General features: G+C 47.7%; 90 protein-coding genes. 32 read left to right on the forward strand and 58 right to left on the reverse strand.

Translation table 11 applies throughout. The annotated features are described in order from the left end of the window. Positions 1-71 precede the first annotated feature (71 nt). The 3 genes from RJ47_RS04690 to RJ47_RS04700 form a co-directional block, all read right to left on the reverse strand. A complete protein-coding gene (locus tag RJ47_RS04690) occupies positions 72-317 on the reverse strand; it encodes a YdcH family protein (protein ID WP_005469192.1) in 246 nt (81 codons plus the stop codon). Positions 318-452: 135 nt separating this feature from the next. Then, positions 453-950: a GNAT family N-acetyltransferase gene (locus RJ47_RS04695; protein WP_039481951.1), complete on the reverse strand. Its 498-nt coding sequence runs from the start codon at positions 948-950 to the stop codon at positions 453-455. A 5-nt stretch (positions 951-955) separates the two neighbouring features. Next, positions 956-1,723 carry a GNAT family N-acetyltransferase gene (locus RJ47_RS04700; protein WP_039481954.1) on the reverse strand — a complete coding sequence of 256 codons (768 nt, stop codon included), beginning with the start codon at positions 1,721-1,723 and terminating at the stop codon, positions 956-958. Between the two features lie 177 nt (positions 1,724-1,900). On the opposite strand from RJ47_RS04700, the gene yegD reads away from it, so the two are divergent. Beyond that, positions 1,901-3,253, forward strand: coding sequence for a molecular chaperone (gene yegD / locus RJ47_RS04705; RefSeq protein WP_039481957.1), 1,353 nt, complete (start codon positions 1,901-1,903; stop codon positions 3,251-3,253). Between the two features lie 105 nt (positions 3,254-3,358). Here the strand turns inward: yegD and RJ47_RS04710 are convergent, their stop codons facing one another. Then, positions 3,359-5,509 (reverse strand): TonB-dependent siderophore receptor, encoded by a 2,151-nt coding sequence (locus tag RJ47_RS04710; protein ID WP_039482114.1) that lies wholly within the window; start codon positions 5,507-5,509, stop codon positions 3,359-3,361. Between the two features lie 126 nt (positions 5,510-5,635). Then, entirely contained in the window at positions 5,636-6,556 is a 921-nt protein-coding gene (locus RJ47_RS04715; RefSeq protein ID WP_039481959.1) for an AraC family transcriptional regulator, read from the reverse strand. A 222-nt stretch (positions 6,557-6,778) separates the two neighbouring features. Here RJ47_RS04715 and RJ47_RS21395 point away from each other — a divergent pair, with 222 nt between their 5' ends. Continuing rightward, a complete protein-coding gene (locus RJ47_RS21395; RefSeq protein WP_005469368.1) occupies positions 6,779-6,952 on the forward strand; it encodes a hypothetical protein in 174 nt (57 codons plus the stop codon). 113 nt (positions 6,953-7,065) lie between these two features. On the opposite strand, the gene RJ47_RS04720 is transcribed toward RJ47_RS21395, so the two are convergent. Together RJ47_RS04720 and RJ47_RS04725 are read right to left on the reverse strand one after the other, a co-directional pair. After that, positions 7,066-7,254 (reverse strand): hypothetical protein, encoded by a 189-nt coding sequence (locus RJ47_RS04720; RefSeq protein WP_005469440.1) that lies wholly within the window; start codon positions 7,252-7,254, stop codon positions 7,066-7,068. A 98-nt stretch (positions 7,255-7,352) separates the two neighbouring features. Then, the gene (locus RJ47_RS04725) at positions 7,353-8,549 is read right to left on the reverse strand and encodes an MFS transporter (RefSeq protein ID WP_039481962.1); all 1,197 of its coding nucleotides are present in this window, start codon (positions 8,547-8,549) and stop codon (positions 7,353-7,355) included. A 167-nt stretch (positions 8,550-8,716) separates the two neighbouring features. On the opposite strand from RJ47_RS04725, the gene RJ47_RS04730 reads away from it, so the two are divergent. After that, on the forward strand, positions 8,717-9,598 hold the full coding sequence (locus RJ47_RS04730; RefSeq protein ID WP_039481965.1) for a LysR family transcriptional regulator: 882 nt from the start codon (positions 8,717-8,719) through the stop codon (positions 9,596-9,598). 73 nt (positions 9,599-9,671) lie between these two features. Here the strand turns inward: RJ47_RS04730 and RJ47_RS04735 are convergent, their stop codons facing one another. After that, positions 9,672-9,917, reverse strand: coding sequence for a hypothetical protein (locus tag RJ47_RS04735; protein ID WP_039481966.1), 246 nt, complete (start codon positions 9,915-9,917; stop codon positions 9,672-9,674). A gap of 237 nt (positions 9,918-10,154) precedes the next feature. Here RJ47_RS04735 and RJ47_RS04740 point away from each other — a divergent pair, with 237 nt between their 5' ends. Both RJ47_RS04740 and RJ47_RS04745 read left to right on the forward strand, forming a co-directional pair. Next, positions 10,155-11,684 carry a phospholipase D family protein gene (locus tag RJ47_RS04740; RefSeq protein ID WP_039481968.1) on the forward strand — a complete coding sequence of 510 codons (1,530 nt, stop codon included), beginning with the start codon at positions 10,155-10,157 and terminating at the stop codon, positions 11,682-11,684. Positions 11,685-11,942: 258 nt separating this feature from the next. Then, positions 11,943-13,826, forward strand: coding sequence for a methyl-accepting chemotaxis protein (locus RJ47_RS04745; protein WP_039481970.1), 1,884 nt, complete (start codon positions 11,943-11,945; stop codon positions 13,824-13,826). Positions 13,827-13,887: 61 nt separating this feature from the next. On the opposite strand, the gene RJ47_RS04750 is transcribed toward RJ47_RS04745, so the two are convergent. Continuing rightward, positions 13,888-15,099: a glycerophosphodiester phosphodiesterase family protein gene (locus RJ47_RS04750; RefSeq protein WP_038135513.1), complete on the reverse strand. Its 1,212-nt coding sequence runs from the start codon at positions 15,097-15,099 to the stop codon at positions 13,888-13,890. Between the two features lie 150 nt (positions 15,100-15,249). Between RJ47_RS04750 and RJ47_RS04755 the strand changes: the two genes are divergently transcribed. Continuing rightward, positions 15,250-15,456 carry a hypothetical protein gene (locus RJ47_RS04755; RefSeq protein WP_039481972.1) on the forward strand — a complete coding sequence of 69 codons (207 nt, stop codon included), beginning with the start codon at positions 15,250-15,252 and terminating at the stop codon, positions 15,454-15,456. Between the two features lie 7 nt (positions 15,457-15,463). On the opposite strand, the gene RJ47_RS04760 is transcribed toward RJ47_RS04755, so the two are convergent. The 7 genes from RJ47_RS04760 to RJ47_RS04790 form a co-directional block, all read right to left on the reverse strand. Further along, complete coding sequence (locus tag RJ47_RS04760) at positions 15,464-16,492, reverse strand: lactonase family protein (RefSeq protein WP_039482117.1); 1,029 nt, start codon at positions 16,490-16,492, stop codon at positions 15,464-15,466. Between the two features lie 72 nt (positions 16,493-16,564). After that, a complete protein-coding gene (locus tag RJ47_RS04765) occupies positions 16,565-19,015 on the reverse strand; it encodes a beta-N-acetylhexosaminidase (RefSeq protein WP_039481974.1) in 2,451 nt (816 codons plus the stop codon). A gap of 35 nt (positions 19,016-19,050) precedes the next feature. After that, positions 19,051-19,680, reverse strand: a complete 630-nt coding sequence (locus tag RJ47_RS04770; protein WP_039481977.1) for a bifunctional 4-hydroxy-2-oxoglutarate aldolase/2-dehydro-3-deoxy-phosphogluconate aldolase — start codon at positions 19,678-19,680, stop codon at positions 19,051-19,053. A gap of 19 nt (positions 19,681-19,699) precedes the next feature. Beyond that, positions 19,700-20,641 (reverse strand): sugar kinase, encoded by a 942-nt coding sequence (locus RJ47_RS04775; protein ID WP_039481980.1) that lies wholly within the window; start codon positions 20,639-20,641, stop codon positions 19,700-19,702. A gap of 63 nt (positions 20,642-20,704) precedes the next feature. Beyond that, positions 20,705-22,225, reverse strand: a complete 1,521-nt coding sequence (locus RJ47_RS04780; RefSeq protein ID WP_039481982.1) for a sodium:solute symporter family protein — start codon at positions 22,223-22,225, stop codon at positions 20,705-20,707. A 211-nt stretch (positions 22,226-22,436) separates the two neighbouring features. Further along, entirely contained in the window at positions 22,437-22,829 is a 393-nt protein-coding gene (locus RJ47_RS04785) for a RidA family protein (protein WP_038187972.1), read from the reverse strand. A gap of 59 nt (positions 22,830-22,888) precedes the next feature. Continuing rightward, entirely contained in the window at positions 22,889-24,331 is a 1,443-nt protein-coding gene (locus RJ47_RS04790; protein WP_039481985.1) for an N-acyl-D-amino-acid deacylase family protein, read from the reverse strand. 179 nt (positions 24,332-24,510) lie between these two features. Between RJ47_RS04790 and RJ47_RS04795 the strand changes: the two genes are divergently transcribed. From RJ47_RS04795 to RJ47_RS04805, 3 genes are all read left to right on the forward strand, one after another. Continuing rightward, a complete protein-coding gene (locus tag RJ47_RS04795) occupies positions 24,511-25,782 on the forward strand; it encodes an amino acid deaminase (protein ID WP_039481988.1) in 1,272 nt (423 codons plus the stop codon). A 95-nt stretch (positions 25,783-25,877) separates the two neighbouring features. Further along, on the forward strand, positions 25,878-26,741 hold the full coding sequence (locus RJ47_RS04800; protein WP_005469232.1) for a MurR/RpiR family transcriptional regulator: 864 nt from the start codon (positions 25,878-25,880) through the stop codon (positions 26,739-26,741). A 117-nt stretch (positions 26,742-26,858) separates the two neighbouring features. Then, on the forward strand, positions 26,859-27,353 hold the full coding sequence (locus tag RJ47_RS04805) for a peptidylprolyl isomerase (protein ID WP_039481990.1): 495 nt from the start codon (positions 26,859-26,861) through the stop codon (positions 27,351-27,353). A 134-nt stretch (positions 27,354-27,487) separates the two neighbouring features. Here RJ47_RS04805 and RJ47_RS04810 read toward each other — a convergent pair whose 3' ends face one another. Continuing rightward, positions 27,488-28,495: a porin gene (locus RJ47_RS04810; RefSeq protein ID WP_039481993.1), complete on the reverse strand. Its 1,008-nt coding sequence runs from the start codon at positions 28,493-28,495 to the stop codon at positions 27,488-27,490. A gap of 1,120 nt (positions 28,496-29,615) precedes the next feature. Between RJ47_RS04810 and RJ47_RS21630 the strand changes: the two genes are divergently transcribed. Genes RJ47_RS21630 through RJ47_RS04825 form a run of 3 tightly spaced genes read left to right on the forward strand, consistent with a single transcriptional unit; the run spans position 29,616 to position 30,500 of the window. Then, complete coding sequence (locus RJ47_RS21630; protein ID WP_419831522.1) at positions 29,616-29,825, forward strand: pilus assembly FimT family protein; 210 nt, start codon at positions 29,616-29,618, stop codon at positions 29,823-29,825. 11 nt (positions 29,826-29,836) lie between these two features. Continuing rightward, entirely contained in the window at positions 29,837-30,265 is a 429-nt protein-coding gene (locus RJ47_RS04820; protein ID WP_052237915.1) for a hypothetical protein, read from the forward strand. 40 nt (positions 30,266-30,305) lie between these two features. Further along, positions 30,306-30,500, forward strand: a complete 195-nt coding sequence (locus RJ47_RS04825; RefSeq protein WP_039481996.1) for a hypothetical protein — start codon at positions 30,306-30,308, stop codon at positions 30,498-30,500. Between the two features lie 14 nt (positions 30,501-30,514). On the opposite strand, the gene RJ47_RS04830 is transcribed toward RJ47_RS04825, so the two are convergent. The 7 genes from RJ47_RS04830 to RJ47_RS04860 form a co-directional block, all read right to left on the reverse strand. Next, on the reverse strand, positions 30,515-31,357 hold the full coding sequence (locus RJ47_RS04830; protein WP_039481998.1) for a DMT family transporter: 843 nt from the start codon (positions 31,355-31,357) through the stop codon (positions 30,515-30,517). A 147-nt stretch (positions 31,358-31,504) separates the two neighbouring features. Further along, a complete protein-coding gene (locus tag RJ47_RS04835) occupies positions 31,505-33,268 on the reverse strand; it encodes a lysophospholipid acyltransferase family protein (protein ID WP_039482003.1) in 1,764 nt (587 codons plus the stop codon). Between the two features lie 42 nt (positions 33,269-33,310). Then, positions 33,311-33,748: a YHS domain-containing (seleno)protein gene (locus RJ47_RS04840; RefSeq protein WP_039482006.1), complete on the reverse strand. Its 438-nt coding sequence runs from the start codon at positions 33,746-33,748 to the stop codon at positions 33,311-33,313. Next, the gene (locus RJ47_RS04845) at positions 33,745-34,491 is read right to left on the reverse strand and encodes an NRDE family protein (protein ID WP_039482008.1); all 747 of its coding nucleotides are present in this window, start codon (positions 34,489-34,491) and stop codon (positions 33,745-33,747) included. Before RJ47_RS04845 ends, RJ47_RS04840 begins: the two co-directional genes overlap by 4 nt. Before the next feature lie 3 nt (positions 34,492-34,494). Continuing rightward, positions 34,495-35,043 (reverse strand): hypothetical protein, encoded by a 549-nt coding sequence (locus tag RJ47_RS04850; protein ID WP_038135559.1) that lies wholly within the window; start codon positions 35,041-35,043, stop codon positions 34,495-34,497. 20 nt (positions 35,044-35,063) lie between these two features. Next, entirely contained in the window at positions 35,064-36,194 is a 1,131-nt protein-coding gene (locus tag RJ47_RS04855; protein WP_039482010.1) for a D-alanine--D-alanine ligase, read from the reverse strand. Next, positions 36,178-36,780 (reverse strand): DedA family protein, encoded by a 603-nt coding sequence (locus tag RJ47_RS04860; RefSeq protein WP_005469223.1) that lies wholly within the window; start codon positions 36,778-36,780, stop codon positions 36,178-36,180. Before RJ47_RS04860 ends, RJ47_RS04855 begins: the two co-directional genes overlap by 17 nt. Before the next feature lie 259 nt (positions 36,781-37,039). Here RJ47_RS04860 and RJ47_RS04865 point away from each other — a divergent pair, with 259 nt between their 5' ends. From RJ47_RS04865 to RJ47_RS04880, 4 genes are all read left to right on the forward strand, one after another. Further along, on the forward strand, positions 37,040-38,197 hold the full coding sequence (locus RJ47_RS04865; RefSeq protein WP_039482012.1) for a winged helix-turn-helix domain-containing protein: 1,158 nt from the start codon (positions 37,040-37,042) through the stop codon (positions 38,195-38,197). Positions 38,198-38,297: 100 nt separating this feature from the next. Next, positions 38,298-38,912 (forward strand): PolC-type DNA polymerase III, encoded by a 615-nt coding sequence (locus RJ47_RS04870; RefSeq protein WP_039482016.1) that lies wholly within the window; start codon positions 38,298-38,300, stop codon positions 38,910-38,912. 1 nt (position 38,913) lies between these two features. Beyond that, positions 38,914-39,360, forward strand: a complete 447-nt coding sequence (locus tag RJ47_RS04875; RefSeq protein WP_039482018.1) for a GNAT family N-acetyltransferase — start codon at positions 38,914-38,916, stop codon at positions 39,358-39,360. Next, complete coding sequence (locus RJ47_RS04880; RefSeq protein WP_039482020.1) at positions 39,357-39,632, forward strand: nitrogenase-stabilizing/protective protein NifW; 276 nt, start codon at positions 39,357-39,359, stop codon at positions 39,630-39,632. The genes RJ47_RS04875 and RJ47_RS04880 overlap by 4 nt, the downstream gene beginning before the upstream one ends. Before the next feature lie 67 nt (positions 39,633-39,699). Here the strand turns inward: RJ47_RS04880 and RJ47_RS04885 are convergent, their stop codons facing one another. From RJ47_RS04885 to RJ47_RS04960, 16 genes are all read right to left on the reverse strand, one after another. Further along, positions 39,700-41,376 (reverse strand): DUF342 domain-containing protein, encoded by a 1,677-nt coding sequence (locus tag RJ47_RS04885; RefSeq protein WP_005469220.1) that lies wholly within the window; start codon positions 41,374-41,376, stop codon positions 39,700-39,702. A 128-nt stretch (positions 41,377-41,504) separates the two neighbouring features. Continuing rightward, positions 41,505-43,196 (reverse strand): ATP-binding SpoIIE family protein phosphatase, encoded by a 1,692-nt coding sequence (locus RJ47_RS04890; RefSeq protein ID WP_039482023.1) that lies wholly within the window; start codon positions 43,194-43,196, stop codon positions 41,505-41,507. A 15-nt stretch (positions 43,197-43,211) separates the two neighbouring features. Further along, positions 43,212-43,511: an STAS domain-containing protein gene (locus RJ47_RS04895; protein ID WP_038135572.1), complete on the reverse strand. Its 300-nt coding sequence runs from the start codon at positions 43,509-43,511 to the stop codon at positions 43,212-43,214. Between the two features lie 38 nt (positions 43,512-43,549). Further along, positions 43,550-44,710 carry a methyl-accepting chemotaxis protein gene (locus RJ47_RS04900; RefSeq protein WP_039482026.1) on the reverse strand — a complete coding sequence of 387 codons (1,161 nt, stop codon included), beginning with the start codon at positions 44,708-44,710 and terminating at the stop codon, positions 43,550-43,552. 23 nt (positions 44,711-44,733) lie between these two features. Beyond that, positions 44,734-45,783, reverse strand: coding sequence for a protein-glutamate methylesterase/protein-glutamine glutaminase (locus RJ47_RS04905; RefSeq protein WP_039482029.1), 1,050 nt, complete (start codon positions 45,781-45,783; stop codon positions 44,734-44,736). Continuing rightward, positions 45,783-46,430, reverse strand: coding sequence for a chemotaxis protein CheD (locus RJ47_RS04910; RefSeq protein ID WP_038135580.1), 648 nt, complete (start codon positions 46,428-46,430; stop codon positions 45,783-45,785). Before RJ47_RS04910 ends, RJ47_RS04905 begins: the two co-directional genes overlap by 1 nt. A gap of 9 nt (positions 46,431-46,439) precedes the next feature. Continuing rightward, positions 46,440-47,297, reverse strand: a complete 858-nt coding sequence (locus RJ47_RS04915) for a CheR family methyltransferase (protein WP_039482032.1) — start codon at positions 47,295-47,297, stop codon at positions 46,440-46,442. Further along, positions 47,282-49,294: a methyl-accepting chemotaxis protein gene (locus RJ47_RS04920; protein WP_039482035.1), complete on the reverse strand. Its 2,013-nt coding sequence runs from the start codon at positions 49,292-49,294 to the stop codon at positions 47,282-47,284. Before RJ47_RS04920 ends, RJ47_RS04915 begins: the two co-directional genes overlap by 16 nt. Positions 49,295-49,355: 61 nt before the next feature. Beyond that, positions 49,356-49,826 (reverse strand): chemotaxis protein CheW, encoded by a 471-nt coding sequence (locus tag RJ47_RS04925; protein WP_039482038.1) that lies wholly within the window; start codon positions 49,824-49,826, stop codon positions 49,356-49,358. Continuing rightward, positions 49,823-50,323 carry a chemotaxis protein CheW gene (locus RJ47_RS04930; RefSeq protein ID WP_039482122.1) on the reverse strand — a complete coding sequence of 167 codons (501 nt, stop codon included), beginning with the start codon at positions 50,321-50,323 and terminating at the stop codon, positions 49,823-49,825. Before RJ47_RS04930 ends, RJ47_RS04925 begins: the two co-directional genes overlap by 4 nt. 65 nt (positions 50,324-50,388) lie before the next feature. Further along, positions 50,389-52,446: a chemotaxis protein CheA gene (locus tag RJ47_RS04935; protein WP_039482040.1), complete on the reverse strand. Its 2,058-nt coding sequence runs from the start codon at positions 52,444-52,446 to the stop codon at positions 50,389-50,391. A 107-nt stretch (positions 52,447-52,553) separates the two neighbouring features. Then, entirely contained in the window at positions 52,554-52,913 is a 360-nt protein-coding gene (locus RJ47_RS04940; RefSeq protein WP_038135593.1) for a response regulator, read from the reverse strand. After that, complete coding sequence (locus tag RJ47_RS04945) at positions 52,888-53,199, reverse strand: STAS domain-containing protein (protein ID WP_005469178.1); 312 nt, start codon at positions 53,197-53,199, stop codon at positions 52,888-52,890. The genes RJ47_RS04940 and RJ47_RS04945 overlap by 26 nt, the downstream gene beginning before the upstream one ends. A gap of 334 nt (positions 53,200-53,533) precedes the next feature. Beyond that, the gene (locus RJ47_RS04950; protein ID WP_039482043.1) at positions 53,534-55,555 is read right to left on the reverse strand and encodes a GNAT family N-acetyltransferase; all 2,022 of its coding nucleotides are present in this window, start codon (positions 55,553-55,555) and stop codon (positions 53,534-53,536) included. An 88-nt stretch (positions 55,556-55,643) separates the two neighbouring features. Next, the gene (locus RJ47_RS04955; RefSeq protein WP_038187921.1) at positions 55,644-56,615 is read right to left on the reverse strand and encodes a ParB/RepB/Spo0J family partition protein; all 972 of its coding nucleotides are present in this window, start codon (positions 56,613-56,615) and stop codon (positions 55,644-55,646) included. 6 nt (positions 56,616-56,621) lie between these two features. Continuing rightward, positions 56,622-57,839 (reverse strand): ParA family protein, encoded by a 1,218-nt coding sequence (locus tag RJ47_RS04960; RefSeq protein WP_005469364.1) that lies wholly within the window; start codon positions 57,837-57,839, stop codon positions 56,622-56,624. Positions 57,840-59,101: 1,262 nt separating this feature from the next. On the opposite strand from RJ47_RS04960, the gene RJ47_RS04965 reads away from it, so the two are divergent. Beyond that, positions 59,102-61,072 carry a replication initiator protein RctB domain-containing protein gene (locus tag RJ47_RS04965; protein ID WP_038135602.1) on the forward strand — a complete coding sequence of 657 codons (1,971 nt, stop codon included), beginning with the start codon at positions 59,102-59,104 and terminating at the stop codon, positions 61,070-61,072. Between the two features lie 392 nt (positions 61,073-61,464). On the opposite strand, the gene RJ47_RS04970 is transcribed toward RJ47_RS04965, so the two are convergent. The 3 genes from RJ47_RS04970 to RJ47_RS04980 are packed head-to-tail and all read right to left on the reverse strand — an operon-like array spanning position 61,465 to position 63,712. Continuing rightward, positions 61,465-61,938: a hypothetical protein gene (locus RJ47_RS04970; protein ID WP_039482046.1), complete on the reverse strand. Its 474-nt coding sequence runs from the start codon at positions 61,936-61,938 to the stop codon at positions 61,465-61,467. Then, positions 61,935-62,867: an ATP-binding cassette domain-containing protein gene (locus tag RJ47_RS04975; RefSeq protein WP_038135608.1), complete on the reverse strand. Its 933-nt coding sequence runs from the start codon at positions 62,865-62,867 to the stop codon at positions 61,935-61,937. Before RJ47_RS04975 ends, RJ47_RS04970 begins: the two co-directional genes overlap by 4 nt. Next, the gene (locus tag RJ47_RS04980; protein WP_039482048.1) at positions 62,864-63,712 is read right to left on the reverse strand and encodes an ABC transporter ATP-binding protein; all 849 of its coding nucleotides are present in this window, start codon (positions 63,710-63,712) and stop codon (positions 62,864-62,866) included. Before RJ47_RS04980 ends, RJ47_RS04975 begins: the two co-directional genes overlap by 4 nt. Positions 63,713-64,088: 376 nt before the next feature. Between RJ47_RS04980 and RJ47_RS04985 the strand changes: the two genes are divergently transcribed. From RJ47_RS04985 to RJ47_RS04995, 3 genes are all read left to right on the forward strand, one after another. Further along, the gene (locus RJ47_RS04985; RefSeq protein ID WP_038135611.1) at positions 64,089-64,286 is read left to right on the forward strand and encodes a PA3496 family putative envelope integrity protein; all 198 of its coding nucleotides are present in this window, start codon (positions 64,089-64,091) and stop codon (positions 64,284-64,286) included. Between the two features lie 166 nt (positions 64,287-64,452). Next, positions 64,453-64,662 carry a DUF3283 family protein gene (locus RJ47_RS04990; RefSeq protein WP_005469113.1) on the forward strand — a complete coding sequence of 70 codons (210 nt, stop codon included), beginning with the start codon at positions 64,453-64,455 and terminating at the stop codon, positions 64,660-64,662. 93 nt (positions 64,663-64,755) lie between these two features. Next, complete coding sequence (locus RJ47_RS04995) at positions 64,756-65,472, forward strand: YebC/PmpR family DNA-binding transcriptional regulator (protein WP_005469305.1); 717 nt, start codon at positions 64,756-64,758, stop codon at positions 65,470-65,472. A 42-nt stretch (positions 65,473-65,514) separates the two neighbouring features. On the opposite strand, the gene RJ47_RS05000 is transcribed toward RJ47_RS04995, so the two are convergent. Then, the gene (locus RJ47_RS05000) at positions 65,515-65,751 is read right to left on the reverse strand and encodes a DUF2798 domain-containing protein (protein WP_039482051.1); all 237 of its coding nucleotides are present in this window, start codon (positions 65,749-65,751) and stop codon (positions 65,515-65,517) included. Positions 65,752-65,835: 84 nt separating this feature from the next. On the opposite strand from RJ47_RS05000, the gene RJ47_RS05005 reads away from it, so the two are divergent. Both RJ47_RS05005 and RJ47_RS05010 read left to right on the forward strand, forming a co-directional pair. Beyond that, on the forward strand, positions 65,836-66,732 hold the full coding sequence (locus RJ47_RS05005) for a LysR family transcriptional regulator (RefSeq protein WP_039482053.1): 897 nt from the start codon (positions 65,836-65,838) through the stop codon (positions 66,730-66,732). Positions 66,733-66,772: 40 nt separating this feature from the next. Further along, the gene (locus RJ47_RS05010) at positions 66,773-67,513 is read left to right on the forward strand and encodes an SDR family oxidoreductase (protein ID WP_039482056.1); all 741 of its coding nucleotides are present in this window, start codon (positions 66,773-66,775) and stop codon (positions 67,511-67,513) included. Positions 67,514-67,585: 72 nt separating this feature from the next. Here RJ47_RS05010 and gtfA read toward each other — a convergent pair whose 3' ends face one another. From gtfA to RJ47_RS05035, 5 genes are all read right to left on the reverse strand, one after another. After that, the gene (gtfA, locus tag RJ47_RS05015; RefSeq protein WP_039482059.1) at positions 67,586-69,067 is read right to left on the reverse strand and encodes a sucrose phosphorylase; all 1,482 of its coding nucleotides are present in this window, start codon (positions 69,065-69,067) and stop codon (positions 67,586-67,588) included. Positions 69,068-69,120: 53 nt separating this feature from the next. Continuing rightward, positions 69,121-70,212: an ABC transporter ATP-binding protein gene (locus tag RJ47_RS05020; protein ID WP_039482062.1), complete on the reverse strand. Its 1,092-nt coding sequence runs from the start codon at positions 70,210-70,212 to the stop codon at positions 69,121-69,123. Between the two features lie 28 nt (positions 70,213-70,240). Beyond that, positions 70,241-71,422, reverse strand: a complete 1,182-nt coding sequence (locus RJ47_RS05025) for a carbohydrate ABC transporter permease (RefSeq protein ID WP_005469099.1) — start codon at positions 71,420-71,422, stop codon at positions 70,241-70,243. Next, positions 71,422-72,432: a carbohydrate ABC transporter permease gene (locus tag RJ47_RS05030; RefSeq protein WP_005469357.1), complete on the reverse strand. Its 1,011-nt coding sequence runs from the start codon at positions 72,430-72,432 to the stop codon at positions 71,422-71,424. The genes RJ47_RS05025 and RJ47_RS05030 overlap by 1 nt, the downstream gene beginning before the upstream one ends. Before the next feature lie 86 nt (positions 72,433-72,518). Next, on the reverse strand, positions 72,519-73,871 hold the full coding sequence (locus RJ47_RS05035) for an ABC transporter substrate-binding protein (RefSeq protein ID WP_039482064.1): 1,353 nt from the start codon (positions 73,869-73,871) through the stop codon (positions 72,519-72,521). A gap of 330 nt (positions 73,872-74,201) precedes the next feature. Here RJ47_RS05035 and RJ47_RS05040 point away from each other — a divergent pair, with 330 nt between their 5' ends. Beyond that, on the forward strand, positions 74,202-75,233 hold the full coding sequence (locus tag RJ47_RS05040; RefSeq protein ID WP_039482067.1) for a LacI family DNA-binding transcriptional regulator: 1,032 nt from the start codon (positions 74,202-74,204) through the stop codon (positions 75,231-75,233). Between the two features lie 31 nt (positions 75,234-75,264). After that, positions 75,265-76,950, forward strand: coding sequence for a glycoside hydrolase family 13 protein (locus RJ47_RS05045; RefSeq protein ID WP_039482070.1), 1,686 nt, complete (start codon positions 75,265-75,267; stop codon positions 76,948-76,950). A gap of 54 nt (positions 76,951-77,004) precedes the next feature. Here the strand turns inward: RJ47_RS05045 and RJ47_RS05050 are convergent, their stop codons facing one another. The 3 genes from RJ47_RS05050 to RJ47_RS05060 form a co-directional block, all read right to left on the reverse strand. Next, positions 77,005-78,252: a leucine-rich repeat-containing protein kinase family protein gene (locus tag RJ47_RS05050; RefSeq protein ID WP_039482072.1), complete on the reverse strand. Its 1,248-nt coding sequence runs from the start codon at positions 78,250-78,252 to the stop codon at positions 77,005-77,007. A gap of 117 nt (positions 78,253-78,369) precedes the next feature. Then, positions 78,370-78,744 (reverse strand): hypothetical protein, encoded by a 375-nt coding sequence (locus tag RJ47_RS05055; RefSeq protein WP_039482074.1) that lies wholly within the window; start codon positions 78,742-78,744, stop codon positions 78,370-78,372. 9 nt (positions 78,745-78,753) lie between these two features. Further along, complete coding sequence (locus RJ47_RS05060; protein WP_039482077.1) at positions 78,754-79,059, reverse strand: monooxygenase; 306 nt, start codon at positions 79,057-79,059, stop codon at positions 78,754-78,756. A gap of 131 nt (positions 79,060-79,190) precedes the next feature. Here RJ47_RS05060 and RJ47_RS05065 point away from each other — a divergent pair, with 131 nt between their 5' ends. From RJ47_RS05065 to RJ47_RS05075, 3 genes are all read left to right on the forward strand, one after another. After that, the gene (locus tag RJ47_RS05065; RefSeq protein ID WP_039482125.1) at positions 79,191-80,090 is read left to right on the forward strand and encodes a LysR family transcriptional regulator; all 900 of its coding nucleotides are present in this window, start codon (positions 79,191-79,193) and stop codon (positions 80,088-80,090) included. 169 nt (positions 80,091-80,259) lie between these two features. Continuing rightward, positions 80,260-80,826, forward strand: a complete 567-nt coding sequence (locus tag RJ47_RS05070) for a sugar O-acetyltransferase (RefSeq protein WP_039482079.1) — start codon at positions 80,260-80,262, stop codon at positions 80,824-80,826. A 252-nt stretch (positions 80,827-81,078) separates the two neighbouring features. Next, positions 81,079-82,458, forward strand: coding sequence for a sensor histidine kinase (locus RJ47_RS05075; protein WP_231565934.1), 1,380 nt, complete (start codon positions 81,079-81,081; stop codon positions 82,456-82,458). Between the two features lie 14 nt (positions 82,459-82,472). Here RJ47_RS05075 and RJ47_RS05080 read toward each other — a convergent pair whose 3' ends face one another. Next, a complete protein-coding gene (locus tag RJ47_RS05080; RefSeq protein WP_039482082.1) occupies positions 82,473-83,369 on the reverse strand; it encodes a DMT family transporter in 897 nt (298 codons plus the stop codon). A gap of 114 nt (positions 83,370-83,483) precedes the next feature. On the opposite strand from RJ47_RS05080, the gene RJ47_RS05085 reads away from it, so the two are divergent. The 4 genes from RJ47_RS05085 to RJ47_RS05100 all read left to right on the forward strand — a co-directional run bounded on the left by RJ47_RS05085 (position 83,484) and on the right by RJ47_RS05100 (position 87,945). Beyond that, a complete protein-coding gene (locus RJ47_RS05085; protein ID WP_038135659.1) occupies positions 83,484-83,966 on the forward strand; it encodes a MarR family winged helix-turn-helix transcriptional regulator in 483 nt (160 codons plus the stop codon). A 144-nt stretch (positions 83,967-84,110) separates the two neighbouring features. Then, positions 84,111-85,253 carry a sugar diacid recognition domain-containing protein gene (locus tag RJ47_RS05090; RefSeq protein ID WP_039482086.1) on the forward strand — a complete coding sequence of 381 codons (1,143 nt, stop codon included), beginning with the start codon at positions 84,111-84,113 and terminating at the stop codon, positions 85,251-85,253. Positions 85,254-85,433: 180 nt separating this feature from the next. Beyond that, entirely contained in the window at positions 85,434-86,786 is a 1,353-nt protein-coding gene (locus RJ47_RS05095; RefSeq protein ID WP_039482090.1) for a GntP family permease, read from the forward strand. A 22-nt stretch (positions 86,787-86,808) separates the two neighbouring features. Beyond that, positions 86,809-87,945, forward strand: coding sequence for a glycerate kinase (locus tag RJ47_RS05100; protein ID WP_039482093.1), 1,137 nt, complete (start codon positions 86,809-86,811; stop codon positions 87,943-87,945). 79 nt (positions 87,946-88,024) lie between these two features. Here the strand turns inward: RJ47_RS05100 and RJ47_RS05105 are convergent, their stop codons facing one another. The 5 genes from RJ47_RS05105 to RJ47_RS05125 all read right to left on the reverse strand — a co-directional run bounded on the left by RJ47_RS05105 (position 88,025) and on the right by RJ47_RS05125 (position 93,600). After that, positions 88,025-88,393, reverse strand: a complete 369-nt coding sequence (locus RJ47_RS05105; RefSeq protein WP_039482097.1) for a VOC family protein — start codon at positions 88,391-88,393, stop codon at positions 88,025-88,027. Further along, positions 88,390-88,869 carry a GNAT family N-acetyltransferase gene (locus RJ47_RS05110; protein WP_039482101.1) on the reverse strand — a complete coding sequence of 160 codons (480 nt, stop codon included), beginning with the start codon at positions 88,867-88,869 and terminating at the stop codon, positions 88,390-88,392. Before RJ47_RS05110 ends, RJ47_RS05105 begins: the two co-directional genes overlap by 4 nt. Positions 88,870-89,072: 203 nt before the next feature. Further along, positions 89,073-90,920: a M3 family metallopeptidase gene (locus RJ47_RS05115; protein ID WP_039482104.1), complete on the reverse strand. Its 1,848-nt coding sequence runs from the start codon at positions 90,918-90,920 to the stop codon at positions 89,073-89,075. 247 nt (positions 90,921-91,167) lie between these two features. Continuing rightward, on the reverse strand, positions 91,168-91,632 hold the full coding sequence (locus RJ47_RS05120; RefSeq protein ID WP_039482105.1) for a hypothetical protein: 465 nt from the start codon (positions 91,630-91,632) through the stop codon (positions 91,168-91,170). A gap of 9 nt (positions 91,633-91,641) precedes the next feature. Continuing rightward, the gene (locus tag RJ47_RS05125; protein ID WP_039482108.1) at positions 91,642-93,600 is read right to left on the reverse strand and encodes an alkyl/aryl-sulfatase; all 1,959 of its coding nucleotides are present in this window, start codon (positions 93,598-93,600) and stop codon (positions 91,642-91,644) included. Between the two features lie 360 nt (positions 93,601-93,960). Between RJ47_RS05125 and RJ47_RS05130 the strand changes: the two genes are divergently transcribed. Continuing rightward, complete coding sequence (locus RJ47_RS05130; protein ID WP_039482110.1) at positions 93,961-95,199, forward strand: DEAD/DEAH box helicase; 1,239 nt, start codon at positions 93,961-93,963, stop codon at positions 95,197-95,199. Positions 95,200-95,435: the final 236 nt, after the last annotated feature.

The following is a 95,435-nucleotide window of genomic DNA, read 5'->3' on the forward strand; positions in this document are numbered from 1 at the left end:
CGAAAGATCAACAGACCCTATCAACCACAAAAAAAGAGCGACGAATCGCTCTTTTTTCTTCAATCATGTCGCTACTGATGAGCTTTAAGAATACGCTGGTGAAGATTATCTTTTTGCATCGCCCTATCGTGTTTCATTTGATGCATTTCTTCATCGCTGATCGGAGAGTCTCTCAACTCTAACGTTCTTATCTCCTTATCTAGCCCGTCATACGCTTTCATGTCGGTTAAAAACACATCGTCTGTTTTCGCTAGAGCAAGGATTGTCTCCTTAAATTCTGGAAACTCACTGAGTAATGAATGATCTTCACCTAACATAGTTACCCCTTTCGTTGTGATAGCAAAATGCTGATTTCTGCCGAATAAACTGGTTACTATGTGTACTACCCTAACATCTAAAATGGCACGTATCTGAGACCAAGATCGCCTCTTTCACCATCAATGCATACTGTCTCAGTTTCGATAAAACGCATAGCGGCGCACGCGTCCTTCACTGCCGCTATCAAACTCCCCCAAGAACTCTCCACCACAAGATTCAATCACGCGGCGAGAAGCAAGATTCGCCACGTTACAAGTCACGATGGCTCGGCTTTCAATCGCATTTTTTACCACCCAAGCGAGAAGAAATCTTGCTACCCCTTTCCCTCGAGCGGATGGCCGTGTTTCATAGCCGATATGGCCAATAACATTTTCGACCCAGTCATTAGTACCGGCGCGTACACGAATGGCTCCCAATACTCGACCATGTTCAACACAATAATAAGTGGTGCTAGGGAGCCAACCCTCTGGGAGTTCGGCGCAATCTGCACTTTTTCGCGCAACAAGACTGGCTAAATACCCTTTTGGATCAACGATTGCCCGTTGGTACATCTCAATGCCGGAATCACAACATTCGGTCGCATAATCAAGGAGCGCCGCTTCCAGTTCGACATTAGCTTCAATAACGTCCATACCCACTACTCCACATTAAACTCGTAACCAGTTGTGCTGGTCACAAATTGGAAACCATATTTTTCGACAATCGGTTTGCTCATATCTGACGCATCAATGGTGAGGTACTGTTTGCCACGTGATTTGGCCTCGGCGATGCGTTTGTTGAGCAAAAGCGAGTAAAACCCTTTGCCACGTTCAGATTCAATGGTGCTCCCACCCCAAATTCCCGCGAATGGGCTTTCTCCATTAAAGGTGAGCCATGCAGAAGTGACAGGTTGACCTTGGTGGTAGACCACATAAATGGAAATCGCGTCGGGCGTTTGTTGCTTCAAGCTGAGTAGATGTTGGAGTTGCCAATCGAAATTGCCACCCCAGACTTGCTCTTGGACACGAATCGCATCGCGTATACCTTGCTCATCGTGCACTTCGGTCAGCAGCGACTCGTCAACGGGTTTTGCGGTTATGGTGCTCAGATCAAGCACCATAAACGATTCTTGCTCAGCTTTTTCGAAACCACTATTAAGCAGTCTTTGTGCAATATCATCGGGCTTATCAGTCTGGTAGGTTTTCCACTCAAAGCATTTTCCTTGCCGCTGAAAAAACGCTTTTTCACGGTCGATCACCGCTTGCGCGTTCTCAGTCGTCAAACAAAAATAAGCGATGTAGCTGCCATATCGCTCGGGAGAGACAAAACGGACCAGCTCCGGTGTATCTATCTTCTCTCCACCTAGGGCATTAAATTGCTGCCTTTCGTACTGGTTGTATGCCAGCATGACGTTTTCGGTATCCATACCACCTCTTGCGAAACTATGGTTATTAGTTCAATACAATCAATAAATTAGAAATTCAAATATTCACTTAGACTACTATAAGTTGTCCGCAATAGACATGCTTAACAAATCACCAGTGGCATTCATTTTCGCATTAAGGTAGCATTGCCGACCTTTTTTCAATGGTAGGAGGTTCGAATGTTTATTGGCTTTGACTACGGGACGGCAAATTGCTCAGTGGCAAAAATGGAGCAAGGGGAGCCAAAGCTGCTCAAACTAGAAGGCGACAGCGTATACATTCCTTCTACCCTATCCGCGCCAAGCCGCGAAGCCGTGGCTGAGTATCTGTTTAAGCACCGTGATATTAAACCCATCGACAAAGTGGGCGAGCAGGTACTTCGACGCGCGATCAACATCAATCGCGAGGAAGGCATCGAGTTTATTGCCGAAGAGGTCGCTTTTGGCCAAGCTGCGTTGGATCATTACCTACAAGATCCAAGCGAAAGCTATTACGTTAAGTCGCCAAAGTCGTTCTTAGGCGCTTCTGGACTGCGCGATGTTCAGGTCAGCTTCTTTGAGGATCTCGTTTGCGCCATGATGGATAACATCAAACGCAACGCCGAAGCGGATGCGCAGCAAACCATCACAGAAACCGTGATTGGGCGACCTGTAAACTTCCATGGCCGCGACAGCGAAGCCGCAAACCGACAAGCCGAAAGCATCCTGCTTAAGGCAGCAACACGCGCAGGCTTTAAACATGTCGAGTTTCAATTTGAGCCTGTCGCGGCTGGCCTTGAGTACGAAGCCTCGTTAAACGACAACAAAACTATACTGGTGGTGGATATTGGCGGCGGTACCACAGACTGCTCACTGATCGAAATGGGACCAAGGTGGCGTGGTAAAGCGGACAGAACACAAAGTTTGTTAGCGCACAGTGGCCAGCGTGTTGGGGGCAACGATCTCGATATCGCCCTCGCCTTTAAACAACTGATGACGCCATTTGGTCTTGGCAGTAAAACCACCGCACACATCGTTATGCCAACCATCCAGTTTTGGAATCCGATTGCGATTAACAGTGTCGATGCCCAAGCAGATTTTTACTCTCGTTCAAACTTGGCGACGCTAAAGCAGCTGAAGAAAGAAGCACAAGAGCCAGAAAAACTCGCCCGTCTACTGGAAGTATTCCATGAAACACTGGGCTACCGCCTTGTGCGCCAAGCGGAAGAAGCCAAGATTGCGCTTTCCGATCACGCCCACTATCACGGTGTGATTCAACTGCTGTCTGAGCAGCTCGAGGTGGATATCCGCTTTGAGGACATGATCGAAGCGATCGAGACGCCAAAACAGAAAATGGCAGAGTTGGTCAAAGAGGCGGTAGAGCAAGGCGGCGTGAAACCCGATGCGATCTTCATGACTGGCGGTTCAGCGCGTTCACCCATCTTACGCGGTGCAGTGCAAGAAACCCTGCCGAGCATTGATGTCGTCAGCGGCAACTACTTTGGCTCCGTCACGGCTGGGTTAGCCCGCTGGGCAGAGGTGTGTTTTAAATAGTCGACAAACCAGATTGAATCGCCCCAGTTTAATGCTGGGGCGATTTACATTGTAAACCTAGCCTAGCCACGTAAAATGAGCGGCGGTGTTAAGTGCGATTGTCGGTTAAAAATTGTAGTTAACGTTGAGTTCTATAGACTGCTCAGCACCAAACCAGCAGTTGGTTTTGTCGTAACACGAGTAATACTCTTGGTCAAAAAGGTTGTTGACGACAAGGTTCGCTTGCGCGCCAGACAACATTTCACTGACACCACCTAGCTCGTAGCCTAGAGACATGTCCACCACAGTGTAAGCAGGCACCTTGCCTTGTGTATTAGACGCGTCCATCTCCATTTCTCCCACATAGCGGGCACCAGCGCCAATGCGTGCTCCCTCAAATGTGCCGCTATAGACGTAGTAATTGGTCCAAGCCATCGCACTGTGTTTTGGCACATAGATAGGCGTCGTGCCTTCTAAGTTCGGGTCGTACGCTTTCTTGATTTCCATATCAATGTAAGCATAAGAAGCTTGAACATCCCAGTTGTCTGTCAGGAACATCTGGCCTTCTAGCTCAACACCTTGCGAGGTCACTTCACCCACTTGAATTTTCGCGCGATAGCTAGGGTCAGAGGGGTCCGCGACAATCGTATCGTTCTTGGTGATATGGAAGTACGAAGCGGTCAGTGACTGGGACATATCAGCAGACATATACTTCATGCCGATTTCGACCTGCTCACCAATTTGAGGTTTAAACGATTGACCGTTGACATCCGTGCCTGCTGCCGGTTCAAAACTGGTTGCGTAACTCAAGAAGGGGGAAATGCCATTGTCGAGTTCATACAAAGCGCCAACACGATAGGAGAACTGCTTGTGATCAGAGCTATCTTTGCCGTCATAAGTCGGACTGGTACTGACTTTGTCATCACTCGAGGTAAACAAATCATAGCGACCACCCGCCAATAGCACTAAGCGCCCTGTTCTGACTTGGTCTTGAAGATAAAAACCCAGTTGTTTGTAGTTAATGTCGTGGGACTCACGATAAACTTCGTTGATTTTGCTGCGATCAAGTAGGCTATTGTCGGGGTTGTAAGCATTGAAGCCATAAAACTCAGCATTCGCCGTATACTCTTTGTATAACGAATCTCCTGTGAGATTTTGGTAGTCCGCGCCAAGTAGCAAGTTGTGCTGCCAATCGCCCGCGGTCATTTGGCCGGAGACTTGGTTATCAATTACAAAACTCTTCGAGCTTTCATCGGTCGTATAGATGTTTCTCGCCAGGCTACCTGTCACGGGATTGAAGCTGGTTCCTCTGTGATAGGTGTTTTCTTGGTACAGCGACGCATCCATATAACGCGCATTTTGCAGTAGCGACCACGCATCATTGAACTCGTGGTTGATTTTGTAACCGATCATCAACACATCACGTTCAAACTTACTCCAGTCTTCATCCCCCAGCGACGTCGATGGCGATTGGTTCTTGATCACTTCAAGTGGTGCCGATGAGTTGATCCCCATTGCCGGATCTTTCTGATAATAGAGGTTAACGTTGATAAGCGTACGATCGCTCGCTTGCCAATCTAAAGAGGGCGCAATGACATATCGCTCCTCTTCTGCGCCATCCACTTGGCTATCTTGTTTACGTGCCAAAGCAATCAAACGATACGAGAAGTCACTCTGAGCGATTTGCCCCGTTGTATCGATAGAGACTTCCATTAGGTTTCTTGAGCCCGTCGCTAAGCCCACCGATGTTTGCTGTTTTTGTTGTGGGCTCTTAGCGATAATGTTCACCATCCCGCCCGGAGGCATTGAGCCATACAGGACAGACGTTGGCCCCTTGAACACTTCGATTTGTTGAATCGCAATAGGATCAATCTGTGGCTGCAAGTTCCAACCCACGAGGAAAGGCAACACCAAACCATCGTAATAGTTAACGTTGTTGGTATCGAAACCTCGAATAGAGAAGTTGTCGTACATGGTGACCGCCGCGCCTTTCTGCTCTGTCACGACACCCGGCGCATAACGAAGCGCTTGCGATACCGATTGAACGGCGCGTTGCTCCAACAACTCACCCTCAATCACCGTAATACCTTGCGGCGTTTCCTCTGGTTCAAGTGCGGTTTTGGTCGCTGTATTGCGATAGGCCTTGCCCAGCACCGTCACCTCTTCCAATTGAGTCGATTCGGAGCTGTGGTGTTCGGAGGCGATAGTGGGAAGCGAGAAGGTCGCAAGCAATACAAGCGCTAAGGTTGAGCGCGGAAATGTCGTCGATTTGTCCATGATGTCCTTAATACCCATGTGTTTCTTTTTCTTGAGAATAAATATCATTTGCATTTTATTGTTCAACAAAAAAGAAAGTTAACAATTTGGTGCAACATGGGAAAAAGAAGCTGGCTATTTGGTCTGTTAAACCCGGACGATCGGCACCCAATACTCCATTTCGGCGTGCGCAGCGTCCGCTTGATAGTCGTCTGGATACACCTCCAGTTCATAGCCATCAACACCACGATATCCAGACGTCGGAAGCCAATGCAAAATGAACCATTCAAGCGTTTGAGGCAGGCGATCAATGGGCCCTTTGTGCTTAACGGCAGCGTAGGTTTGTTTTGGTACATTGAGGATTGCTAGCTGTTCAGAGACCACACTAGGCAATGCAGGCATGGCGATATCTGAGCGCAATTCAATACCCGCCCAATAGAAGAGGTTACTGCCATCGAACGCCGCTTTGGTCACATCAACCACACCTAGGCAGTGACCAAAAGAGAGTGACGTGCTGTTAGCTTCAGCATCGAGGCGCTGCCAAAGCTTTGGTACCACATCAGCAAAATTAGGAGCAAGAGAAAACAGCCCTGTTATCTCACCACGCATGCCTTTAAGAATGAAGGCTGGCTTGGTTTCTACACGAACCTCAACAAACGACTGCGCACGCTCACCGTTGACTTGCACCTCAGAAATTTCAATTGGCTTTTTGAGTCCAGTGCGTTGCCCCGCCCTACGATAAACGCGCGGACTACACGTGAAAAATTGCTTGAAGGCTCGGCTGAACGCGATCTCAGAGTTGAACCCAGCCGCTAATGCTATATCAATCACTCGCTGATCGGTATCAAGAAGCAGTTCTGCCGCCAAACTTAACTTTAACTGCCTAACGTAGTTAGCTACCGTTAAACCCGTTTCAGCTTGAAACACGCGCTGTAATTGCCATCTTGACCAGCAGCTTTGTGCGGCGATCTCGTCAAGTGAAAGTGGCGTATCAAGGTGACGATGAATAAACCCCAACACCTTACTGATCCGATTGAAAGTCGCCGATTTTGTCTTGTCAGATACCATTGACACTTTTTCCTCAGACACCACTCAACTATTGATACATCTGCCACTATTGCAGCGATGATAACAGAATTATTCACAAAAATGATAATCATTCACAACAAAGTAAACCTAGGTTGACACCACCGGAGCCATAATAAGGAGCAATGCTTACCCTTGGTGTGAGCAATTGACTACGACCCACTATACTTAATGTGGGAGTGAAAGATTCCGCAGGAGGCTAATATGGACTTTACGGAAAAACTCAGACTGCGTGGCAAGGCAGAGGAAGATTTGTATTTTGCGCGGCTTGATAGAGAGCTGATTGACGCGATACACAACAACCCTGACTGGCAAAAGCAACACCCATCCCCGCAGCCAGATGATGACGATAGCTTTGTAGACACTTTACCAAAGTAGCCCTTTTAACAGAGTCTCGTTATTCATGGTTGAACGGTATAAAAAAGCAGGGCGACACCTTTCTGGTTAACGCCCCGCTTCTCGCTCGCCTGCAATTAAGTAAACATCGCACGTTACTTTTCTAAGAGTGTCATGCGTCGGTCTTCATCATTGAGGTAGAGATGCGCCTGAGCTTGATCTATCAATACCATAGCAGAGAGCGGGCTCACTAAGTGTACTTCCCCTTTCTGATAAGGCACTGGTATATCCCAAGGGTTGTTTTGGTACATCCCCTTCTCATCGAATTGAATCAGAACATCCATGCTTACCTCCAAACTACTTAAGCACAACTTAAGTTTAGTTTGTAAATGGTAATTTTATTAGTAGCGATTACCCTCGTGACCCATATTCCGCAACGGAATCAAGAAGCCACCACGCCTTCACTTGTAGATTCAACAGGTTGACGCTTATCTAAACGACCACTCCAACGCGTCAACAACAGTGCTAACACCACGATCAAAGCCCCAACCCAAGGGGTATGCATTAACCCAGCCTGAGAGACAATCTGTCCACCGCCCCATGAACCAAGCGCGATACCTACATTAAACGCCGCAATATTTAGCCCTGACGCGACATCAACGGCATCGGGCGTATTTTGCTCTGCGAGTTTAACCACGTACACCTGTAACCCCGGCACATTACCAAATGCAAATGCGCCCCAAACCAAAATGGTCACCACAGCAGTAATCGGATTGAACGCCGCAAAATTAAAGACCAATAGCACAATCGCAAGGCCCGAAAAAATAATCGTCAGCGCTTTGATTGGGCCAAAATTGTCGGCCATTTTTCCGCCCCAAATATTGCCCACGGCAACCGAGACGCCATAAACCAGCATAATCAAACCAATCGAGTGAGAGCTGAAGCCACTTTGCTGCTCTAAGATGGGAGCGAGGAACGTAAACGCCGTAAACGTACCGCCATAGCCAAGTGCCGTAATGGCATACACCAGCAGTAACCTTGGCTGAGTCAACACTTTAAGCTGCGCTGACAACTTAGTGGCCGGTGGCTGCTTTAAGTTACTCGGCACTAACCAAGCGCTCCCAATCCACGCGATCACTCCAAGAATCGCGACGATCAGAAATGTCGCTTGCCAACCAAATGTTTGACCAATGTATGTACCCAGCGGCACACCTGTCACCAATGCCACTGTGAGTCCGGTAAACATGATGGCAATGGCACTCGCGGCTTTATCTTTATCCACCAATCCAGTCGCAATGGTCGAACCGATAGAGAAAAATACACCATGTGCCAGTCCAGTGAGAATGCGCGCAACAATAAGGGTGTTGTAACCAGGGGCTTGCCACGCTAACACGTTTCCTAACACGAACAAGGCCATAACAGCCAACAGAACATACTTGCGGTTCCACTTTCCGGTTAGTGCAGTCAACACTGGCGCACCAATGGCAACACCAAGTGCATACAAGCTAACCAGTAAACCAGCAGAGGGTAAAGAAACACCAAGGTCGCTGGCCATCGTCGGGATCAACCCAACAATGACAAATTCCGTGGTACCAATGGCAAAGGCGCTAAGCGTCAATGCAAAAAGAGCTAAAGGCATGGTAAATACTCACTATCACGTTAATAGCCTCACCTGAAATCGGCGATGACTGGGAATAGCGGCATTATGCCTCTCTATTTCATTGTAAAAATCAGCAGTTTTAGCAAATGATTTTTGCTATAAATGAAGGTAATAACCCATTCATCAGTTGGCTTAGAGGAAACCGTATGCTTACCCGCTCAGATGATCTTGAAATATTGTTAGCCGTGGTGGACAGCGGTGGGTTTTCTGCGGCAGCAGACACGCTTGATATTCAAGTGGCTCGCGTCTCACGCGCCGTTGGCAAAGTAGAGAAACAACTTGGGGTATCGATCCTCAATCGAACTACGCGCCGAATAGAGTTAACCGATGAAGGACGGCAGTTTATCGACTCAATCCGCCTAGGATTAACCCAGATCCAACGGGCAGAAGAGGAGCTAATATCACGCGGTGAACTTCCCAAAGGTCGATTGCGCGTTGATGCCGCCAGCCCATTTGTTCTTCACCAATTGGTGCCTTTAATTGGTGATTTCCAAGCGCAATATCCTGACATCGAACTTGAACTCTCATCCAACGAGGGATTTGTTGATCTGCTTGAAAAGAAAACCGATGTCGCGATTCGAATCGGCCAGTTGAGCGACTCGACTCTGCACGCAAGACCGCTCGGACGCAGTCAACTCCATTTAGTGGCTTCTCCTCACTACTTAGCAAAACGGGGACAGCCACACACGACCGCTGATTTAATCCACCATGCCACAATCGGGTTCAGCGGACCAAAAGCACTCAATCAATGGCCGTTAAAAGGGTTCCAAAGTTTGCAGCCAACACTCACATCAAGCAATGGTGAGGCGGTGCGACAACTTGCTCTGGCAGGCAATGGCATTGCTTGTTTGTCAGGTTTTATGGTGAATAGCGACATTGAGGAAGGCCGGTTGGTACCAGTGCTTGAACACGAAAAGATCAGCCGCACCGGCCGCGAGTTAGTCAATGCGGTGTACTATAAGTCCTCCAATGTGGCGAGAAGGATTTCAGCGTTCATTGATTTCATTCAACCCAAGTTAACGCTCTAAAACAAATAGCGCGCACTAAAAACCACTCTAGCAATTGCACTAGAGTGGCGACTTAATTTAACTGAGAGTGGCCCTAAAGAAGCACAGAGGCTTCAAGCAAGTAGTTGACTTGGTGGCTTAGATTAGGAAAGCCTTCGCTCAAAATCTTGAAACGTGCGTCAATGGAATCCTGATGACCAATACGACCAAAGGTCTTTAGTGTATCCACTGGCATGTTGGAAATAGACGTTTTCAACCGACATAAATCGACATTGTTTGCTCTTTCTACTTTCGACAGAGCATCGACTATGGTTTGTAAATCGAGTGCAGATTGCTTCATGGGACTCATTGCTTTCATTTGATAATGACTATTATTTTGCGCCGATAGTACTGGATTTACTTGACCACTGATGTGATTTTAATCAATGAAGCACGTACTATTGCCTAGCAAAATAACAACCTGATTGCATAGCCATTCATTTTCCTCAACAGCGCCAAACCTACGCCCATTCGGTTTTTGTTATACTGGAGTCAAGACTCACGCGATTGCTCTAACTATCCCCAAGGACGCGCATTCATGATTAAGCTTAGGCGCTTAGCTTCTCAACTTTTTATTATCAGCCTTTTAGCTGGCTGTGGCACGCTTCCCGATGACATCGTCCACACACCATCTACGGCCCCATTACCATCCGACACCCAGTTATCAAGACTCAATGAACAATATTGGAAAGGTCGATCCGAGGTTTCGAGCGCGGTATTGTTGCAAGAATCAGGGTGGGATGCCCTTGCTCAGCGATTGGCGTTAGTTGAAACGGCAGAGCGTACCATAGACATTCAATACTATATCTGGAACTCTGATGTTTCAGGCGCGTACCTTGCCAGCCGTTTACTGGCTGCCGCCGACCGCGGCGTGAAGGTGCGTGTTATGCTCGATGACATTAACCTCAATGAGCGCGAGTCGCTTTTGATCGAGCTCAACGCCCATCCCAACGTTGAAATACGCGTTTTCAACCCAATCCCTACCCGCCGCGGTGTGGCGAAATGGCTCAATGTATTGGGAGACTTCTCCCGCTTAAACCGCCGTATGCACAACAAATCCTTCACCGTTGATGGCGCGTTTTCTGTAGTCGGCGGTCGCAATATTGGCGACGAGTACTTCGATTTATCCGATGACATCAACTTTCGCGATCGAGACGCATTGGTGATGGGTGATGTGGTTGAAGAGGTTCAAACAAGCTTCAACCAATATTGGGATAGTCGTTGGTCTTACCCAGTTGATTTACTTGGTGAAGATCAAGACGTCAGCCTTTCTGTGCTCAAATCGGTGACCGTTCCTGAGTATCTTGCTTACCCTCCGCTGCCCACAAAGCCACTGGCAGCGAAGCAGTTGTTAGCCCAGCTCACTGGCTCTATGACCCCAGTACAAGCCCAATACATTGCCGACAGACCTGTACCGAGCGATGAAAGCAACACCTCAGAGCCCAAAAGGACAGCGAAATACCTGAGCCAGCTTGCCGAACAATCCCATGAGGAGGTGCTCCTTGAATCGGCTTATTTAGTGTTTGACGACCGCCAACTGAACGATTGGCAAACACTCAACGAACGTGGCGTTGATGTTAAGGCATTAACCAACTCGATGGCATCAAACGATCTGGTCACCAACCATTCCGCTTATGCTGGTCGCCGAGAAGATATGTTGCAACATGGCGTGCAGCTTTTTGAGCTCCAACCCGATAGCTCGCTTTGTTTCGCATCAACCAAAGATAACCGCAAGTGTGCACCAGAGGCGAGCTACGGTCTTCATTCAAAATCCGCCGTCTTCGACAAGCAGGTTGCTGTGATCGGCTCGTTTAATTTCAATCTCCGCTCAACCTACTTAAATAGCGAATCAATCCTAGTCATCGACAGCCCAGCGGTTGCCGAAGAATTGGCAGAAACGATTGGTGATGCGATGGATGAAACGCACAGCTGGTCGTTGCACTTGCAAGAAGGTGATGTGTATTGGCTATCGGGAGAACGACGACTAAATCGCGAACCAGACACAGGGAAATGGCCTCGATTCCAATCTTACTTCCTGCAATTACTGCCGATAGAGAAATACCTCTGAGGCATAAGTTCGATTTACTAAGCGAGAGCTCCCAACGTAGGGAGCTCCTTTCCCCTTGAAAAATTAGTCTCACAACCCGACAAACGGCCTATCCAAGCCCACAATGACCTCTTCGATCGATGCTTTGTTTTGACTGCTCATAAATCAAACTATTCATCCAAATAAACAGTATATCGCCCCCTATAAATCCACATTCAAAAGATATACAATCTCCCGTTCCATAAACTCAGTCTGCTCAACACTTATACTGGTTAATAAATGAATCTATCGTTAAAGCAAAAACTGACAATGGCGTGTTTGTTCGCTGTTGTACTCATGTCCTCGTTGCTAACTTGGCAAGCCTCTTCAAAGCTGTTTGAACAAAGCCGCCACGCAATCTACTTACATGCTGGCGGTGTCAGCCAAACCGAGTCTGATGCGATTCGCAAATGGATCGATATCCGAGAAAATATAGTCACCGCCACAGGTAGCTTACTTCGCGCAGACAATATCAACGAAGCGCTGTATCAGGCACGCATCAGCGGTGGCTTTGAAGACGTCTACTTCGGTTCGAGCGAAGGGGTGGTCGTCACCTCACATGCTGACCTAGATCTCAGTCATATCGACCCTCGCACTCGCCCATGGTACAAGGCGGCGATCAATTCCAGCAAGCCTGTTATTACCCCAGCTTATAAAGACATCAACTCAAATAAAATGATGGTGTCAATCGCGGCAAGCGTGAGCCAGAATGGTCGCGTCGTGGGCGTAATTGGTGCAGATCTATTAATCGACCAATTGATTTCAGAAATCGTCAATCTTGATGTTGGTGAAAATGCACAGGCGATATTGATTGACAGTGCTAACGGAACTTTCCTAGCGCACCCACATACATCTTTAGCGATGCAACCCGTCACTCGCTGGGATTCACAACTCACACTCCCTGCAATACTCAAAGCAGAAAGAGACGGCACGATCAGTGAGTTCAGCGCACAAAAAGAGCCTCAGTTGATGTACTTCAACAAGATTGAAGACTCAGACTGGGTTGTCGCCATTCAGATGGATAAGGCAACCGAAGAGTCAGCGTACTACGAACTGCTGACTCAACTAATCATTACAGCAGTCATTGGCGCGATCGTTCTGATTGGCTTGGTTTCGGCGCTCATCTCATACTTGTTTAGAGACCTTCTCGTCGTCACACAAGCCTTGGAGGAAATCGCGTCAGGAGATGGTGACTTAACCCAACGACTAAGCCCTCGGACTCAAGATGAAGTTGGCCAACTCGCCACCAGCTTCAATAAATTCGTTGCCAACATGCACCAAATGGTCATGACGCTCAAAGGGATTTCCCACGATCTGAGCGATCAAGCCTCTATCACCTCTCATCAAGCGGAGGAGCGCAGCCAACGTATCCATAGCCAGCAAGATGAAATCAATATGGTCGCTACCGCGGTCGGTGAGATGGCAGCAGCTACCGCCGAAATCGCCTCTAATGCGGAAAATACCGCGAAAAACTCTCAAGATGCGGTCACAGCTTGTGTCGATGGCTCCAGCCAGGTCAATCAAACCCTGGTGTCAATTGAAGCACTGGCAGCAGATGTACAAGTTGCTACCGACGTGATTGAAGATTTAGAAGGGCACGCGACAAGCATTAATACTATCTTATCTACCATCCAAGACATCGCCGAGCAAACCAATCTTCTTGCATTGAATGCCGCCATTGAAGCTGCTCGAGCGGGTGACCAAGGTCGTGGTTTTGCTGTTGTTGCTGACGAAGTTCGAGTGCTATCACAACGTACCCACACCTCCACCAAAGAGATCCAACATACGATAGAATTGCTGCAATCGACAACTCACAAAGCGGTTCAAATCATGGATCAGAGCCAAACCAAAGCCAGAGATAGTGTCAACGACGCCACCACCGCTAATGGCAATATCATCAACATCAATACGGCGGTTGATGTGATCAGTGATATGGCGGCTCAAATTGCAGCGGCAGCTGAAGAACAAAGCCTAGTCACGAATGAGATCACGATGAATACGGAAGGGATTCGCTCCGTGTCGGATCAGCTCTCATCTGAGGCCTCCGATGCCGCTGAACAAGCGGCCAAACTATCCGCATTAGCAGATAAACTGAACCAGGAAATTGGTTCATTTAAACTTTAAGCTAACTTAAAACCAAAAAGCCCGAACACATGGTTCGGGCTTTTCTCATCTATGGCCGTGGTTAGATGTCCATACAGTTGGCGTAGTAAGTGACTGTTGAAGGCCAGTCACTGAACACGCCCAGTACGCCGACATCTTTCGCCAACACATCCAACACTTTCATCATGTCGCCATCTTGCTTGATCTGCTCGGTAACGCTTTGATAGTACCAACCACCACCTTGCGCAAGTGGCCCTGAACGCTCTAGCGTCCACGCGATGATATCCAAATCCGCTTGTTTTGCCAGCTTGGCATACTCAGAGGCAACAATGCTGTTTTTCTCATCTAAATCAATCAGCGCATAAAGAGGAGGCGCAATGATGTTAACCCCTTGATCAGAGAGCGCTTTCATGTTTTCCAGCGTCGCCGTGAAGTCTTTTAGGTTATATACGCGATCATCAAGATAGACCGCTTGCTGACCAAACTCAGGCTCATTTTTAATCCAGTACTTCACGTCTTCAAGATTGAATGACTGCACGTAAGCCTCTTTTGCAGAAAAGCCAGCAGCTTTGAGTTCATCAATCAGCTTTTGCGCATAATCTTGCTGGCTAAAGCCTTGATATGGCATTTCTACCGCCGCCGATTTCAGCTCAGGTGTGACTTTTACACCATGCTTTTTAAACAGCGCCGCGCTTTCCGCATGCGTCATCAATGTACCCGTTTGCGAATACAAGTCGGTGCGCCAGCCCGGAGTGCCATTCATGTACTCTTCAATCGTGGTGGCTTTCGGGTTCGCGCCATCCATTTTACCCTTGAGAGTCTTGAACTCCGCGAGGGTAAAGTCTGACGTACGACACTCTACTTGGGCATCTTCGCCAGTTTCTGGATTGGCAGGCTTGAATGGAACAGAACACTTCTTCGCCAATTCAGGGTGCGCAAGCACATCCGTTGTTGTGTGCAAATCGCTTTGCGAGTGGCGGCAAACCAATTGTTTGTCTTTGGTAAAGGTCACATCACACTCCAGAACCCCCGCTCCCATTGCAATCGCCGCAAGGTAAGACTCTTTAGTATGCTCTGGAAACTGCATTGCCGCGCCGCGGTGACCAATCGAAAAGTCGCTGCGATAAAAAGGACCTGTACTGCAACTTTCTAATTTTGATTTAAGAGGACCATCTTCCATGTCACTGACCAAGTACAAAGGACGCGGACCTACTTGTGCAGGTTCATTCGCCGCCATCGCCATTGAGCTCATACCAAGCAAGAGCGCAATACCACTGGTTAGGATCTGCTTCATCTGTTGTTTCTCCTTGAGGAAAAGAGTTATGTTTTATTATTCTGGTTTTGACATGATGACGCATCGAACGGCATACAACACAGCAAAACTTTTCGCCTATAACTCAAACAGATAATTGTAAAAAGTTTATGACGTTTCAATGATAAAGCCGTGAATCAAACCTATCGACCCGAATCCATTCACCTCAATTTAAGAAAACTAGAAGACTGGATGTTTAACTTACTTCGAGAAAGCCAAGATATACGGGCAAGAGAAGGGCTAAAAGTGACACCCTATACCTTTGGCTTTATGGGTGCCGAAGGGGCATTTCACGCGGAGCTACCCAATATTGTTAGGCTGACAGAGCCGTCAGCCTAAACAGACGTTATTTAGGTTGTTCGACTAAACAGACAGGGCTGTCGATTTGGCACTTATGGCCAGTTGGCGTTAATGTGCCGTCATTTGGGTTTCGTTGGTAACTGACTAGGTTATTGGAGTGCTGATTGGCCACCACCAACCACTCGCCACATGATGAAAGAGTAAAGTCACGCGGGAATGCACCACCACACTCTGAGCTGAATAACCACTTGGCTTTTTCACCCGAGACATCAAAGCAGCTAATCTGATTTTGGTGACGACACGAGGCATAAACAAAGCGTTCATCAGCAGAGAGTTTTATTGCTGACGCGGCTTGCCCTACCTCACTATCAAGCAATAGCGGCAATTGTTGAACAATCTGCCAACCACTTTCTTTCTGCGTTAATACCACCAAGGTTTCACTTAGCTCACACACGACATACGCCGTCTCTTCAGCGTGATTGAACACCAAGTGACGTGGCCCTGATCCCGGCGGAAACGCGACCGTCTGAGCGAGTGAAAACTTATCTTGTTCAATGGTATAGAAACGGACGGCATCGCTGCCTAAATCGACCGTCGCCAGTGTGGGTTGATTCTTTAGAAACACGGCTTGATGCGCGTGAGGTGAAAGCTGGCGGTCTTTATTGGGGCCTTGCCCATCTTCAAACAAGTTAGCGACCAAAGAGGTCGCGATACCTTGGCTATCGAGAGAGTAAATACTCACATTGCCTGAACCATAATTTGCCACAGCGAGATACTGCCCATCGGCTGACACATCCACATGACAAGGGTAATCACCTTCAATCGGCACTGAATAGGCGGCTTTATCTTGCAGACATACGAGCTGGGCTCCCTCTTCTTGAGCTACTTCGGAAAAGCTATACAGGGCGTGCTTAGTTTGGGTTAGATAAGAGGGATTTCGCAGCGGATAAACGTCCTCTAAACTGATCAGTTCACCGCTGTTTTGGTTCAGGCTGACCTGTCCGATCCCTTGGCTTTCACTGGGTGAGTCGGTATAGGTTCCTACATAAAAAAGTAAGTGGTTACTTGCTTGCATCATCATGATTCCAATAAGAATGTTATCCAGCACAATGCCGCCAGCGCAGGCTAGCGGCAAATGGTTTCACCACTACTTGGTCAAAATGTGAAGCAAACGCTCAGTTGGTTTAACGATGGCGACAATCGTTTCATCAAGGATGATGGCGTTATCATTAATCACACCTTGATATTCCGCGGCATCCGCCTGACGAATCGTTTTGCCTTGCTTGGCAATCTCAACCAGGGTGTTTGCCAGCTCTGCAATTTTAACCGTCGCATCCGCCACTTTCACGGTATCAACCGAGGCTACATTGTTGGCAAAGATGGGTTTCGCTTGCTGTGCCGCCAACGACACGACTTGGTAATGCATCGCAAGTTTGTCTAGTGCGGCTTTATCGCCATTTGCGAACGCCTCAACAAGATCGTTCATCTCATACACAGCCAAGCTCTCTACCGGCAAGGCATCCGCAAAGCGGTTTAGACGTTCATACTGGTTGTAAAGATCGCCTTTATTTGGCGTTGAAATCCATTTTTCCCAGTGACGTGCGTAGTACTGAGCGGGCTCGATGTACTTGGCCAACGTTTGTAGTGGTGTCACATCAGCACCATTAGCCAGACGTTTGAGCATCATAGTCGCGTCGGCGTGATGGCGCAGACCTAAAGATATCTCAGACCATGTGTCCATCACGCTCATGCGCTGATACATGCTGCGCTCGTCTGTTAGCTCTTGGCTTGACCATAAGCGCTCAGCAATCGCAAAGCTGCGCGGCCATAGGCGCTGCTCAATGGTCATTGAATCTAGGTTCTCACCCCAAATGGTAATTTCACCACCTAAGATTAGATCTTTCTCCTTACCTTTTAGCTCTGCTGGATAGCCGCCATTAGGCTCTGGAATGACACTGCCTTTGGTTGCGCTGCTTGCGACCAGTTCACCCGTTGCTGGCCAGCGAACATTACCAATGATCTGGTAACTGCCCTCTTTCAGCTTGCCGCCTGCAAATTGATAGTTAAATTCTGTGTAGGACATGAAGTTATCGAAGTGACCACGGAATTTAACCCCAGGTACGTATTCTAGAATATGTACTTCTTCACGAGATTTGCCGTTATAGTCGGTAAATGCGCGGAAAGAGCCATCTTTTGCTTCGATAATGGTGAGATTACCTTTACGCGGGCCGCCCTTGTTACGTGGCTTCACCCAGTCATACGTTTCGAACTTTTCACCGCTGTGTAGCGTGTCATCCACCGTGATGCCTTTTGGCATTGGGTCGTTGCGGTAGTGGTAGCTAGTTGGCTGCGGTTGGTCTAAGTAGTAGCCGGTAGACAGTACGCCTTGGTAACCCTCTTTGGCTGCACGACCAATGCTGTCATGCCCGCGCCAGCTTTGGATAACGATCGATTTGGGTAAGTCTTTGTGCCAAATTTCGTCCCAGCCTGACATCTTCTTGCCACGCTCTTCGAGCATCTTTTCAACCTTAGTGTTGAGGTAAGATTGCAAGCCGCGTTCACCATCTAAATTGTTGTCCGCAATGAATTGTTGGATCTTCGGGTTCTCTTTCCACTGTTTGTAATTTGGCTCATCACCGCCAATGTGGAAATACTCATCTGGGAACAGCTCGACTACCTCATCAAACACGCTCGCAAGCATGGTGTAAAGCTCTGGATTTGTCGGATCCATTAATGGCTCAAACACGCCCCAACCACGTTGCTGTGGATAAGACTGATCGCCCATGCCAGACATCAGTTCAGGGTAAGCGTGTGCAACCGCCGACGCGTGACCTGGCAGTGAAATTTCTGGAATGACACGAATACCAAGGTTACGTGCGTAATTTACGACGTAGCGGATTTCATCTTTGGTGTAGTAATCACCGTCAGCGGTTTCAGACCAAAGCTTAGTGTAGTTATCCAGCTGAATGCGGATGCCTTGATCGTCCCAAATATGCCAATGGAACACGTTCATTTTTGCCGATGCCATGGCATCCAACTGGCGCAGAATCACGTCTAGCTCAATGAAGTGGCGAGAAGTATCGTAAGAGACGCCGCGCCATTTAAAGCGTGGTTCATCGTCAATTGACACCACTGGTACCGAATAGCCGTTCGAATCGGTGGTCACAAGCTGGAGGAAGGTTTCAAGGCCGTGGAATGCACCATACGGACGCTCAGATGAGATGCGAATTTGACCACCTTTTACCTCAAGTTGGTATGACTCATCGCTATCAATATTTTGCACAGCATCTTTTGGCCCTTTGCGAATGTCGATCACTAAGGTGGCGTCTTTTTCAGACTCTGCCTGCCAGTGGAGCATTGGCAGGCCAGTCTGACGGTATAAACGTTCCATGGTGCGCTTAGCGTTAAACTGAACACGCTCAGAATCGTAACCTTTGATGAATATACTAAACTCTTTGTCGATGCTTACAGAGCCCGAGCCCAGCTCCACTTCTTGTGGGTAAGGCATAAGGTTTAAGTCGGTATTGGGTGCCATTGCCATTGCTGCAGGTCCTGTCATTAAGCCCGAAACGATTAGAGCTAACGTCGCTTTTTTCATTGTCTTCGTCCTGTATTAAAGGCTGTTGTTTTGAGCTACGCCACATGCTCGACCGCTTCGCGGACTAACTTTGCGATCTCATCCCACTGCTCGTTTTCAATCAAACTTGGCGCCACCATCCACGTGCCACCGCAACAAACCACACGATCAATCGCTAGGTAATCATTGACGTTGCCTTTACCAATGCCGCCTGTTGGCATCAAGCTCACATCAACATATGGCGCGAGTAACGACTTAACCATAGCGACGCCACCAGACGCTTCTGCAGGGAAGAATTTAAGGAAGCTAAGGCCAAGCTCTAACGCTTGCTCTACTTGGCTTGGGTTGTTAACACCCGGAACAATTGGCATACCGACTTCTTGGCAGTAACGCACGGTATTTGGATTAAGACCTGGCGCCACAACAAATTCTGAACCGGCTGCTTTTGCTTGATCTACCTGCGCTGCATTAAGCACCGTACCCGCACCGACACACATCTCAGGGTAGGCTTCACTCATGGCTTTAATTGCCTGTGCAGCGGCGGCAGTGCGAAAGGTCACTTCAGCAACGGGTAAACCGTTTTCCACCAAGACTTTCGCCAAAGGAACGGCATGCTCGACTTTGTTGATTTGAATAACAGGGATAACTTTGAATTGTTTTAGTTTGTTGATCATTTCGTTGTTCATGTTTATTACCCAGAAATTGTTAAGAAAGAGTGAGGTGGGCCATTTCCGATTTCGGGATGATCGCACCTGAAAATTGAATCACAGTTGACGCTAGCTGATGGCCTAACGCCGCGGCGGCTTCGGCACTTTGTCCATTAAGTCTTGCCGCTAAATAGCCTGCGGCAAACGAATCGCCCGCCGCACAAGTATCAACCACATTGGCGACCTGCTCTGCGCTGACATAAGCATGATGTGTTTCGCCACCTTGCTGCCAAATCACTTTGCATGGCTCACAGCCGCGCTTGATCACCGTTTCTTTGCAACCTAAGCGTACACTGCGCTGCTCGACGCTTTCGTCCGCTCCCCACACCAACTGATCATCATCTTCTGTGATTAAAGCAATATCGACTAACGGAAGAAGCTGACCATACCAGTGTTTGGCTTGGTCGCTTGTCCACAGTTGAGGACGGAAGTTGTTATCAAACATCACCTGTCCACCCGCTTGCGAATAATCGCTTAATGCATCAATAAGCCGCTTTTTGCACACATCAGAAAGAATCGCCAAGCTAATGCCACTTAAATAAACCGCATCAACGCGGCCTTGCTTCATCGCCTGTTCAAGCTTGCTGATCTCTGCGTTAAGGAAGTAACTTTTAACCGCGGCGCTGTCTCGCCAGTACATAAAGCTGCGCTCACCTTGAGCGTCCGTTTCTACCATGTAAAGCCCAGGTAGTTTGTCGCTGTATTGCTCCACCAGCGAGGTATTAATCCCCTCTTGCTGCCAAGCTTCGATGAGCTGCTGTGATAGCGCATCTTTACCTAGCCCAGTGGCGTAACTCACTGAAAGAGGGGTACGCTGAGTCAGACGAGAAAGGTAAAGTGCAGTGTTTAGTGTATCGCCACCAAAACCCTTTTTAAGAGGAAGGCCGCTAAGTTCAATCATACATTCACCAAAGAACGCGATATGAATTGGATGTGTCATTTGGGCTCACCTATTTAGTGTGGTGGCCCATTGCTGAACCACCCAATTTAGTATGATGGATGTTTAAGAAGCGCTCTTCACTGCTTGACGATTTTGCAGTGAAATGTCTTCGTCTAGTTGGCCTTTGTCGGACAGTTCCATTTCCATCAGCGCTCGCTCATCATCAAGAATTGCCCTTGCCATCTCTGGGCTTACTTGGTTCACTGGCGTCACTAAGCTCACCACAATACCCGCAGTCAATGCAAACAGGCATGAAGGAATCACGGGGTTGCCCCAGAATGCGGTTAGGTCTGTGCTCATCATGACGGTAATTGACGCGATAGACGCCCCTGCCAGTGTCGCCAGCGCACCTTGCCAGTTGTAGCGTTTCCAAAAGCGACCCAGCATGCCGCAGACAAACATGCCTGACATAACCGTTGAAATCATTTTAGTGATGTAGCTAATGATGTCGTTTGAGGTAAGAGCGAACAGCAGTGCGCAACCAATCACAACCACAAGAGCAAGACGAGAGTAATTCAGCATAGACTCTTTATTTGGCACGCGGCCTGTGAACATCACATACACGTCACGCAATAAGATAGAGACACCCGCAATCGCATCTGAGCTTGCGCTCGACATGGTTGCCGAAAGGCCCGCGATAAGAACAATTAAGCCAACACCCACAGGCAAGACGGTTGCCGCAATGTACGGGAACGAGAAGTTCGGGTTAGTTAGTGTTGGGTCAATGGCATGGGCGGCCATACCGATGATCGCAGGAATGATAGAGAAGAACAGATACAAGATACCCGAGCCAACAAACGAGCGGCGAATCGTAGAAACATCCTTACCCGAGTAGATACGCTGACGAAATGATGGTGTTGCAAGTACACCGACACCAATCACGACCGCAAGAGAAATTGCAGGCAGAAGACCGAGTTTTTCAATCGCTAGGAAGCTTGTCGCTGCGGGATCCATCGCGGCGTATAAATTATCTAAGCCACCAATGTGCTGCACTGACAGTACCGCCATTAGAATGAAGCCAACAAAGAGAATGATAGCTTGAATCGTATCGGTCCACACAACAGCCGTGTAGCCACCGATAACCACATAGATGGTAAATGCCGCTGCAATGATCATTTTCGCCGTGCTAAGTTCGATGTCTGCAATCCAAGCGAGGTACATCCCACCACCAAGAATATGCGCGCCGAGCCAGCCGATTGACGCGATAAAGATAAGCAGACCAACCACGTTCTTAACGATGCGGTTTGCACCCACGTAGTAAGCGAGTTCTTCACTCATGGTCATGAAGTTGAGTTTACGGACTGGGGCAAACCAGAGAGCAAGTAGCAAGATACCAATGGCACCGCCAATGCCATAAAGCGCTCCAGCCCAGCCATTTGCGTAACCAAAGCCAACCGCGCCCATACTAGAGCCCGTGCCAACCATGGTTGCAACTGTGGTACCTAAAACAAGAAACAGTGGCAGACCACGACCACCCAGTAGGAAATCTTCACCTGACTTTTGGTTGCGAGAAACAAACCAGCCAAGCCAGATTAAAAATAAGACATATACGCCAAAACCAGTGAGAAACAGTGTACTATTCATCGAACACCTCTTAATTAAAATCCATATTTAATTATTTACAACGAGCAGTTACTTTTTATTCCTAGATACAAATAGCCCTATTATTTATTTGAATTAAGATCACTATTTATATGTGCTGTTGCTTTTAATTTATTTTGTAGGGTAAGAGCGCCGAGAAAATATTAACAGGGATAAACATAAACCCGGCGCTATAGATTCTATCTTTGTGAGGTTATCGGCGATCTTCTCGATAGCAGGTTACGTCCACTTCGACCTTCACATCCACAACTAAGTCACACACCATGCAAATGCGCGCTGGTGGATGCTCGCCAAAGAACTCTTTAAACACTTTGTTGAACGACTGGAAGTAGCGAGAGTCTGTTAGTACCACTTTTACATGCACCACATCCTCAAGCGTGTAGCCGGCTTCTGTCATGATGTCGACGCAGTTTTGAATGGCTAGGCGAGATTGGTCAACAATGCCGCCTTCAACCACTTCTCCATCTGTCATTGGTGTCTGACCCGATACATAAAGGAAGCCCCCCGCTTCAGTTGCACGAGCAAACGGAAGATGCTGACCACCCGTACCTGTACCACCTTCAACACCGTAACGTTTAATAGACATAATATTCTCCAGTAAAATATAAAATAATTTAATTAATGTTCGCTTATTTATTTGGCCATTTATTTTCTATAAATAAATACACCACTTCGTTTATTAGTCACGCTGCCCTCAAAATAAGACAACTCACCATTTACAAATACACATTCAATACCTCTTGCCACAGAAACTGGGTTCTCGAATGTAGCGGTATCTTTAATCGTGTTTGGATTAAATAAAACTAAGTCGGCATAGGCTCCGACGCGAATTTCGCCTCGGCCATGCAAGTTGTAGCGCTTGGCTGACATACCCGTCATTTTGTGAATCGCTTCTGCGAGTGGGAAAAGCTTCTCATCACGGCTGTAATGGCCAAGCACTTTAGGGAATGTGCCCCACAAACGCGGATGAGGATGTGGGTCGTTCGGAAGCCCATCAGAGCCCACCATGGTCAACTTGTACTTAAGTACCCGCTTCACATCATTCTCATCCATGCAGTGATAAACCGCGCCTGCTGGTTGTAACGCTTTCGCCGCCTCCATTAATGGGCGATCCATTTCGTCTGCGATCTGCTTAAGCATTTTGCCTGCGTGCTGCGGGTGAGACTCCGACCAAGTGATAAAAATATCGAAGTCGTCTGTCACTTGTTTAAGGTCAAGCGTTGATGAGCTCGCAGAGTATGGGTAACAATCACAAGACACGTCTTGGTGCTTAGAGACCTTGTCCATCAAGTTAAGCACTTCAACGGTTCTGCCCCAGTTACCGGCACCCGCACACTTAAGGTGAGAAATCACCACAGGGACTTTGGCAAATTTCCCCGTCTCGAACGCTTCTTCCATTGCCGCGAGTATTTCTTCAAATTCTGTGCGCATGTGAGTGGTATAGATTCCACCATGCTCACCCAACACTTGAGCAAGACGCATAACCTCATTGGCTGTTGCTTGCTTGGCACTCGCGTATGCTAAGCCAGAGCTCAGCCCCAATGCGCCTTCTTCCATCGCTTGATCGAGGGTTGCTCGCATTTGGGTAATTTCTTCTTCCGTCGCCGTACGTTGTAGATCGTCCATCACGTTATTGCGTAACGCAGTATGACCGACCAATGCCGCGACGTTGACGGCAGGCTGCGCTTGCTCTACCGCTTTGGCATAGCGGGCAAACGTTGGGTATTTAAAATCATCTTGCTTTCCCAGTAGGTTCATTGGGTCTGGTGGATCGCCTGCCAGTACGACAGGGCTAGCACTGATGCCACAATTACCAACAATCACCGTGGTTACCCCTTGGCTTATCTTTGGTAAGCACTCTGGGTAACGAATAACGTTAGTGTCGTCGTGGGTATGTACATCGATAAAACCAGGAGCAATCGCCAAACCTTGACCATCAATCACCTGTTTTGCTTGTGCAGATTCAAGTTGCCCAATACGTTCAAGTTTTTCAATTCGTGTGCCGCAAATCGCAACATCCGCCATAAATGGCTTAGCGCCGGTACCGTCAAAGACCTCTACACTTTTGATAATGGTATCGAACACCATGGCTCACCTTTTCGTCCGTCGTTTATAGGCTTCCTATACTAATAATCTCCTTACTTAAATCAGTGATAAAACACACAAAAGCGCCCACAATGTTTGATAGTTTCTAACATTACAATTAATATAAAAACCAACAAATAATATAAATCAACAACTTAAAACGTGTTAGAAGTGAGCTTGCGATGAAAGACTTTAACCCAAACTGTGATATTAACTACCAAATCGAGCCCATCACACCACCGAGCTGTGGCGAAAAAAGCCAACCTTATTCAACCTCAAGCCAAGAAAAGTTCAGCTTAATCAATGAAGAAGTGAGCCTGCCAGCGGCGGTCATTCAGCACTCAAAACTAAATAACAACCTAGATTGGATGCAGCGCTTTGCCCTGCAGCACAAGGTTAAACTTTGCCCGCACGGGAAAACCACCATGACGCCAGACTTTTTCCGCCAGCAGCTAGAGCATGGCGCTTGGGGGATCACCGTTGCGACGCCCGCTCAAGCAGAAATTGCCGCATTAGCAGGGGCGAAACATATCATCATCGCCAATCAGGTGGTGGGTAAAGCCAATATGGCGATCATGGCAAACTTAATTGAACGCCAAGATGTCGAGCTGTATGTGTGTGTTGATTCAGCCCTTAATATCCAAGCCTTAGGTCACTTCTTTGCCAAGCGCCAAGTACACCTGAACCTACTCATAGAGTTTGGGGTCGAGGGCGGTCGCTGTGGTTGTCGAACCGAATCGCAAGTGATGGAGCTGGCTCAGTTGATCCAACAATATTCACCACTTTGTCTGCGCGGAATTGAGGTGTATGAGGGGGTGATTCATGGTGACAACGCCGAGCAACTAGTGCGTGACTTCCTGACTCGCAGCCTGTCGTTAGCTCGCACATTGAAACAAGAACAACTCATCTACGCTCAACCAATCGTTACAGGCGCAGGATCAGCATGGTATGACGTGGTCTCGGAGTGCTTGGCCAACTTAGACGATGTAGACGCGATCATTCGCCCTGGTTGCTACGCCATTCATGACACTGGTATCTATCTGGAAGCACAAAACAAGGTGATGGCGCGCGCTGAGAAAAACCAAGGCGCAGCCTGCGATCTCGGGGGCGACTTGCAATCGTCACTCGAAGTATGGGCGCACATCATTTCTAGACCGGAGCCAAACCGATTGGTAGCAGGATTAGGCAAACGAGACGTCGCGTTTGACGCGGGTCTGCCGATCCCAGAACGCGCTTACCGCCATGGTCAACAGATTGAAGTAGGCAGCGCCACCACTACCGCGGTCATGGATCAGCACGCTTTTATTGAAATCGATCCTAGCTCAGATCTGAATGTCGGTGACATCGTCGCTTTTTCAACCTCTCACCCATGTTTAACCCTTGATAAGTGGCGCTCGATAGCAATTTGTGACGATGATTACCATGTCACCCATTGGGTAGAGACTCGTTTCTAGACATGGATTTTTAAGTATACTGAATGGCAAATTTTGGAGGCTCAAGTGTCTGGTATGGCGCGTCGCCTCCAACAAAAAAATAGTAGGACAACACCTTGAGTTTAGAAGTCGATATTATCTCGCGCATTACCGAGCGATTCAGTGCCCTGCGTGACGCTGAAAAGAAAGTCGCCAAACTGATCATGGACGATATTGAAAGTGCGGCCAACGCAAGCATTACTGAGTTGGCAGAAAGTGCCGAAGTAAGTGAAGCGACGATTACGCGCTTTGCGAAAGCCGTTGGTTGCAAGAACGTTCGTGATATGAAGATTAAGCTGGCTCAAACGCTCACTGTCGGTCAACGCTTTATTCTTGAGCCGCCCGATCAAACTGGTTATCAGGGCATTTACGAATCCATTAAGCAGTCGTTAGACATCAACCGTAACCTTATCAACGAACAAGACATTGATACCGCCGTCGAGTGGCTACATGGCGCCAGACAAGTCATTTCAATTGGTATGGGTGGCGGCTCGACCATTGCCTCTCAAGAGATGCAGCACCGTCTTTTTCGCTTAGGTTACGCGGTTGTCGCCTACAACGATGGGCTTATGTCGCGCATGATTGCCTCTACCGCCGACAGCAATGACGTGATTGTGATGCTCTCTGCAACAGGCTATACCCCAGCGATTGTCGAAACCGCTGAACTTGCTAAAGAGTACGGAGTAAAAGTGATTGCGATTACCCCGAAATCGACGCCGCTAGATAGTATCGCGGATTTAACGCTACCTATCGAGCACCAAGAGACAGACTTTATCTATAAACCGTCTGCATCGCGTTATGCCATGCTGGCGCTCGTCGATGTGCTTTCCATGGCACTGGCAGTCAACCATAAACGCCGCTCACGCGATAAACTGCGCCGCTTGAAGCTGGCCCTTGACTCCTACCGCGGCGGGTTAGACCGACAACCACTAGGAGACTAACTCACTTAAGGCTTAGCTCAAATAACACAGGCTAAGCCTTTACTGCAAACGCGCTGCAATTCCACCACACTGACTGCTATACTCTGGCCAAATCAAACCTATCGAGTATTCATCACTATGATTATCTTATCGACCACCTATGGCGACATCGAAATCGAACTTAACATGGAAAAAGCGCCAGTGAGCTCAAAGAACTTTCTCCGCTACTGCCAAGAAGGTTTCTACGAAGGGACCATTTTCCACCGAGTTATCGATGGCTTTATGATCCAAGGTGGCGGCCACACAGAAGATATGACAGAGAAAGAGACACACGCACCGATTGCGAACGAAGCAAACCGAGGGCTAAAAAACCTAACAGGTACTATTGCCTTCGCTCGAACCGATGCACCGCACTCAGCAACGGCTCAATTCTTTATCAACCTTGATGACAACAATTTCTTAGATCATACCGCTAAAACCAATAACGGTTGGGGTTACGCCGTCTTTGGTAAAGTGACCGCAGGTATGGAGGTGGTGAACAACATTGGTAAAGCGATGACTGGCTCTAAAAAAGGCCATGATGACGTGCCATTAGACACCATTAAAATTGAGAAAGTATTCATCAAAGACTAACAATCAAAAAAGCCCCAATGCGAGGCATTGGGGCTATAAACTTAATCCATTAATTGCAATTTAGATGGCTAAGTTTTATCGGGCGAAGAAAAGGAGAACACGCCCGATGATTCTAAATCCTTGGCAGTGGATGATTAGAATTTAACTTCTAGGCCGACAACGTAGCCTAGTTTTAGTTTTGCGCCTTCAGCTTTAAGTGCTTTTTCTAGCTTGTCTGAGTTTAGGTAACCCACTTCAGAGTACGCTTTTACGTTATCTGTAAACTTGTATGTTACGTTCGCGTAGTAGTTGTTTAGCTTAACTTTTTGACCGTCTGCTTTAACGTGACCTTGATCTGCACCCAACGCGAAAGTCGTTTTCTCAATCGTGTACGCTGCAGTTAGTTTAGCAACATCTAGGCTAGCTTTAGTTGAACCGATTTTTAGGTCAGAATCTGCGTAAGAGGCACCAACAGTAAGTGCATCCAACTTGTAAGATGCGTCTAGTTGGTAAGCTTTCTGAGAACCTTTACCGTCTTTATCTTTAGCAGAGACATTTTGGTAGTAAGCCGCAACTGTTAGGTCAGCAAATGTTGCACCCGCACCAAGATCGTATGCAGAGTTCTTTTGTTTAACTGATGCGTCATTTTCTTGAGCGTAAGAAACACCTACCCAGTAGCCATCTTTTTCGAACTTGTACTTCAGTACTTCGTCTGCAGATGTCACGCCAAATACAGATTGCTTATCACCGTTTGAATCGTAAAGACCTAGACCAAACTCGATGTCGTTAGAGATACCAGAACCATCAACGATGGTTGCTTGACGACCCGCAGTCAAAGTACCGAAAGACGCCGATTGTAGACCAACAAACAACAGGTCGTTTTCTACTGCGTTGCTCTCGTATTTCCAACCTGTAGATGCGATACCTTTAAGGTCATCGTTAATTGGCGCAGTGATGTCGATTTGTAGGTCACCGTCATCTAGACGACCTTTTACATCTTCGTTGTACGCTTTATCGTTTTTTACGTTAAAACGGCTTTGGAAAGCTTGTACTTCAACCGCACCAGAAACGTCCACAGAAACGTTTTCAGATGTGTGAACATTAATTGCTGCTGATGCTGTACCGCTAGCTAGAATAGCGATTGCTAATAGAGTCTTTTTCATAATATATAATCCACTGCTTTGATTCTTAAAATTAGTTATTCGTTTGATAACTGAAATTAGGTTAGCAAAATAAAAAACATAATCAGCAAATGCTTACATATCTTAACTTTGCATTTATTTTAATCAAAGCCCTGACAAATCATTACAAATCTTGTTTTAGAAAAGAGAAACCCTGCATTTATTACAATAACTTACAATCATCAACTTCAAGAACATTCATATATCACCTAAGAAAATAATTCTTTCAATTATAAAGTCATAAAAATGTATTTATTCTTGCACACCGACAACATGGTCGCTTAACGATATCTTTTATCCCCATCAATAGAGTTAAAATTTACAGTATGAAAACGCTATTACTCTATGGGATACGTTCTGATTTAAAATAGATAGGGGAAATAAGGGACTAACGTAAGCAATCGTAAGTTTAAACAGAGAGCTGTTTGCCTATAAAACCACCAAAGGATGACTTACTCATAAAGCAGAAAACTCGCTGAAAGTCTGATGTAGTCAGAGATCACATTTATTAAATCCATGCTTTTCTCTTAATCCACCCCAAAAAAACCATCGAAGCCCAGGCGCTCTGGCTTTGTAAGTAATGTAAGCCCCTCTAGATTCTCCAAAAACATGGGTTAAAATCCATTCGCCATTTAAATGACGGTTTACCATGAATAGTAGAAAAATTGACGCCAGAAAGAGACTTGAGAAAGCGGTGATTGAAAAGGGTTGGAGTATGCCCTCCATCTCTAGGTTCATTGGTTACGATGTAAAGATAACGCTAATATGCAATAACGGACACTCTGTAAAAATCTCACCGAGGAAGTTTTACAGTTCGTCAGATAAAAACAAGTGCCTGATGTGTAAATCAAAAAAGAACAAGGTTGTTCAAAGAAAAGATTTAAAAGTGAAAACCTTGCATGATCTATTGAGTCCACGAGGATTTGAAATTCTCTGCTCAATGTATAAATAGCAAAGTATTTAATTTTATCGCCATGTTATTTAGGAGTGAACACTATGAATATTACTCTAAGAGTGACCGCAGCCTTTTTCGCAATCTTTATTTATACCCACCCTGTTGATAATGCAACATTAACAAGCAACTCAAATGTTAGGGTTAGCGATGAAAGGATATTCTCTCACTGAGTTTGCCGTCGTTATTATTATTTTATCCGTTATCACGGTAATTGGTCTGCCAAAGTTTTATTCGCTTAATAGTCAGTCGACAATTAGTGCATTAAGCAAAATAAAAGCGAACACCTATAACTCCGTTGCGGATAAATATACCAAACCTACCTTGCGTGAAGATAATTTATCCTCAGTATTTCACTAATTAGGCTTAATATGAAAAAACAACTGTTAGTAACCGTGTTCATCAGTTCCAGTGTGTTCACAGCAAGCTCGCTCGCAGACAGTGGCTACCTTGGTGTCGATTCTTTTCTTGATGGTTCTCAAGGCTCTATCCAATACGGCTTCGACTTTACCGCAGACAAAACGCTCAGATTTGGTTATGAATTAGCCTACACACAACACACAGAAGACGTCCGATCATTTGGTCTCAATATGAAGCCCACTTTCCCGATTGGTACCACCTACTTAACACCAATCCTTGGCTACCATAAGTTTAATGATGGTTTAGGTGCACACCTCGTTTACGGTTTTGAAATTGGCCAAAACTTAGGTCTATTCGATGTTCGAGCGGGATACAAACAAGCCAACACCGAATTCGCTGGCAATGGCAATGTTTACCTTGGTGCCGCGCTGAGGTTCTAATGACCGACGAAGAGATGAACTACATGGAGAGCAATAACTCATGAACAAATTCCTACTAAGCACCTTGGTCGTTTCTCTTTTGTTGCTCGGCTGTACTTCCGGAAAGCGCAGCGAGCCAAGAGATACCCCAGACCCAGACACGACCAGCGCAACTGACGACGTGGGCGGTGTTATTGGCTGTGGAGTATTGATTGTCGTTGACTCAGAGCACAAATGCTCTCCACCAAAGCCATAATAGGCTGATTGCATTTATCGCCCCTTAGCCACAAATATCACCCCAATTCCCCCCAATACCAGCAGTGATGACACCACGGCGGTTAGGGTGATTGGCTCCCCTAACCCAATACTGCCGGCGGCGAACGCAATCACAGGGACCGCCAGTTGAGCCACAGAGGCTTGCAGAACGGAAATGTGCTTCATCACCTGATACCAAAGTACATAACCAAACCCCGAAGCAAAAATACCGGATAGCAATGCCCAAACCATGCCCTGAAGCGTAATACTATCGATACTCATCAACCATGGACTTACTGCTAACGCCAATACGCTCGCTAGTACAAAACCGTGAGTAATCGCGACAGAAGCCACACCACTTTTTCTGCCAAGTAAGGTAAATACCGCCCAAAACACCCCAGAAATCATCATCAATACAGCAGAGCCTAGACTTGGCGTTTGCGCTGATGGCAGCATCAAAATCACAAAGCCCGATATCGCAATCGCAATACCAAACCACTCTGCCGATTTAAGGCGGTTACCTGACCAAACATGGAATGCGACGAGAGTGAGCTGAACCATACCAAACAATATCAGCGCCCCTGTTCCGGTGCTGAGTTGGGTATAAGCGAATGAAAAACTCACCGCATAGCCAAACAACGCCATTCCCGACCACCAGCTCAAACGGCTTTTAAAAAAAGAAGATTCCAGCTGACGTCGAAACAATAAAATGATCGACAGAGTGAGCGCCCCTGACACAAGTCGAATCAAGGTAAACGAGCCAGGGTCAATCGAGCCTTCCGCTAAAGCAAAACGGCAAAAAAACGAGTTGGCAGCAAATGCAATAAGTGTAATGGGTAGAGTCAGTGAGGTCGGCATAACAATCCTTGTAATCTAATCGAAGAGTATCGCAAGCCCGACCAATACGACTAGCTCGAAACCTTCTGACTGATTCGAAATCAATCTATGTAAAAGCGCCGTGAAGCCGCTGAAATCAACGGCTTTATTAGGCGTTAAGTGAAATAGTTAGAGGTGAGAGTCTAAATAGCGCTGCGCTTCTTCACGACCCATGTATTTACCCAGCGTTCGCGCAGACACAGAGGTGAGATCCACGACGATCAACCCATCTAGCGCGAAGTTAAACGCAGGATCAACGTTAAAACAGACCAACTTTCCATTCATACCTAGGTATTGTCTTAGCAAAACAGGCAATCCCATCCCTTGTTCTAGGCGACTAAGCACTTTGGACAGCAGCGGTAACTTGGCCAAGGAACTGAGCATGTCGGGGCGCCAAAACTCTTGACCGCTTTTCTCCAGTGGCGTGGTGGGTGACACCAGCTTGGCTTTTTCATCATCGTAATAATGCACCGTCATCACCGACGCAATCAGCTGCCGAGCCACTGGGCTGTAGTCGTTACTGATGCTAACTGGGCCAAATAGATGGGTGTACTTCGGGTTGCGCTGTACAAAGCCGGCGATTCCCTTCCAGAGCAACAGCAGCGAATGCATATTGCGCTGATAACGTTTCGCCACAACCGAGCGACCAAGCTCAATAGACTGGCCCAAGGTGTCAATAAAGGCCTCATCATACTTAAATAAACTTGTGGAATAGAGCGCGTCGATTCCCCCCTGCGCCATAAGCTCATCGACCAGCCCTAAACGATAGGCACCAACCAAATCACGATGGGTGTTATGCCAGACAAACAGCTGATGATAATGAGCATCGAAACGGTCAAGATCGCAACTTAAACCGCTACCCTCTCCCACTTCACGAAAGCTCTCCTCACGGACGCGACCAATTTCTCGCATCATGTTTGGCATCACCTCACTGGGCGCGCAGTAAACCGAAAACTCGCCTTGTTCGAGCAGTTTAAAATCGGTCATACGCTCCAACTCTTGTTCAAGCAACTCGGGCGCAATGGGGGTGATGATCGACGCTTCGGAACTATTCGAATGGGCGCCGTTCAACGGCTGTTGTGCAACTTGCTGGCGCTTTTGGCTACCCATCAAATATGTATTGAGGCGAAAGTACTGCGTGATGTCATCATCACTGTCGAAGTCTTTCACTTCATTGTACGGGATCGGATTTCCCACCGATACAGAGATGGTTTGACCGGATTTGTTTAGGAGCTCACGACCCAATAACGCTGTCCTAAGCAGTGGATGAATCCTTCCCGCTTGGTAAAACAGTGGGCTGTTCATACCGTTAATAAAAATCGGAACCGTCGTGGCTTCGGCATGTTTCACAAACTTCGCCACCGACTGACTCCACGCTTTGTCTGTGATTTTGTTTTCGCTCGCTTGCCAAGCGGAAACTTCGCCTGCAGGGAAGAGAATCAACACTCCACCTTGCTTTAAATGTTGATTGGCTTCTTTGATGGCAAGACGATTGGTCCGCCTTGCCTGCTCTCCACCAAAGACATTCACCCCAATAAACAGATCGTCGAGCTCAGGGATGCGTTTAAGTAGCTCATTGGCGAGCACTTTCACATCTTTGCGCACCCGAGAAATCAACGAAGCGAGGATCACCCCTTCAATGCCACCAAAAGGGTGATTGGCAACAATTAATACCGAGCCTTCAATGGGCACACTCTCTAAGCTCCCATGATCGACTTGATACTGAGTGCCAATTCGCGCGAGCGTCTCTTGCATGAACTCAAAGCTGTCTTCAGGCAGAGATTCTTGTCGATATAAACGGTCAAGGGTAGATAAACCGGTTGCCCATTCAACTATCGACTCTCCGATACCAAAAGGGGTTTTACGTGGTAATCGAAACGGACTGGTGATCATCATAAGCTCCTTAACCATTCCTCAGAAATAGATGCAACACCGCTACTTAATCAGCGCTGGCCAATTCTTATCAGCCGCCAAAATATGACGTGCGCGGTCATCATCCCACCAGCTCTTCACTTCTGCGTTGTAGTTGAGGTAAAGCTTGCCGTCGACAATCGCCCACTCTTTTGGATCGGCGGCAGCAAAATCATTTTTCTCTGAGATCGCCCAAGCGCAATAACCGCCATATTGGGGAGCATAAGCGTTGGGATCCGCTTTAAACTTGTCGAGGTGCTCTTGTGAAGAAAAATACCAATCGGCGCCTTTGAATTCGGTTTGCCATTGGCTATTCCCTTTCACAGGTTTGCCTTGCGTGAAATACGCCACCGTATCGTAGCCATCAAGCGCTTTATTGCTAAAAAAGCCGGTGTAGATTTCATCAGCAGCGACAGTCGAGAAACTGACCAACATCGTCAGTAGGGCAAATAGTTTTTTCATTTGAAAACTCCTTGTTGAATAGCATCATGGTTGCGGCACTGCAAAGAAGACTGAAAATCAATCTTGTGGTCATCGTCAAACGATCGATAAATCATGGTCTGTTGATTAGGCGAAACAACGACAGACGTAAAGCTCACCGTTCGTGCATCATCTCGCTTCATCAAAGGGGATAAGTGAGGCGCGGCATCATCATGCGAGTGATGGAACTGAAAGCCTAACTTATCGCGCTCAATACTGCCTGTCAGGGCATCAAACAGCGTCACTCTAAACTCTCTTGCCTGTTCAAAATGCATCGCCGCAGAGACAATCGGTGCCGTTGCATGACTGCGCACCAGTGTCGAACCATTCCAAGTCCAGACAACGCTCTCGTTTGCGCTGCGACGCGTGTCAAAAGGCACCAAAGTAAAGGGGGCAAAACACGACAGATCCATCTCTAGCAATCGACGCTCTACCATTTGGCTAGAGCCACTGCTTGCGAGTCGCTTAATGATCATGCCTCGACTTACCAACTCCCCTTTTGGGGTGCCACCTTGGTAGAAGTTCAGTAAACAGATGGTCACACCATGCTCGTTGGTCGCAATCCAACTGCCGCCGCCGACTGGATCGATTGGCATAACGCAGTTCACGCCATCAATGATGAGGTTTTGCGGCTCAATCGCGGGCAACCTCGCGCGTTGCTCATCACGATTGAAGTAAACCTCATAATGAGTATTCCCATGGTAGACCCAAGATAATGTACACATAGGCTATTGCGCTCTTTGATACGTCGCCGTGGCAGGGGCAACCCCAAAACGGCAATCAGAGGTCACACCGCGAATCGAGGCGACCACTTTAGCCATCGCGAAGTGGTGCGTTGCATGTAGCGCAGCAAACGTAAGCTCACGCACCAAGGTAGAAGAGACTTCCTCCACTTGCGTTTGTGATAGCAGCACCTCGGTCTCAACGGCAACGCCTTGATGAAGCTCTCCAGTCGGTAGCTCAAACAGCCACTCGATCAGTTCGCTGATCTCTTGTTTGGCGACGTTGATGTCTCGTTCTACCTGATGGCCGCGCCGGCGAACGTTGTAGTCAATCCGTCGAGGTTCAAGGCGAATGGCATGAAACAGATCAAGCCAATGACGAAAGTGCTCGCCAATGGAGCTGCTTACATGTGGCTGAGCAAGGTAGACGTAGTCGTCGGCACTCAGAGTTTCGAGAAACTCGTAACCTTGGTTCAATGTTTCAATGCAACCGACCACCGCTTGCGAAGCGTGAGTTTGGTTAAGCGATAGCGTGTCAACTTGGGTGTTTTTCATTATTGCGCTTCCTAAACAAATTAATCCGTCATGGGGTATTGCTGAGTCAGTAGTTTTTCCTCTCGCCATGCGCTAAGAAGCGCACCCAATGACGGAGAGCCAATACCTTGTTTCTTGTGTTTTGAGCCAATCTGGTACAGCAATCGATACTGCTTGAGCAAGGTGGCAAAAATGTGGCTCAGCGGCGTGTCGCTGTCCCAAATATGCGCCGCTTCACTGCTCGCGCCGTTAATTTCAAGGATATCGAAATGCTCCCCTTGCATGAGCGCATGGATATCTCGGAACTTAATGTCCAAGCGACCGTAGTGAAACCCGTCAAAATCACCGAGTACGAGATCGAGTTTGCGCTCTAACTGCTCGGTGATAAATCGGTTACCGTCGCGAAAGATCGCCCCCCGTGAATGACTGCCTGCAAATGCCAATTGAAACTCGTCCTTATTTTCAATCACTTGCTCTAATTGGTGAGAATGACGAGGGAGATAAAGGTGCTGAAGTTTTCCAGCGCGAGGGCACTGCTCAATTAACTGTTTGAGTGTCGACTTACCATCTCCGACCACATAAGGTGAATACTTCAGCGTGATGGAGATAATTTTTCCGCGGGTTTCTCCCGGCTGCCTGACATAAAACACGCCCGCTTCCGCTTGATGAGAAGACTTTTGTTGCAATAGAAAACGCCCATCTTGAGGGAAGGTTTCAATGTAATCGTGCAGCTGCTTATCATTGCGAATCAGCTTTACCCCAACGCCACGACAGCCCAAATCCGGCTTTGCCACCAAGGGATAACCAAGCCCTAAGCCTGCGAGTTGATGCTTTGCCTCTTCGACCAATTTGGCACAAGGCAATGGGGTTTTGGTTAACGTAACAAACGGCAGAATCCAGCGCTTGGTTTGCTCTCCAGCAGAGGCGAAGATGTCATGCTTGGACTCACCCACCATGCCGCTTAGCTTAATCGCGGGATTAGCAATCAGCGGCAGCGCCCAATCACGATGTGCTAAACTCAGCGCCGCACTTTGAATGACGACAGGCGTATAAAAAAACCAGGTCGGTAAAAACTCGAATGGCGAAATGACCCGCTTAGGTTGATGCAAAACCGGCATTCCGGCATTGACTCGTCCTGAAGGAATCACCTCTATGTTAGCGTGCTGTGTCATACGCATCCCTTAAGAAGGTTCTAGTAATCAGTTTATTGATGAGCAACATCAGGCACAGCCCTGCGGGAATCAGCAGCCATGCTCCTTGGCTCTCTTGCAACCAAGCGGCATTCCCCAACTGGAAAAAAGAGCCAAACACCAGCAATGTCCACAGCCCTGTCGCCGTGATCACCGCAAGCAAAAACGTCACTTTCGGCACATCTAAAAATCCACTTAGGGTAAAGCCCACAGTTCTAAGCCCCGGAACAAAGCGAACGATAAACAGCGTCTTGAATGCTTGCTGATGCAAAGTTCGACGCAGTTTTCTCGCCCTGTGATAGCGCAGTAGACGATAGCGAAACCACGCCACTTTTTTCGCCAGCTTACCCAACAGGTACAAGCCCATATCGCCAGAGCTGATACCGACAAAGATTGCTGCTAGGGCCAAACTTGGCGGCATAATATGCTCAACCGACAGGGTCGCAGCGGTGATGATCGCCAAGTCTTCTAACAGGTACGACAGCAAAACAACGCCAACAAAAAGCATCGATAATGAGAGATTGTCCTGAAACAACCACGCTTCCATCGTCGTCGCAAAATCGATCATGCTTTCGTCCCTATTTCAGCTACTCAGTGCCCATATCTGAGCAGCAATACCCATTGTGCGACTGCGGATAATTTGCTCATCGCAGAAATAGAGAGCGGATCTTCTCTGCAAAAATTTCAATAAAAGATAATTTTCTTATTAGTGAGGTGAATTATTGTGAGGGAAATATACAGCAGCCGCTTGCTGGCCCAATAACAGCATGCAACCATACAGAGCCAAAAATATAGACGCATACACGTGCAAGGAATGCTCAACTTCAATGCAATCACTCACCCTAGCGCAAGCGCAAAAACTGGCATTGCTGTCCCAAGGACTACCGACAGCAGGCGTAAAAGGCAGCAGCTACGCCAAAACTCTAAACACCTTTGAACAACTGGGTTATATCCAGATCGATACCATTTCTGTTGTCCAGCGAGCCCACCACCACACCTTATGGAGTCGAAACCCCGGCTATCAACCCAAACACCTTGATCAACTGGTCGCCGATCGCCAAGTCTTCGAGTATTGGTCTCATGCCGCTGCGTATTTGCCGATGAGCAATTACCGCTACAGTTTGCCGCGAAAAGTCGCGATCAAGTCTGGTCAGCAGCGCCACTGGTACTGTAAAGATCGAGATCTCATGAAGAATGTGTTGGCAAGAATTGAAGCAGAAGGGCCATTAATGGCAAAAGACTTCGAGTCTAAAGTACATAAAACCGATGGATGGCACACCAAGCCAACCAAGCAAGCGTTAGAAAACCTCTACATGCAAGGTGACTTAATGATTGCCAAGCGGCGCGGCTTTCATAAAGTCTACGATCTCACGCAGCGAGTCTTACCCCACAATATCGACACCTCTATACCAACCCCGCAAGAACATGGTCGATTTTTGGTACTCAGTTACTTAAAAGCGCACGGTTTTGGCACGATTCAAGAGATGGTGTATCAACTCAAGGATGTAAAAACGAGCGTGACCCAAGCCATTGGAGAGTTGGTGGAAATGGGCGAGATTGAACCCATCACGGTTAATCATCAGCCTTACTACGCCTGTGTGAAATCGTTGAATTTGCTTGGCAAACGCTTGAATCGAAAGCAGGCACGAATCCTGTCACCGTTCGATAATTTGCTCATCCAACGTAAACGCGCCAGTGCCATTTTCAACTTTGATTACCTGATTGAGTGCTATGTGCCAGAAGCCAAGCGCCAATTTGGTTATTTCTCTCTACCGATTTTGTGGGATGGCAAACTCGTTGCGAGGGCAGACTGCAAAGTGGATAAGAAAAGCGCCACGCTCAACGTTTTGCATCTGAGCCTTGAGCCTGGATTAACCAATACTGATGACTTTATGCCTGCGCTGGAAAAAGAGTTACAGGCATTTGCGCGGTTCAATCAATGTGAGCAGTTCCATATTGTCAAACAGTCGATAAACGTGGGTTAATCACTCGCGTTTCCTTGGCTGGACGGGCGGAATAACTCCTTTACCCTCTGGCACTGCAAACCTATAATTCACAGCCAAATCACTAGGCTTAGGAAGAAGTATGTCTCTTGCGAACTCTGTCGTTGTTCTCGACTTTGAAACCACGGGTTTGTCACCCAACATGGGCGACCGCGCGATAGAAATCGGCGCCGTGAAGTTGGTCAATGGTGAAGTCGTTGACACCTTCCAACAGTTGATGAATCCTGGCTTTCGCGTTAGCTCCTTCATTGAAGGATACACAGGCATTACCAATATCATGCTACGCGATGCGCCAACCTGCGATGAAGTGATGGCTCAATTTGCGCAATTCATCGCAGGTCAAAACCTCGTTGCCCACAACGCCTCGTTTGACAAACGTTTCCTTGATGATGAATTGGAACGCGTGAACGCCGCTTACTCGGGGGAGTTTGCTTGCTCTTTGCTGGTATCTCGTCGCCTTAACCAAGATGCCCCAAGCCACAAGTTAGGCGATCTTGTCCGTTTTAAGCAAATAGACAATGACGGTGTATTTCACCGAGCGTTGGCGGATGCCGAAATGACGGCGAAACTGTGGATGCTGATGGTCAATGATTTACAGTCTCGCGGTATTTCAGAGCCCAGTTTTGCTTTGATGCAAAAGATAGGCAAAACCAGCAAAAGTGCCATTGATAAACTGCTTAGCTCACAAGGCGCTTAATATGTCGCTCGACTACACTACCCGCCCTGCGAATGCGCAAGATTATGAGTTCTTATTCGAGCTCAAAAAAGCCGCAGAATATGATGCGATCAAAGCCGTGTTTGGCTGGGATGAACAGATTCAAAGAGCGCTCCACCAGAAAGAGTGGCATCAAGCTAAACCGACGATCATCGAGCGAGAAGGTCGACCTGTCGGCAGTTATCTCCTTGAACACCACAGCGATCATCTCTATTTTGGACGCTTTTTTCTGTTACCAGAGTGGCATGGCAAAGGCATTGGCAGCCAAGTCCTGAATCAAGTGATCACCCAAGCGGATCAGTTACACCTGCCAATCAAGCTCTGTTACCTGCAAGGCAATCGCGTCGGTAGCTTGTATCAGCGCTTAGGCTTTAAGCGCGTTTCACACAATGAACAATTCGTCTTTATGCAAAGAGATGTCGGTGTATGAGCCAAGTCGACATCCAGCAGAAAATTGCCAGTTTCGCCTCGATTGAACAAGCGCTCGACTACTTTGACATCGGCTTCGATAGCCGTTTTATCGACAAACATCGCGTGGAGCTGGTCAAACGCTTTAACGGCTATCTAATCTTAGAAAAACCTGACGATTGGTTCTCTGCCCGGCGCGCTTTAAAAAACGCCTACTGCAAAATTCAGCGCAGCCAACTCGACAAGCATACACGGTCTGCGTGTCGCGGCTGCACAACCTGTCAGCGTCGTTAGCCCAAATAAAAAATCACCCTACCTCAACGAATCAAGATAGGGTGACAGGTGTGATGATTGACTGCGCTTAAACCTCTTCGAATGCCTCTTCATCCAGCATTGAACGACATTTAATCTCATACTGGTTGAAAGAGAAAATGCTCGGACCATGAGAGCGCTTGGTGATGATCTTCTCTTCCCCGAACTGAACCGTCACATGAGAGAACACCTTGCTTTTCACCTCAATAACATTCTCTTCCAAAGCCACTTCGAGCTCCTGCTCATTGTTGTCTCGCGCGTGTTTGACTTTTTCTAAGTGAGCGTTCGCTTCTTGCTTAAAGGTTTCTAGTTCTTGTTCTTGCTCTGGCGTACGTTGTGATTTGGGGATCTTTTTAAACTCTAACTCTTTTCGAATGACACTCATGGTGCCTTCTTGCGCTTGAGTATATTGCTCTTTCAGCTTTGCTTGGCGATCTTTAAACATCTGGAAGCGAGCAAATGCCTCAACATAAGTGGCGGTATCTCCCTCAACACCAAGCTCGACACAAACAACTTTGCCACCAATTTTGGCGTGACCGCCACTCAATGTGCCATGTTTTTCAGAAGCATCGACCACAACCAAATCTTTACCACAACGCACTTCACTGTTCATACAGTGGACGTTGAGGTGAATGTCTTCGCCCGCTTGAAGTTCACAGAACTGAGCATAATTGGCGCTGATCGTGCCACCAGATTTCACAATACAGCTGCGCTTTTCACCTTCAGAAACATTGTGACCAATGATACCTTTCGCTACTTGAATATCGCCTTGAACTTGCACATCGGCCGATTCAATAAAACCGCCGACAGTTAAGGTGCCGGTTGCCCGCACCACCATGTCGGACTCAATGTCGCCCAGAACAACGACGTTGCCTTTGAACTTGACATGGCCCGTCGCCACACCAATGGTCGGTAAACAGAGGGCGTCTTCAACCTCAACACCTTTCTCTTTGATCATCGGCATACCTGAAACGGTAGCAATCAATACGTTGGGGTTTTGCGGCGAGATTGCAGAACCTTTGCCCTCTTTAAGAACACTGTCATTGCCGGGTTTAGGAGGAATCACTTTGCCTTGCACGGTAAGACCTGGCTCCCCTTTGGTTGCAGGAATGCGTTTCATCAAAGGATCATTTTCAGATACCGTAATCGTCTCGCCCAAATTGAGCATATCGACTTTGCCATCTTGCTGATCTTCTTTGGGTGCTAAGACTTGTTTGGTGGGATCTTTAACCAGAGGGATGAATTTGGCGTCTTGGCCTTGTACCGGATTTTTGCCTTTGGCGACCGGCTGTGTGTAGGTTTCGCCAGGTTTGAGTTGATGGCTCATGATGAGCACTTTTTTAAGCGCCAGTTTATTGATGCCCTTAGTTACATGGGCTTGTGCGAGCGCGTGGACAATTTGTGGTCCTTTAAGAGGCTCACCTTTGTACGCTCCGGTGACCACCATGCTCGCCAGCATATCGTGTTCTGAAAGCACAACCTCGACCGTGGCATCCCTTACTTCGGCGATGGTCACCCCTGAGTAGGCTTCCCCCGCGCTCTCTTTGGCTAGATTGATAAAGCGGGTAACCGATTCATCAATCACAAAAAACTCACTCGCTCCTATCGCAGCTAATGCTTCCTCTAACCCTCGCGTATCAAAATTTCCATCCACCGAAATGCTAGGCGACAAGGTCGCGACAACAGCTCGGTGATCTTCTGACAAGGCAACAAATTTATCCCACATGTACAATCAGCCCGTTTTACGTCCTCACTTGAGTGTATGCAATTTGCTCGCCTAGCTGTATCACAAGTGTGACAAATTAGAGCGTAGGTCACTTTAATAAATTTTTTACACTGTAAATCTGAACTCCGCTACGTGGGAAAATGATGCTCCTCTTTCAACGAGTAGACGGCCGTCACACAGCGCCCGCTACAGGAATAGTCTAGTGAAGAACAAAGCGCTTTGGCCAACATGATACCGCGACCATAACTGCGCGGCGGTCCATCACCTTGTTGCGGCGGTTTGTATTCGAACCCCTCGCCATTGTGTTCGAGCACCATCATCAACTGAGCTTCATTTGGCTCATAAGTGAGACTCAGCTTCAGCCAAGCATCATCATCAAGAGTTTTTAAACGTTCTTCACGCATCTGGTAAAACAAGAAGAAGCCATCCGGCTGCTCTTTGATCGACGAATCTAATTTGAGTAAACCATGTTCAATCGCATTGGCAAACAGCTCAGAGAGCACCGAGCAAACCAAATCGAGATGTGCTCCCATGTATAAGATACCGCTTAGATACTGCCTGACTTCGGTCATCACGTTCACACTTCTCAACACTGGAGCAGGGAAATCAAGCGTAGAGTGTATCGGTACTTTGTTGATATTGATCTGCTCACTTTTTAAGTCTGGCTCTTTGGTACTGGAGATGGGGAACTTCATTGATAATATCGACAAGTCATCATCGACTTTTTTGTGGGCAAATCGGCGCACAGAATCATATAAAACAGGAATCACAGGGCGTGGGCTAGCAAGCGCTTTTTCTAGGCGCTCAAGACCAAATTGCTCTCCTTCTCGGTTGCACGCTTCAATCACCCCATCGGTATAGCAAATGATCTGCTGGTCTGGCTCAAGCTTCATATGGACAAGATCGGTTTCAAACTCCCTTGGCTTGAGCACGCCAAGCGGCATGTGCCTTGAAACCAGTCGGCGATCGATTGAACCATCTGGGTTAATCACATAACCATCCGGCAACCCGCCTCCCCACCAAGAGACTTCAAACCCGTTGGCCCGAATTTCAAAGACACTGGCGGCGAGCATCATGCCCATCGGCAAAAAGCGCACTAGGGCGTCATTAATTTCGCTGACAATTTCTCCGAGCGACAATCCTTTCGCCGCCATAGAGAAGAACGCGCGAGTCGCAGGAATAGCAGAAATAGCCGCAGGCAGCCCATGGCCTGTAGCGTCTGCAATCATTACGTAGACCCCACCATGAGGTCGGTGGGCGACAACAATCAAGTCGCCATTAAACACCGTTGAAGGCGTGGAAATGTAGTTAATCCCATAAATATTGTTGACCTGAGAGCTCATCTCTTCCATCAGATTGGAGAAAATACTTTCTGCAATGGCGTAGTCGTAGCGAACCTGCTCATGGAAATGACGCAGCTCATCACGCTGCTCTGTGACCTCATTATGCATTCGGACAATGCGATAGTGCGCCTGTACTTTTGCCAACAAAACACTGCGTTCGACAGGTTTAAGAATAAAATCATCCCCATAATGCAGGCAATTTTCGAACGACGCGTGATCATCAAGCACGGTAAGAAAGATAATCGGAATGTGAATGTTCGGGAATGCGTTGCGAATCTCTTTCGCCGTGGTGAATCCATCTTTTATCGGCATCATCACGTCAAGGAGGATAACATCCGGCAAGGTGTCCATCTGTTCCATTGCATTCACGACACCTTGTCCGTTTTCAAACAGAGTCGTCTTTTCTGCGATATGACCGAGCATAAACCGACACAGCTCGCGGTTTGTTGCATGGTCATCAACAATCATGACATGCATAGCTTCTCCTTGAGTCTACTCAATTGAGAACTTCTTATCGAAGCGAGAAATGATCAAAATTTTACGCACTTGAGGCAAGGTGTTGGTGATGCGGATCATGCCGTCATCTTGCTCCAAATAACTGTGCATATTGAGCAGCATTCCAAGCCCAGCACTATCGATGTAATCCACTTTACGTAAGTCGATGGTAAAACGGTGATCTCGCCGGTCGGTGTAGCAGCGACGAAAATCTTGCACTAAGTTAAAGCCAAACGCCCCTTCGATTAAGATGGTGACGTGCCTTGAGCCTGAGTCTACCTGAGCTTCTACTGACATATAGGGTTCCTCCATTGGAGTACAAAGCAAAAACAGCGTTAGAAGAGCTCGACCTCTCCCTCTTCGATACTAGACTGAGAGGCCGCGGGGCCATCTCGATGTTGCACTTGCGAATACAGCTCTTGCGTGGCTTGGATAAACTGCTCCGCGTCGATGCGTTGCTGATTCCACTCATCACACAGTTGAGAAAACGCCAGCAAGTAGTCGACGGTCTGTTTGGCATAATCCCCTTGCTGGACAACAATATCAGCGAACTGCAATGCTCGTACGCCGTTATCCACCTGAACATGTAACCGCTCACCGCTGTCACTGATTTTTTGTATTTCATGCTCGATTGAGACGTTGACCCGCTGTACGCCTCTGAGCATTTCGTCCACTTTGTCTTTTGACTCTATCGCTTCGGTCATATCAATCGAGGCCATTTCTCCCACAGTTTGGTTCGCCTCTTTGACCGTGAGCTGAGCAATATTGATCTCTTGTTCAATCTGGTTGTTGAGCTCTTCCGCTTTGTGGGACAAGTTACGCACTTCCTGAGCCACAACGGCAAACCCTCGCCCAGCATCTCCAGCGCGCGCAGCCTCAATTGCAGCATTAAGCGCCAGCAGGTTGGTTTGCTCTGACAAGCCGCGAACTTGCTCTAATAGCTTAAACACCGCATCGAGCTTCTCGGACATATCGTGAATGCTGTGCACTGCGGAAATACTCTTTTCAGAAACTTGCACCAGCGTATCGACAAAGTTTCGGATGATGGCTTCGGTTTTGGGCAGAACCTGACTGATGTCGTTATCGCTCCCCGACTGGCCCAATAAATTCTCTACCAGCTCAGCGGTGATTTGGTTTTGCTCTTGCGCCAGTTTTTGCAGTTCAAAGTAACTTTCGTTAAGTGTTTCAACGGATTCATCAATCACCCCTTTTTGATGATTGAGAGGCTCGTGAAGCTGGGAGGCAAGCAATGAAAGTAAGGGGGCCATGTCAGCCGTTTTCTGCTTGCAAGTCTCAGTGCTTACAGGTGGCTTGACATCCAGTTCCACAGGGACCGTTCCTCGTGGAAACACAAACCACGGAATCGCGGCGACGGCGATCATGGCCGAGACAACCAGCAAGGTGGAGGCTTGTGTCACAGCAAACGTCAGCAATAGTACTTGCGTCGTCACGGCAAGGAAGTATCGAGGCTTAATCGATAATAGTGGTGTTTTCATAACGCTCTCCTTGCTTGACCTGTCTAATGGTTATCACTCGATAAGTAGTGGCAAATTTGCTCAGACACTTTACCCAGTGGCACCACCGATTCCGCAGCCTCGAGTTCAACCGCTACTCGAGGCATTCCCCACACCACAGAAGTGGCTTGGTCTTGAGCGATGGTTCGCGCGCCTACGTTTCTCATACCGAGCATGCCTCTTGCGCCATCTTGCCCCATGCCCGTTAATATCACCCCAATTGACTGTTTGCCTACGGTCTCTGCAACCGTGTCAAACATCACATCCACCGAGGGTTTATGACGATTCACCGCAGGGCGATCATCCAGCTGGCAGTAAAGGTGTGTGCCTCTTCGTACGACAACCAAGTGTTTGTCACCCGGAGCAACATAAGCACAGCCATTGACCAGTGGAGCGCGATTAGCCGCGAGCTCCTTAACGTTAAGGGCGCAGCTCTCATCCAGTCGCTGGGCGAAGGAGCCAGAAAACATCGCACTGATGTGCTGAGTAATGATGACAGGAGGCAGCCCCGCGGGCAGTGATGACAGCACCTGCTTGACCGCTTCTGTTCCTCCTGTTGAGGCACCGATAGCAATCAACTCAATGCTTGTGCGGCTTGGCGCAGAAACTTTAGCCACCTGTGTGCCATGCTCAAGGTGGGTTTCCTGAGCAACGTTTGCTCCAGCGGCGACCTTAATTTTCTCGTTGATTTCGCGCTTGTAGTTGACCATTTCTGCCGTGCTATCAACCGAGGGTTTGGGAAAATAGTCGACCGCTCCATATTCCAATGCCGCTAAGGTGGCCTGTGCGCCATGCTGGGTTAAGGTCGAAATCATCACCACAGGCATAGGACGCAAGCGCATGAGATTTTTCAGAAACTGGACACCATTCATTTTCGGCATTTCAATATCTAAGGTCAGTACATCTGGGTTGTGACGTTTGATCATCTCTCGCGCTTCATAAGGATCGGCAGCCAAGGCGATCACCTCAAGATCGGGATCGGCGTTGATCAACTCTGCCAGTAGTGCGCGAAATACGGGCGAGTCATCAACCACTAGTACTTTGATCTTTTTCATTAAAATAACTCCACGTCATCGTCATGCTTGCGATGACTCTCTCTATCCAACTGATGGGCGTATTTTTCTTCTTGATGTTGTAACCGGTGGACTTCAGTAAATGGGATGCGTTTTAGCCACGCCTTACCACTAATAGGGTCGAACATTACTTTTCTTGGCTCTAGCCCGCCAAGATCTTGTGCGATAACCTTGAGTTGCTCTTGCTCCACATATTTGAGAATAAAGGCGACGTTTTTCGCCCCGATCATCGAATGTCTGCCGAGCATCTGAGCGCCACCAAACAGCTTAAACTGTAAATTGTCTCGCTCTGCCCCTCGTTCAATTAATGCGTTCAGCAACATCTCCATGGCGTGAATACCATAACGAGAGGCGGTAGAAACCAATGACTCCGGCTGCCAACTTTTGATCTGACTATAGTTGTCAAACGGCAGTAGGAAATGGTTCATTCCTCCGACGTTGGCCGTCTCGTCCCAAACACACGCAGCGATACATGAACCAAGCCCCGTTGCGATTAACTCATCAGAGCGCTGGGTACAATAGACACCACCGGGCGTCACCTTAACGATGTGCTTCTCTCTCTGTGGATGGTAGAAGCGATTAAAATGCGCGGTGGGCGCTTGGGTTTTCTCCTGTCGTATGCCTATCATCCTTGTCCCTTATTTCTTTACGTAAATGGTGTGGCCAAGATGATGGAAGCCGTCAAAATCGGCAGGCATACTTTCTGAGTGACCAATAAACAGCACGCCGTTGGGGCTTAACTGTTGATGAAACCGTGTAATCAGCTCTTGTTGTGTTTTCTTATCGAAGTAGATCATCACATTTCGGCAAGAAATCACGTCAAATCGCTGCTCAAACGACCAATTTTCCAGCAAGTTCAGCCTTTGAAATTGAATCATTTTTTGCAGCCCTAGACGCACTTTAATTTTGCCACTATGGCGACCAATCCCTTTTACAAAACAGGGCTTGAGGTACTTAATCGGAATCGCTTTTAACGCCTCTTCATCGTAAATACCTTGCTCGGCAACCTCGAGGACACGGGTATCCAGATCCGTTGCCGTTATCTCTATTGAGTCAAACTGCTCTAGCGCATTGGCCGTGTGGAGTGACGCAATGAAACTGTAAGGCTCTTCACCGGTTGAACACCCCGCAGACCAGATTCGAATGTTCCGCTTACCTTGCTGTGCCCACTCTGAAAGCAGTACTTTCTCCATAAAATCAAAATGGTGGTATTCACGGAAAAACTGGGTTTTATTCGTGGTTAAGCAGTTGATGAAACAGATGCGCTCTTCACTGTTTTGCTCTATCAGAGTTCTGTACTCGGCAAAACGCTTTAGCCGCAATCGTCGCAGCTGGCGGCTAATACGACCGTAGACCAAGGTTCTCTTTCTGTCTGAGAAGTAAATGCCCGCATGTTTGTGCATAAACCACTGAATGAACTTAAAGTCTTGATCAGTAAGCTCAAATTCTGGCTTGTCGGGCATCCTTGACTCAGTTTGAACTAGAACTCTTCCCATTCATCTCCGTCCTCTTCTAGCTTTAAGCGTGAGTTAGCGACCTTTGGCGTTCTTATTTCCCTGACGTTGCCTTTGTGCCCAGACTCTTTAGTCCGGCTTTCAAATGTGGTCACGTTGCTGTCTGTGGCAAAAAAGTTCATCAAATTGAGGAGTTGCTTACCTTCATCTTTAAGCGATTGGCTTGCCGCAGATGTCTGTTCGACAAGGGAGGCATTTTGTTGCGTCATTTCATCCATGGTCGCCACCGCACGGTTGATCTCATCAATGCCGGTTGATTGCTCTAGGCTTGATGAGGCGATTTGCGCGATCAACTCGCTCACCTTCGCAACCGCATCAACGATCTCACTGAGCGTTTCACCTGACTCATCCACTAATCGGGAGCCTTCATCCACTTTCTCGACGCTGTCTTTGATCAGCCCCTTAATTTCTTTAGCCGCAGCGGCACTGCGTTGGGCGAGGTTACGAACTTCCCCCGCGACAACGGCAAAGCCGCGCCCCTGCTCGCCTGCTCTGGCGGCTTCCACCGCCGCGTTCAGCGCTAGAAGGTTGGTTTGGAAGGCGATTTCATCAATCACGCCAATAATGTCGGCGATTTTCTTGCTCGCAGAATTTATTTCCGCCATGGCAGAGACCACCTGACCGACCACTTCACCACCTTTGCTGGCTTTTTTACTGGCGTCATCGGCGAGGTCATTGGCACCTTTGGCGTTGTCAGCATTGAGCCTTACTGTGGCTGTCATCTGCTCCATGCTCGCCGCGGTCTCTTCCAAGTTAGACGCTTGCGCTTCGACGCGCTGACTGAGATCGTTGTTCCCCTCCGCAATCTCGGTGGAGGCGGTCGCAACACGGGCTGATGAATGGGTAATTTTCTCGACCATGTTACGTAAGTTGATAATGGAGGTGTTTACCGCGTCAGACAGTCGTCCAAATTCACCTTTGTTGTCGTCAGACATGGTGCTATTGAGATCCCCATCCGCCACTTGGCTCATAACATCGATACATTGGCCAAGCGGCGCAACCATGGTGTCGAGCAAGTTATTGATTCCATCACCCAGCTCTTTCATAAAACCGCTGTACACGCTGGTATCAATACGCTCGCTTAGCTCGCCATCGATCGCTTTTTGGATCAGAGCTTCGACTTGTCGTTGCCCATCTTGCTGCTCTGTAATGTCGACCCATTGCAGCGCAGGACCAATGTAGTTTCCTTGCCCATCACGCATCGCGATACAGGTGAGATTAAATTCAAGTGAACCTACCGCAATGTTGGAAGAGAATGGCAAGCGATCAGGATTGGCAATAATGTTTCTCTGATGGCTAGGATTTTTATGAAAGACGTCAATATTTTTTCCGACAAGATTACTGGCATCAAACCCTGGCAACACACTTTGCAGATCCCGTTCTCGGCTGCTCAACAGCGCTTTTAGCGACGGGTTGAGGTAAGTAATGATGCCATCTTTATCCGCCATCATTAGGTTGGTGGTCATCCCTTCCACCGCAGAAACCAATCGACCAATCTCACGCTCTTTCGCCAGCTCTTCCGTCACATCTTTCCACTCGAGCGTATTCCCCACGTACTGGCCGTGCGCATCAATGATGGCACCGACATTGAGCTCGATTTGAACATCTTTCACTTTGATGTTGGTGGTGTATGGCAGGTTTGAAGGATTCGATAGCAGTTGTCGCTGGTGGCTAGGGTTAACGTGGAAAGCATCAATACAGTAACCGAGCAAAAACTCTTCGGTCGCTTGGAAGTTGGGCCACACCGAACGAAACAAAGCCTCATGCACTTTAAGCAACTCAATCGATTTTTTATTGATGTAGGTGATATTGAAATCCCGGTCTATCATCATCAACGCCGTTTGAGCAGCATTTAACGCACACAGCAACTGCTCTTTTGATATTCCTTGCTCCTCAACCTCAAAATCTTGAGTTAAGGTATCTTGTGTCGGCGCTTTAAACGCTGTATCTACCTCGGATTTCCTGTTCCAAAATGCCATGAGTTACCTCTCAATGATTGCTTTGACCAGTGTTACAACACGCTGATAAAACGGGTTGAAGTCATGCCCCACTGTGTACTTCATGATGGGGTTCAACGAGCTCTGCTGCATCAAACAGAGCGTCCAAATGTATTAAAATTAAGTGTCCAGAATCGACCGACGCGATCCCCCTGACGTAACTGTGGTCAACCTCAGGGGCGACGTGCGGTGCCAGTTTGATCTGCTCATCCTTCAGCGGATACACTTCAGAGACACCATCGACAATAATGCCAAGTGGGTGGTGTTGTGCGTCATTCAGCACGATCACCACCGTTGTCGGACCTAATGTTGCCGCTTGCAAACCAAACCGTAGCCTCAAGTCGACTATCGGCACGTACTCGCCGCGAATTTCTAAAACGCCCTTCATATAGGAAGGGGAGTTGGGAATCTCTCGGACAGGGCTCCAACCGCGTACTTCTCGAACATCTAAGATAGGGACACCGTATTCATCGCCATCGAGGACAAAGCTCAAAAACTCTTGCGTCAAACTCATGCGTTCTCCCTTAAGATTCGCCCAATACTCAGCAACTCATTGGTATCAAGCAGCGACATCACCTGTTCATCTACGTTGAGTAAACCTTGTAAGTAAGGGGTGACTAACGAATCTCCAACCGCCGGATACAGCGCATTGTTTCCTTGGCTTATCACATCGCTCACGGCATCAACCACCAATCCCATCAAACGTTGTTCCTGTCCGTTTGCGCTGCGCAATACAATCACGACGGTGGTCGGCAAGTAATCTGCTTGTCCAAGGTTAAATCGAAGTCTCAGGTCTACGACTGGGACAATCATTCCGCGCAAGTTGATCACCCCCAATACAAACTGAGGTGCACGCGGTATAGGGGTCGGCTTTTCCCACACTCGAATCTCTTCCACATCGTTGATGTTCACGCCATAGAGTTCCGCCGCAAGTTGAAAACTGAGAAAGTCCGCACTTTCACTGACCTCTTCGTTTACTTCGCTGAGCCAAGTTTCAGCGTGAGCTGTCATGGACTGTTTCGACGCTTGAGAAAGCTCGTTGCTCAGCAGCGCTTCTGTTTGATTCATCTTGCCTCCTACGCCGCAATCCCTTTGTGTGCCCCTTCTGACGCTCGGTTCAAGAAGCTGGTGATCAGCCCTTGAATATCGAGTATCAAAGAGACCGATCCGTCTCCAAGAATGGTCGCCCCAGAGATACCGCTCACTTTGCTGTAGTTAGACTCTAAACTCTTAATCACCACCTGCTGCTGGTCGAGCAACTCATCGAGCAGCAAACCCACACGATTACCTGCCGCCTCCACAAAGCAGAGAATGCGTTTATCGAGTGCTCCGCTCTCGCCCATTTGCAGCTCTTCCTGCAAGCGTAAAATCGGTATGTTTTCTTCACGCAGTCGATACAGCTCTATACCACCAGACGCCAGCTTGATGCAGCTCGGATCGATTTGGATAGACTCAATAATGGTCAGCAATGGGATGACATACACCTCTCCGCCAACTTTCACTAATTGACCGTCTAAAATCGCGAGCGTGAGCGGCAAGCTAATGGTGAAACAGCTGCCTTCATCCAAACGTGATTCCACCTCAATGTGGCCACCTAACTCTTCAATGTTGCGGCGAACCACATCCATGCCAACGCCTCGTCCAGAGATGTCGGACACTTCATCCGCGGTGGAAAATCCAGGGGCAAAAATCAAATTCATTATTTGCTTGTCAGAAAATTCCTCTCGACGCACATCGGGATCGAGTACACCTTTTTCGATCGCCTTATTCCACAACTTGTCGCAGTTCAATCCCGCTCCGTCATCCGAAATTTCGATGACAATGGAACCGCCTTGGTGGTAAGCATTCAGTTCAATTACCCCCATTTCAGGCTTGCCTTTATCAAGCCTCAACGCTGGCTGCTCAATCCCATGATCGATTCCGTTCCTAACCAGATGAACCAAGGGGTCGACAATGCGTTCAAGTACGGTCTTGTCGAGCTCTGTTTGCTCCCCTTTTATCGATAAGTTGACCTGTTTCTCAAGGCGACTGGATAAATCTCGAACCAGCCTAGGAAAGCGACTGAACGCAAAACTCATCGGTAACATGCGGATATTCAAGACGTTTTCTTGTAGATCTTTGCTGTTTTGCAGCAACTGATCGAGGCCAGCTTTCAGCTTCTCTAACTTATCAATGGAAAAGTCATTGCCAATTTCGGTCAGCATCGATTGGGTGATGACCAGTTCCCCCACCAAGTTGATGAGACTGTCAACTTTGTCGATGTCGACACGAATCGAACTGACACTGGCTTCACCCTTTGCGGTTTTAGCTACCGGTTGAGGCGCTGGTTCTGGTTCAGCCTCATTACGCGCGCTCACCTCTCCCGCACCGGATACTGGCGCGATGTCACCATCTGTTTCACCACTCGGCTCTACATTCGCTCTTTCTACAATCAAGTCACACTCATCTTCTACCCATTCAAAGATTTCTCGAATCAATATCTCCTCGACAGAGGCAGGTAGCTTAGCAGTCCAACTCAGATAACAGAGCTCAGCTTCAAGGTCATCAATGCTTGGGATGCTTTCAAGGTTTGCAACGATTTCGCATTGGTCATCCAGCTCTTTTAGCTCGCGCACAATACGTAAAGGGTCATTACCACTGAAGAATATCTCTGGGTGAGGTTTAAAGGTGACTCGCCAATCCCCGTTTATGGCGTCTTTTTTTGCGGAGTTGTCATCGGTTGGCTCAGTGAAATCTGGGTGTGAGTTTTCACCTAACAGCGAGTCCAGTTGAGCGCGCACATCATCAAGCAAGTTGTCATCGGTCTCTGTGCCTGACTCATGTTGCTCTAACATACCTTGAATGCAGTCACCGCTTTTGAGAAGCACATCGACCGAGCTTGCACTGAGCTCGCGCTCTCCCGTGCGGACAAGGTCAAGATACGCTTCAACCGAGTGAGTAAATTCACTGATATTAAGCAGGTTAAATGTCGCCGCACCGCCTTTTATCGAATGTGCAGCGCGAAAAATGGTATTGATAGACTCAGCTTCGACGTGTTGAAGATCGAGATTGAGAAGCACGTCTTCTAACACTTCCAGATTCTCTCGACACTCTTCGCAAAACATTTTGCGTAGCTGTTCCATGTCTAAAGCCATATTGTTTCCCTACCAAAGACGATTTCTATTGCTCGCAGTTCAAGTTGCAATGCCTGCTGCTCGCTTTATTAGTTCGATGATTCTGTTTTGTCTCTCCGCGTGACAACTTAAATCACACGTTTTAGAGTTTTGAGTAATGTTTCAGGGTTGAAGGGTTTGACCAACCACCCCGTTGCACCGGCTGACTTGCCTTGCATTTTTTTATCGGTGCTGGTTTCAGTGGTGAGCATTAAAATAGGGATGAACTTGTATTGCGGTTTTGCACGCAGCGCTTTTACTAATTCAAAGCCACCCATATTTGGCATGTTGACGTCTGAAATCACCACATCAAACTTTGTGCTCATCACTTTACTCAACGCATCTTGGCCATCGTTCGCGGTTTCGACTTGATACCCTGCATCTTTCAGGGTGTGACTCACCATTTGGCGGATTGAAACTGAATCATCCACAGCTAGAATTTTCGTCATGCTTGCTCTCTCCACAGTCTTCATTCCATTTGATCTGCTCACTTAGTCCTAGGGTACCAAGCGCTTCAAGCAGTATCTGAGAAGGATGTTTTAGCTGAATGTCAATTTGATGATTGTTGGCAGAAATGAATAGGGAGCAAAGTGCTTGAACACCAGCCGCATCGACACGGGATACTTGCGAAGCATCAATGACGATTTCGGTGTTTTCAGATAGCCACTCTCTGTAACTTGAAGTGGAATCCAGCACGGTTGAGATATCAAGCGATTCAGGTAAAGCACAGTCCATGTATTAACCTTCACTTCTTATTATTTCTAGCCAATATAAATCTTGTTGCCTAAAAATGAGTGTAGGAAGAACTGAGTAATTCGCAAATGATGGTACTAATAAAAAAGCACCAGAAACATACAAGCCGTTTATCGTTTGAACGAATTATCTTCGAGAAATGAAAGGGTTAGTGAGAAACACTAGTCCCTTACAAAAAAGGAGGTTTTTTTGTGGGTCAATCCCAATACCGGTTCGCACCAAATCGATTTACAGTGTAAATAGAACGTCATTTACACTGTAAACTGATATTTCATCGCAGGGTAACTTGCCGATAGGGAGCGTTTTACAGTGTAAATTAACAGGCTCGGTATTGGTTAATCCAAACTTCAAGTTGCTGCTTAAACATGGCTTCAACGTGTTTACGCCCCGCACACTGCGCGAGACGAGCGCACTCACTCCAATCTTGTTGTTGTACTATTTTCGCAACCAAAAGATCACTCATGGACTGGATAATTTGAGGAGAACGCTTCCACAACGCATCAAACACAGGGGCAATACTGTCATATTGAGCGCCCCCGGCTAAGTAACTCTGAATCAAGGCTTCGAAATCTGTTACATCAACGGAAGCATCACTTTCATCGACCAAACTACGGACTAAGTCGCTTTCAAGATGCTGAAATAAATTCGACAAAGAAAACTGAATAAACAAGCGATAGTAATCGCAAGCGGCAGGAATCCAAGAAGCGCGTCCACTTACCATCAGCAAGGAATGTGTGCCGCTGGCATGGTCACGACTGCTTCCCAACTTCACCGGGGAAAAGCCGCTGTGTCGCCAAAAATGGACCAACTCAGACGTCGCCCCAAAACTGGTTGAGTAAAAGTCTGCGCTCGTTTGTGCCTGAAGCTGCGCTACCATCTCTTGACCTATGCCCTTGCCCTGTAACTCAGGGTGAACCGCAATTCTCATGATGCGTAAGCTCGATTCGATTGCCGCTTCTGCGATACCCAACTGCGACGCTAAACTTGACGCCACTAACTGCCCCTTGGGTCGACGGCGTCCTTGCTGAATATCTGAAACGGTTGCCGCGTCTAAACCGCCCTCCTCAACCACTAACAGACATCCCACACAAACATCGCTTTCGAATGTCGCATACAAGGACATGGCGTCATCATTAAGAAGCAGCAAGAGATCATTCGGTGAAGTTTGATAATGAGCATTCACTAAAAGTGCGAAGCATGAACGCAACAGATTAGGGCTATCGAGCAACGTCTGTTTATCCAATCGCGTCAATTGTGTTCGATGCGATTCACACCCGGCATTTTCGAGTTCCGCATCCAGCAAGAAGGTCTCAAACAGCCAACCTTCCAAAGGATCAGATTCATTCCAACGAATCGGTTGTGAGAGTGCATAAGTTTGCGTCCCAGGTCGACACGCCTGTAGCCACGTCTGAAACTTAACCGTGAAGCCGCGACCACAGCCCTCATAGCCATGTACTGTGGTTGAAAATACTGCGCGATGGTAGTGCGCCACCATCTGCTGCAACATAGGAATGGGAATCGCCGACGCTTCATCCACAAACAGACAATCACAATTGGGTTTTCGTTTAAGCAAATCATCCGGCGCGATAAACTCGATCACTGAATCGCCCAACATCAAACGGCCTTTCTGAACTTGCGCGCTGTCGAGCAAACGTTCTGCGTGCTGGAATATCGGCTGTACCGTCGCTAACGTTGGCGCACAAACCAAAATATGCATGGCTCGTGTTTGGATTAATTGCGCCGCGGCGATTCCAAGCGCACTACTCTTTCCGCGACCTCGGTCGGCAACCATCACCAAAGGACGTTTACGATGCCCTTCAACCACCTTACGAATTTTCTCTACCGCAACATTTTGCTGCTGATAAAGCTCTACAGAAGAGGCATGGCGTGAAGGTAATGCAGAGAGATTGGGGATCTGATTCTGATGCAGTTGATACAAGTTCGCCAAAGAACGTTGTAGCCATTGTCCATCTAGAGAGGATTGATTGTGCTCGGGAGGAAAAACCAAAAGTAGACCACCACCGCGCAAACACCCCAATGCCGCACTAAAACTGTTGGCATCGAACTCGCTGCGCAAGTCACAGATCAATAAGCCACACTCCTGGCCAAGCAACTGTTGTCCCTTATTGTAACCAACGCTGAGGTCAGCATAAGCAAGCGCCTCCCCTCCTAACTGAAACACTTTTTCTGACTGCAGCGACTTAGTTACCGATTCAGCCACAGATTCAGCGGTGCTGACTTGCCACTCGTGCTGGCCATTCAGTACTACGCCATAACGATGGAAGTTATGACTGGCAATATCGGTCAAAGTAGATAGAAAATGGTGCGTCGCGTTCATGAGGTCTCTCGTTTGGTCGAAACAACAGGCCGCATTATTGCATAAAAAAAGCCGCACGAGGCGGCTTTTCACTGTGAGTTGTTTTGGACTATTTAAGCTTGTCCGCTACATAGTCGAGGATGTCTTGCATCACGGCGTCATCCACTTTCTTTAAGTTAAGCGCCAGATTCTGCCCCTTACGCGTGTAGCTTGCGCGCCCTTTGACCAGCTCTTTCTTAGCCGATACTGCCGCTTTCTTTGGCGCCAACTCTTCAATCCACGCTTCGATGGTTTCCGTCACATCTTTAGTGATACGAGTCACCCCGTGTGCTTGACTGCGCTGCCAAACAAAACCACCTTCAGAGCCACACTTGGCAAGCAACTGATTACGTTTATCTTCGTCTAAGCCATTAAATTGTTTATGCAGCTTCACAATTGTAGGACGACCTAAGTCCGCGACATTTGGGTAAGCCTGAAGAAGTTCCAAAGGTAAATCGGCAGCCTTCAACGCACCACTGACAAGTGCCTCACTGCATTGGAACATTTTAGCTAACGCTTTCTGATCTTCTGCTTCACCACTTTCTAGCTTCGCGAGCATCTCTTTGCCCTTTTCAAACAATGAAAGTGGCTTGTGCGCATTGGCCACATCAGACAAGAACTTAGCGTGTTCACTGCTAATGTTGTCACCAACGTAAACCAAGAACTCTTTGCCTGCCAAAATACATGACATGCGACGACGGCTACCATCAAGAACTTCGATACGCCCATCTTCACGCTTGCGACCCACAGCTGGGTATTGCTGCCCACGTTCACGCAAAGTCACCAGTACGTCAGACAGCGCATGTTCGTTTAAAAATGACTGTTCACGTGCGTTTTCAGCAAAGACAACGGTCTGCTCTTTGACCTGTTCAGCAGGAATACGAACCAACTCAAATTGTACAGTTTGTTCACCAGCGACCGCTAACTCAATCACCTGAGCCTGCTCTTTAGCTGCTTGTTGAGCTTGCTGTGGAGTCGTGACATGACGCTTGTTTGCTTTACCAAAAAGACGCGCGTTAAGATCTGAAGTTTTTATTGCCATGCTCTATTACCCCTGATTCAGTGATGACCAATGACTATGAAGGACACGTTCAAGCTCAAGCGCACTCTTTTGAACGGCGTCTTGCGCTGTCGCCAGTGTTTTCTTGCCACCTTCAAAATCGCCAGTTGTAAGGTCGAAAACGGTGCTGTACGTATCTGCACAAGTTTCAAATGCGCGGCTTCTTGGAATAGTCGCCATCATCACTTGATCCCCTAACAGGTAGTTCATTTCCGTCAGTACCGCCACTTGCTTCTTGTTGTCATCTTCAAACATGGTTGGCATCAAGCGGACAAACTCTAACCCCTGCCAATCTTCTGGGAACATTTCGTACACCGTCGGCAGATGTTGGAAGAAGTTAACCGTCGACGCCCAGTCAAGACGCTTCGCCGCACAAGGGATAAGCAATGCATTTGATGCGTACATTGCATTCCAAACAAGCGGGTCAACGTGTGGACCGGTATCAATCATAATGACATCAAAATCATCGGCAATTTGATCGATAAGTTTCTCTTTAAGCAGCTTAACAATGTCCAACGACTGATTTTGTGACAGGCTTTGCCACGCTTCAGCATTGAACATCGCGTCTTCAGGGAACGCTGATACGGTTTTTAAGTTTGGATACTGAGTAGGTAGCAACACATTCTTGTGCAGAAATTCGTTATCGATTTCCACACCTTCAGGCACGTTGTCGAGCATAACATCGACAGCAGAATAGATGTTGTCGTGATCTGTGATGCTAATTTGCGGGTTTAAGAACAGACGAAGTGAACCTTGTGGGTCCAAGTCAATCAGACAGATACGGTAGCGCTTGTCTAAGTTTAGTGCCATACACGCCGCGAGATGAACGGCCGTCATCGATTTCCCCGTACCACCCTTTTGGTTTTGTACGTTGATAATCCAAGGCTTATTGTCACCATTTTTCTTACGCTCATGAAACTTAGGCACGCCAGCCGCGTCCATAAGCATATGCGCTTCTTGAAGAGAAATAGAATAGTGATTGGCGTTGTTCTTAGTGAACTGATGACCCGACTCTTCAAGCTTGCTGATGGCATCATCCAATTTACGACGAGTCAGACCTGAGCGGGTTTCCATCAATGCTTTTGACATTGGTGGAAAATGGTCATCACTGCGCTCTTCCAAAACAATCTCAATGCGGTCTGCTTGAACCTGAGCGGTTTGCTCCGCGAGGCGATTGAGATTTTCTATTGTGTTATCTCTCTTCATTGCCAAATTCCGTAATAAATGACTTACCCACGATTGTACAGCATTTAATTAAATTGACAATAAAAAGGTGAACATACACTTATGGATAAAAATCACATTAAATAGAAAACATTTTGTCATTTTAGTGACAATGGGTAAAAAGCACGCAAAAAATCCGATTTTTAAAGCTTTGGAATAACCCGAAAAGTAAACTAGATTTAAAATGTTACAGCATCACAAATTTACATTGTAAAAATAAAAGGCTACAGATTAAGGACCAAACCTCGGAACGATTAACTTTGCAGCGTATTTTACGGATGGTGTCATTTCAATTTAAAACTCGATAACAAAATCTCTAGAACTCAATGGCAAAGAGCGGAAATAGAGGAGGAGTTCTAAATCTGGCAAACCAACTAGGGATTCGTAATTGCAACAAATCTTTCGAAACGATGATCAAGGAACTCATCATGATCATGCTTGCGGCTAAATACGCCACTTAAGGAACAATGATCAAGGGAAAATGGTCAGATTTTCAGATTCATCGGTAAGTGATCTTATCGACGAAAAGATCGGAACAATGATCAAGCATGATATCTTTCCGGAAGCATGAAAATTTCCAGATAAATTACGGGCAAATGCATATACAGTGGGGGTTAAAGACAAATCGACGACAATTTAAAGACAGTTCGATGACAGGTCCATCAAACAGGCACTTATCTCCAACAAACTTGATCATGCTTTCGCCAGTTTTACGAGAAATCAGCTGTTGTGGATAACATTGGAGTGGTGTCATTTCAATTGAACAACACGATGAAAATATCTGGAAATCGATGAAAAATGGCTCTCTCTTGATCATCGTTTCGACTAATTTTGTCAGCTCCATTAGTGCGAATTCAAGATCCTAGCTTTTATCGCCGTGCCGATCTGTGGATAATATGTGAAACGATGATGATCATGCTTCAAGACTTACAATGATCATGTTTTCATAAAGATGATGATCATCGTTCTTAATCATTCTGATCATGCTTTCTCGTTTATAGTGATCATGGTTTCGGGATTATCATGATCATGTTTTCAGAGGCTGTTTTTTTTATTCCTTTCAAAACAGTTAGTTACAAGACGATTGTCGCCCAGATCAATAGATCATATTACCAATTAAGATCAATATAATCAGAAAGATCAGTTATTTAAAAACAATAAGTTTTTTCTTTATTTATGATCTTTTTTTCTTTATTCTTCTGGAACTATAGCGATATTACGGCTAGTGTGACACGGATCTAAAAATGAGTTCAGAAGAAAAGATACTGATCAAACTCCCTAGAAGCCACAAAGATGGACATCTATTCGAGGTATCAGAAACAGCAGTTAACTGGATAGAGCAATATCAGCATTTCAAAGGGGTGACGAAAAGTATCGTAGAACTTCTGAATTTGATTTCTCTGCGAGGCTTTAGCAGCAAAGACGGTTTGGTCTCAACCACCGAATTGATCGAGGCAACCGACGGACAAGTCACTCGCGCTGCGATTCAACAGCGTTTACGTGCAGCCGTTAATATTGGACTGTTTCAGCAAGTGCCTGTTCGCTTTGAAGAAGGATTGGCGGGCAAAACCATGTTGCACCGTTTTATCAATCCGAGCCAATTGATATCAGCGCTTGGTGCCACCAGCCTAGTGACTGAATCGGTAAAACAAAATGAGAAACAAAAACGCTCTAAAGCTCTCGCGCAAACGCAAGTGAACAAGCGCTTGTTAAACGAGCATGGGCTCAATACGCCACCAGCAATGAAAGACGAAGCGGATCAATTTGTCGTTTCTCCTACCAACTGGGCGGGGATCATTGATCAAGCGTTAGCACCCCCACGGACGCGTAAGCAGTACCAGAAAAGCATGGTTTCGATCTCAGGTACACGTGCTGTGATCGAAACGCGTTCATCAAAGAACATCATGACCGTTGATGATCTGATGACCCTGTTCGCCTTGTTTACTCTGACTGTTCAATACCACGAGCATCACCAACACCAGTATCAGCTGGATGGCACTCAAGTTCCGAATAAAACACCGCTGTATATCACCGATATTCTTTCCTTGCGCGGCAAAAAAGACAGTGGACCTGCACGTGATTCAATTCGAGATAGTATTGATCGCATTGAATTTACCGACTTTCAGTTGCATGAGCTGACTGGCCGCTGGTTGAGCGAGAACATGCCAGAAGGCTTCAAGAGCGACCGTTTCCGTTTTCTAGCCAGAACCATCACAGCTTCGGAAGAAGCGCCTACAGAGAACGCTGACGGCGAAATTCGCATTAAACCGAACCTGTATATCCTTGTTTGGGAACCATCGTTCTACGAAGAGCTGCTGACGCGTGATTACTTCTTCCTGTTCCCACCAGAGATCTTGAAACAGCATACCTTGGTATTCCAGCTCTACAGTTATTTCCGAAGTCGCATGGTACGTCGTCATACTGATGAAATGTTGCTGAGTGAGTTGAATCAGAAGTTGGCAAGAAACATTGAATGGCGCCGCTTTTCGATGGATCTGATCCGCGAGCTTAAACGTTTATCGGATGGAAAAGGGAGCGAGGATCTTTTTGTCGTCAACCTCTGGGGTTATCACTTGACGATCTCGGCGGTCGAAGAGAAAGGGAAGATCAAAGATTACCAGTTTGACATCAAATGTGATGCCGAAGAGGTGCTTCGTTATTCGCGCGCCAGAACAACCAATGCCGGCAAGCGAAATATGGCGCCAACGTTGCCAAACCCATTGCGCAATGAAATGGTGACTAAAAAGCAGCTTGAAGAGATGTCTCAGATCATTGATGGTGAGTTCGAACCCATTCAACGTAAAGAACGCTCGCCGAAAGGAAAACTTGGCCGACGAGTCAAACAGCGCAAGCACCTGGTTGAGATCAATGCTGATGAGATTACCATTACTCTATCTAAATACACCTCACCAGAGGCCCTAGAACGCTCTATAACGGCTCTTGCCGCTATGACAGGGCATTCACACACCTCAATTCAAGAAGAGTGTCTGGAGCTCATAGACAAGCTCGATTACCTTCGCGTCGGTGAGCAGGCGATTCCGTACGAAACCTTGAGTAAGATGGTCGAGTTGTATAACGGCCAAAGTGAGAACAAACATTTGTCCATTGAGCGTCTTATTGCTGGTCTCGCCGTGCGCAGGAAAGTGTGTAAACAAGTGTTTGAAGGGCACCTCGATGAGACGGTCTTCAGAGCCCTTGACGAAGTCGCGGTCTAATTTTTACCTTCGAGAGAGAAGCCAGCGTCACACGCTGGCTTTTTTGTGCCACCTGTTTATCGTTTGTTACATTCTATAAACCATTGAACAAAGCTACTACAATCTCCTGACAGTCAACTGACAAAGCGAATAGGGGAGTTGGATAAGATTTATCCCGAATAGACAACCTTTTGTCCTTTCTGATGAATGAGGGATTAGATTATCCCTGATAGATTGGCTCATATTGTTACATTCATTCTGAATATTTTTGCGAGTTCTGTGAACTCGCTTTTTTTTGTCCAAAATTCAGGTTTGAGATGAAAGATTGGCCGAAAAGGCTGATTGTCGGATCAATGATCAAGGGAGGACTTGATCATTGATCCGAAGATTGGGTGAGTAACAGGGGGCGAAGATTAATGGAGGACGCGTTGTGCTTGATCATAGTTCCGTGGTTCATTCCACGATTGCGCTGCCATAAAGTGCACATGGGATTCGATCAACTGATCCGATTCGTCTTGCCAACAGGTTTGCTCTTGTTGGTTACAGAACTCAAGCGTTAATACGGCCAGGTGTTGCAGCCGCTTCATACACCAATCTTTGAGCTCTAGCTCACTGAGCGGATTCGAGACCACGTTTTGCAGTCGGCTGTAGGCTAACTGCAAATATTGATAGGCTTTGTCTGGCTTTTCATAATGATTATGCTGATAGACACGCAGGCACCCATCTAACCAGCAAGCGATAGCCTTGCTCTGAAGATCGGTGATCCTTGGACCCCAAACGGCATCTGGAACCGATTGGATCAATGATTCTAGGGTTTGCTCTTGATCATGCTTTCGAGTTTGATACCACACACCCATCTGTTCGACCCACGTGTCTAATGTCATCATGCTGCTTTAACCCATTGTTTTACAAAATGGTTTGGACCGACTTGTTTGTACTCTTCTTGCACAATGGCACTCTCTGCACGAATTTTGTCGGCATCCAGTGAATAGTTTGGTTCACTCTGCACCAATTTGCCAAATGGAAGATCCGGGTCCGGGACGGCAGAGATCAGCAATTGAGTGTAAGGATGCTGTGGATTGGTTAACAGCGCTTGAGTATCTCCCCATTCTACAATTTGGCCTTTGTACATTACCGCCGTCTCCTCGGCGATGTAATGCGCAGTGGCGAGATCGTGGGTAATGTAAAGAAAACCAATACCGAACTCTTTCTTCATTCGCTGCATTAGGTTGAGTACGCCCAGACGAATCGATACATCGAGCATTGACGTCGGTTCATCGGCTAAGATCACCTCTGCGCCTACCGCTAAGGCTCTTGCTAGATTAACCCTTTGTCTTTGACCACCACTCAGCTCATGGGGAAATTTCTTAAGTGTATCGGGCGCTAGTTCCACTAATTCAATCAGTTCTTGCAGTTTCGCGGGAATCTCTTTTTTGTCCGCGACTTGGTTATGAATCTTTAACGGGCGGGTCAGGTGGTGCTCAATGGTGTGTGTTGGATTGAGCGAGCCAAATGGGTCTTGGAACACCATTTGGACTTTGCTGCGGTATTCAAGCAGCTCTTTGCGCCCTTCAATATCGTCGATGTTTTTGCCGTTAAACAAGATTTCCCCCGAGGTCGCAGGGTAGACCTTTGTCATTAAGCGCGCGCAGGTACTTTTACCGCAGCCTGATTCCCCCACAAGCGCGAGAGTGCGCCCTTTGTAGATATCGAAGCTGACGCCTTGCAGGGCTTTGAAACGCTCTTCAGAAGCGAAACCGCCGCCAATGGTGAACTCTTTAACGACGTTGTTCAGTCTAATAATGGGCTCGCTCATGCTGTCGCTCCTTCTTGATTGTGTTTACCTTCATGGATGTTCGGGAACGAAGCCCAAAGTTTTTGTGTGTATGGGTGTTGTGGTGCATTGCGTATCTGTTTTGAGGCGGCGACTTCGACGATTTCGCCGTGGCGCATGATGGCGATGCGATCGCAAAGTTGGCTCATTAATGCTAGGTCATGAGTGATAAACAGAACCGAGAAGCCAAACTCTTCACGAAGTTGGTAGATTTGCTGCAAGATCTCTCGTTGTACGACCACATCTAGTGCTGTGGTGGGTTCATCCATAATGATCAATTTAGGATTGAGTGATAACGCAATGGCAATCACCAAGCGTTGACGCATACCGCCACTGAATTGGTGAGGGTATTCGCTGAGACGCTCACGTGGAATGTTGACCAGATCGAGTAGCTTTTCAGCGCGGTCTTGGGCCACTTCCTCGCTGACACCTTGGTGGTGACGAAGTACATCGGCGAACTGCTCTTTGATTGGCAATACTGGGTTAAGTGAGTTCATGGCACTTTGGAATACCATCGCAATTTCACTCCAGCGAATGGCATTAATGTCCTCATCTGGAAGGCGCAATAAGTCTCTCCCTTGGAAGTGGATTTGTCCTCCAGAGATAAACGCTGGCGGCTTATGGAGACGATTGATGGCGAACGCGATGGTGCTCTTTCCACAGCCTGACTCTCCTGCAAGGCCAAAGATTTCGCCTTTTCCGATATCAAAGCTCACCGACTTCACGGCTTGGAAATCACCGTGATCGGTAATGTAATCGACGCACAATTCGCGTATCTGAATAATGGGGTCGGGATGAAATGCATGCTCGAGAAACGATTGACTCATAAATCTACCTACCAAAAAAAGTAAAAGATAATGATTATCATTAACTCTTAATTCGTGAGTGAAAAGAACTCATGGCAAAAAGGGTGAAGTGAGTCGAAAAAGCGTTGTTTAAATAGTGTGCAAAGCGGCGCGTTGCGGGTATTTCGAGCCAATAGGGGGAGAAGAAAAGTGAGAGCCAGATCAGCTTACTTTCATTGGGGGTAATCTTTTAAATGTACTTCGAGATAATGGGCCATGCAAAGCCTATTTATAGAAAAATAGATAAGACTTTTCGAACTATTAGCAGAATCACATTCTGGAGCTAAAATTCTTAACAAGGGGCGCGTTGTTTTGCTACAGATTAGCTGTCCCTAGCATGGTTTGTTCGGAGGTTTATATGTCCATTAATTCTATTGACCATGATGAAATGACTAAGATTGCAGATAAGTGGGACTTCACGGAAGAAGTCGAGTCACAGAAGCCGGTAACATCGGTCAAATGTGCAGAAGCACGTCGTCGTATTGAAGCGCTCAGAGAGATTCGTGAAAGTGGCTTATCAATTGATGAAGCAAAGGAACTGGGCTTGTTGCACTAGTTGTCTTGTCTAATCTCAAATACCTAAGGGTGGCACATCAAGCCACCCTTTATTTTTGCGCTGTTTTTTTGATCTGATCCGCTTACAACCTACGATTGTTGCTCAACATTGGGCGTTGGTGTGGTATATTCCCACTCCATATTTTTACGGATACAGAGCGTTTTTTATGTCGATTAACCTTTCTAACCTTCCTGCCGAAGAGAAAAATAAGGTTGAGCTTGATAAGCAAGCGTCGTTTTTAGTTTGGAAGCTTCGTGAAGCGAAAGCTGTACCTGATGAAATCGATCAGGAAGCCGACAAAATTCGAGATGATAATGAACGAACGTTCTTTTTAGAATCCGTAGCCAAATATAAGCGAGTAATGGGTGTCGCCTAATGCGGGCCATTTCCTCTGCAAAGTGAGAAATTGAAAAGCTCTCGCTTTTTGCTAAAATCCTTCGCGTTAAATTGAATTAGAGAGAACATCCCGATGGGAAGAAGTTTTGAAGTGCGCAAAGCCTCTATGGCGAAAACAGCTGGCGCAAAAATTAAAGTTTATTCCAAATACGGTAAAGAAATTTACATGTGCGCGAAAAACGGTGGCTCAGACCCAGACATGAACTTGTCGCTAAAACACCTGATCGCAAAAGCTAAAAAAGACCAAGTTCCAGCACACGTTATCGATAAAGCAATCGACAAAGCGAACGGCGGTGGCGGCGAAGATTACGCACCAGCACGTTACGAAGGTTTTGGCCCTGGCGGCACTAGCGTGATCGTTGACTGTCTGACAGACAACGGCAACCGCACATTCCAAGACGTACGTCAGTGTTTCGTGAAAACGGGTGCGAAGATCGGTGTTGAAGGTTCTGTTTCTCACATGTTCGATCACCAAGCGGTATTCCAGTTCAAGGGCGATGACGATGAAATCATCCTAGAAACCCTGATGATGGAAGACGTTGACGTAACAGACGTAGAGCTTGAAGATGGCGTAATCACGGTATTTGCTCCGCATACCGAGTTCTTCAAAACGAAGACGGCTCTAAACGGTGCATTCCCTGACTTGACGCTAGATGTTGAAGAAATCACGTTTGTTCCTCAAACGCACACGCCAGTCGCGGGTGAAGACGCAGAGAAGTTCCAGAAATTCCTAGATCTTCTTGATGACTGTGATGATGTTCAGCAGGTTTACCACAACGCTGAGCTGTAATAGCAGCGAGATTAAAAAACCGAGCCAGAGTGCTCGGTTTTTTTATGCCTGCGAGGTGGAGGTCGCTGCCGCAAGCCAAGTCGCAAGTTTGCGAACCTGGGGTAAGACCGTTAGGTTAAGCAGTAATGCGCAGGGCCACGCCAGGGCGAAGCTTTGCATCCATATCGCTGGCCATTGGTCGCCAAACCCTAACTTATAGCCCGACAGTAGACCAGACATGATCGCGGCCATAGTAAAGGAGGAGAGTAGGGCTGAGAGCCAAAACTGTTTTCGATTCATAGTTTGTCCTTTATTCGCTTGTCGTGAAGAGAGAAATAAGGATATAACTAGTCATTATTGAGAAAAATAAGCACATTTAGAACCATGAATTCCATATTTGGAAATATTGATGACCTTTACCTATTTTGCTGTGTTGTTGAAGAGGGCTCATTGCTTGCTGCGTCAAGAAAGCTGCAACTTCCTGTTTCGACCATGTCGCGTCGTTTATCTGCGCTAGAGTCACGTCTCAATACCCGCCTTCTTGAAAAGCAAGGACGGGAGCTTGTCGCCACTCAAAATGGTCAGCAAGCGTTTGAGTTGCTGCGCAGCGGTATGGAGTCCATTGAATCCAGTTTTGACCAACTCATCTCAGACACCGAAGAGGTGTCGGGGTCAATTAAGTTGGCCTTGCCCCACAATTTTTACCGCGGATTTATCGCTGAAGTGGTCGAGCAGTTTTTAACCGACTACCCTAAAGTCACACTCGATTTAGTCCTTAGCCAAGAGCAAGCGGTTCCGCAGTCGGATCGAGATCTGTTGATGACGTTCGACGTAACGGGGCTTGATGAGATGATCGCTCGGCCGCTCTTTACGGCAAAACATGCCTTTTTTGCTAGCCCAGAGTATTTGCAGAGCATTGGTCAGCCCTTAACGACCTTGGAACAGCTTCCTCAGCTTGATTGGATTAGCGTTGATCACATTGTGGATATTCCTGTCTATCAAGACGATACCTTAGTGGAAATGCTAAAGATTCATCCTAGGTTGATCGTTAATGACATTATTTCGGTTTGCGCGGCGGTGGAAAAAGGACTCGGCATTGCGTCATTGCCCTTTCGTCATGTCACAGAAGAGATGAATTTGACCCGTGTTCTGCCTCAGTATCATCGCAGCGACAGACAAGCGTACCTTGTTTACAAGCAGCGGCGCTATCAACCTAAAGCGTTGACTTTATTCGTTGATGCTTTGTTGGAAGGGGTTAAAAACAGAGCCAAGATCGGTTAGGTTTACAGTGTAAAGTCAGTTGAGCTCTTAAGGATAGAAGATGAGTAAAGTCGTGATTGTGACCGGTGGTGGACGAGGAATTGGAGCAGCGACATGCGTGCTGCTCGCAAAGCAAAACTACAAGGTGTGTGTTAACTACCACTCTAATCAGCAACAAGCGCACTCGGTTGTCGATAAGATTGTGGAGCAAGGCGGCGAGGCGTTTGCCTATCAAGCGGATGTGAGTGACGAGAATCAAGTTCAAGCCATGTTTGTCGCAACTCGTCAACGTTACGGCAGCGTGACGCATTTGGTTAACAATGCCGGGATTCTCTTTACTCAATCTGAACTGCGCAACATCGACGTTAAGCGATTTAAGCAAGTGCTCGACACCAATGTGATTGGCTGCTTTGTCTGCTGCAAAACCTTTATCAATCAGTTCGATCACGCTATCGAGCATGGGGCGATTGTGAATGTCTCGTCGGCAGCCTCTCGACTTGGTGCCCCTTTTGAATACGTCGATTACGCAGCATCAAAAGGAGCGATGGATTCGATGACCACAGGGCTGTCGCTGGAGCTGGCAGGGCAGAATATCCGCGTGAATGGTGTGCGCCCAGGCTGTATCTATACCGACATGCACGCTGACGGAGGCGAGCCGGGAAGAGTTGACCGCCTTGGTCCTAATCTTCCTCTCAAGCGTGGTGGAACACCCGAAGAAGTCGCTAATGCCATTGCGTGGCTTCTCAGCGAGGAAGCATCGTATGTGACCGGCTCTTTTGTCGATTTAGCGGGTGGTCGCTAGCAAGCACATCTGCGTGACCTGCCTGACGCTCGGCAAGGGTGAACGAAGGGGCATCTTACCTGTTCGATTTGGTCAATCGGCCTCACGGTTGGCCAGTTGGTGTAGGTCGAGCGTTTTTTCTTTTTCGCCCATGTTGCTCGTTATCGACGCCGTTTGTGATGCCAAATCGACTGCCAAAGCTATCTGGCAATCTTGCTTGCTCCAAGTCATGGTCAATGATGTGCTCCCTCCTGAAACTTCAAATTCACCATCGAAAGCGGGGTGACGATTGCGCAGCTTGATGAGTTCCATTAGCCCTTTGACCACGGTTTTTTGCTGTCGTGAATGGACCTCTTGTGGCGTTAAATAGGGGCGGTTGATGTCACGGCCGACTTGGGTTTTCTTTAGCAGTTCGACGTCGTTCTCCATCGCAAATAAACCCGCGTAATAGACTTGGGGAACGCCCGGGCTGAAGAACTGAATAGCTCGCGCGATAAGGTAGTGAAAGTCATTTCTTCCCAGTGCGTCGTAATAGCTACAATTGACTTGATACAAGTCGAGGTTGTTCGCCGCTGCGCCCGTCGCCAAACGACTTTGACCGTCACTATTGGTATGGATGGATTCAACCAGACTATCAATTTGAGATGGCGTCAGTAGCCCTGATTTGTCGCCTTCGGGACCCGCATCAATAATGCCAATACCATCATGTGTATCCAACACAGTCAGGCAGTTGCGCGGCGCAATGCCCAACCAATGAATAAGCGGATCGACATCGTTAGCGGACAGAGCATGCAATACCAGCGGCGGGAGGGCAAAGTCATAGACTCGATGAACCCGTTTCGCGACATCAATCTGCGTTTGATAGTGGCTATGAATTTCGGCGATGGTTTCCATGCCCAGTTGATTGGCCCGCTGAGATAGAGCATCAATGAAATCAAACGTCTCATCGAGCATAAAGCAGCTGCTATTTGCGCGTTTGATCGCGTAGCCAGCGGCGTCTAAGCGGATAATTTTCACCCCATTGTCAGCGAACAGTTGTAACACTAGCTCGAGATACGCTTTGCCCTCGGGGTGTTCCACATTGATGTCAATTTGGTTGTCGGTAAAGGTGGTCCAAAAGTTAACTTGCTGACCCGATTTGAGCGTTTTGGCGCTAAAACAGCGGTTGGGGCGGGGACGATAAATGGCCTCTGCTTGGCTATCAGTGATGCCGCTTGGGAAGATGTCTTGCTCTTTGAGAAACAGAGACCAATAGGCGGACTCCTCGCCATAGTTAAGCACATCGATAAACTGCGGAGACTGAGCCGACGCATGGTTGACGATAAGGTCTGCCATGATGTCACAGTGTTCACTGAGCGCTTTGACATCCGCCCAGTTGCCTAAGCGTGGGTCAACCAATTGATGGTCTATCGGATCAAACCCTGCATCGCTGCCGTCGATAGGATAAAAAAACGGCAGCAGATGAACGGCGGAAAAAAGGCCGCTCAACTCAGTGGTGAGCAGTCTATTCAATGCGGGTAAATCGGCGCCACTTAAGCGGTCAACGTAAGCGATCAACTGAACCTTATTTTGCATGATAGAACGTTCCTATATCGAGTTCGCGAGAGAGCAGAAGCCAGAATCCACTATCACAAGTGTTTAAGAGAGAGACCATCTTGGTTGAAGAGGTGGATCTTCTCGACATCCGCTTTTAGATGGATCTGTTCCCCGCGATGGAAATCTAAGATCCCGGGTAACTTCGCTACTATGGCTTCCTCATGCCCCTCGGCGTTGATATGGAGCAAGGTGACTTCGCCCAATGACTCGACAAACAGCACGGTTCCGGAGATGAGCGCTTCCTCTAGGTTTGCAACAAGGAAATCTTCTGGGCGAACGCCCAATTGAAGCTGGCTTCCTTTTAGTTCAGGGTTGGCGGCAATGGGGATATCGATGTGCAGACCGCTTTCGGCGCTCACTTTGCATTTATCGCCCGCTTCAATCAGCGTTGCGGCGCTTAGGTTCATGGCTGGAGAGCCGATGAACTGAGCAACAAACACATTGGCTGGATTCGTGTAGAGCTCAAGCGGCGTACCGACTTGTTCGATTTTCCCCGCTGAGAGCACCACGATGCGATCGGCAAGCGTCATTGCCTCGACCTGATCATGGGTCACATAGATCATGGTGGTTTGCTCAAGCTGCTCTTTCAGGTTGGCAATTTCAATACGGGTTTGCACACGCAGCGCCGCATCTAGGTTGGAGAGTGGCTCATCAAACAGGAACACCTTGGGTTGGCGCACGATGGCGCGTCCGATCGCCACACGCTGGCGCTGACCACCAGACAAAGCCTTGGGTAGCCTGTCGAGGTAGGGCTCAAGTTGCAGCATTCTGGCGGCTTCCATCACTCGCTCATGAATGGCTTCTTTTGATTCTTTGGCGATGCGCATGGCAAACGCCATATTGTCATACACCGTCATGTGCGGGTAGAGAGCATAGGTTTGAAACACCATCGCAATACCGCGCATAGCGGCGGGCAAATCGTTGACGCGGGCTTGTTCAATAAAGAGGTCGCCAGAAGTGATTTCCTCTAGCCCCGCGATCATGCGTAATAGTGTTGATTTTCCACAGCCAGAAGGGCCGACAAACACAACAAATTCACCCTGGCGAATATCGAGGTCGATGCCGTGCAGAACTTGCGTGTCACCGTATGATTTGGTTACGTTGGTTAAAGCTAATCCTGTCATTTCATTATTCTCATCATTTGCAAACGGCTTATTTGACTGAGCCAGAAAGAAGTCCACGAACTAAGTAGCGTTGTAGGGTAAAAAAGACCGCTAACGGCACCGCAATAGAGACAAAGGCCGATGCGGTAAGGATTTCCCAGTTGCCGCCTCTAGAGCCGAGTAGTTCACGCAATCGTGCGGTTAACACCATGTGTTCTTCGCCGGTACCGAGGAATACCGTAGCCACCAGCAGATCGTTCCAAACCCATAAGAATTGGAAAATGCCAAATGAGGCGAGGGCAGGAAAAGAGAGTGGCAGCACAATGCGCATAAAGATTTCAAAGTCGGTAGCCCCATCTACTTTCGCAGATTCAATGATCTCGCGTGGCAAGCTGGAGATGTAATTGCGCAGCAGATAGATAGCCAAGGGCAAGCCAAAGCCAGTGTGGGCGAGCCAAATCCCAAGATAGGTTTTTGCCCCCACGCCAAAAAAGGCGCCGATATCGTTGTAGAGTCTTAACAGCGGGATCAATGACATCTGCAAAGGCACCACGAGTAAGCCAACCACTAACGCAATCAACAGGTTTCGCCCGGGCATTTTCATCCAAGAGAGTGCGTAGGCCGCGTAAGCTGCAATCAATATCGGAATGATTGTGGCGGGTATGGTGACGGTTAGGGAGTTGATAAATGAGCGACCAATCCCTTCTGCGGTCAGCACTTCTTGATAGTTATCCAAGCCGAATTTGGGAGGCACAACAGCGGTAAAGAAAATTCGCTTGCCTCGCGAGCCAGTAAACGGCTCGGGTGAGGTCATCTGATATTGGCCGTTTTCTGCAACTGTGAGTGTGCCGTCATTTCGCATTTGTGCCACTTCGCCAGGTTGGTAACGGGTAGGCTCACGGGAAGAAAACCCAAACGCGCTGATGGTACTCGGCTTACCATCTACCAGCAGTTGGCCTTGAAGAACATATCGATCCCCTTGTTTCACTTGCTTGTCTGGCACCTCGGTACGCTCTACCAAGTTCTGCTGCGAACTGGTGAGAGATGTCCACCAACCGGAAATCGCCAATTGGTCTTTGTCACGAAACGACGAAATAAAAAGACCCGCTGTGGGTAAGGTCCACAGCACCACAATCACGAACACCGAAAAGTGGACCAAAAGCGTCAGCGGTGAGCGCCTAAGTTTGCTCATGCTGAATGTTGCGTTACTCGCAGACGTTGAATCTGACATTAGCGATCCTCCATTTGCGCGCTCGCTTGGCGCATGTTCCAAACCATCACTGGGACAACGGCAACCATAATGATCACCGCAATGGCAGCTCCGCGTCCGAAATCACCGCCGCCTCGGAACATCCAGTCAAACATCATGTTCGCGAGAACTTGGGTGCTCCATTGGCCGTTGGTCATCGCCAAAACAATATCGAAAACTTTCAGTACCAAAATGGTGATGGTGGTCCACACCACGGCAATGGTGCCCCAAATCTGTGGAATGAGAATCTTGAAGAAGATTTGCACCCCACTCGCGCCATCAAGAACAGCGGCTTCTACTGTCTCTTCTGGGATGCCGCGCAGTGCAGCGGAGAGGATCACCATCGCAAAACCGGTTTGGATCCAAATTAAGATCACCATCAAGAAGAAGTTGTTCCAAAATGGGATCGTGATCCAGGCTTGCGCGGTGCCGCCAAACGCTTCAACCACGGCATTGAGAATACCGATTTGCTCTGATCCAGGAGCGCGATAGTCGTAGACAAATTTCCAAATGATGGATGCACCGATAAACGAGATTGCCATCGGCATAAAAATCAGACTTTTGGCGATATTGCCCCAGCTGACTTTGTCTGTCAGAGCGGCGATAACCAGACCGAAAAACGTCGACGCCGCAGGGACAACCAGCAACCAAAGTAAGTTGTTAAACAGCGATTCGCGAAATTCAGGGTCGTTAAAGAGCCATAGGTAATTGGCGAGGCCAACAAATTGGTCGCCGTTTCTGTCGTGCAGAGACAGCACAATCGACTCAAATACCGGATACACCAGATACAAACCAAGAAAACTCAAGGCAGGGCCAAGAAACAACCAAGGACGAATGGATGCGGCACGTCGCAAGTTGCGAGCCATGGTTTGATTGGAGACGTTTTTGGTTGGAAAGATCACACTCAGCAACCAGTTGGTGCCCAAAAAGTAGACTACGCAACTGGCTACGCCCAACGCCATGATAAAGAGTGAGGAGTAAAGCTGTTCCATTGCTATTTCACCTATCGCTGTCGAATTCGTTCTCGAGGCAACAGAAAGCCGATAGAGCAGTGCCTATCGGCTTTCGACGTGGGAGGTTACTTCAACGCATCCCAAGTGGTTTGAACGTCGTTGGCAACGTCTTGGGCTGATTTACCACCACTGTAGTCCACCATGCCTGTCCAGAAGGCGCCTGCGCCAATTTTGCCCGGCATCAGATCAGAGCCATCGAAGCGGAAGGTTGTCGCTTGCAGCAATATCTCCCCCTGTTTTTTCAACGTTTCATTGCCATAGGCATCCACGTTTGCTCCTTTATGCGGCGTTAAGAAGCCTGATTGCGCCATCCAAATTTCATGGGCGATTGGGGATTGCAAGAATTCCATAAAGGCGCGTGTCGCAGGTGAATCTTTAGTGATGCTCCACATGGTACCAGCGCCGAGTACTGGCTTACCTAACGGTTTCGATTCGTAGGCAGGGAAGTAGAAGAAATCAACGTCTGCACCTAACTGAGTGCCTTCAGGGAAGAAGCTCGGAATAAAGGAAGCTTGGCGATGCATGTAACATTTGACCGGAGAGGTGAACAATCCTTTTGGTGAATCGCGGAAGTCGGTTGCAGCAACTGCGCGAGCGCCGCCATCAACAAAGGCATCGTTGCGTACAAACCAACCGAATTCTTCGATCGCGTTGACCACTTTGGCATCGTTAAACTTGAGCTCGTTGGTGACCCATTTGTCGTAGTCCGCTGGCGATTGAGTGCGCAGCATCATATCTTCTACCCAGTCTGTTGCCGGCCAACCTGTTGCACCGCCCGAGCCTAAACCAACACACCAAGGGGTTTCGCCATCTTTGACGATTTGCTCCGTCAACGCTTTTAGCTCTTCCATGGTTTCAGGGACTTCGTAGCCCGCATCCTCAAAGTTTTCAGGGACGTACCAAACCAGCGATTTCAAATCGACCTTGTAGAAAAATCCATACAGCGCGTCTTTGCCATCTTTACCGGCAAAGGTCCCCAAATCGACCCATGAAGAACCTGCGGCATAGTTATCATTGATCCATGTTGCTGTCTTTGGCTCTAGGGGGGTCAAGAAGCCTTTAGAAGCGAGATCGGCAGCCAAGCCTGGCTGAGGGAAAATCGCAATATTCGGCGCACTGCCAGCTTGAACATCGATGGCGATTTGTTGCTCAAACGAGTCTGAACCAGAGTAGTTCACTGTGGCGCCTGTAGCGGCTTCAAAGTAAGCAATCACGCTTTCAACTAACTCTTTATCTTGAGTAAGCCAAGGACCAAAGATGGTGATGGTTTGACCTTTCAGATCTTGACTCTTCAAAGCCTCGTAGCTTTGCCAATTGAAGCGAGCGTCCTCGCCGGGAGTATATTTTAAATCAGCAGCGATGGTAGGGAGGGACAGCACCGCGACAGCAATCGAACTAGCAAGTAGAGTGGTTTTCATTGGTTAGACTCCGTGTTCAGATACCTAATTAACGTTTCTTGTTATCAAACCGAACTTTGTTGAGATGACCGTTTATGGTGGTTATCTCTTAATCGATTAAGTTATCACTAATCAAAATAGAAGCACTTCCAGAGATTGCTTGTTTTTTAGCCTTATGTTGTGCTTTTGATCATATTTACTGCTGTTATTTTGAACAAAAGTTGATCGACTTCAAAGTTGATCAGTTTGCTTCTCTGCTTCGAGTACTGGTTTTTACTTAATCGTTTTAGACTTTAAAAAAATTGAGGCTACCTTTGCCTACAGAACAAGACGTTTGGACTTAGCCCTATCATGCAAAATAAAAAGCCGACACTTAAAACCGTAGCTGAGTATCTCGGGGTTTCCACCGCGACGGTGTCGAATGCCTTTAACCGACCAAACCAGCTCTCTAAATCGCTGCGAGAGAAGATTCTCTCAGAGTGTGAAAACCTCGGTTACAGTGGACCAAGCATCACTGCGCGCAGCCTTCGTACTGGTAAAACAGGGGTGATTGGGCTGTTATTGGCTGACAACCTTGCGTTCAACTTTACCGATCCTGTTGCGACGGAATTCCTTGCGGGGATTTCTCAATTGCTTGACCAAGAGCACGTCAACATGTTGATGCTGCCGTCCAATACTGAGAATTATCAGAACACTCAAGTCGAGACGATTCCAGATAGTTTTATTGTGTACGGCAAACCGATGGACGCCAACGTCATGAACTTGATTACGCGTCAGCGCAAACCTTTAGTGACGGTCGATTTTTGTTGGCCAGAGATTCCCTCGATTAACGTTGATAACGAACAAGCCTGTTACGACATCGCAAGCCACGCTATTCACAGCCCTGATGACCATATCTTGATCCTTGGTTTGCGCTTGGAATCGACCAATGCACTGGCACTGGCCAATCTAGACAACCTGTACACAGAGGAAGAATCGGTGTCGAGATGCCGCTTTGAAGGCTACAAACGGGCGATTCACGACAAGGGGGCGACGCTGGATGTGGATAATGTGTGGCAAATCCACGAGCTTGAGAAACCGGTTCTAAAAACCATGTTGCGAGGCGCGTTGACCTCACCGCAGTGTCCCCAAGTGCTGTTGTGTATGAGTGACAAGATTGCTCTCGCAGCCCTTGAGGTGACCCAAGAGCTCGGTTTAATCGTTCCAGATGAGATTCGTATTGTCGGATTTGATGATATTCCTGCCGCAGAGTCAGCCGGATTAACCACGGTCAGACAGCCGATTATGCATAAAGGGCAGCTTGCCGCCCAAATGGCGATGGGGCACATCCCATACCAAACCATGGTACTCGACACCGAGTTGATGATTCGACGTACCAGTTAGGCCTGTATAACCCATTTAAGGAGCAACGATCATGAGTACGCAGCAACTCGATAAGCGCTGGTGGCACAATTCGGTTGTCTACCAAATTTACCCGCGAAGCTTCAATGATGCGAATGGTGATGGGATCGGTGATATTCCTGGCATCATCGACAAACTCGACTACATCGCAGAGCTGGGCGCCAATGTCATTTGGTTGAGTCCTGTGTATCAATCGCCGATGGATGACAACGGCTATGACATCTCCGACTATCAGAAAATTGCCCCTGAATTTGGCACCATGGCCGATATGGATAGGCTGATCGCTGAAGCGGATAAGCGCGGTATCAAGATTGTGATGGATTTGGTGGTCAACCATACCTCTGACGAACACCCTTGGTTTATTGAATCACGCAGCAGCAAAGATAGCCCCAAACGGGATTGGTATATTTGGAAAGACCCTAAGCCTGATGGCAGTGAGCCAAACAACTGGGAGTCTTTTTTCAAACCTAAAGCTTGGACGCTTGATGAGAACACCGGGCAGTATTACCTGCATTTGTTCAGCAACAAGCAGCCTGATCTCAATTGGGCGAATCCAGAAGTGCGTGAAGCCGTCTACGACATGATGCATTTCTGGCTGAAAAAAGGACTGGGTGGCTTTCGTATGGATGTCATCAACATGATTGGTAAACCCTCCGATTACCCCGATGCGACGATCTTCGATCAAGGGGTTGCGGGGTGGGAGCATTGGTCCAATAACTTGTTGGTTCACCAATACCTGCGTGAAATGCACGACAAAGTCCTCAAACATTATGATGTGTTAACCGTGGGAGAAACGCCTTTCACCACCACCCTAGATGGGCGTTATTACTCGCATCCTGATCGCAATGAAATCAGCATGATATTCCAGTTCGAGCACGTCAGTATCGATAGGGAAGAGCACAATGCGGTGAAAAAACCGTTCGATTTGGTTCAATACAAAGAGATCATGACTCGTTGGCAAGAAGACTTGTATCAAAAAGGCTGGAATAGTCTCTATTGGAGCAACCACGATCAGCCTCGTACGGTTTCGCGCTATGGATGTGACTCTGCGAAATATCGCGTGGTGAGTGCGAAAATGCTCGGCACGGTACTGCATATGATGAGTGGTACGCCGTACATCTACCAAGGTGAAGAGATTGGCATGACCAACAAGCACTTTGACTCTATTGACGAGTTCAATGACTTGATGGCGAAATTCCACTATCAAAAAATGCGTGACAGAGGGGTAAGTGATGTGGATGCGCTGGCCTTTTTGAACGATTTTTCACGCGATCACGCTCGAGTCCCTGTACAGTGGAACGATCAATTAAACGCTGGCTTTACCACGGGGACGCCATGGCTGCCCGTCAATGACAACTATCCAGAGATCAACGCGGAACAGGCGGTTAAGGATGACGACTCGATTTATCATCACTACCGCCGCTTGATTGCTTTGCGCCAAGGAGAGCAGTACGGTGACGTGATTGTGTATGGCGAGCATCAATTGCTGGACCCGCAAGACTGTGAAGTCTACGCCTACATCCGCAGTCATCAAGGCAAATCACTGCTGACTATTGCAAACTTTAGTAGCAACAGTGTGGTGAGAAGTTATCCCGGCAGTGTCAAACAGCAAGTGATCAACAATTACCCAGAGACTGTTGAGAGCCTAACGGAAATGGCATTAAAGCCTTACCAAGCTTTGGTGATTGAACTGGCATAATCAAAAAAAGCCACCTTGCGAGGTGGCTCTTTACACTGTAAAGCGTGAGGAGGATTAGGCGATCAATTTTGTGAGCTTTCGCAGTGATTGATACGCGGCCGTTTGCTGCTCTTTTGCTTGGCAAACTGAAAGTAAGTCATCAATAAAATGGCTTAGCGCTCTGGCCTCCACTTTTCTTACCCCTCTTTGCTGCGTTTCGGTCAGGTAGTCATAAACCGACGCCGCGCCAAAATCGCCGAAAATCATCTCACACTCTTGATTGATTAATACGTTGTGGGCATAGAGATCGCCATGGCAGACCTTGTTGTCGTGCATGTGATTGAACACGTCCACCATTTGATCGACGATCTTCTCAATTTGTCTGACCGACAAGCGAAACTCTGGTTTGAACACATCGCGAGTGCAAGTTTCCAGTGTGGGTGGCAAACCAAGGTTGACGTAGTTATCAGGGATTAGCTTCATCACCAAAGCAAGAGATTCAGCGTCATCCACCAAACCAATCGACGCCACCAAGTTGTCATGCGAACCCGTTTGTAGGCAGGCTTGCAACTCATCTTGTGGGTAGCCGTCGCTCGTGACTTCGCCTTTAAACACTTTGACTGCGACTTGGTCAGGAAAATCGTAACGGCGATCTAGCCAATCGGCGTGCGAAATCACACCAGAAGCGCCTTGACCTAACACATGGTTGAGTCGGTAACTGTCAGGCGAGACTCGCGGAACCGCAGCGGTAGTCACGACTCGCTCACAGAACGGGTTGCCAGCAAACGCCATCCACGCCAGTTTAGGCAGAGTCAACAAAACATCAGGGAAGTGAGTGAGCTGATTGGCGGACAGTCTCACCAGTTCAAGGTTTTCTAGCTGGTCAAAACTGGTGGGCAATACCTTGATCATGTTTCCAGCAAGCGCCAGTTTTCGCAGGCGAGGTCGATGACCGAGTGCTTCTGGAAGTTGCTCAATTTGGTTGTCGGTCAAAATCAGCCAACGTAGCTGCAGAGGCAATGCATCGCCTGATACGCGGGCGATCTTGTTACTTTTGAAGCCAACCATCTCAAGCTGTTTGCAACGGCCGAGCACCAAAGGTAAATGCGTAAAACGGTTTTGGGAGGCGAAAACAATGGTCAGTTTAGGCAGTTCGGCTAACCAGTCAGGGAGGTCGGTCAGTAAGTTGTTTGATACGTCTAAGATTTCGAGTGAATCGGCCAAAGAGAGGATCTCGTCGGGTAGTTCGGTAAGCTGCTCTGAGAGTTTAAGCCGATGTATGCCGCGTAACTCGCCGCGTTTGAGTTGTTCTACTGTATGCAAACTGACGGCCTATAAGTGCTCGTGAATAGGAAAAGAGCGCGTATTCTACGCAGGTTGAATGCAAAAGGCGAGGTGAGCCTATCTGCGCTTAACAACAGTCGCAAATAGGCGTTGGAATTATGATTGCTTGATTAGCTGTCGATAGCTAAGCAAAGACAACAGAGCGAAGAAGGCTGGATCGCTCCAGCCGAAGCCGACAAAGATCCCTGTCAATCCAGCATAGCCAGTTATTACGACACCAAGCAGGTTGGTGACAAGCAGTGCTTTGAGTAGCTGTTGCATTGTCTCTTTGTGCTCTATTGTTCTTAGAAACAGGCTTACTGCCGCTACACCACCGAGAAAGATACTTGTGTGCTGAGACAGAAAGTAAGCGTACTTATCGTTAATCTCTACACCATACATTGGCCACATTAGGGTCGGCAGAAAAAACAGTGCGAATGCAAACACAGTGTAGATGCTGCCGTGTACGGTTAAAAACAGTCTATTGGTCATAGCGGTTCCTTACAGGCCAACTGGCCCACGATTGATCTCAGTCAGTGGCTGATTGATGTCAAAAATAACGCCACGCACTTCTGCAACTCCCATTTCTTTTAGTCGAGCGGCATGCATGTCTAGGTAATTTTGTGCGCTGATCTCATCTTGGAAAAGATAGATACCCCCACCTCGCTTTTCAGATTCGTTTTCTGTCCAGATTTTCCACATCATGCCGGGTTCTTGATTAATTGACTCCGCTAGACTTACCAATGCGCGAGACATCTCTTCGCCCATAGGGCCATGATATTCAAAATCGACTTGCAGTAATTTCATCTTAGTTTCTCCAATTGTTGTCTGTTGTGAACGCGTATTGCTGTTCGATGGAGATATTGTTGTCTATATAAATTAAACAGAAAAGTTCATAATATTGCGCTTTAATGTCTAAAAAACTGACAGGTTGTGTGATGAGGTTGAAAAGTACACTTGAGCAATGGGTTACGCTGAAGGAAGTGGATAGAGCGGGCAGTATTCAAGCCGCAGCTTCGGCTTTAAACAAAAGCCATACCACCCTGATTTACTCGATCAAAAAGCTTGAAGACCAACTGGGCGTTAAGCTGGTGGAGGTGAAGGGAAGACGCGCCACAGTGACTGAGCATGGCCGTTCACTGCTTAGAAGAGCGAGCAGTATGCTTGAACAGGCCAGAGAGCTGGAAGACTTAAGCCAACAAATTTCAGCGGGTGTCGAGTCAGAGATTATCGTTGCGATGGATCACCTCTGCGACCCGAGCCTGCTCTATCAACCGATGGCAGAGTATCTTAGTCAAAACAGTACCACCTCGATTCAAGTTGTAGAGACTTCGCTGTCTAAAACGACAGAAATGGTGACCAGCGAGCAAGCGGATATTGCAATAATTACTTTGCCGGTGACCAACTATCCTGCCGAAGCTTTTTCGATGACGAGTATGTTGCCCGTTGTCTCAAGTAAGCACCCACTCGCAAGTCAAAGTCAGGTTTGTATGGCGGATTTTGCCACTCATTGCCAAGTTGTCATTCGCGATCTGGGGGCGACTCAGGTTGAGAACAAAGAGCAAAATGTCGGTTGGTTAAAAGCGAATCAGCGGATAACCGTCGACAATTTTGACCATGCATTTCGAGCGGTTGAGCAAGGCGTCGGTTTTTGCCGCTTGCCAGAGCACATCATCAAGTCAAGAAACACAGGCCATCTAAAGGTGCTTAAAGTCGAGCACAATGAAAAGTATCAAGTGCCGCTGCATATCACCCTTCCGAAAGGAGCCAAAACGGGCCCGGCAGCCAAATGCTTCTACGAATTGTTATTAGCAAAATCGGCAAAAGGCGAATCTTAACCTCTGAAAACATAACGGTGAGTCATTACTGACAACCCCCCGTTTACGTCGATATGACGCAGAAGGTGACCTATCACACGTCGTGTTAATTTAGTGATTTAATCTTTTTATTAGCCGACATTGGTATGCGATATTTCGACGGTAGTTTTAAGATTAACGGGTAAGTGATATGAGAAGCGAAAAAGAGAAAATGCTTGCAGGTGAGCCTTATGAAGCGTGGGACGAAGAACTATTCAACGAACGTATTGAGTGCCGTAAGGTGTTGCAAACACTCAACAATAGCATTCCAAATACCCCAGAGTGGCGAAGCGCTGTTGACCGTTTGATTCCGGATTCCGAGGGGGCGTATCTCGAACCGCCATTTCGTTGTGATTACGGCTCGAACATAAAACTCGGCAAAAACTTCTACGCTAATTTCAACTGCGTGGTGCTCGATGTGGCAGAGGTGCACATTGGTGATAATGTGCTGTTCGCGCCGAATGTACAAATTTACACGGCAGGTCATCCATTAGATGTAAAAGGGCGCGTAGAAGAGGGCGTTGAGTTTGGTACACCGATTACGATTGGTGATAACGCATGGCTCGGCGGCGGTGTGATCGTTTGTCCGGGCGTTACCATTGGTGCTAACAGTGTCATTGGTGCCGGTAGCGTAGTGACGAAAGATATTCCTGCGAATGTTGTCGCGGCAGGCAACCCGTGCCGTGTTATCCGTTCGATTGATCAAGGTGACCTTTAGAGCTCTGCTGGGAGAGCCTACCCGTAACATTGCCCAGATGATAAGACAGCCTTCAGCATGTTGGTGGAAGACGCCTCTTTCTCTTTAAAGCCTGCCGCCCCTCACAGCAGGCTTTTTCATTTCTAAGATATAAAACGCCCGCCGGTTGTGCTAGGTTGTCCACTTTTCGTTGCGCTGGCGTGCAATCAAGCGTGTTTTATCTGCTGCCAGCTCGATAATATTTTGACTGATGCTTTGGATTCAATGGCTCCCATGATGGTAAAACGCAAAAAAAGTCGCTCAATCTTCACCTATCTCTACCTGACGGGAGTGGTCAGTATTCTGGGTACCATTACCTTGTTTACCAAACTTACTGACGGCTACATGCTACAAGGAGACATTGATTCGTTTGTTGAGAGCTCTGCCATTCATGTAAAGCGTTACCTCGAAGCCAAGGGCGAGCCAGATGGGCTATACGAAAGGCTAAACAGTCAAGACGAGTTGGTGTTCTATAACTACACACTCTCATTGGTGGACAACAGTGAAGTGGCGGGCGAGCGGTGTAAAGAGTGCGTGATGCTTGTCAGTGACACAGGACCCAAGGTGTACGTGCGTGACGACGACTATTTCTCTTCTGCGTTACCCATTCCCAACAGCGACAAGTTTTTACTGCTGACTGAAATTGAAGAGCCCTCTCACACTCACGAAGAGTGGTATGAGGATGAAGATACACAGTTTTTTACCGCCCTGTTTACTCTGATTGGTTTGGTGATCGGGCTTCTGATATACACGCCGCTTGTGATGGTCAACCGCCGTGTTAAAAAGCTGCTCCACACGCAGCGCGTTTTTGGTCAGGGAGATCTGAGCGTGCGCGCTGAGCCGAGTGCTCTGTCACCGATGAAAGAGATTGTTGAGAGTTTCAATTACATGGCGGACGATATTGAAGCTCGCGTCAAACAGGCGCAAATCTTCTCTTACGCTATCCCGCATGAGATTCGAACGCCGTTGACGCGTATTCAGATGGCCAGTGATCTGCTAAGGCGAGAGGATACTGTCGATAAAAACGACCTATTTGATCAAATAGACCGTTATATTGGCGATATTTCACTGTTAACGTCAGACATCCTCAAACTGGCAAAGCTGACCAACCAGCATGGAGAAATGCAGCTAGAGCCGACCCGTTTTTCGTTGGTAGAGCTCTGCCAAGATCGTATCCAAGTTACCGCGGAGCCGGGCAGCGCGACGTTTGTTATTCAACACGAATTGGATAACCCTAAGGTCTATGGCTGCGATTGTTACGCTAAGTTGGTGCTCGATAATTTGATCAAGAACGCGAACAAATATGGTAAGGGTAAAGTTGAAGTGTCGATCGAGCAGGATCAAACCTGTTATCTGATCCATGTTGAAGACAACGGTGAAGGGATACCTGAAGAGAAACAAGAAGAAATCTTCATCGCCTTTTCTCGTTTGGATGCGAGCCGAAACTTAAATCAAGGCGGCTTTGGTTTAGGTTTGGCGATCGCCAATCAAGCGGCGAAGAATCTTGGCTGGCGATTGGCCGTCAGCCAAAGCTCACTCGGCGGTGCAAAGTTTTCCATCACTATCCCGAAAGCGATGGAAAACCGCGCTGTATCCACTTGCACGCCTTGTTGATGACGCTTACCACTCTAAATTTCTGCATGCCTTTGTGCTTTGGCTTGGGAGCGCAAGCTGTCTACCACTTGGGGAAACAGCGACATCGCGATCATGCCTACCATTAAGCTGTATTGCACGGGGGTAAAAGACTCACCGAGCAATAGCAGCCCAGATACGATCCCCGCCACAGGGTTAGCAATACCGCCAAAGGTAAAATCGACCACAGACATGCGTTGCAATAACCACACATAAAGGCCGTAGCCCAGCGCAGTATTGAGTAGAACAACCCAAAGTAGCCCCAGCACGTTGGTCATCGAGAGCTGCTCAATCGCCATGGCGTATTGGGCGGGTTGAATCATGCTATGGATGATGGCAGCAAGCGTTAGGATTGCGCCGCCCAGAATCAGTTGCCAGCTCAATACTGTCCACCAGTGAATACGCTCACCCAGTGATTTGGTTAATGAACTGCCGACAATAATGCAGCTGATCGCGCCAAGCATCGCCGCCAAACCAACGGGGTTTAAGCTGATGGAGCGTGGATCAAACAGCATCCAAGCTAGAGCAATCAGTGCCGCCCCACTGACCGCCTGCAGTCGACCCGGGCGTTTTTTGTATCGCAACCAAGTGTAGAGCATCGCGAATACGGGCACTGAAATCATTCCCACCCCAGAAATGGCTGATGGCAGCGTGAGCGCCATAACAAAGATCAGAACAAAGAAGGTGGCAATGTTGATAAAGCCCAAGCGTACTAGAACGCCCCAATCTTGTGCCTTAGGTAAACTGGGTTTGAATGCCAGAAGCAGCAGGCCAGCAGGGAGCGCTCTTATCGCCCCTAACAACAATGGCGGCCAATCCGCGAGTGTGTATTGGGTAACGGCATAAGTGGTTCCCCAAAAGAAGGCGGGGATCATCGCAAGCAATATGTTCATTATTTATCTTCATATTAAGATACTTTAAGTTAAACTTACTCCTCACATTGCTGTTTGTAAAGTATCTTTATGTTAAGATACTTCGAGTTTGCTATGGGAGTAAGAGAGAGATTCATGGATGCGATAGATAAAGTGGTGAGCCAGTGGGCCGATGAGAAGCCAGATTTGGATACTCAGCCTATGGCGATCATGGGTCGCTTAATGCGAATTGCAAAGTACATGGAGTCTGAGGTTGCAGAGCTGCACAAGCGATATGACTTAAAGCTCGGTGAGTTTGATGTGCTCGCGACTTTGCGTCGAAGTGGCGCGCCGTTTCGTTTAACGCCTTCAGAGTTGATTAACTCTATGATGCTGACGTCGGGCGCCATGACCAATCGGCTCGACAAGTTAGAAGCCAAAAGTTTGATCAGCCGTCAGCACAGCAAAGAAGACCGTCGCAGTGTGACCGTTGAGCTGACTCAAGAGGGGCTGAAGTTGATTGACCAAATCATTGAGGAGCATGTGGGCGTGCAGACTCAGTTAGTCGCCGGACTGAGTCATGAGCAACAGACTGAGCTCAATGTGCTGTTAAAACACTGGCTAGCCCAGTATGAATAACCTGAACTAAATTGTGCCTGAGGGAGAGCCTCGGGCATTTTTTTATTCTCTCTGTGAGCGGGTCGAATTTGCCCTGCGTGATTCGAGGTGCCCTTGTGATATGTTAAGCAAAATACCGATAGTGGGTGATCACAAGGCGCACCGATGCAGTTAAACACGCTAATTGCTCGCCAAATCGTAGAGCGAGCGACAAAAATTATTCAGTTTCCCGTTAACGTGATGGATGAAAACGGACAGATCATCGGCTCTAGTGACCCTTCCCGTTTGCACCGCACCCATGAAGGCGCGCTCTTAGCGATCCACGATAATCGTACGGTTGAAATCAACAAGACCGTAGCCAGCACCTTAAATGGCGTCAAAGAGGGGATCAACCTCCCTATTCTTCACCAAGAGTTGGTCATTGGTGTGGTGGGCATATCAGGTCAACCCGATGAAGTCAGGCGCTATGGTGAGCTTGTCAAAATGACCGCTGAACTGATTGTCGAACAAGAAGCCATGATGGCGCAGATTCAGTGGAACAAACGTCATCGTGAAGAGTTACTTCTCCAGCTTATTCAAGGCTCTACATTAAACGAAAACCAACTGCTATCGATTGCTGAGCGTTTGGATCTCAATCTTTCTCAACCCCGAATTGCCGCCGCAGTGAAAGTGATCCCAAAAAAAGGGCAGCCTTTAACGCTGGAGCATCTTCAGAAATTGGTCCACTTGCTCGAGTATCCAGAGCGAAACAATATCGTTGGTATCGTCTCGGTATCGATGAATGAAGTGGTGGTGCTCAAACCCGTGACATTGGTTGATGGTATTTGGAATCACATGGAAGAGCGGCGCCGTGTGAAAAAGCTTCTTAAGCGCGTAGAGCAAGAATCGGACTTCTCGATCCAGATCGCGATGGGGCAGTATTTCCCGGATCTGGCGGGTTTAGCGCGTTCTTACGATACCGCCAAAGCAACACTAGATGGCGCAAAGCAGAGCAAAGACGCCATTCTTTTCTACCAAGATCATAAGCTATCGGTGTTAGTGGGGGGCTTAAAACAAGACGAGTGGAGGCAAGCACAGCTACTAGAGCCATTGGTCAAGCTCCAACAACAAGACAGCAAAAGCACATTACTTAAAACACTCCGCATATTTTTTGACCAAGATTGCGATCTAGCTCAAACTTGTGCAGCGCTACATATTCACCGAAATACACTCCGTTACCGATTGGAAAAAATAGAAGAGGTGACTAATCTAAAAATCAACAAGTTAGATCATAAGATACAGTTATATCTAGCCTTAAAATGCTTGTGATTATCATTGGGTTATTGTGCAATTTGACAATTCATGTTGCGTTTTGAATTGATAAATTTGTCACTTTGCATAAAGGAATGTGGATCGATTCGCTCAATAATAGCCCCGTCCCTACAGACACCCTGAGTGTGTGAAACGACTTCACATACCCTGAGTAAACCAATAATAAACGGAGTTATCATGAGTCTTATCCTAATCTTGCTGGGGGTGGTAGCCTTTATCGTCCTCGCAACCACCAAATTTAAGTTACACCCCTTTTTAGCACTCATCGTTGCCGCCTTTTTAGCTGCATTTGCCTATGGATTACCGGCAGATAGCATCGCAAAAACCATCGCTTCCGGCTTTGGCGGTATTTTGGGCTATATCGGCTTAGTCATTGTTTTGGGCACCATCATTGGTGTCATCTTAGAAAAAAGTGGCGCAGCCATTACCATGGCCGATACGGTTATTAAAGTGCTTGGCGAACGCTCACCAACACTCACCATGAGCATCATTGGCTACATCGTTTCGGTGCCTGTGTTTTGTGATTCGGGATACGTGATTTTGAACTCGTTGAAAGAGTCGCTCGCGAACCGTTTAAAAACCTCCAGCGTGGCGATGAGTGTGGCATTGGCAACCGGTCTCTATGCGACGCACACCTTCGTCCCGCCAACACCGGGTCCAATTGCGGCCGCGGGTAACCTTGGTCTTGAATCTAATCTGGGTTTGGTGATTGGTGTCGGTATCTTTGTGGCGGCGACCGCAGCGATTGCAGGTATGTTGTGGGCAAATCGATTCAAAGATGTGGAGCCTGATGGCGGTGATCAGTTAGCTGAAGCAAAAAAAGATTGGAAAGAGCTCAAGGCGTCGTATGGTGAGCTGCCGACAGCGGGCCAAGCGTTCGCACCTATTTTCGTCCCTATTCTTCTGATCTGTTTAGGCTCTATCGCTAAGTTCCCAAGCCTGCCGTTAGGTGATGGCACTGTGTTCGATGTTCTCTCTTTCTTAGGCCAACCGCTGACGGCGCTGATTATTGGCCTGTTCTTATCGGTTCGCTTGCTAAAAAGTGACAACAAGGTGGAAGAGTTTGGCGAGCGTATTAGCCAAGGAATTACGTCAGCAGCGCCAATTCTACTCATTACTGGTGCGGGTGGTGCATTTGGCGCCGTGTTGAAAGCGACGCCGCTCGGCGAGTACTTGGGTACTACGTTATCAGCGTTGGGCGTTGGTATCTTCATGCCGTTTATTGTGGCGGCTGCATTGAAGTCTGCGCAGGGCTCATCAACGGTTGCGCTGGTCACGACTTCCGCTTTGGTGGCTCCAATGTTGGCACAACTCGGGCTAGACTCTGAAATGGGACGAGTGCTGACGGTGATGGCGATTGGTGCCGGTGCGATGACGGTATCGCATGCCAATGACAGCTTCTTCTGGGTGGTATCTCAGTTTAGCCGTATGTCGGTTGGCTTGGCGTATCGCGCACAAACCATGGCCACTTTGGTACAAGGCGTGACAGCCATGACGCTAGTTTACATTCTCAGTCTTGTTCTGCTGTAGCAAGCCAATATAGGAAACCAATATGAAAGTAGTTATCGCTCCAGATTCTTACAAAGAAAGTTTAACCGCTATGGAAGTGGCAACTGCGATTGAAAATGGCTTTAAAGAAATCATGCCTGACGCAGAATACATCAAACTGCCGATGGCTGATGGAGGAGAAGGTACCGTACAGTCCCTAGTGGATGCCACGGGCGGCGATATCGTGACGGTGGAAGTCACCGGTCCGTTAGGCCAACCTGTGGAAGGGTTTTATGGTTTGTTGGGTGATGGCTCTACTGCGGTGATTGAAATGGCCGCAGCGTCAGGGCTGCACTTAGTGGATCCAAGTGAGCGAAACCCGCTCCTTACCACAACCTACGGTACTGGCCAGCTTATCAAAGCGGCACTCGATAAAGGTGTGAACCACATTATCATCGGCATTGGTGGTAGCTCGACCAACGATGGTGGGGTGGGAATGGCACAAGCTCTTGGCGCGAAACTGGTCGACGCTGAGGGAGCCGACTTGCCTTTTGGTGGTGGCGCCATAGCGCGTTTAGCTAAGATTGATTTGTCTGGTTTGGATCCTCGTTTAGCAAAGATTCAACTCGAAGTCGCTTGTGATGTTGATAATCCTTTGTGTGGCCCGAAAGGCGCCTCTCATGTGTTTGGCCCGCAAAAGGGCGCAACCCCTGAGATGGTTAAACAGCTTGACCAAAACCTCGCGCACTACGCTGCTATGATCCATCAAACTAATGGTAAGGATGTGATCAGTCAAGCGGGTGCAGGAGCTGCTGGTGGACTGGGAGCGGCGCTTTTGGGCTTATTTGATGCAACACTTCGCCCCGGCATTAACATAGTGATGGATGCGGTTAACCTTGCTGAAGTTGTGAAAGATGCCGACCTAGTGATTACGGGTGAAGGGCGCATTGATAGCCAAACCATTCATGGTAAAACACCCATTGGCGTGGCACGTACCGCGAAGCTCTATCAGTTACCTGTGATTGGCATTGCGGGCAGTACTGCGCAAGATTGTCGCGTGGTCCATGATCACGGCATTGATGCGGTGTTCAGTGTGGTGTTGGGGGCAACAGATCTACCCACCGCGCTGAAAGAGGCGGCATTTAACGTGGAGATGACGGCGCGCAATGTGGCCGCTACGCTCGCGATGCGTTTTCGTTAACCGTCTTCAATTAAACAAAGTAAAAAATGACCGCATAGTGCGGTCATTTTTTCATTCATAGTTTTCTATTCGCATTCGTTTAACAGTAAACGCTAATCTCAATCAGATTAGAATCTGGGTCTAGAAAGTAGACAGACTGAATAGGACCTTGAGCTCCAGATTTCTCAACTGGCCCTTCGATGATGTCTACCTGCTCTTTAGTTAAGTGAGTAATCACTTCCTCGAGTGGCCAACGTGTTATCAAACAAAGATCTCCTGAGCCAACTTGCGCTCGGTTTCTCGGCTCCTGACCTAACAGTTGTAAATTAATCTTCTGGTTTCCAAACTTTAGCGCCTTACGACCGTTGGCGAAGGTGACCTCTTCCATCAGCAGCACCCGTTGGTAAAACGCCACAGAATGGGTAATGTTGGAGACAGTGAGAACAATATGGTCGATATGGCTAATCATGCTCTCTCCTTTTGAAGCGGTTTTTCCATCACGACACAATCTAAGTTCACTCCCCGTGGAGAGTGATAGGTCGAGATTTCCTCCCCATGAAATCCGCAAGAGCGATAGAAAGGGGCTGCATTGAGGGTTGCCTCTAAGACCATTTTTTCCAGTTTGTGCTCTCTAGCCATTTGCTCAAGAAAAGCCAGCATCTTCTTTGCTGCGCCCAAACCAAAATAAGGCGGATCGACAAATATGGCATCGACCATGCCTGTCTCGGTGTTGAGTTTGCCACACCCCACCACCTTGCCGTCTACCTCAGAAACGTAAAAGGTCGCGACAATGTCCTCTTTCAGCTGTTCGGACACGCCACCTTGCGTCCAAAGGGCGAGCTGCTCTGGTTGATAGTGGTCTGCGCATTTGGCAAGAATGGATCGCTTGCGCAAATCGTAGATAGGCTGAACATCAGACGCATTGGCTTTGCGGATCTTTATCATGCGTTCTTCCTTGAATAGCGATTGAACAGTGCAACGAATTGCTTTGAATGCATAATGACACAGAGACGCATTTTTCTACAAATCCATTTTATAAATCATTGGGTTACTGCGGGCGTCTGCTGTTTGGTGGGACGCTCAGTAAAGCGCTTGATCAAAAAGGCCGCGAATCGTCGCGGCCTTGGGGAGTTGAGTCGTGGGCTGAGTTAACAGCCGTAGGTCTCTTTGATGTACGCTTCAAATTGATCGCACATCGCCTCATCAGACACTTGGTTGCTTGCCAACTCTTTGCTGCCATCGACGACTTTAATGGTCGCGTTCAATGACGCAACTTCCGCTTGTTGGCGCGTCGCTAAACCAGCAATTTTTTCTTGCTGCGCTGCCCAAGCCTGTTCTGAAGAGAGGTTACATGCATCCGCCAAATACTTAGCGTTAAACCCTTCGCCTGTTAAGCTCACAATGGTCTCGTTATGAGAAAGCTGGTTGCCTGAATGCCAATAGTGCTGAGCAAGCAGAGGGCCGATTTCAGGGTTGTCGGTTAGGTAGCCAAACTTATCGAGGAAGTAAGCACGCGTCTGGTACACCGCCATATGTGCTAGCAGATAACCGTGATAGGCACAAGCAGCTTCATCTGACACTAGGTGAGGGATTGCCATAAGTGGACGCGGACTACACTCTAGACCAAGAATCTGTTTTTCACACTGGCGCGCGAGAGCGGTAATGCGCTCAGGAGTAAGCTCTTCATCACTCAGTTGATACAGCGCGCGTTCAAAGTAAGGCACAACCAAGATGCTACGTTCTGAGAAAGCAGCAAACGGCTGACGACTGTTGATCATTGCCTTAATCACGTCGTCAGGGACAGGGTTGCCTTGTGCGTCCAGTGCGTACTGTTTTAACCAGTCTGCATCGTTGAGCAAGCTATCACAGAACATTGATTGAGTTTCTGCGTAGGCCATAGAGGTAGGCGCAAATTCTTGAGAGAAACACGGCGCGTTCATTTTGACGTTTGCAAAGTGCGCAGCGTGACCGCCTTCATGGAACAAGGTGTTAATACCAGAATAACCGCTGCCAACTTGGTCTGGCTTGGCGTTGCTGGTGAAGTTAACCTTGGCTGCAACCCACTCGTTTTGGTTATAGAACGAAGGAATAGGACCGTGGCAGAAGCCGTTCGGGTATTTGCCTTTTCTGTCGAGCAGATCCAGCGTGAGCTCTGCGCCTGAATAGTCAATGTTCAAACGACCAAACGATTCAACCCAGCGGCGAAGGGACTTGGAGAAGGGCACATACGGGTCCAGATCACGCATTGCGTCACCTGAGTACGAGTACACAAAGTTATGGCCCGTCAGTGCGTTGTCACCTTTTTCTTTAGCAAGATTGGCGAGGCTAGCAAGGTTAGTATCACGAGTGCGAGCTTCAAAATCGTCAAGAATGGCAAACAGCTCATCTGAGGTCATTTTCTCCGTTTTAACGACGGAGTAATCGAAGAATGTGTCGTAACCTAAAGAGCGCGCAAATTGATTGCGCAGTTTGATCAGCTCAATGAAGCCATTTTGTAGCAACCACTGCTCTAGTCCAAGTAGTGCTTGGTGCGCCGATTTGCGGACGTCTTCATGGTTGTTGGTACGAATGGTTGAGGCCAATACAGGCAGTGAGCCTTCAACTTGTTTGCCATGCTCATCGGTAAAAGTGAGTACATGGTTCTGCTTTCGTTCAAACAGTCCTGCTTCGAACTCAATCAACTGGTTTTTTAGAGCTTGCGCTTCATTCCCTTCAATCGCGTGAGCTTGGAATGTGTTTAACCAGCCATTTAGCCCGGTTTGGGTCGCCTTTTTCTCGGCATCATCGGTAATGGATTCGGCTGCTTCCAACTGGTGTTTGATCTCAGCGATTTGATCGGCATTGCTAAGAAAGTTGGTCCACTCGGTTTGCGCTTTGGTCGACCCGTCATGATCATCACTGATGCCCATGTAGGTTTCCCAGAAAAAGTCTTCTTTAGTACGGTGAATGGTGAGGTAACGTTGATTCAGGTCGTTGAGATATTCTGTAGCGGTCATTTGGTTCCTTCAAATGTGTACGATAAAAAAACAGGTCATTATCGCACGCTTTAGAGAGCGTTAGGAGTGATAGGCGAGATCCATATTGTCGTGAGTTGTAAATCCCACTCTACGAACATCGTATGTTTTATGTCGAGAATAAGACGCATTATAACCCCATATTCTGCGGCTCCTCAGACCTAGGCGCGCCCACATAGAACACGCTATGTGGGGCAAAATGTTTACACCTTCCGCAGAGCTGCTTTTATTAACCCGCCTTGTGGATGACGCCAAGAGTGACGCCTTGCTCAAAGCTGACTTTCCCCTGAACAAGCGCGTTAAGAGCTGCTTCACTGAGGAGAAGAACACGACTTGATGAAGAGTCATCACTTGGAGCCGAGTGAACGGTAATGGATTGACCATGTTCAACCTTGCTCCATAAATGACTGTCGACAAGATAAATGTAACTAACCGACTGCAACTCACTGGCGTATTTGTCCGCCATTAGTTTCAGCCACCAACTGGCTCTTCGTAAACCAGAAGGCCCGTTGAGAGACGAAATCGTATCAATTGTCTGGCTGTCTAGCGCGTCGTACGTTGACATCGCGACATCTAGAGAGCCCGGGTAACTTTCGGTAAATGGATTGCTAAATTGACCATCGTAGGTACATGCCTGAGCAGCGAGGCTGACACTGCTCAGGCAAATCGCAACCAGCATATTGAGTTGCTTCATTATTGCTTCCTATGGCGTGACGATGTTAAACCAGAAGTTGAAGGTATCTAGCATGCCCACAAAGTCTTTGAACACTTGTTTGTCGCCCTTCAGTTTTAAATCACCGCTTGAAATGGCTTGCTCAAGCGTCATCTCGCCAAGCTGTACCTTGTCTAACGCTTCTTTTGTTAAGGTTAAAGAGACGTCCGGATCGTCCGACTGTTTGGTGGTGTGGTTTAACACCGAGTTTTCGATGTAAAGCGTGTACTGCTCATCAAGGTCAGTGAAGTTTATGTTGATGGTGTAGTCTTTGCCCGCCGCTTTTTCTGGGAGCAGACGTACTGCTAAGTAGTCAAATAGCATTTCTGGTGGCATGTTTTTGATGATGTCTGGAGACGCGGTATTGGTGCCACCAGAAGAAGGTGTACCGTTGCGCAGCTCATAGGCACCTTGTAGGTAGACCGAGCGCCAAGGTCCAGACTCTGCTTGGTAACCTAGCTGTTCATAGGTATCAGCGAGCAGCAGTTTGCCTTTTTTGCTTTGTGGGTTGGCAAAGACGACGTGTTTAAGCGCTTCAGCCACCCAGCGGTAGTTGCCTTTGTCGAAGTCTTGTTGCGCTTTATCGATGACCGCATTTTCACCGCCCATGTATTCGACGTATTTGACGGCAGCGTTGGTTGGTGGAAGATTGTTCAGATCAGATGGATTACCGCTATACCAGCCCATGTAACGTTGATAGACCGCGCGACTATTGTGTCGGAGCGTGCCGTAGTAACCACGAGTGTTCCAGTTCTGATCGATCTCTTTCGGGAACTGAATAATCTCGGAAATTTCGGAACCGATGTAGCCTTGGTTCATGAGTCGAACCGTTTGATCGTGAGTGTATTTGTACATATCACGTTGAAGTTTGAAGTAATCGACAATCTCTTCTTGCCCCCACATCGGCCAATGGTGACTTTGGAATTTGACCTCGACTTCGTCGCCCCACATTTCGATAGTTTCATTCAAATACGATGACCACTTCAGCGCATCGCGCACCTGAGCACCGCGTAGAGTCAGGATATTGTGCATGGTATTGGTACTGTTTTCTGCCATCCAGAGTGCTTTCTTCTCGGGTAGCCAGGTATTGATTTCAGTAGGTGCTTCCGACCCTGGCGTGTATTGGAATACCATTTTTACGCCATCAACAATGTGCTCTTCGCCCGTCTTTTCGATGACGAGTGTGGGTCTAATGAGTGTTGCTAGCCCCGTCGACGTGGTTTGTCCTAAGCCACCATTGACGCCTCCTTGCGCATTTCTAGGCAATAAGGCTCCGTACATATAGATGGCGCGTCGACCCATTGCGTTACCTGCAATCACGTTTTCAGATACGGCGTGTTCTGTGAATCCGTGGGAAGCAATGATTTGTACTTTACCGGCGGTCACGTCTGCTTCGTCGACAATGCCACGCACGCCGCCAAAGTGGTCGATATGGCTATGGCTGTAGATCACAGCGGTGACAGGTCTTTCCCCTAACTCCGAGTTGATAAAATCGAGTGCCGCTTTGGCGGTTTCTTGCGAGATCAGTGGGTCAAACACAATCCATCCAGTTTTACCCTCTACGAAAGTGATATTGGTTAAGTCGTAACCACGTACTTGGTAGATTCCATCCGTGACTTTGAAAAGACCATTGATCACGTTGAGCTGAGCATTTCGCCAAAGACTCGGGTTAACGCTATCAGGTGCTTTTGCGTCAAGAGTAATGAACTTCTTGTACTCTTCGAGATCCCAAACGACATCGCCTTTGTCATTAGTGATGGTCACGACATCTTGCTTGGCAATAAAGCCTTTCTGCGCCCGTTCAAAATCCTTTGTGTCGCTGAACGGCAAGGCTTTGTAGAGAGCTTGGTTGGCTTTGATGGTTGCCTGAGTCGCAGGTTTAGAGTCGACAGCGGCATAACTATTGACTGACATTGCAATGGTTAGCAGGGAGAGGGTGAAACGTTTCATACCTAGTCCTTGTTATATGAACAAATTTTTATATCTAAACATAGACTAGGTTTTAACCATTTCAATTTATTAGCAATTTAGTTTTATATTTCTGAGTGAATGCTCTGACTTCTTCCTATTGTTGGGAAATGAATCTCGTTTTTTTCAGCCCGCTACTGGAGAAATTACAGTGTAAATCGCGCTAGGGAGAAACGCCTTTTTGATGCGAATTTAGCCGCCGTTCTTCTGCACTACATTCTTTAACGGCTTTTGGGGCGCGCTCAATGATATACTCCCCAAGTCGACTCACTTCGGCATTCGGTTATGTGGTCAAGTCACCGCGTCCGTTAGCCTGTTAACTCTTATCTAGGAATCCACTCGATGTCTTTTTCTTCCTTATCTCTTGTTCCAAAACTTGTTCAGGCGCTGCCGCAAAACGTTGTCAAACCGACTGATATACAAGCTTTGGTGATTCCACAAATGTTGGCAGAGAAAGACGTGCTCGCGCAGGCGAATACGGGCAGTGGTAAAACACTTGCTTACCTACTGCCACTGTTACAGCGCCTTTTGCCAAACCCTGATCAACAAGCTTTAGTTTTAGTTCCAACTCGCGAACTGGCTTTTCAAGTCAATGATTCGGTAGGTGAAATCACTCAGCCTCTTGGTTTGAGTTCGGTCGTATTGTGTGGTGGTGTCGATAAAGCGCAGCAGCAAGCCAAGTTAGCGAAGAGGCCAAATATACTGATAGCCACGACAGGGCGACTGTTAGATTTGCTAAGCGCTGAAGAGCTGTCGCTAAAGCAGGTGAAGACGCTAATCTTGGATGAGGCGGACCGTCTATTGGATATGGGCTTTTGGCCAGATGTCCAAGCGATTGCAAAAAGACTACCTGCACAACGACAAACGGCGATGTTCTCTGCCACCTTCTCTGACGCATTAAAACAAAAAGCGACGGCTTTGATGAGTGCGCCTGTTGCGTTGACGGCGCACCAAGAAAACAGCACCAACAAAGACATTGCGGAGACGCTTTATTTGGTCAACAAAGGCAGTAAAGCGAAAGCGCTGATTGAGCTGATTAAACAGAACCGTTGGTCTCAAGCACTGGTATTTATTGGTGCAAAAGAGAATGCTGATAGCTTGGCGAAAAAGCTCAATAAAGCCGCCATTACCACCAGTGCTTTGCATGGCAATAAGAGTCAATCTGAGCGTGAAGAGACGCTAGCACAATTCAAATCTGGTCAGGCTCAAGTGCTGATTGCTACAGACTTGCTCGCCCGTGGAATTCACATCGAACAGCTTCCGGTTGTCATCAACTTTGAGTTGCCAATGCATGCTGAAACTTATGTGCATCGTGTCGGGCGAACCGCGCGCGCCGGGGAGCAAGGGGTGGCAATATCGCTAGTCTGCCACGGCGAAACAGAGGCACTAAATGCTATTCGTAGCCTGACTCAGCGTAAGTTACCGGTTCAAGAGTTAGATGGTTTTCCTGTTACCGATAAACCCTCCACAGGCGAGAGCAAACGCGCCCCACGTGATAAAAAATCCAACCGCCGTACTAACAGTAAAAAGAGTATTAAGCAGTTTCAGGGCAAGCGCCCAAATTCCAGAGCAAAGAGATAGTCGGCAGAGTGGCTCCCGATAAAAGCAGCCTCAATTAAACCACTATTTTGGTGGTTTAATTTTACCTCCTTATCAGCGATTGGACACGTTCACTTGCACTTACTCACACTTTGGTAATCTAGTTATTTCAACGACCCCCTGTCTACATAGAGAGAATCCAAATAGGTTATATTTTCAATCCAATACATTGATTCAATGGAATTTGGAATGACTAATATGGACAAAACGGTTGCAGC

Origin of the sequence: Vibrio sinaloensis (genome assembly GCF_000808535.1) — a bacterium.
Lineage (GTDB): Bacteria > Pseudomonadota > Gammaproteobacteria > Enterobacterales > Vibrionaceae > Vibrio > Vibrio sinaloensis_D.

Bases quoted from the DNA above. Each gene is read 5' to 3' on its own strand.
- RJ47_RS04690 (WP_005469192.1), bottom strand. From the start codon at position 317: ATGTTAGGTGAAGATCATTCATTACTCAGTGAGTTTCCAGAATTTAAG.
- RJ47_RS04695 (WP_039481951.1), bottom strand. From the start codon at position 950: ATGGACGTTATTGAAGCTAATGTCGAACTGGAAGCGGCGCTCCTTGAT.
- RJ47_RS04700 (WP_039481954.1), bottom strand. From the start codon at position 1,723: ATGGATACCGAAAACGTCATGCTGGCATACAACCAGTACGAAAGGCAG.
- yegD (WP_039481957.1), top strand. From the start codon at position 1,901: ATGTTTATTGGCTTTGACTACGGGACGGCAAATTGCTCAGTGGCAAAA.
- RJ47_RS04710 (WP_039482114.1), bottom strand. From the start codon at position 5,509: ATGGACAAATCGACGACATTTCCGCGCTCAACCTTAGCGCTTGTATTG.
- RJ47_RS04715 (WP_039481959.1), bottom strand. From the start codon at position 6,556: ATGGTATCTGACAAGACAAAATCGGCGACTTTCAATCGGATCAGTAAG.
- RJ47_RS21395 (WP_005469368.1), top strand. From the start codon at position 6,779: ATGGACTTTACGGAAAAACTCAGACTGCGTGGCAAGGCAGAGGAAGAT.
- RJ47_RS04720 (WP_005469440.1), bottom strand. From the start codon at position 7,254: ATGGATGTTCTGATTCAATTCGATGAGAAGGGGATGTACCAAAACAAC.
- RJ47_RS04725 (WP_039481962.1), bottom strand. From the start codon at position 8,549: ATGCCTTTAGCTCTTTTTGCATTGACGCTTAGCGCCTTTGCCATTGGT.
- RJ47_RS04730 (WP_039481965.1), top strand. From the start codon at position 8,717: ATGCTTACCCGCTCAGATGATCTTGAAATATTGTTAGCCGTGGTGGAC.
- RJ47_RS04735 (WP_039481966.1), bottom strand. From the start codon at position 9,917: ATGAAGCAATCTGCACTCGATTTACAAACCATAGTCGATGCTCTGTCG.
- RJ47_RS04740 (WP_039481968.1), top strand. From the start codon at position 10,155: ATGATTAAGCTTAGGCGCTTAGCTTCTCAACTTTTTATTATCAGCCTT.
- RJ47_RS04745 (WP_039481970.1), top strand. From the start codon at position 11,943: ATGAATCTATCGTTAAAGCAAAAACTGACAATGGCGTGTTTGTTCGCT.
- RJ47_RS04750 (WP_038135513.1), bottom strand. From the start codon at position 15,099: ATGAAGCAGATCCTAACCAGTGGTATTGCGCTCTTGCTTGGTATGAGC.
- RJ47_RS04760 (WP_039482117.1), bottom strand. From the start codon at position 16,492: ATGCAAGCAAGTAACCACTTACTTTTTTATGTAGGAACCTATACCGAC.
- RJ47_RS04765 (WP_039481974.1), bottom strand. From the start codon at position 19,015: ATGAAAAAAGCGACGTTAGCTCTAATCGTTTCGGGCTTAATGACAGGA.
- RJ47_RS04770 (WP_039481977.1), bottom strand. From the start codon at position 19,680: ATGAACAACGAAATGATCAACAAACTAAAACAATTCAAAGTTATCCCT.
- RJ47_RS04775 (WP_039481980.1), bottom strand. From the start codon at position 20,641: ATGACACATCCAATTCATATCGCGTTCTTTGGTGAATGTATGATTGAA.
- RJ47_RS04780 (WP_039481982.1), bottom strand. From the start codon at position 22,225: ATGAATAGTACACTGTTTCTCACTGGTTTTGGCGTATATGTCTTATTT.
- RJ47_RS04785 (WP_038187972.1), bottom strand. From the start codon at position 22,829: ATGTCTATTAAACGTTACGGTGTTGAAGGTGGTACAGGTACGGGTGGT.
- RJ47_RS04790 (WP_039481985.1), bottom strand. From the start codon at position 24,331: ATGGTGTTCGATACCATTATCAAAAGTGTAGAGGTCTTTGACGGTACC.
- RJ47_RS04795 (WP_039481988.1), top strand. From the start codon at position 24,511: ATGAAAGACTTTAACCCAAACTGTGATATTAACTACCAAATCGAGCCC.
- RJ47_RS04805 (WP_039481990.1), top strand. From the start codon at position 26,859: ATGATTATCTTATCGACCACCTATGGCGACATCGAAATCGAACTTAAC.
- RJ47_RS04810 (WP_039481993.1), bottom strand. From the start codon at position 28,495: ATGAAAAAGACTCTATTAGCAATCGCTATTCTAGCTAGCGGTACAGCA.
- RJ47_RS21630 (WP_419831522.1), top strand. From the start codon at position 29,616: ATGAAAGGATATTCTCTCACTGAGTTTGCCGTCGTTATTATTATTTTA.
- RJ47_RS04820 (WP_052237915.1), top strand. From the start codon at position 29,837: ATGAAAAAACAACTGTTAGTAACCGTGTTCATCAGTTCCAGTGTGTTC.
- RJ47_RS04825 (WP_039481996.1), top strand. From the start codon at position 30,306: ATGAACAAATTCCTACTAAGCACCTTGGTCGTTTCTCTTTTGTTGCTC.
- RJ47_RS04830 (WP_039481998.1), bottom strand. From the start codon at position 31,357: ATGCCGACCTCACTGACTCTACCCATTACACTTATTGCATTTGCTGCC.
- RJ47_RS04835 (WP_039482003.1), bottom strand. From the start codon at position 33,268: ATGATCACCAGTCCGTTTCGATTACCACGTAAAACCCCTTTTGGTATC.
- RJ47_RS04840 (WP_039482006.1), bottom strand. From the start codon at position 33,748: ATGAAAAAACTATTTGCCCTACTGACGATGTTGGTCAGTTTCTCGACT.
- RJ47_RS04845 (WP_039482008.1), bottom strand. From the start codon at position 34,491: ATGTGTACATTATCTTGGGTCTACCATGGGAATACTCATTATGAGGTT.
- RJ47_RS04850 (WP_038135559.1), bottom strand. From the start codon at position 35,043: ATGAAAAACACCCAAGTTGACACGCTATCGCTTAACCAAACTCACGCT.
- RJ47_RS04855 (WP_039482010.1), bottom strand. From the start codon at position 36,194: ATGACACAGCACGCTAACATAGAGGTGATTCCTTCAGGACGAGTCAAT.
- RJ47_RS04860 (WP_005469223.1), bottom strand. From the start codon at position 36,780: ATGATCGATTTTGCGACGACGATGGAAGCGTGGTTGTTTCAGGACAAT.
- RJ47_RS04865 (WP_039482012.1), top strand. From the start codon at position 37,040: ATGCAATCACTCACCCTAGCGCAAGCGCAAAAACTGGCATTGCTGTCC.
- RJ47_RS04870 (WP_039482016.1), top strand. From the start codon at position 38,298: ATGTCTCTTGCGAACTCTGTCGTTGTTCTCGACTTTGAAACCACGGGT.
- RJ47_RS04875 (WP_039482018.1), top strand. From the start codon at position 38,914: ATGTCGCTCGACTACACTACCCGCCCTGCGAATGCGCAAGATTATGAG.
- RJ47_RS04880 (WP_039482020.1), top strand. From the start codon at position 39,357: ATGAGCCAAGTCGACATCCAGCAGAAAATTGCCAGTTTCGCCTCGATT.
- RJ47_RS04885 (WP_005469220.1), bottom strand. From the start codon at position 41,376: ATGTGGGATAAATTTGTTGCCTTGTCAGAAGATCACCGAGCTGTTGTC.
- RJ47_RS04890 (WP_039482023.1), bottom strand. From the start codon at position 43,196: ATGCATGTCATGATTGTTGATGACCATGCAACAAACCGCGAGCTGTGT.
- RJ47_RS04895 (WP_038135572.1), bottom strand. From the start codon at position 43,511: ATGTCAGTAGAAGCTCAGGTAGACTCAGGCTCAAGGCACGTCACCATC.
- RJ47_RS04900 (WP_039482026.1), bottom strand. From the start codon at position 44,710: ATGAAAACACCACTATTATCGATTAAGCCTCGATACTTCCTTGCCGTG.
- RJ47_RS04905 (WP_039482029.1), bottom strand. From the start codon at position 45,783: ATGAAAAAGATCAAAGTACTAGTGGTTGATGACTCGCCCGTATTTCGC.
- RJ47_RS04910 (WP_038135580.1), bottom strand. From the start codon at position 46,430: ATGATAGGCATACGACAGGAGAAAACCCAAGCGCCCACCGCGCATTTT.
- RJ47_RS04915 (WP_039482032.1), bottom strand. From the start codon at position 47,297: ATGGGAAGAGTTCTAGTTCAAACTGAGTCAAGGATGCCCGACAAGCCA.
- RJ47_RS04920 (WP_039482035.1), bottom strand. From the start codon at position 49,294: ATGGCATTTTGGAACAGGAAATCCGAGGTAGATACAGCGTTTAAAGCG.
- RJ47_RS04925 (WP_039482038.1), bottom strand. From the start codon at position 49,826: ATGAGTTTGACGCAAGAGTTTTTGAGCTTTGTCCTCGATGGCGATGAA.
- RJ47_RS04930 (WP_039482122.1), bottom strand. From the start codon at position 50,323: ATGACAGCTCACGCTGAAACTTGGCTCAGCGAAGTAAACGAAGAGGTC.
- RJ47_RS04935 (WP_039482040.1), bottom strand. From the start codon at position 52,446: ATGGCTTTAGACATGGAACAGCTACGCAAAATGTTTTGCGAAGAGTGT.
- RJ47_RS04940 (WP_038135593.1), bottom strand. From the start codon at position 52,913: ATGACGAAAATTCTAGCTGTGGATGATTCAGTTTCAATCCGCCAAATG.
- RJ47_RS04945 (WP_005469178.1), bottom strand. From the start codon at position 53,199: ATGGACTGTGCTTTACCTGAATCGCTTGATATCTCAACCGTGCTGGAT.
- RJ47_RS04950 (WP_039482043.1), bottom strand. From the start codon at position 55,555: ATGAACGCGACGCACCATTTTCTATCTACTTTGACCGATATTGCCAGT.
- RJ47_RS04955 (WP_038187921.1), bottom strand. From the start codon at position 56,615: ATGGCAATAAAAACTTCAGATCTTAACGCGCGTCTTTTTGGTAAAGCA.
- RJ47_RS04960 (WP_005469364.1), bottom strand. From the start codon at position 57,839: ATGAAGAGAGATAACACAATAGAAAATCTCAATCGCCTCGCGGAGCAA.
- RJ47_RS04965 (WP_038135602.1), top strand. From the start codon at position 59,102: ATGAGTTCAGAAGAAAAGATACTGATCAAACTCCCTAGAAGCCACAAA.
- RJ47_RS04970 (WP_039482046.1), bottom strand. From the start codon at position 61,938: ATGATGACATTAGACACGTGGGTCGAACAGATGGGTGTGTGGTATCAA.
- RJ47_RS04975 (WP_038135608.1), bottom strand. From the start codon at position 62,867: ATGAGCGAGCCCATTATTAGACTGAACAACGTCGTTAAAGAGTTCACC.
- RJ47_RS04980 (WP_039482048.1), bottom strand. From the start codon at position 63,712: ATGAGTCAATCGTTTCTCGAGCATGCATTTCATCCCGACCCCATTATT.
- RJ47_RS04985 (WP_038135611.1), top strand. From the start codon at position 64,089: ATGTCCATTAATTCTATTGACCATGATGAAATGACTAAGATTGCAGAT.
- RJ47_RS04990 (WP_005469113.1), top strand. From the start codon at position 64,453: ATGTCGATTAACCTTTCTAACCTTCCTGCCGAAGAGAAAAATAAGGTT.
- RJ47_RS04995 (WP_005469305.1), top strand. From the start codon at position 64,756: ATGGGAAGAAGTTTTGAAGTGCGCAAAGCCTCTATGGCGAAAACAGCT.
- RJ47_RS05000 (WP_039482051.1), bottom strand. From the start codon at position 65,751: ATGAATCGAAAACAGTTTTGGCTCTCAGCCCTACTCTCCTCCTTTACT.
- RJ47_RS05005 (WP_039482053.1), top strand. From the start codon at position 65,836: ATGAATTCCATATTTGGAAATATTGATGACCTTTACCTATTTTGCTGT.
- RJ47_RS05010 (WP_039482056.1), top strand. From the start codon at position 66,773: ATGAGTAAAGTCGTGATTGTGACCGGTGGTGGACGAGGAATTGGAGCA.
- gtfA (WP_039482059.1), bottom strand. From the start codon at position 69,067: ATGCAAAATAAGGTTCAGTTGATCGCTTACGTTGACCGCTTAAGTGGC.
- RJ47_RS05020 (WP_039482062.1), bottom strand. From the start codon at position 70,212: ATGACAGGATTAGCTTTAACCAACGTAACCAAATCATACGGTGACACG.
- RJ47_RS05025 (WP_005469099.1), bottom strand. From the start codon at position 71,422: ATGTCAGATTCAACGTCTGCGAGTAACGCAACATTCAGCATGAGCAAA.
- RJ47_RS05030 (WP_005469357.1), bottom strand. From the start codon at position 72,432: ATGGAACAGCTTTACTCCTCACTCTTTATCATGGCGTTGGGCGTAGCC.
- RJ47_RS05035 (WP_039482064.1), bottom strand. From the start codon at position 73,871: ATGAAAACCACTCTACTTGCTAGTTCGATTGCTGTCGCGGTGCTGTCC.
- RJ47_RS05040 (WP_039482067.1), top strand. From the start codon at position 74,202: ATGCAAAATAAAAAGCCGACACTTAAAACCGTAGCTGAGTATCTCGGG.
- RJ47_RS05045 (WP_039482070.1), top strand. From the start codon at position 75,265: ATGAGTACGCAGCAACTCGATAAGCGCTGGTGGCACAATTCGGTTGTC.
- RJ47_RS05055 (WP_039482074.1), bottom strand. From the start codon at position 78,744: ATGACCAATAGACTGTTTTTAACCGTACACGGCAGCATCTACACTGTG.
- RJ47_RS05060 (WP_039482077.1), bottom strand. From the start codon at position 79,059: ATGAAATTACTGCAAGTCGATTTTGAATATCATGGCCCTATGGGCGAA.
- RJ47_RS05065 (WP_039482125.1), top strand. From the start codon at position 79,191: ATGAGGTTGAAAAGTACACTTGAGCAATGGGTTACGCTGAAGGAAGTG.
- RJ47_RS05070 (WP_039482079.1), top strand. From the start codon at position 80,260: ATGAGAAGCGAAAAAGAGAAAATGCTTGCAGGTGAGCCTTATGAAGCG.
- RJ47_RS05075 (WP_231565934.1), top strand. From the start codon at position 81,079: ATGATGGTAAAACGCAAAAAAAGTCGCTCAATCTTCACCTATCTCTAC.
- RJ47_RS05080 (WP_039482082.1), bottom strand. From the start codon at position 83,369: ATGAACATATTGCTTGCGATGATCCCCGCCTTCTTTTGGGGAACCACT.
- RJ47_RS05085 (WP_038135659.1), top strand. From the start codon at position 83,484: ATGGATGCGATAGATAAAGTGGTGAGCCAGTGGGCCGATGAGAAGCCA.
- RJ47_RS05090 (WP_039482086.1), top strand. From the start codon at position 84,111: ATGCAGTTAAACACGCTAATTGCTCGCCAAATCGTAGAGCGAGCGACA.
- RJ47_RS05095 (WP_039482090.1), top strand. From the start codon at position 85,434: ATGAGTCTTATCCTAATCTTGCTGGGGGTGGTAGCCTTTATCGTCCTC.
- RJ47_RS05100 (WP_039482093.1), top strand. From the start codon at position 86,809: ATGAAAGTAGTTATCGCTCCAGATTCTTACAAAGAAAGTTTAACCGCT.
- RJ47_RS05105 (WP_039482097.1), bottom strand. From the start codon at position 88,393: ATGATTAGCCATATCGACCATATTGTTCTCACTGTCTCCAACATTACC.
- RJ47_RS05110 (WP_039482101.1), bottom strand. From the start codon at position 88,869: ATGATAAAGATCCGCAAAGCCAATGCGTCTGATGTTCAGCCTATCTAC.
- RJ47_RS05115 (WP_039482104.1), bottom strand. From the start codon at position 90,920: ATGACCGCTACAGAATATCTCAACGACCTGAATCAACGTTACCTCACC.
- RJ47_RS05120 (WP_039482105.1), bottom strand. From the start codon at position 91,632: ATGAAGCAACTCAATATGCTGGTTGCGATTTGCCTGAGCAGTGTCAGC.
- RJ47_RS05125 (WP_039482108.1), bottom strand. From the start codon at position 93,600: ATGAAACGTTTCACCCTCTCCCTGCTAACCATTGCAATGTCAGTCAAT.
- RJ47_RS05130 (WP_039482110.1), top strand. From the start codon at position 93,961: ATGTCTTTTTCTTCCTTATCTCTTGTTCCAAAACTTGTTCAGGCGCTG.